Origin of the sequence: Glutamicibacter sp. MNS18, assembly GCF_026107515.2 — a bacterium.
In the GTDB taxonomy this organism is placed as follows: domain Bacteria; phylum Actinomycetota; class Actinomycetes; order Actinomycetales; family Micrococcaceae; genus Glutamicibacter.
Genome location: NZ_JAPCHW010000006.1, coordinates 1 through 115,343, shown reverse-complemented (window position 1 = coordinate 115,343; position 115,343 = coordinate 1). Strand labels below are relative to the sequence as shown.

At 63.1% G+C, this 115,343-nt stretch carries 97 protein-coding genes, 1 tRNA gene, 1 other RNA gene and 1 pseudogene (1 of these 100 running past the window's edge); 37 read left to right on the top strand and 63 right to left on the bottom strand.

Annotated elements, in window-relative coordinates; genetic code table 11:
• The 7 genes from OK351_RS10320 to OK351_RS10290 all read right to left on the bottom strand — a co-directional run.
• Nucleotides 1-660: the 5' portion of a siderophore-interacting protein gene (locus OK351_RS10320; protein WP_265158539.1), read on the bottom strand. The gene continues 207 nt to the left of window position 1, outside the view; 660 of the gene's 867 nt are visible here — the first part of the coding sequence; the start codon lies at nucleotides 658-660; the stop codon falls past the left edge of the window.
• A 54-nt stretch (nucleotides 661-714) separates the two neighbouring features.
• The gene (locus OK351_RS10315) at nucleotides 715-1,731 is read right to left on the bottom strand and encodes a FecCD family ABC transporter permease (RefSeq protein WP_265158537.1); all 1,017 of its coding nucleotides are present in this window, start codon (nucleotides 1,729-1,731) and stop codon (nucleotides 715-717) included.
• On the bottom strand, nucleotides 1,728-2,750 hold the full coding sequence (locus OK351_RS10310; protein WP_265158535.1) for a FecCD family ABC transporter permease: 1,023 nt from the start codon (nucleotides 2,748-2,750) through the stop codon (nucleotides 1,728-1,730). Before OK351_RS10310 ends, OK351_RS10315 begins: the two co-directional genes overlap by 4 nt.
• A gap of 4 nt (nucleotides 2,751-2,754) precedes the next feature.
• On the bottom strand, nucleotides 2,755-3,765 hold the full coding sequence (gene fepB / locus OK351_RS10305; RefSeq protein WP_265158533.1) for a Fe2+-enterobactin ABC transporter substrate-binding protein: 1,011 nt from the start codon (nucleotides 3,763-3,765) through the stop codon (nucleotides 2,755-2,757).
• Between the two features lie 192 nt (nucleotides 3,766-3,957).
• The gene (locus OK351_RS10300; RefSeq protein ID WP_265158531.1) at nucleotides 3,958-5,325 is read right to left on the bottom strand and encodes a helix-turn-helix domain-containing protein; all 1,368 of its coding nucleotides are present in this window, start codon (nucleotides 5,323-5,325) and stop codon (nucleotides 3,958-3,960) included.
• A gap of 16 nt (nucleotides 5,326-5,341) precedes the next feature.
• Complete coding sequence (locus OK351_RS10295; protein ID WP_265158528.1) at nucleotides 5,342-7,081, bottom strand: lipase family protein; 1,740 nt, start codon at nucleotides 7,079-7,081, stop codon at nucleotides 5,342-5,344.
• Nucleotides 7,082-7,147: 66 nt separating this feature from the next.
• Nucleotides 7,148-8,335, bottom strand: a complete 1,188-nt coding sequence (locus tag OK351_RS10290; RefSeq protein ID WP_265158526.1) for a siderophore-interacting protein — start codon at nucleotides 8,333-8,335, stop codon at nucleotides 7,148-7,150.
• 246 nt (nucleotides 8,336-8,581) lie between these two features.
• Here OK351_RS10290 and OK351_RS10285 point away from each other — a divergent pair, with 246 nt between their 5' ends.
• Nucleotides 8,582-9,157: a GerMN domain-containing protein gene (locus OK351_RS10285; protein WP_265158524.1), complete on the top strand. Its 576-nt coding sequence runs from the start codon at nucleotides 8,582-8,584 to the stop codon at nucleotides 9,155-9,157.
• A 93-nt stretch (nucleotides 9,158-9,250) separates the two neighbouring features.
• On the opposite strand, the gene purL is transcribed toward OK351_RS10285, so the two are convergent.
• Genes purL through purS form a run of 3 tightly spaced genes read right to left on the bottom strand, consistent with a single transcriptional unit; the run spans nucleotide 9,251 to nucleotide 12,554 of the window.
• Entirely contained in the window at nucleotides 9,251-11,554 is a 2,304-nt protein-coding gene (purL, locus tag OK351_RS10280; RefSeq protein WP_265158522.1) for a phosphoribosylformylglycinamidine synthase subunit PurL, read from the bottom strand.
• Nucleotides 11,551-12,303 carry a phosphoribosylformylglycinamidine synthase subunit PurQ gene (purQ, locus tag OK351_RS10275; RefSeq protein WP_265158520.1) on the bottom strand — a complete coding sequence of 251 codons (753 nt, stop codon included), beginning with the start codon at nucleotides 12,301-12,303 and terminating at the stop codon, nucleotides 11,551-11,553. Before purQ ends, purL begins: the two co-directional genes overlap by 4 nt.
• Nucleotides 12,303-12,554, bottom strand: a complete 252-nt coding sequence (gene purS / locus OK351_RS10270) for a phosphoribosylformylglycinamidine synthase subunit PurS (protein WP_265158518.1) — start codon at nucleotides 12,552-12,554, stop codon at nucleotides 12,303-12,305. Before purS ends, purQ begins: the two co-directional genes overlap by 1 nt.
• A 394-nt stretch (nucleotides 12,555-12,948) precedes the next feature.
• Here purS and OK351_RS10265 point away from each other — a divergent pair, with 394 nt between their 5' ends.
• On the top strand, nucleotides 12,949-13,359 hold the full coding sequence (locus tag OK351_RS10265) for a YchJ family protein (protein WP_265158516.1): 411 nt from the start codon (nucleotides 12,949-12,951) through the stop codon (nucleotides 13,357-13,359).
• 13 nt (nucleotides 13,360-13,372) lie between these two features.
• Here the strand turns inward: OK351_RS10265 and OK351_RS10260 are convergent, their stop codons facing one another.
• Entirely contained in the window at nucleotides 13,373-14,302 is a 930-nt protein-coding gene (locus OK351_RS10260; RefSeq protein ID WP_265158514.1) for an ankyrin repeat domain-containing protein, read from the bottom strand.
• A gap of 150 nt (nucleotides 14,303-14,452) precedes the next feature.
• On the opposite strand from OK351_RS10260, the gene rlmC reads away from it, so the two are divergent.
• Nucleotides 14,453-15,580, top strand: a complete 1,128-nt coding sequence (gene rlmC, locus OK351_RS10255) for a 23S rRNA (uracil(747)-C(5))-methyltransferase RlmC (RefSeq protein WP_265158512.1) — start codon at nucleotides 14,453-14,455, stop codon at nucleotides 15,578-15,580.
• A 34-nt stretch (nucleotides 15,581-15,614) separates the two neighbouring features.
• Here rlmC and OK351_RS10250 read toward each other — a convergent pair whose 3' ends face one another.
• The 4 genes from OK351_RS10250 to OK351_RS10235 all read right to left on the bottom strand — a co-directional run bounded on the left by OK351_RS10250 (nucleotide 15,615) and on the right by OK351_RS10235 (nucleotide 20,395).
• On the bottom strand, nucleotides 15,615-17,192 hold the full coding sequence (locus OK351_RS10250; RefSeq protein WP_265158510.1) for a cation:proton antiporter: 1,578 nt from the start codon (nucleotides 17,190-17,192) through the stop codon (nucleotides 15,615-15,617).
• Nucleotides 17,193-17,248: 56 nt separating this feature from the next.
• Complete coding sequence (locus OK351_RS10245) at nucleotides 17,249-17,812, bottom strand: serine protease inhibitor (protein ID WP_265158507.1); 564 nt, start codon at nucleotides 17,810-17,812, stop codon at nucleotides 17,249-17,251.
• A 78-nt stretch (nucleotides 17,813-17,890) separates the two neighbouring features.
• Nucleotides 17,891-18,850 carry a 3-methyladenine DNA glycosylase gene (locus OK351_RS10240; RefSeq protein WP_265158505.1) on the bottom strand — a complete coding sequence of 320 codons (960 nt, stop codon included), beginning with the start codon at nucleotides 18,848-18,850 and terminating at the stop codon, nucleotides 17,891-17,893.
• Between the two features lie 129 nt (nucleotides 18,851-18,979).
• Nucleotides 18,980-20,395 (bottom strand): CitMHS family transporter, encoded by a 1,416-nt coding sequence (locus tag OK351_RS10235; protein ID WP_265158503.1) that lies wholly within the window; start codon nucleotides 20,393-20,395, stop codon nucleotides 18,980-18,982.
• 170 nt (nucleotides 20,396-20,565) lie between these two features.
• Here OK351_RS10235 and OK351_RS10230 point away from each other — a divergent pair, with 170 nt between their 5' ends.
• From OK351_RS10230 to OK351_RS10220, 3 genes are read left to right on the top strand one after another with little or no spacing between them, the layout of a single operon-like run.
• Nucleotides 20,566-22,227, top strand: a complete 1,662-nt coding sequence (locus OK351_RS10230) for a sensor histidine kinase (RefSeq protein WP_265158501.1) — start codon at nucleotides 20,566-20,568, stop codon at nucleotides 22,225-22,227.
• 8 nt (nucleotides 22,228-22,235) lie between these two features.
• The gene (locus OK351_RS10225) at nucleotides 22,236-22,907 is read left to right on the top strand and encodes a response regulator (protein WP_265158499.1); all 672 of its coding nucleotides are present in this window, start codon (nucleotides 22,236-22,238) and stop codon (nucleotides 22,905-22,907) included.
• A 53-nt stretch (nucleotides 22,908-22,960) separates the two neighbouring features.
• Nucleotides 22,961-23,902 (top strand): cytochrome b/b6 domain-containing protein, encoded by a 942-nt coding sequence (locus OK351_RS10220; RefSeq protein WP_265158944.1) that lies wholly within the window; start codon nucleotides 22,961-22,963, stop codon nucleotides 23,900-23,902.
• 104 nt (nucleotides 23,903-24,006) lie between these two features.
• On the opposite strand, the gene OK351_RS10215 is transcribed toward OK351_RS10220, so the two are convergent.
• From OK351_RS10215 to OK351_RS10175, 9 genes are all read right to left on the bottom strand, one after another.
• A complete protein-coding gene (locus tag OK351_RS10215; protein WP_265158497.1) occupies nucleotides 24,007-25,293 on the bottom strand; it encodes an aspartate kinase in 1,287 nt (428 codons plus the stop codon).
• A 245-nt stretch (nucleotides 25,294-25,538) separates the two neighbouring features.
• On the bottom strand, nucleotides 25,539-26,087 hold the full coding sequence (locus tag OK351_RS10210; protein ID WP_265158495.1) for a hypothetical protein: 549 nt from the start codon (nucleotides 26,085-26,087) through the stop codon (nucleotides 25,539-25,541).
• Between the two features lie 92 nt (nucleotides 26,088-26,179).
• Nucleotides 26,180-26,653, bottom strand: a complete 474-nt coding sequence (locus tag OK351_RS10205; protein ID WP_265158493.1) for a MarR family winged helix-turn-helix transcriptional regulator — start codon at nucleotides 26,651-26,653, stop codon at nucleotides 26,180-26,182.
• Between the two features lie 6 nt (nucleotides 26,654-26,659).
• Nucleotides 26,660-28,342, bottom strand: coding sequence for a DHA2 family efflux MFS transporter permease subunit (locus OK351_RS10200; protein ID WP_265158491.1), 1,683 nt, complete (start codon nucleotides 28,340-28,342; stop codon nucleotides 26,660-26,662).
• A 184-nt stretch (nucleotides 28,343-28,526) separates the two neighbouring features.
• Nucleotides 28,527-29,153: a recombination mediator RecR gene (gene recR, locus OK351_RS10195; RefSeq protein WP_265158489.1), complete on the bottom strand. Its 627-nt coding sequence runs from the start codon at nucleotides 29,151-29,153 to the stop codon at nucleotides 28,527-28,529.
• Between the two features lie 101 nt (nucleotides 29,154-29,254).
• Nucleotides 29,255-32,833 (bottom strand): DNA polymerase III subunit gamma and tau, encoded by a 3,579-nt coding sequence (locus OK351_RS10190; protein ID WP_265158487.1) that lies wholly within the window; start codon nucleotides 32,831-32,833, stop codon nucleotides 29,255-29,257.
• Nucleotides 32,834-32,842: 9 nt separating this feature from the next.
• Entirely contained in the window at nucleotides 32,843-33,763 is a 921-nt protein-coding gene (gene gluQRS, locus OK351_RS10185; protein ID WP_265158484.1) for a tRNA glutamyl-Q(34) synthetase GluQRS, read from the bottom strand.
• Nucleotides 33,764-33,790: 27 nt separating this feature from the next.
• An RNA gene (gene ffs, locus OK351_RS10180) (signal recognition particle sRNA small type) lies at nucleotides 33,791-33,887 on the bottom strand.
• A gap of 95 nt (nucleotides 33,888-33,982) precedes the next feature.
• Nucleotides 33,983-35,374, bottom strand: coding sequence for an HNH endonuclease signature motif containing protein (locus tag OK351_RS10175; protein ID WP_265158482.1), 1,392 nt, complete (start codon nucleotides 35,372-35,374; stop codon nucleotides 33,983-33,985).
• Nucleotides 35,375-35,696: 322 nt separating this feature from the next.
• Here OK351_RS10175 and OK351_RS10170 point away from each other — a divergent pair.
• The 4 genes from OK351_RS10170 (at nucleotide 35,697) to OK351_RS10155 (ending at nucleotide 38,963) form a co-directional block, all read left to right on the top strand.
• Nucleotides 35,697-35,781: transfer RNA gene (locus OK351_RS10170), tRNA-Ser, on the top strand.
• A 299-nt stretch (nucleotides 35,782-36,080) separates the two neighbouring features.
• Nucleotides 36,081-36,890, top strand: coding sequence for a MerR family transcriptional regulator (locus OK351_RS10165; protein ID WP_265158480.1), 810 nt, complete (start codon nucleotides 36,081-36,083; stop codon nucleotides 36,888-36,890).
• Nucleotides 36,891-36,952: 62 nt separating this feature from the next.
• Nucleotides 36,953-37,336, top strand: coding sequence for a VOC family protein (locus tag OK351_RS10160; RefSeq protein WP_265158478.1), 384 nt, complete (start codon nucleotides 36,953-36,955; stop codon nucleotides 37,334-37,336).
• A gap of 874 nt (nucleotides 37,337-38,210) precedes the next feature.
• Nucleotides 38,211-38,963, top strand: a complete 753-nt coding sequence (locus tag OK351_RS10155; RefSeq protein WP_265158476.1) for a response regulator transcription factor — start codon at nucleotides 38,211-38,213, stop codon at nucleotides 38,961-38,963.
• Nucleotides 38,964-39,181: 218 nt separating this feature from the next.
• Here the strand turns inward: OK351_RS10155 and OK351_RS10150 are convergent, their stop codons facing one another.
• On the bottom strand, nucleotides 39,182-40,222 hold the full coding sequence (locus OK351_RS10150; RefSeq protein ID WP_265158474.1) for an isopenicillin N synthase family dioxygenase: 1,041 nt from the start codon (nucleotides 40,220-40,222) through the stop codon (nucleotides 39,182-39,184).
• Nucleotides 40,223-40,474: 252 nt separating this feature from the next.
• Here OK351_RS10150 and OK351_RS10145 point away from each other — a divergent pair, with 252 nt between their 5' ends.
• Entirely contained in the window at nucleotides 40,475-40,774 is a 300-nt protein-coding gene (locus OK351_RS10145; RefSeq protein ID WP_265158472.1) for a type II toxin-antitoxin system VapB family antitoxin, read from the top strand.
• A gap of 73 nt (nucleotides 40,775-40,847) precedes the next feature.
• Nucleotides 40,848-41,504 carry a LytR C-terminal domain-containing protein gene (locus OK351_RS10140; RefSeq protein WP_265158471.1) on the top strand — a complete coding sequence of 219 codons (657 nt, stop codon included), beginning with the start codon at nucleotides 40,848-40,850 and terminating at the stop codon, nucleotides 41,502-41,504.
• 12 nt (nucleotides 41,505-41,516) lie between these two features.
• On the opposite strand, the gene OK351_RS10135 is transcribed toward OK351_RS10140, so the two are convergent.
• Together OK351_RS10135 and OK351_RS10130 are read right to left on the bottom strand one after the other, a co-directional pair.
• Nucleotides 41,517-42,167 (bottom strand): DsbA family oxidoreductase, encoded by a 651-nt coding sequence (locus OK351_RS10135; RefSeq protein ID WP_265158470.1) that lies wholly within the window; start codon nucleotides 42,165-42,167, stop codon nucleotides 41,517-41,519.
• Nucleotides 42,168-42,195: 28 nt separating this feature from the next.
• Nucleotides 42,196-43,605 carry an amino acid permease gene (locus OK351_RS10130; protein WP_371931414.1) on the bottom strand — a complete coding sequence of 470 codons (1,410 nt, stop codon included), beginning with the start codon at nucleotides 43,603-43,605 and terminating at the stop codon, nucleotides 42,196-42,198.
• A gap of 191 nt (nucleotides 43,606-43,796) precedes the next feature.
• On the opposite strand from OK351_RS10130, the gene OK351_RS10125 reads away from it, so the two are divergent.
• Entirely contained in the window at nucleotides 43,797-44,459 is a 663-nt protein-coding gene (locus OK351_RS10125) for a YoaK family protein (protein WP_265158469.1), read from the top strand.
• On the opposite strand, the gene OK351_RS10120 is transcribed toward OK351_RS10125, so the two are convergent.
• The 3 genes from OK351_RS10120 to aceA all read right to left on the bottom strand — a co-directional run bounded on the left by OK351_RS10120 (nucleotide 44,456) and on the right by aceA (nucleotide 48,774).
• The gene (locus OK351_RS10120) at nucleotides 44,456-45,532 is read right to left on the bottom strand and encodes an alpha/beta hydrolase (RefSeq protein ID WP_265158468.1); all 1,077 of its coding nucleotides are present in this window, start codon (nucleotides 45,530-45,532) and stop codon (nucleotides 44,456-44,458) included. The two genes, OK351_RS10125 and OK351_RS10120, sit on opposite strands and share 4 nt — an antisense overlap.
• Before the next feature lie 176 nt (nucleotides 45,533-45,708).
• Nucleotides 45,709-47,346 (bottom strand): malate synthase A, encoded by a 1,638-nt coding sequence (gene aceB, locus OK351_RS10115; RefSeq protein WP_265158467.1) that lies wholly within the window; start codon nucleotides 47,344-47,346, stop codon nucleotides 45,709-45,711.
• Between the two features lie 126 nt (nucleotides 47,347-47,472).
• Nucleotides 47,473-48,774, bottom strand: coding sequence for an isocitrate lyase (aceA, locus tag OK351_RS10110; RefSeq protein WP_265158466.1), 1,302 nt, complete (start codon nucleotides 48,772-48,774; stop codon nucleotides 47,473-47,475).
• A 795-nt stretch (nucleotides 48,775-49,569) separates the two neighbouring features.
• On the opposite strand from aceA, the gene OK351_RS10105 reads away from it, so the two are divergent.
• Entirely contained in the window at nucleotides 49,570-49,986 is a 417-nt protein-coding gene (locus OK351_RS10105; protein WP_265158465.1) for a hypothetical protein, read from the top strand.
• A gap of 371 nt (nucleotides 49,987-50,357) precedes the next feature.
• On the opposite strand, the gene OK351_RS10100 is transcribed toward OK351_RS10105, so the two are convergent.
• Nucleotides 50,358-50,966: a HutD family protein gene (locus tag OK351_RS10100; RefSeq protein ID WP_265158464.1), complete on the bottom strand. Its 609-nt coding sequence runs from the start codon at nucleotides 50,964-50,966 to the stop codon at nucleotides 50,358-50,360.
• Nucleotides 50,967-51,227: 261 nt separating this feature from the next.
• Between OK351_RS10100 and OK351_RS10095 the strand changes: the two genes are divergently transcribed.
• Nucleotides 51,228-52,496: a hypothetical protein gene (locus tag OK351_RS10095; RefSeq protein ID WP_265158463.1), complete on the top strand. Its 1,269-nt coding sequence runs from the start codon at nucleotides 51,228-51,230 to the stop codon at nucleotides 52,494-52,496.
• Nucleotides 52,497-52,857: 361 nt separating this feature from the next.
• Nucleotides 52,858-54,351, top strand: coding sequence for a helix-turn-helix domain-containing protein (locus OK351_RS10090; RefSeq protein WP_371931413.1), 1,494 nt, complete (start codon nucleotides 52,858-52,860; stop codon nucleotides 54,349-54,351).
• Between the two features lie 50 nt (nucleotides 54,352-54,401).
• Here OK351_RS10090 and OK351_RS10085 read toward each other — a convergent pair whose 3' ends face one another.
• The 4 genes from OK351_RS10085 to OK351_RS10070 form a co-directional block, all read right to left on the bottom strand.
• Nucleotides 54,402-55,061, bottom strand: coding sequence for an alpha/beta hydrolase family protein (locus tag OK351_RS10085; protein WP_265158462.1), 660 nt, complete (start codon nucleotides 55,059-55,061; stop codon nucleotides 54,402-54,404).
• A 29-nt stretch (nucleotides 55,062-55,090) separates the two neighbouring features.
• Nucleotides 55,091-55,441 (bottom strand): VOC family protein, encoded by a 351-nt coding sequence (locus tag OK351_RS10080; protein WP_265158461.1) that lies wholly within the window; start codon nucleotides 55,439-55,441, stop codon nucleotides 55,091-55,093.
• A 141-nt stretch (nucleotides 55,442-55,582) separates the two neighbouring features.
• Nucleotides 55,583-58,126 (bottom strand): ATP-dependent Clp protease ATP-binding subunit, encoded by a 2,544-nt coding sequence (locus tag OK351_RS10075; protein WP_265158460.1) that lies wholly within the window; start codon nucleotides 58,124-58,126, stop codon nucleotides 55,583-55,585.
• 120 nt (nucleotides 58,127-58,246) lie between these two features.
• A complete protein-coding gene (locus OK351_RS10070) occupies nucleotides 58,247-58,939 on the bottom strand; it encodes a response regulator (protein WP_265158459.1) in 693 nt (230 codons plus the stop codon).
• Nucleotides 58,940-59,040: 101 nt separating this feature from the next.
• On the opposite strand from OK351_RS10070, the gene OK351_RS10065 reads away from it, so the two are divergent.
• Together OK351_RS10065 and OK351_RS10060 are read left to right on the top strand one after the other, a co-directional pair.
• Nucleotides 59,041-59,226, top strand: a complete 186-nt coding sequence (locus tag OK351_RS10065; RefSeq protein ID WP_265158458.1) for a hypothetical protein — start codon at nucleotides 59,041-59,043, stop codon at nucleotides 59,224-59,226.
• Between the two features lie 40 nt (nucleotides 59,227-59,266).
• The gene (locus OK351_RS10060; RefSeq protein WP_265158457.1) at nucleotides 59,267-60,445 is read left to right on the top strand and encodes a sensor histidine kinase; all 1,179 of its coding nucleotides are present in this window, start codon (nucleotides 59,267-59,269) and stop codon (nucleotides 60,443-60,445) included.
• 345 nt (nucleotides 60,446-60,790) lie between these two features.
• On the opposite strand, the gene OK351_RS10055 is transcribed toward OK351_RS10060, so the two are convergent.
• Nucleotides 60,791-63,112: an FdhF/YdeP family oxidoreductase gene (locus OK351_RS10055; RefSeq protein ID WP_265158456.1), complete on the bottom strand. Its 2,322-nt coding sequence runs from the start codon at nucleotides 63,110-63,112 to the stop codon at nucleotides 60,791-60,793.
• 44 nt (nucleotides 63,113-63,156) lie between these two features.
• Nucleotides 63,157-63,987: a formate dehydrogenase accessory sulfurtransferase FdhD gene (fdhD, locus tag OK351_RS10050; protein WP_265158455.1), complete on the bottom strand. Its 831-nt coding sequence runs from the start codon at nucleotides 63,985-63,987 to the stop codon at nucleotides 63,157-63,159.
• A 258-nt stretch (nucleotides 63,988-64,245) separates the two neighbouring features.
• On the opposite strand from fdhD, the gene OK351_RS10045 reads away from it, so the two are divergent.
• Nucleotides 64,246-64,866 carry a malonic semialdehyde reductase gene (locus tag OK351_RS10045; RefSeq protein WP_265158454.1) on the top strand — a complete coding sequence of 207 codons (621 nt, stop codon included), beginning with the start codon at nucleotides 64,246-64,248 and terminating at the stop codon, nucleotides 64,864-64,866.
• A gap of 72 nt (nucleotides 64,867-64,938) precedes the next feature.
• On the opposite strand, the gene OK351_RS10040 is transcribed toward OK351_RS10045, so the two are convergent.
• Nucleotides 64,939-66,126: a hypothetical protein gene (locus OK351_RS10040; protein ID WP_265158453.1), complete on the bottom strand. Its 1,188-nt coding sequence runs from the start codon at nucleotides 66,124-66,126 to the stop codon at nucleotides 64,939-64,941.
• Nucleotides 66,127-66,460: 334 nt separating this feature from the next.
• Here OK351_RS10040 and OK351_RS10035 point away from each other — a divergent pair, with 334 nt between their 5' ends.
• Nucleotides 66,461-67,756 (top strand): NAD(P)/FAD-dependent oxidoreductase, encoded by a 1,296-nt coding sequence (locus OK351_RS10035; RefSeq protein ID WP_371931423.1) that lies wholly within the window; start codon nucleotides 66,461-66,463, stop codon nucleotides 67,754-67,756.
• Between the two features lie 99 nt (nucleotides 67,757-67,855).
• Here the strand turns inward: OK351_RS10035 and OK351_RS10030 are convergent, their stop codons facing one another.
• The gene (locus OK351_RS10030) at nucleotides 67,856-68,707 is read right to left on the bottom strand and encodes an NAD(P)H-binding protein (protein WP_265158451.1); all 852 of its coding nucleotides are present in this window, start codon (nucleotides 68,705-68,707) and stop codon (nucleotides 67,856-67,858) included.
• Nucleotides 68,708-68,833: 126 nt separating this feature from the next.
• On the opposite strand from OK351_RS10030, the gene OK351_RS10025 reads away from it, so the two are divergent.
• From OK351_RS10025 to OK351_RS10015, 3 genes are all read left to right on the top strand, one after another.
• A complete protein-coding gene (locus tag OK351_RS10025) occupies nucleotides 68,834-69,250 on the top strand; it encodes a LexA family protein (RefSeq protein WP_265158450.1) in 417 nt (138 codons plus the stop codon).
• The gene (locus tag OK351_RS10020) at nucleotides 69,240-70,571 is read left to right on the top strand and encodes a Y-family DNA polymerase (protein ID WP_265158449.1); all 1,332 of its coding nucleotides are present in this window, start codon (nucleotides 69,240-69,242) and stop codon (nucleotides 70,569-70,571) included. The genes OK351_RS10025 and OK351_RS10020 overlap by 11 nt, the downstream gene beginning before the upstream one ends.
• 86 nt (nucleotides 70,572-70,657) lie before the next feature.
• The gene (locus OK351_RS10015; RefSeq protein WP_265158448.1) at nucleotides 70,658-71,860 is read left to right on the top strand and encodes a glycoside hydrolase family 3 N-terminal domain-containing protein; all 1,203 of its coding nucleotides are present in this window, start codon (nucleotides 70,658-70,660) and stop codon (nucleotides 71,858-71,860) included.
• Nucleotides 71,861-71,908: 48 nt separating this feature from the next.
• Here the strand turns inward: OK351_RS10015 and OK351_RS10010 are convergent, their stop codons facing one another.
• The 4 genes from OK351_RS10010 to OK351_RS09995 all read right to left on the bottom strand — a co-directional run bounded on the left by OK351_RS10010 (nucleotide 71,909) and on the right by OK351_RS09995 (nucleotide 78,011).
• A complete protein-coding gene (locus tag OK351_RS10010; RefSeq protein WP_265158447.1) occupies nucleotides 71,909-75,247 on the bottom strand; it encodes a S8 family serine peptidase in 3,339 nt (1,112 codons plus the stop codon).
• A 455-nt stretch (nucleotides 75,248-75,702) separates the two neighbouring features.
• Nucleotides 75,703-76,527: a hydroxymethylpyrimidine/phosphomethylpyrimidine kinase gene (locus OK351_RS10005; protein WP_265158446.1), complete on the bottom strand. Its 825-nt coding sequence runs from the start codon at nucleotides 76,525-76,527 to the stop codon at nucleotides 75,703-75,705.
• 32 nt (nucleotides 76,528-76,559) lie between these two features.
• The gene (locus OK351_RS10000; protein WP_265158445.1) at nucleotides 76,560-77,180 is read right to left on the bottom strand and encodes a hypothetical protein; all 621 of its coding nucleotides are present in this window, start codon (nucleotides 77,178-77,180) and stop codon (nucleotides 76,560-76,562) included.
• Between the two features lie 114 nt (nucleotides 77,181-77,294).
• Nucleotides 77,295-78,011, bottom strand: a complete 717-nt coding sequence (locus tag OK351_RS09995) for a TetR/AcrR family transcriptional regulator (RefSeq protein WP_265158444.1) — start codon at nucleotides 78,009-78,011, stop codon at nucleotides 77,295-77,297.
• A gap of 367 nt (nucleotides 78,012-78,378) precedes the next feature.
• Here OK351_RS09995 and OK351_RS09990 point away from each other — a divergent pair, with 367 nt between their 5' ends.
• Genes OK351_RS09990 through OK351_RS09980 form a run of 3 tightly spaced genes read left to right on the top strand, consistent with a single transcriptional unit; the run spans nucleotide 78,379 to nucleotide 81,414 of the window.
• The gene (locus OK351_RS09990) at nucleotides 78,379-79,104 is read left to right on the top strand and encodes a queuosine precursor transporter (protein ID WP_265158443.1); all 726 of its coding nucleotides are present in this window, start codon (nucleotides 78,379-78,381) and stop codon (nucleotides 79,102-79,104) included.
• 53 nt (nucleotides 79,105-79,157) lie between these two features.
• Entirely contained in the window at nucleotides 79,158-79,847 is a 690-nt protein-coding gene (locus OK351_RS09985) for an ABC transporter ATP-binding protein (protein ID WP_265158442.1), read from the top strand.
• Complete coding sequence (locus OK351_RS09980) at nucleotides 79,834-81,414, top strand: hypothetical protein (RefSeq protein WP_265158441.1); 1,581 nt, start codon at nucleotides 79,834-79,836, stop codon at nucleotides 81,412-81,414. The genes OK351_RS09985 and OK351_RS09980 overlap by 14 nt, the downstream gene beginning before the upstream one ends.
• A 14-nt stretch (nucleotides 81,415-81,428) precedes the next feature.
• Here OK351_RS09980 and tgt read toward each other — a convergent pair whose 3' ends face one another.
• Nucleotides 81,429-82,724, bottom strand: coding sequence for a tRNA guanosine(34) transglycosylase Tgt (tgt, locus tag OK351_RS09975; protein WP_265158440.1), 1,296 nt, complete (start codon nucleotides 82,722-82,724; stop codon nucleotides 81,429-81,431).
• Between the two features lie 140 nt (nucleotides 82,725-82,864).
• Between tgt and OK351_RS09970 the strand changes: the two genes are divergently transcribed.
• Entirely contained in the window at nucleotides 82,865-83,947 is a 1,083-nt protein-coding gene (locus OK351_RS09970) for an FUSC family protein (protein ID WP_265158439.1), read from the top strand.
• Nucleotides 83,948-84,045: 98 nt separating this feature from the next.
• On the opposite strand, the gene OK351_RS09965 is transcribed toward OK351_RS09970, so the two are convergent.
• The gene (locus OK351_RS09965; protein ID WP_265158437.1) at nucleotides 84,046-84,585 is read right to left on the bottom strand and encodes an NUDIX hydrolase family protein; all 540 of its coding nucleotides are present in this window, start codon (nucleotides 84,583-84,585) and stop codon (nucleotides 84,046-84,048) included.
• Between the two features lie 188 nt (nucleotides 84,586-84,773).
• Between OK351_RS09965 and OK351_RS09960 the strand changes: the two genes are divergently transcribed.
• Both OK351_RS09960 and OK351_RS09955 read left to right on the top strand, forming a co-directional pair.
• On the top strand, nucleotides 84,774-86,219 hold the full coding sequence (locus tag OK351_RS09960) for a DHA2 family efflux MFS transporter permease subunit (RefSeq protein WP_265158435.1): 1,446 nt from the start codon (nucleotides 84,774-84,776) through the stop codon (nucleotides 86,217-86,219).
• A gap of 123 nt (nucleotides 86,220-86,342) precedes the next feature.
• Nucleotides 86,343-87,119 (top strand): 3-hydroxyacyl-CoA dehydrogenase, encoded by a 777-nt coding sequence (locus OK351_RS09955; protein WP_265158433.1) that lies wholly within the window; start codon nucleotides 86,343-86,345, stop codon nucleotides 87,117-87,119.
• Nucleotides 87,120-87,125: 6 nt separating this feature from the next.
• On the opposite strand, the gene OK351_RS09950 is transcribed toward OK351_RS09955, so the two are convergent.
• The 10 genes and pseudogenes from OK351_RS09950 to OK351_RS09905 form a co-directional block, all read right to left on the bottom strand.
• Nucleotides 87,126-88,025 (bottom strand): hypothetical protein, encoded by a 900-nt coding sequence (locus tag OK351_RS09950; RefSeq protein ID WP_265158431.1) that lies wholly within the window; start codon nucleotides 88,023-88,025, stop codon nucleotides 87,126-87,128.
• Nucleotides 88,026-88,124: 99 nt separating this feature from the next.
• The gene (locus OK351_RS09945) at nucleotides 88,125-89,144 is read right to left on the bottom strand and encodes a pseudouridine synthase (protein WP_265158429.1); all 1,020 of its coding nucleotides are present in this window, start codon (nucleotides 89,142-89,144) and stop codon (nucleotides 88,125-88,127) included.
• Between the two features lie 5 nt (nucleotides 89,145-89,149).
• Nucleotides 89,150-89,965, bottom strand: a complete 816-nt coding sequence (locus tag OK351_RS09940; protein ID WP_265158428.1) for an Fpg/Nei family DNA glycosylase — start codon at nucleotides 89,963-89,965, stop codon at nucleotides 89,150-89,152.
• Nucleotides 89,966-90,311: 346 nt separating this feature from the next.
• Complete coding sequence (locus OK351_RS09935; protein ID WP_265158426.1) at nucleotides 90,312-94,970, bottom strand: ATP-dependent helicase; 4,659 nt, start codon at nucleotides 94,968-94,970, stop codon at nucleotides 90,312-90,314.
• A gap of 36 nt (nucleotides 94,971-95,006) precedes the next feature.
• Nucleotides 95,007-95,312 carry a transcriptional regulator gene (locus OK351_RS09930; RefSeq protein ID WP_265158424.1) on the bottom strand — a complete coding sequence of 102 codons (306 nt, stop codon included), beginning with the start codon at nucleotides 95,310-95,312 and terminating at the stop codon, nucleotides 95,007-95,009.
• Complete coding sequence (locus OK351_RS09925; protein ID WP_265158422.1) at nucleotides 95,296-95,760, bottom strand: hypothetical protein; 465 nt, start codon at nucleotides 95,758-95,760, stop codon at nucleotides 95,296-95,298. The genes OK351_RS09930 and OK351_RS09925 overlap by 17 nt, the downstream gene beginning before the upstream one ends.
• A 63-nt stretch (nucleotides 95,761-95,823) precedes the next feature.
• The gene (locus OK351_RS09920) at nucleotides 95,824-96,291 is read right to left on the bottom strand and encodes a hypothetical protein (protein WP_265158420.1); all 468 of its coding nucleotides are present in this window, start codon (nucleotides 96,289-96,291) and stop codon (nucleotides 95,824-95,826) included.
• A 69-nt stretch (nucleotides 96,292-96,360) separates the two neighbouring features.
• Nucleotides 96,361-96,438: pseudogene (locus OK351_RS09915) on the bottom strand (23S rRNA (pseudouridine(1915)-N(3))-methyltransferase RlmH); the annotation flags it as partial.
• A gap of 307 nt (nucleotides 96,439-96,745) precedes the next feature.
• Nucleotides 96,746-98,200, bottom strand: a complete 1,455-nt coding sequence (locus OK351_RS09910) for a cation:dicarboxylate symporter family transporter (protein WP_265158419.1) — start codon at nucleotides 98,198-98,200, stop codon at nucleotides 96,746-96,748.
• Nucleotides 98,201-98,512: 312 nt separating this feature from the next.
• Entirely contained in the window at nucleotides 98,513-98,971 is a 459-nt protein-coding gene (locus tag OK351_RS09905) for a 23S rRNA (pseudouridine(1915)-N(3))-methyltransferase RlmH (protein WP_265158417.1), read from the bottom strand.
• Nucleotides 98,972-99,016: 45 nt separating this feature from the next.
• Between OK351_RS09905 and OK351_RS09900 the strand changes: the two genes are divergently transcribed.
• Nucleotides 99,017-99,721, top strand: a complete 705-nt coding sequence (locus OK351_RS09900; protein WP_265158415.1) for a phosphatase PAP2 family protein — start codon at nucleotides 99,017-99,019, stop codon at nucleotides 99,719-99,721.
• Nucleotides 99,722-99,732: 11 nt separating this feature from the next.
• Here OK351_RS09900 and OK351_RS09895 read toward each other — a convergent pair whose 3' ends face one another.
• The 8 genes from OK351_RS09895 to OK351_RS09860 form a co-directional block, all read right to left on the bottom strand.
• Nucleotides 99,733-100,692, bottom strand: a complete 960-nt coding sequence (locus OK351_RS09895) for a D-2-hydroxyacid dehydrogenase family protein (protein WP_265158413.1) — start codon at nucleotides 100,690-100,692, stop codon at nucleotides 99,733-99,735.
• Nucleotides 100,693-101,122: 430 nt separating this feature from the next.
• Nucleotides 101,123-101,521: a 4-carboxymuconolactone decarboxylase gene (gene pcaC, locus OK351_RS09890; protein WP_265158411.1), complete on the bottom strand. Its 399-nt coding sequence runs from the start codon at nucleotides 101,519-101,521 to the stop codon at nucleotides 101,123-101,125.
• 15 nt (nucleotides 101,522-101,536) lie between these two features.
• A complete protein-coding gene (locus OK351_RS09885; protein ID WP_265158410.1) occupies nucleotides 101,537-102,337 on the bottom strand; it encodes an alpha/beta hydrolase in 801 nt (266 codons plus the stop codon).
• Nucleotides 102,319-103,716 carry a lyase family protein gene (locus OK351_RS09880; RefSeq protein ID WP_265158408.1) on the bottom strand — a complete coding sequence of 466 codons (1,398 nt, stop codon included), beginning with the start codon at nucleotides 103,714-103,716 and terminating at the stop codon, nucleotides 102,319-102,321. Before OK351_RS09880 ends, OK351_RS09885 begins: the two co-directional genes overlap by 19 nt.
• Before the next feature lie 490 nt (nucleotides 103,717-104,206).
• On the bottom strand, nucleotides 104,207-104,785 hold the full coding sequence (gene pcaG / locus OK351_RS09875; protein ID WP_265158406.1) for a protocatechuate 3,4-dioxygenase subunit alpha: 579 nt from the start codon (nucleotides 104,783-104,785) through the stop codon (nucleotides 104,207-104,209).
• A complete protein-coding gene (gene pcaH / locus OK351_RS09870) occupies nucleotides 104,786-105,619 on the bottom strand; it encodes a protocatechuate 3,4-dioxygenase subunit beta (RefSeq protein WP_265158404.1) in 834 nt (277 codons plus the stop codon).
• Between the two features lie 39 nt (nucleotides 105,620-105,658).
• On the bottom strand, nucleotides 105,659-106,855 hold the full coding sequence (locus OK351_RS09865) for a 4-hydroxybenzoate 3-monooxygenase (protein WP_265158402.1): 1,197 nt from the start codon (nucleotides 106,853-106,855) through the stop codon (nucleotides 105,659-105,661).
• 175 nt (nucleotides 106,856-107,030) lie between these two features.
• On the bottom strand, nucleotides 107,031-107,501 hold the full coding sequence (locus tag OK351_RS09860; RefSeq protein ID WP_265158400.1) for a MarR family winged helix-turn-helix transcriptional regulator: 471 nt from the start codon (nucleotides 107,499-107,501) through the stop codon (nucleotides 107,031-107,033).
• 140 nt (nucleotides 107,502-107,641) lie between these two features.
• Here OK351_RS09860 and OK351_RS09855 point away from each other — a divergent pair, with 140 nt between their 5' ends.
• From OK351_RS09855 to OK351_RS09825, 7 genes are all read left to right on the top strand, one after another.
• Nucleotides 107,642-108,571, top strand: coding sequence for an SDR family NAD(P)-dependent oxidoreductase (locus tag OK351_RS09855; protein WP_265158398.1), 930 nt, complete (start codon nucleotides 107,642-107,644; stop codon nucleotides 108,569-108,571).
• 15 nt (nucleotides 108,572-108,586) lie between these two features.
• Nucleotides 108,587-109,480: an amidohydrolase family protein gene (locus OK351_RS09850; RefSeq protein ID WP_265158397.1), complete on the top strand. Its 894-nt coding sequence runs from the start codon at nucleotides 108,587-108,589 to the stop codon at nucleotides 109,478-109,480.
• A complete protein-coding gene (locus OK351_RS09845; protein WP_265158395.1) occupies nucleotides 109,477-110,664 on the top strand; it encodes an acyl-CoA dehydrogenase family protein in 1,188 nt (395 codons plus the stop codon). Before OK351_RS09850 ends, OK351_RS09845 begins: the two co-directional genes overlap by 4 nt.
• Nucleotides 110,665-110,739: 75 nt before the next feature.
• Nucleotides 110,740-111,195, top strand: a complete 456-nt coding sequence (locus OK351_RS09840; RefSeq protein ID WP_265158393.1) for a MaoC family dehydratase — start codon at nucleotides 110,740-110,742, stop codon at nucleotides 111,193-111,195.
• A gap of 164 nt (nucleotides 111,196-111,359) precedes the next feature.
• Nucleotides 111,360-112,892 (top strand): acyl-CoA synthetase, encoded by a 1,533-nt coding sequence (locus OK351_RS09835; protein WP_265158938.1) that lies wholly within the window; start codon nucleotides 111,360-111,362, stop codon nucleotides 112,890-112,892.
• Nucleotides 112,893-113,136: 244 nt separating this feature from the next.
• Complete coding sequence (locus OK351_RS09830) at nucleotides 113,137-114,126, top strand: ABC transporter substrate-binding protein (protein WP_265158390.1); 990 nt, start codon at nucleotides 113,137-113,139, stop codon at nucleotides 114,124-114,126.
• Between the two features lie 73 nt (nucleotides 114,127-114,199).
• The gene (locus OK351_RS09825; protein WP_265158389.1) at nucleotides 114,200-115,180 is read left to right on the top strand and encodes an ABC transporter substrate-binding protein; all 981 of its coding nucleotides are present in this window, start codon (nucleotides 114,200-114,202) and stop codon (nucleotides 115,178-115,180) included.
• Nucleotides 115,181-115,343: the final 163 nt, after the last annotated feature.

The window sequence follows — 115,343 nt, the reverse complement described above, 5'->3', positions numbered from 1 at the left end:
CTCCGCCGAAACCCATAGGTGCACGGCCGACATGTCGGCGAACCCCTCGGGTACCGACAGGTTCTCCATGGCCTGAATGAGCAGTCGGGTGCTGCCGGCCGGCTTGCCGCCCCGGGGCAGCCAGGTGACCGTGATGCCTTCGGGCTTGGCCAGTTCATGGATCCCGGACTCGGCGGCCACCTCGATGAACACCTGCCCGGTTTGCCCGGCCGGCATATGCTCCAAGGTGTCGCTGATGGCCGGCAGTGCGGTCTCATCGCCGAACATCACCGCGTAACCGCCGGGCTTGAGCACCAGCCCGCCGCCGCCCAGGGCGCCGAGCTTGTCCCCGACGCTGATGCGTTCCACCCAGGCGCTGGCCAGCCCCTCGTCGCCGTGACGCACGAAGTCGATGGCCATGCGCGAGTTCTCCTCGTCCAGCCAGCGCACGGTGTAGGTGCGCACCCGGGAGCGCTGGTCGCCCACGAAGGCCCACCGCCCGCGCTCATCGGTCACCGGCAGGTCGATGGGCTCGCCCGGGCGGGGGAAGTAGATCTTGATATTCGGCACGCACGGACGGTGCGCCGCATAGCGGGCCACCGCCTCGCCGGCGAAAACCACCCGGCGCATCTGCGGGGTGTAGTCAACGATCTCCGCGATCTGGATTTCCAGGGCTGTCATGAGCTTCTCCTTGTGAACGGTGGGTTGGTATTCGCTGCGGGGCCGGACCCGGCCTCAGGTGCGGGTTTGCGGGCGGGTGATCAGCCAGAGCAGGTAGAGCCCGCCGGCCATGGAGGTGGCCAATCCAATGGGTACCTGCGCATGCACGGGAAGGTTCTGGGTAACCACGTCGCAGATGACCAGCAGCACCGCACCTGTCAGGGCCGAGGGGATCATCGGCACCGTGCGGTTGCCGATCAGCTGGCGGATGATCTGCCCGGCAGCCAGCGCCACAAAGGCGATCGGCCCGGCTGCGGCGGTGGCAGCCGCGGTGAGGCAGACGGCGGCGAAGATCCCGATCCGGCGCACTTTCTCGGCACTGACCCCCAGGGCCCGGGCGGAGTCGTCACCCATCTCCAGCAGGGTCATGCCCCGGCCTTGCAGGGCCAGCACCGGGAGCAGGATGAGCAACGCCAGGCAGACCAGCAGCGCGTCGTTCCAGGTCCGGCCGCCCAGCGACCCGGAGAGCCAGAGGTTGGCCTGCGCGGCCAGGTCGGAATCCCCCTTGGCCAGCAGCAGCGTGTTGACCGCGGCCATCATGGCACCCACACCGATCCCGATGATCACCAGGCGTTGGCCGCCACTGGCACGTTTGGAGAAGGAGAGCAGGTAGACCGCGACGGCGGTGGCCAGACCGGAGACCATGGCGGCCAGGGCGGTGGCCCACGGTCCGGCGTTGAAGATCACGATCTGCGCGACCGCGCCGGTGGCGGCCCCGGTGGTGAAGCCGATGATGTCCGGGCTGCCCAACGGGTTGCGGGAAATCGATTGGAAACTGGTGCCGGCCGCACCCAGCGCGGCTCCCACGCCGATCGCGGTCAGCACCCGCGGCATCCGGATGGAGTTGACCACCATGGCATCGCGGCCGCTGCCCTGTCCGGTGAGCGCGGCAACCACTTCGGTCGGGGTCAGGGCGATGGTCCCGATGCCCAGCGCCACCACGGCGCTGGCCAGCAGCAACAGCACCAGGGTGCCGAGCACCAGCGTGCGGCGGGTGGTTCGCGCCTGTGCGGAGAGATCGGTGTAGCTCATCGTCCCGCCTTCAGCTTGCGACGGGCCAGGAAGATGAACAGCGGAGCGCCGATCAGCGCGCTCATGGCCCCGGCACCCAGTTCCATTGGTGCCACGATGGCGCGTCCGAGGATGTCGGCCAGTAACAGCACCAGGGCACCCAGGGCCATGGACAACGGCAGGAAGCGCACATGGTGCGGGCCGACGATCATGCGGGCGGCATGCGGGGCGGCCAGCCCGATGAAACTGATCGGCCCGGCGGCGGCGGTCGCCGCCCCGGCCAGCAGCATCACGGCCAGCGACGAGATGAACCAGGTGCGGGTCGGGTTGATCCCCAGGGCCCGGGCGCTGTCTTCGCCCAGGGCCAGCCCATCCAGCTCGCGACTGAGCGAGAGGGCCAGCAGTACCCCGAGCAGGATGACGATCGAGACGATCGGCAACACGTCATAGCCGCGGCCTTGCAGCGACCCGGTGGCCCAGGCCGCGAAGTGCGCGTGCACCTCGGAGCCGCCGCCGATGATCAGCACCTGGGTGCCGGCCATGAGCATCACGGACAGGCCCGCGCCGGCCAGCACCAGGCGGACCACATCGTTGCCTGCCCGGTGACGGCTGCCCAGCAGGTACACCAGGACGCTGGCGGCCCCGGCCCCGGCGAAGGCGAAGAACATGTAGCCCACCGGCTGCACCACACCCAGCGTGATGGCCACCGCCACCGCGAAGGCGGCACCGGCATTGACACCCAGCAGGCCCGGTTCGGCCAACGGGTTGCGGGTCATCGATTGCATCAGCGCACCGGCCAGCCCCAGGGCGGCACCGACCACGATGGCCAGCAGGGTACGGGGGATACGCAGTTCGCGCACCAGCAGGTGGTTGTTGTTGGCCGGGTTGAAAGCGGCCAGCGCCTGCCAGCTTTCGGCCAGGGAGATGTTCTTGGACCCCACCGCGAAGGACACCAACCCCAGGAAGAGCAGCAGCGCCGATGCCACCAACCACGGGGTGGTCCGTGATCGGTGGCTGGCGGTGTGGGTTCGAAGCAGCACGGTCCTACTGGTTCAGCCCGGGGAAGCTGTTGTCGAAGTAGTCCAGGATGTCGTTCGAGGAGTAGTAGTCCAGGCGGAACGAGTTGGCCAAGGGGAAGACGTTGTCCTTGGTGACGGCCGGCAGGTTCGCCAGCGTGGCATCGGCCTTGAAGTTCTTGGCGGTGTCATCGGTGGCCGAGATCAGGAAGACGGCATCGCCGGTGGCTGATTCGCTCAGCCCCTCGTAGGAGGTGAAGGCGAAGTCCTGGCGCACCTGGGTTGAGGTATCGAATTCCGCAGGCGGGTCCAGGATCTCGAAGCCCAGTGCGGAGATCAGGCGGGAATGCGGGCCGGTGGTCTTGCCCACGGGGGAATCGGCGCCCTGGTTGTAGGAGACGATCGAGGCGGTGGTGCCCTCCGGCACGGCCAGCTTCTCCTTGATCGCCGAGGCGCGCTCATCGAAGCTCCGGGCGATTTCCTCGGCCTTGGCTTCCTGCCCGGTGGCCTCGCCCAGGTCCTCGGCCAGCTCCTTCCAATCCTTGTTGCCGTAGTTGACCACGATGGTCGGGGCGATCTCGCGCAGCTGGTCGTAGTGGTCCATTTCGGAGTCGGCGCCCGAGGTGGAGACCACGATCAGGTCGGGCTCCTGGGCCAGGATGCCTTCCAGATCGAAGTTGCCGATGGAGTTCAGCGGTTCCACATTGCGTTCGGTGGCAACCTCGGCCCACTGGCTGAAGAAGCCCTTCTCGTCGGTTTCCGCGGCGACGGCCGCGGTGGTGGTGGCGATGACCGGGGCGTCGATGGCCAGCAGCGAGCCGGTGGTGGACACCGTGGTGGAGACGATGCGCTCGGGCTTGGCCGGGATCTCGGTTTTGCCCTTTTCGTGGGTGACGGTGCGTGGCCAGCTGCCGGAGTCCTGGGTACCGGCCGGGGCTTCGGAGGCTTCGGTGGCACCGCCGGAGACGCAGGCACCCAGCGAAAGGGTCAGGGCCGCGGCGGCAGCCGCGGTGGCGAATTTGAACAGGTTGGAACGCACTGGGTGGTTCTCCTCAGGAGGAACTGCGCCGCGAGTGTGAGGATGCGGCTTGACAATAAGATGACAGTGCCAGAGCCTAGTACCCGTAATTTAGGCTCGCCTACCCTTGGTCTGGCCGCCGGTGGGCTGGTTCCCAATGAATCCGGGGTTCCCGCTGGGTTCCCATGTCCATGCGGTGACGCCTGCTTGTCGTTAAAAGATCAAAAAATGTCCGCTTTGTCCTGTGGGCGGGTGCGGCTTGGGCCGGTAGCCACGAACCCGGGTGTAGGCCCGGGAGAAGTTTCCCGGGGTGGTGAACCCCAATTGGGCGGCCGTGCGGGCAATGCCGAATCCGGCACCCAGCAGCGCATCGGCGCGTTGCATGCGGTGGGCCTGACGCCAACGGCGCAGGCTCAGGCCTGTTTCCAGGGGCCAGAGGCGCTGCAGCTGGCGCAGGCTGAATCCGTGCCGTTGGGCGACCTCTGCGGCCGAAAGCCGCCCGCGCAGATCCTCGGCGAGTTCATCTGCCACCCGCCGCAACGCCCGGGTCCGCGGGTAGCCCAGCCCCGGGTAGTCCGGGACCTTTTCCAGCATCCTGAGCGTGTCGCGCCGGTCGAACTCCGTGGGGCGTAGCAAGGTGATGTGGTTGATCGCCCGGTGCAGCATGATCGGACCGTGATCGGCAGGCAGCTGGCATGGCATGGTGTCCCTACCCCCCAACTCCAGATAACCGGCATCCACGCGGAGCGGGAAGAGCATCGACCCCGATTCGATATCCAGCCGAACAGAGTGTCCGTGGGGTACCAGGAGGAACTGGCCGGCCTGCAAGCGGTGCTCACGCGGGTCCCGGCCGGATGCGGCGTGGGCCAGTAGCTGCACCGTCGCCCTGCCGCGCATGGCCCACAGGATGATGTCCTCGTCCAGGAAGTTCATCCAGCGGGTGGTGAGCGCCGGAACCGGCATGGCGGGCATCGTTTGGCCACGCAACTGCACTGCCTGGCGCGCGGCCGCTGTCCACTGCCGAAAGCCCATGCCGGTCTGCTCGGCAAAGGCCCGGCGCAGGGTGCGTTCGCTCACCTGCAGCCGCCGGGCGGATTCGACAAGGGGCGGTGCATGGACGGGATCGGCCAGCACCATGGCCGCGACCTGGCGTGCTGCCGGATGGTGGGGGAGCAGCAGTTCCGCCGCTGGCCTGCCCGGCGGTTCACCGGTGGCGAAGTGCGCCAGCAAATCCACGATCCGCGACGTCGGCAGCTGCCCGGTATGAAGCGGCGATAGCGTGAGCAGCATCAGGTGGAACATCCACTGGGTATGGCTCGGTGGCACGTTGATGAACACCCGGTGACCGCCCAGGCTGTGGCTACCGCGATCCGGGATCAGGATCGCCAGGGCCACCGAGGTTCCATCATGTTCCACCCGGTGGGCCAGCCGCGGCGGAATCCAGACGGCCTGGCCGACGTGCAGGGAAACCACCTCGTCTTCGAAATGCACCCGGGTGACACCCTGGTACACCCAGACGACGATGTAGTAGCCCAGGTTGCACTTCCAAAACACCTCGACCGGCTGGGGCTGCGGCGGCACGGCGGGGCACGGTTTGTCAGGAACCACAGTTCTCCCCGGTCTGCCGGCTTTGCAGCAGCTGCCCGGTCCAGCGGACCAGGTCGGCGTTCAGCGGCGAGTCCCCGGCCACCAGGCCCATATGTTCCAGCCCGGGGTATTCCCGGTATTCGATGGAGGTTCCCGCGGCGCAGGCAGCGGCGCGCCACCCCCGCTGCATCGTGGGGGTTACCAAGGAATCGGCGCCACCCTGGGCCAGGAAGACCGGGGTATCAAGCGACAGGGGAGCGGAGTTCTCCGCCAACCGTTCACCGATCGGCCCGGCCAACGCATCGGCCGGGAATACCGGTTCAAACAACTGGCTGGCTTCGGCCATGGCGGTGATGACGTCGGTGCCGCTGAAGCAATTTGCTGCAATGCGTTCCACGGACCGGCTTGCGCCACGCCCCAGCCGGTCAACGATGCCCAGCTCCGGGTACAGCGTGTTCCAGCTGGCCGCAATATAGCTGCTGACCACCTTGCCGGCAGCCGAGTCGGCCACCGAAGCGGCCAAGACCGGCAGGTCGCTGGCCGGGGCCATGGCGGCGGTGCCCAGGACACCAAGTTCCGGGGCATACCCGTCGGCCAAGGCCGCCGCGGACAAGGCGGCGTGCCCGCCCTGGGAATGGCCCCAGAACACCGTCTGGCCGGAGAAGCGGACTGCCTCAACCTGGCCCGCGGCCCGCGTGGCATCCAGCACCGCGGCGGCTTCGGCCCGTGGCACCAGATAGGGGTGCACCCCGGCGGTCCCCAGCCCTGGGTAGTCGGTGGCCACGATCGCCCACCCGGCCTCCAACATCTGCTGCCGCGCCCGTTGCGGACCATCCTCGTAGGGATCCTCCGCCATCGACAGGGCACATCGCGGTTCCACCCCCTTAGTCCCGTTCGCCCAGGAAATGACCGGAAGTTCACCGGCGGCGTCCTGCGGCACGGTGAGCACACCGGAGGACAAGGTGGGGGCACCGTCCTGGTCGATGGTGGTATAGAGGATGCGCCATGAGCGGGATCCATCCGGGACCATCCGCTCCAGGGGCTCGGAACGCACCAGTTGACCCGGTTCGTCCGGTACCGAGGCCGGAGGAAGATAGAACCCGTCGGGTACTGCCGTGGACCCGGAACCGTAGATCAGTGCCGTGACCGAGCCCAACGCCAACACCAGGACCAGGCCCGCAGCCGTCAACAATCCGCTGCCGAACCGTGCCAGGGGCGTTACCCACCGGGGTCGCGGAGGGATCCTGTCAGACCAGGCCCGGTACAGGGTATGCAGACCGAGGATCACCAGCCAGCCGCCGAAGGCCACCGCCAGCACCCACAGCGAGAGCCGGGGCCAGAAGACCACCAACACGGAGGCGAAGAGCCCGGTAACAGCACTGAGTGCCCCGTGCCAACGTGATTCGGCACGATTCGAAAACACCGCCGCCAGACGCAGCGCGCCGCCAAGCAACAGAACCAGCGAGATAGACAGGGCCAACACCGGCAGGCTCGCGGTGCGCCAGAAGGCCAGCAGCAGTCCGGAGGCCACGAGCAGCAGCGCGGCTACCACGTGCACCGGCCGCCACCGGGTGGCCTTCAGCGCGTCAAGGAATCGCAGTGAGCCGGCCAGAACAAGCCCCGCGCAAAGCAGGGCGAGGATGAGGTTGATCGAGGCAGCCGCATTTCCCAGGAGCACACCGCCAAGTGCCGCCAGTGCCAGCCCACCTGCCGAACGCACGGCACGCTCACGTTGGCTTACCTGGGTCATGAATGGCTCCTTGACAGGTGACGGTAGGAATTCCTACCGCCAACGTTACTGCCTGGGAACCGGTTGCTAATGCCGGATCTTCGCCCGCCGCAACGTCCAGTACGAGTAAATGTGCACCGATTTCTTGTCCAATCCCCAGCTGGAGGCGATGCCGGACATGGCCTTGGCCGCGCTGCGCTCGGCGTGGGCCATCACCGCGGTGTTCCGTGATGGTTGCGGAAGGGCGCGCATGGCCTGGGGCAGCAGGTCCGTTGTTCCGGCCGCTTCACCATTGCGGTGAAGCCAGCGAAGCTCCACACCATCCGGATGCGGAATCGTGAACTCGCTGCCGGGCCCGGCGATCTCCAGCAGGGCCACCCCCTGGGCATTTTCCGGGAGCATTGCCACAGCGGAGGATATGGCGGGGATCCCGGCCTCGTCCGCTGCGAAGATGAAGTAGTCCGATTTACTGCGCGGCGTGAATTTCCCGCGTGCCCCGGAAATCACCATCGGGTCGCCGACCTTCGCCGCAGCGGCCCAGGCACCAGCGGATCCGGGGTCCTGATGTAACACGAAATCGATGGCCAATTCCTCGGCAGCCTCATCAACCCAGCGGATCGTGTAGGAGCGGGAACGGGGCATCTGCTGCCGTGGCAGCGTTTGACGCAAAGCCTTCAGGTCATAGGGTGGAACCAGCCCGAGCGCGGGGTCGGCATAATACATTTTGACGTACTGGTCGGCCTTGGAGTTCGGGCGGTATCCGGCCAGCTTCGGGGCGCCGGCCACGATGCGGACCATCTCGGGACTCAGTTCCTCAATACGCTTGATGGTCAGCACATGTTGGCCCATGCCCTGCAGGTGGTGGCCGCGCGACCGTTCGCTGGCTTGGGTTGCCCCGGGAACGTATCCGGCTGGCGGTACCTGGCGGGGATCGACAGTGGCCATCGGCGCATGCCCGGTGGACATGGACTCCGGAGGCAATTCGCCGTGGCCGAGGTTCTTCCCCAGCATCTTGCGGGCCGCGAGCAAGGCCGCGGCTGCCCCGGCACGTTCGGCCGCGGCATAGAGTTCCTCGACTTCGGCCTCGGAAAGGTTCGGACCATTGTGCTCCGCATGCTTCAGGGCCTTGCGGACGGTCTTGTGCCCGGCCTTGGCGCCGTGTTTTTCCGCTCGGCGCAGCACCTCGAGGAGAAAGTGGTCCTGTGCCGGAACCGCGACCTGTGCACCGTGCCCGTACTTCTTCTGATACTTCTTGTATTTCTTGCGGTGCGACATGGCTGGGCTCCCTGGAGTACACATTTGCGCCAACTGCTGATGTCTCGAGTTTGAAGGGTGCGAGGGCGGTGCACAAGTGGCCGGTGAAACACTTGGAGGGAAAAGCCGGGTGGGTTACAGGTTGGCACTTTGGGTACTGGTCCACCCCATCTTGCCCGAATCGCAATGCTCCCGTGCTGTCATCGGGCCCACACCGTGTCTACGGTTAATGCCACGATGTCCACCGTGTCCCAGGGAGGAAGAACCATGGCATCCCTTTGGATCCGCCGGATTGCCGGTGTCTCAACGCTCGGTCTGGTGCTGGCCGTGTCGGGATGTACCGGCGGCTCCAGCCCTGATCCCGACCAAACCACCACACCTCCGGCCACCGCAACGACCTCCGCGCCGCCGGATGAATCACCCAGCCCCTCACCCACCACCGCGGCACTGACCTTGTTTTATGTAGCGATCGGGGACGAAGGCGTGTCAGGACCCGAGATTGGCTGTGGGGATTCGATTGTCGCCACGGAAAGTACCCCGGTGGAATTCACCGATCAGGTCGAGGTCTCGATGAGCACCTTGTTGGCTGACGACGAGCGTGAGCATGGTGCCTCCGGATTGCAGAACACCTTGGTCGCCTCGGACCTGGAATTCGTCGCCGCTCAGGTCGCCGCCGATACCGTCACTGTCGACCTGACCGGCCAGGTAGTTTCCGGTGGTGCCTGCGATGATCCACGGATTATCGAACAGCTGAAGTATACGGCGATGACGGCCGCGGGAACCGGAAGCGCCGAGATCCTGGTGGACGGCGAAGCCATCGAGGACGTGCTCAGCAACAAATGAGTGTCCTCCGCCCGGTATCCGCAACCAACGGCGAACGGCCCGCCTCCCCACAGGGAAACGGGCCGTTTACTCGTGCGGTCCAGTTACCGGAACCTAGCCGAAGTACTTGACCATGGTTCCTTCATGGGCCTCACGCAGTTCTTCCACCGAAGCGGTGAACTGGCCCTGGACCTCCAGGGCGCCGGACTGTGCGTCAACGACACCGATGCGGGCCACGGTGATGCCGCGGGCGCTGGTCATGTCGTTGAAACGGACCTCTTCACTGCGTGGCACCGCGACCAGGGCGCGGGCCTGGGTCTCGGAGAACAGCGCGGTGAATGCGTCGATCCCGTCACGGGAGATGATCTCGTCCAGTGCCACCCGGGCACCGACACCGTAGCGCAGTACCATCTCCGACAGTGCGGCAGCCAGGCCGCCCTCGGAGAGGTCATGTGCGGCATCGATCATGCCGTCGCGGCTGGCGTTAATCAGCACCTGGCCCAGAGCCTTCTCGGCTGCCAGGTCCACCTTCGGTGGCAGACCGCCGAGGTGTCCGCGCAGGTTGGCGAACTCCGAGCCGTCCAGCTCGTCGAAGGTCTTGCCGATCAGGTAGATCGCCTGCCCGTCGGCCTCCTCGCGCCACCCCGAGGGGGTGCGGCGGGCCACATCATCCAGCTTGCCCAAGGTGGCGACCACCGGGGTCGGGTGGATGGCCTTGTCACCGGTCTGGTTGTACAGCGAGACGTTGCCGCCGGTCACCGGGACACCGAGTTCCATGCAGGCATCGGACAGGCCACGGATGCCTTCGGCCAGCTGCCACATGACATCCGGGTCCTCGGGCGAACCGTAGTTCAGGCAGTCCGAGACGGCGGCCGGCACGGCGCCGGAGGTGGCGACGTTGCGGTAGGACTCGGCCAGCGCCAGCTGGGCCCCGGCGTACGGATCCAGGTAGGCGTAGCGGCCGTTGGCGTCGGTGGCGATGGCCACGCCCAGACCGGTTTGCTCATCCACGCGGACCACACCGGCATCATCCGGGGCGGCCAGGGCGGTGTTGCCGCCCACGTAGCGGTCGTACTGGCTGGTGATCCAGGACTTGTCGCACATGTTCGGGCTGGCGATCAGTTCCAGCACGGCGGCCTTCAATTCCTCACCGGAAGACGGCAGGTTGGCGCCGGCTTCGGAGGAGCGGAAGGTGTCGGCCTGCAGGGCATCCTGCCAGTCCGGGCGGGCGTAGGGGCGGTCGTAGACCGGGCCGTCATGGGCCACGGTCTTCGGGTCCACGTCCACGATGACCTCGCCGTTCCAGGTGATGACCAGCCGGTTGGTGTCGGTCACCTCACCGAGCCACGAGTACTCGACGTTCCACTTGGCCATGACGGCTTCGAAGGCCTCGATGTTCTCCGGGGTCACCACGGCCATCATGCGTTCCTGGGACTCCGACATCAGGATCTCGCCCGGGGTCAGGGTGGAATCGCGCAGCAGCACATTGGTCAGTTCCACGTGCATGCCGCCCTCGCCGTTGGAGGCCAGTTCGCTGGTGGCGCAGGAAATGCCCGCGGCACCCAGGTCCTGGATTCCCTCGACCAGCGAAGCCTTGAACAGTTCCAGGCAGCACTCGATGAGCACCTTCTCGGCGAACGGGTCACCGACCTGCACGGCAGGGCGCTTGGAGGGCTTGGTGTCGTCGAAGGACTCCGAAGCGAGCACCGAAGCGCCGCCGATGCCGTCACCACCGGTGCGTGCCCCGAAAAGCACGACCTTGTTGCCCACACCGGAGGCGTTGGCCAGGCGCAGGTCCTCGTGGCGCAGGGCGCCCACGGCCAACGCGTTGACCAGCGGGTTGCCCTGGTAGATCGGGTCGAAGACGGTTTCGCCGCCGATGTTCGGCAGGCCCAGCGAGTTGCCGTAGCCGCCGATGCCGGAAACCACACCGTGCACCACACGCTGCGAATCAGGGTGGTCGATGGCACCGAAGCGCAATGGATCCATGACGGCAATCGGGCGGGCACCCATCGAGATGATGTCGCGCACGATACCGCCGATGCCGGTGGCCGCACCCTGGTAGGGCTCCACGTAGGAGGGGGAGTTGTGCGATTCGATCTTGAAGGTCACGGCCCAGCCGTCGCCCAGGTCGGTGACACCGGCGTTTTCGCCGATGCCGACCATCAGGTCCTTCTTCATCTCCTCGGTCACCTTCGCACCGAACTGGCGCAGGTGGTTCTTGGTGGACTTGTACGAGCAGTGCTCGGACCACATGACCGAGTACATGGCCAGTTCCGCGGCAGTCGGGCGGCGGCCGAGGATCTTGACGATCTCCTCGAACTCGTTGGCCTTCAGGCCCAGTTCGGCCCATGGCAGCTCCACGTTCGGGGTGCCGGCCGCGTTTTCAACGGTATCGATGTTGAATTCCTGGGTCACTTCTTGCCTCCAACAAGCTGGGTCACGACGCTGGTGAAGAACCGCAGGCCGTCGGTGCCGCGGTGGTCCGGACCGAACCCGGACTCGATGGCGTGTTCCGGGTGCGGCATGAGGCCCACCACGTTGCCGGCCTTGTTGCTGATGCCGGCGATCGAGCGGCGCGAACCGTTCGGGTTCCAGCCCACGTAGGAGAATGCCACGCGGTTTTCGGCAACCAGCTCGTCCAGCACCTTTTCGTCGGCCACGTACTGGCCGTCCTGGTTCTTCAGCACGATGGTGATTTCCTCACCCTTGTCGTACTGGTTGGTCCAGGCCGTCTCGTTGTTCTCCACACGCAACAGCTGGTCACGGCAGATGAACTTCAGGTGGTCGTTCTTGATCATCGAGCCGGGCAACAGGTGCGATTCGGTGAGGATCTGGAAGCCGTTGCAGATGCCGAGCACTGGCAGCCGGGCTTCCGAGTTCGCGGCGTCAACGATCTTGGCCATCATCGGTGCGAAACGGGAGATGGCGCCGGCACGCAGGTAATCACCGTAGGAGAAGCCTCCGGGGATGATCACCGCGTCGACATCCTGCAGATCGGTGTCACCATGCCACAGCGCGACGGCTTCGGCACCGGCAGCGCGAACCGCGCGGGCGGCATCACGGTCATCGAGCGTGCCGGGGAAGGTCACCACGCCAATGCGGGCACCAGACAGTTCAGTACCGGGCGTCGAGTAGTCGCCAATCAGGGGTAGTTCGGTACTCATTAGTCCGCAACAACCTCGACGTTGACAACGTCCTCGATTACCGGGTTGGACAGCAGGGTTTCGGCTGCTTCGCGGGCTTGGGCGAGGATTTCCTCGGTCACCTCACCCTCAACGGTCAGTTCGAAACGCTTGCCCTGGCGGACAGCTTCGAAGGAGGAGAAGCCTAGGCGGGGTAGTGCTCCCGCAATCGCCTTGCCCTGGGGGTCAAGGATTTCTGGCTTGAGCATGACATCAACAACGATCCGGGGCATCCGGCATATCTCCTGTGCACGAGGGTGGTTAAATGCCACACGGAATGCCGTCTCACACCAGGGGGGATTGGCGCTCCGCGAGCTTGCGGTTACAGTCTACCGGCAATGCGGCCCATCCCCGGACCCAGTGTGAGCCAGCTATCCGTGCACAGCCGGCAATCGGGTCGCTCGGAAGTCCGGTTCGCCGTAGTCCCGGTGCGAAACACTGCCCCGACCGGACAGAAGTGCCCGACGGCCACGGAATCCGTTGTCCTCACCCGCTCGTGTTCAGTTGCTCACAATTAGGCCACCCTGGTGCCAGCAGCGTCGATACCCTCCAGTTGGCCGGGAGCCTGGAAGGAACCGCAGGCCGGGGCAGCATGTACTTGGTTGATGGCCCAGTACTCTGGTGTTGATGGAAACTACACCGGATGCACCTTGCCCCTGCCGCGTCGGCCAGGACGGGCAACCCGGCTACCGGGACTGCTGCGGACCCTGGCATGCCGGCCGCGCCGACCACAGCGCCCTGCCGCCCACCGCCGAGACGCTGATGCGCTCACGATACAGCGCGTTTGTCCTGCACCTGGCCGATTACCTGCTGGAGACCTGGCATGAGAGCACCCGGCCACGAAGCCTGGACTTCGATGCCGGGACACAATGGCTGGGCCTGTCGATCAGGCGTACCCGGGCCGGAGGGCCGCAGGCCTCACGTGGAGTGGTGGAATTCAGCGCCCGCTACCGTTCGGCGGGAACCGATGGCGAGCAGCATGAGATCAGCACCTTCGTGCGCGAGGACGGGGTCTGGTACTACGTGGATGCGCTCTAGGCCACGTGGCCAGCTAGCGCCAGGAGCTGCGGATGGTCTGTTCCATCTGGCTTAGACTGCGCTCGTTGGCCAGCTCCAGCGCGTCGTTTCCGGTCCGGTCCTTGATCGTCGGATCGGCTCCACCCAGCATCAGCAACCGGACTACGCTCAGGTAGTTCGAGGAACCCTGGCCCAGGACGACGGCCTCGTGCAGGGCGGTCCAGCCCAGATCGTTGACATGGTTGATATCGATGTCATGCTGCAGCAGTACCCGCACCGACTCGACCCTGCCGTTTTCACTGGCCACCGATAGTGCGGTGCTGCCCATGTGGTTGGTGGCTTCCAGATCCGCGCCGTGCTCGATGCTCGAACGCAAGACCGCGATCATTCCCTCCGCACTGGAACGCAGATACGCAGATTCCTGGAAATCATCGGTGTGGTTCGGGTCGGCTCCCAGTCCCAATAGCTTCAACGCCATGGCTTCGTCGCGGTTGACCACCGCACGCATCAGTGCGCTGCGGCCGTAGCTGTCCCGCGCTTCGACATCTGCGCCCTCGGCCACGGCCGATTCGGCAGCCGACACATCATGCTCGCTCACGGCAGCGAAGAGCCGGGTGGTGGCCGGATCAAAACTTGGGGAGGTGCTGGGGATGACCGACACGGACGGGGCATTGGTGGCTGCACCTGCGCTAGATAACGGCGCCACCTCACCCTCGCCGCCGGATTCAGCTGCCGGGTGGGTGACCGTTGCGGAGACGGTGGCCGGTGCATCGGGAGATTCCCGCGATCCGTCGTCGGTGTTTTCGGAGACCGGTGGAAGTGTGACCTCGGCTACGGAGACCTCTTCCGGTGCGCTGGCCGGTGCGGCACAGCTGGTGCAGGTGGCACTCAGTGCGGCAGCCAGGGGAAGGGCCACGAACGCCAGCGAGCGGCGAGTCGAAGTGCGACGGATCTGCTGTGCCATTGTCCCTTTCCGGATTCCGTGAGTGCCCGGGGTGCTGCACCAGGGGCGATCTGAATTCGAGACTATCGCCCGAACCTGAAAATATCCGGGCAATCGGCACCGAGGATTCTTACCTGTGTCATCTGCGGGTTCGGTACCATGGCCAGCATCATGGAATGTCTTTATTTTGCCGCTGGCCGCTGCCGTTCGTGCAGCCTCATGGCCGTCCCGTACCTGCAACAGCTGCAGGATAAGGCCGAACACTGTGCCAGGCTGCTGGCCGACCACACGTCGCTGCGGTTCCTTCCCCCGCAGCCCAGCACCGAATCCGGGTTCAGGAACAAGGCAAAAATGGTGATTTCCGGCACCAGCGAGAGCCCGAACATTGGAATCCTGGACGCCGACGGCCATGGTATCGACCTGCGACACTGCGGGGTCTGCGCCCCCGAGTTACGGGCGGCATTTCCCGTCATCGAACGCTTTATCCGGCAGCTGGGACTGATCCCCTACGACGTTCCGAAACGCAAGGGCGAACTCAAGCACGTCATCATTACCCTGGCCCCGTCCGGGGACCTGATGGTGCGGTGGGTACTGCGCACCAAAAAGCACTTCGTGGCCCTCCGCGACAGCCTGGAACTGTTCCGCAAGGCGTTGCCCGCAGCCAAGGTGGTGTCGGTGAATTTCCTGCCCGAGCACAAGGCCGTACTTGAAGGCGAGGAAGAGATCGTGCTCACTGCCGCCCAGACCCTGGGGATGGAACTGAACGGCATCGGAATGCACCTGCGCCCGCAGGGGTTCTTCCAGACCAATACCGAGATCGCCGGTGCCCTGTACCGCCAGGCCCGGCAATGGGTCACGGAACTTGAGCCTGCCAGCCTCTGGGACCTCTACTGTGGTGTGGGCGGCTTTGCGCTGCACTGCTCGGCATCCGGCCGCCAGGTGGTGGGCGTGGAATCCAGCGCCGCGGCGGTCAAGGCCGCCGAACGCAGTGCCGCCGATCTGGGAATGGAAAATACCCGTTTTGTCACGGGGGATGCGACCGATTTCGTGGTGGGCCAGGACCAGGGGCCGGAACTGGTGGTGGTGAACCCCCCACGGCGTGGGATCGGTGCGGTAATGGCTGATTGGTTGAACGACTCACAGGTCAAGCACGTGATCTATTCCAGCTGCAATGCGGTGTCGCTGGCCAAGGACCTGAAACGGATGGGCAACCTGGAACCGGTCGAAGCCCGGGTCATGGACATGTTCCCGCAGACCAACCACTACGAGGTGATCCTCCGGCTGCAGCGCAAGGAATAGCCGGGCAACCGGGGTCAGGCCGGGTGGCGGGGGATCAGCGGTCCAGGGTCATGGTGCGGCGATCCAACCGCTGCACAATGTCGTCGACCATATGCGGATCCACCCCCGGCTCATTGCGAGCCCGCAGCAGTTCGTCGCGGGCGGCATTCAACGCTTGGCTTTGCAACGCATCGGACACGGTGATGATGTGCCGGTACTTGGCCAGCTTCTCCCCGTGCAGTGTATCGACCTCCGGCTCATCGGTAATCAGCAGGGTGTGCAAGGTCTGCAGGCGACGGGTGATCACCTGGCGGTATTCCTCGGGAAGCGCGGCCAGCTCGGGGCTGGACTTCAGTTTGCCCATCGCCGTGTGCTGGGCCCGGTTGGCCAGGGCACGGCGTTGCCTGCTGAGCAGCTTCTCATTGTCCTGCAACTTCAAGACCCGCATCAACGACGGCAGGGTCAACCCCGGAATCACCAGGGTAGCCAGCAGGACGGCGCAGGCGGTCACTACCGCGAAGTTTCGCCCCTCGATGGGATTGCCGGCCGCGTCGTTGACCGGTAGCGCCAATGCCAATGCCAGCGTGGCCAGCCCGCGCATGCCGCACCAAGTCAGCACCAGCGCGTCCTTGGCCGCGGCCGGCCCGTTGCTGCGCGAACGCGGCAGGTAATGGGTGATGAACATCCATCCGGCACGCACCGCGATCACCACGGCGCAGATCAGCACGACGCCCGGAATGAAGCTGATCAGATTGGCACCCTCCTCGATCACCACGCGGTTCATCTCGATGCCCATGAACCCGAAGGCCAGGCCGGTGGCCAGCATCTCCAGTACTTCCCAGAAGGCCGTGCGGGTCAACCGCTCCTGCGAATCCTGCGGGCGGGCCCGTCGGCCCAGTTCCAGGGCGGTGACCACCACCGCCACCACCCCGGAGGCATGGATCTCCTCGGCCAGCAGGTACACCGCATAGGGAGCAACCAGCGTCGCGGCGCAGCGCGCCACCAGGTTCGGGACAAACCGGTTCAGCGCGCCGATCAGCCAGGCCATGGCGAAGCCCAGGACGGTGGCGGCCGCCGCGCCCAACACAAACTGCGGAACGATCTGCCAGCCCACCTCGGTACCGTTGAGTGTCGCGGTGACGGCCAGCTGGAAGATCACGATGGCCATCGCGTCGTTGAACAACCCCTCGGTTTCCAACAACGAGGTCAGCCGGCGCGGCATCCTCACCTTGGTGGCGATCGCGTCCACGGACACCGGGTCCGGTGGGGCGACGATGGCACCGAGCGCGATGGCCAGCGGCAGGGACAGCATCGGGGCCAGGGTCCATGCCGTGGCGGCCACGGCACCGGCGGTCACCACGATCAGGATGACCGCAAGCCGGATCAGGGCCTTCCAACGCAGCCGGAAGACGGACCACGAGCTGCGTTGGGCCGTGGCGAAAAGCAGCGGAGGCAGGAAGATCGGCAGGATCAGCTCGGGGTTGATGTGCATGGCCGGCATGAACGGCAGGAAGCCGGCGGCCAGCGCAAAGAGCAGCATCAGGATCGGGTAGGGCAGTCCGATCCGTTCGGAGACCCCCACCACGAGTACGGTGACGAAGAGCAGGGCGACAATAAGCAGGAAAAATTCCATGACACCGTGAATTCTAGTTTCCGAAGCGGCAAAACTGGTTGTTTCAAGTCAACCAGTTACATTCCGCCGTGGCCCAGCAGGGCATCCAGCGCGTCCCATTCGGCAATATGGCAACCGTTGGTTCGGATGAATTCGGTGGCCACCTGTTCGCCATCATGGGTTCCGGTGACCACCGCCCGGTCCGGACCGCCGTAGATTTCGGTACACATTCGATCGGCTGGCCGCTGCGGGGCCAGGATCTGGGGGTTCTCCTTGATCGCCTCGCAGGCAGCCGTCGGATCCGGTGCCCGGCTCTCGCCGAGGGCCCGGCCGTCGGCGCATTCCAGGGTGTACCGGCTGCCGAGCGTGTTGCCATCCGGATACAGCGCCACATCCAGAACGGTATCGACCGAGGCATCATCTCCGGGATCCGGGACCGAAGTCTGGCCGGGTGCCGGCGAGGGCCGCAGGCTGGGGTATCCGCCCGGGGCGGAGCTGGTGGAAGGGGCCGCGGTGTGGTCACTGTACCCGGTCGGCTCATTGCCAGGATCGGTGGAGGGCGCGCAACCCGCACACAAGACCGGAACCGCAAGCAGAGCGACCCAGAAAGCGGCTACCGTGGATACCCGTGGAGTATGCATAGTTCATTGTGCGCCTTGGAAGATCTCCGTGACTAGGCCGCCAGACGGAAACCCAGGGAACTGCGGGGAGCCTCCCGACTACGGTCCGGCAGGAAACTGGTCGCCGCACGATTTCCCGATGCCGTGGGCGGCCCGGCCGGGCAAGGGGGCCAGATCGATCGAATCCACCACCGACAGCAGGGCATGCCGCAACTCCTCGGCGCGATCGGCGAAGCCTTTCTGCTCGCGCACATACCGTGCCTTGCCCTCCGCGGTTTCGATGGGGATCGGTTCATACCCCCACCCGGACAGATCGTAGGGGGAAGCCTGCATATCCATGGTCCGGATATCCCAGGCCAGTTCGAAGCAATCCATCATCAGGTCGCTGGAGACCAATGGCAACAGCTTGTACGCCCACTTGTACAGGTCCATATTCGCGTGCAGGCAGCCGGGCTGTTCCAGCTCCCGTTGTGTTTCACGGGTGGGCTGCAGTTCATTAAGGGGCGCGGCCTGCGGGGTGTAGAACCGGAATGCATCGAAGTGGGTGCATCGGATCCGGTGGTCCTGGACCACCTGGTCGGTCCCGGCCGCGCCCAGGCGTAGCGGCAGGTACTCGTGGCGGATCCCATTGACCTCGGATTTGTAGGCCATCGCCCATTCATGCAGGCCGAAGCAGGCGAAGTTCGCCGGACGCTGGGTCGTGGAGCGCAGGATCACCCGGGCGAAGTCGATCATCCGCCTGCGGGCCGCGACAAAGGCCTCGATATCCACCTCGGCCACGCCGTGCTTACCGGTGCCGGAGACCCGGTAGAACTTGGCGCCCTGGTAGTCCAGGGCCTCCTCGCCGGTCAGCCGGAAACCAGCACCCGGGTGCCAGCGGTAGAGCTGTCCGGGTTTCTGCGTGTAGTAGGTGAACAGGAAATCCTCGACCGGGTGCTTTGCCCCGGTCATCCGCCGTCGCACAAAGGGTTCGCCGAAACGCCGGGCCCGCCGCTCATGTGCGGCGGCATGCTCACGCCACCGGGTGGCGGACAGCTCGACGGTCGTGGAAACGGACATGGAATCCATTATCCAAGGTGGGTCCACGCAGCTGCCACCTTTCGTCGTGCAGTTCACAGCCGCGCAGGGCAAAAGGCCCCCGTCGCCGCGCAGCTACAGCGGAAACGGGGGCCTGGATAGTGCCGGTGGCTAGCCCATGTGGATGACACCGAACAGTACGCCACTGGCCAGCATGACCAGCGAGACCACAACGGCCCTCCACAGGACCTTCTTGTGGTGATCACCCAGGTCGACCTTCGACAGCGACACCAGCAGCAGGATCGCCGGGACCAACGGGGACTGCATGTGCACCGGCTGGCCGGTGATGGAGGCACGGGCCATGTCCACGGCAGGGACCCCGAAGTGTGCTCCGGCCTCTGTCAGCACCGGCAGGATCCCGAAGTAGAAGGCGTCGTTGCTCATGAAGAACGTTGCCGGGATCGAGATCAGGCCGGTGAGTACGGCCATGTAGCTGCCCATCGAATCGGGGATGATATCCACGATCCAGGCGCTCATCGCCTCGACCATACCGGTACCGGACAGCACCCCGGTGAGTACTGCTGCACCGAGCACCATGGAAACCACGGCGATGATTTCGCTGCCATGTGAGGTAATCATCTTCATCTGGTCGCCGACCTTCGGGAAGTTGACCACCAGGGCCAGCGCGGTGCCCACCATGAACAGGAACGGCAGCGGGACGACATCGATGATCAGCAACACCATGACGGCCACGGTCAGCACCAGGTTGAAGATGAACAACTTCGGGCGGAGGGTGTCGCGGTTCGGGTCCAGTGCGGTGCCGTCCATGGTCGGCTGTTCGGCGCCCGTGCCCTTGGTAGCGACCTGTTCCAGCACGGCGACCGGTGAAGAGGAAGCGCCGCCGCCGGTGGGAGCCTTCGGGGTGGACAGTGCGCCGCCACCGAATTCGGTGCCCCAGACTTCAGGCATGTCACGGTGCAGTCGGCGACGCTCGGAAAGCCCCAACTGCCAGGCGAAGATCCCGATAACCACCAGGGAGACCCCCAGCGCCGGGAGCATCGGAACGAAGATCTCCGAGGCATCCACACCCAGCGCGGCAGCGGCGCGCGCCGTCGGCCCACCCCACGGAACGATGTTCATCGTGCCGTTGACCAGGCCGGCCACACAGGTCAGGACCACCGGGCTGAGCCCCAGCCGCTGGTAGACCGGCAACATGGCCGCGGTGACCACGATGAAGGTGGTTGATCCATCGCCATCCAGCGAAATCACGGCGGTCAGCATGGCGGTGCCGATGACGACCTTGGCCGGGTCGTTGCCCACCAGTTTCAGGATGCCGGCCACCAGCTTGTCGAACAGGCCGACATCGATCATGATGCCGAAGTACATGATGGCGAACATCAGCAAGGCAACGGTACCGGACATCGACTTGGCGGCGTCCATGACCATCTCACCCAGCCCGAGCCCGGCGCCGGCGAAGAGGCCGAAGATCGTTGGGACGATGATCAACGCCAGCAGCGGAGTCATCTTCTTGGTCATGATCAGGGCCATGAAGGTGGCGATCATGAGGAATCCGAGGGCAACTAACATTGCTCCGACCTCCTTGACGGGAATGTTGGAAAGGGGAACCCGAACCTCCGGGTCTGCAATCCAAGGTACGTGGCGGCCATCACGCGGGTGGTTTGTGCTCACTAATGACCGCTTTTAGTTTTTGGACTCTTTTTGCTCATTAAAATCTCCGGTCGCCGTATGCTGGGAGGATGCGCACCACATCAGTTCCCGGACGGCACTTCGCCTCGCGCATCATGCGCCTGCAATTTGTCGTGTTGGGTCTGCTGATCGTCGTGGTGACCGCGGTGACCATTGCCGTGCGCTATGACCAGGTGTTCGAACGGGCCGAGGTGGCCTCCATGGGCATTGCCCGGAGCATAGCCGCCGATCCGCAGGTTCGTGCCCAGGTCGCCCAACAAGCGCAACTGGAGCAATTGGATGTCGCCAACCTGCGCACCGGCGCCCTGCAACAGCTGGCCGAAGCCATTCGTGAACGCAATGAAGCGGCCTTCGTGGTGATCACCGAGGACCGCGGGCTGCGGCTCACCCATCCCAATGTCCAGGAAATCGGCCAGGTGGTCTCCACCGACCCGATTGCGCTGACCGGGGTGGAGGACCTGTCACGGGAGCACGGAACCCTGGGCGAATCGGTGCGTGCCAAGGTTCCGGTCTACGCGCCGGACTCCGGGCAGGTGGTCGGGGAAGTCTCGGTGGGCATGGCCACCGAATCCCTGACCGGTGCATTGCTCGCCTCCATCGGCTGGATCACCCTGTTCGCCTTGCTGGCGACCGCGCTGGCCATTGGAGCCGGTCGGGCGACTGTCCGCCGGCTCAAGCGCCAGACCCTCGGACTGGAACCGGCCGAAATCGCCCAGCTGGTCCGCGACCAGCAGGCCGTGCTGTACGGAGTGACCGACGGCGTGATCGGGCTGGGAAGCGACGGGGTGATTACCGTGCGCAACAAGGCCGCCCGACAGATGCTCGGGCTGCCGCATCGGACCGAGCTGGCCGACGTGGTGGGTCGGCACTACGGGGCCGCCGGTCTGCATGAGCGGCTGGTCAAGGCCATTGATGAACGTGAACGCACACCGGTCCGACTGGAAATCGCCGAAAGCTCCCTGATTGCCCGCATCACCGATGTGGTGCGAGACGGGGTGGATCTGGGACAGGTGATCCTGCTACGGGATGTCACCACCATCGAGGCATTGGGTACCAAGCTCGACGCGGTGCAGGATATGGCCGACGCGTTGCGCGCCCAACGTCATGAATTCGCCAACCGGATGCACGCGGTGCTGGGTTTGCTGGATTTGGGCCGCAGCGAAAGAGCCCGTGACTACCTGCGTGAACTAACCAATTCGGGTCCGGCGATCGCCCCGGTGCAAGGACTGGAACAGATCAGTGACCCGTATCTGAGTGCCTTCATTTCAGCCAAGGGGATTCGGGCCCATGAGCTGGGCATCGAATTGCGGATTTCGGCGGAATCCATCCTCTACGCACCGATCGCCAGCGCCCACGATGCCCAGGATGTGACCGCAGTACTGGGAAATATGCTCGACAACGCATTTACGGCATCCCTGGACACGGAGCCGCCGCATTGGGTGGAGGTGGACCTGCTGTCCGAGGGCAGTACCCTGCATCTGGCGGTGGCCGACTCCGGCCTGGGAATCACCACGGACCAGGACATCTTCGCACCAACGGTCACTACCGGGTCGCAGATGGGGGCCGCCCATGGCCAGGGGGTGGGACTGCCGCTGATCCGCCGACTGGCCCGCACCCGCGGCGGCGAGGTGTGGGTGGCCGATGCCGGGGGACAGCAATCCGGAGCGGTGATAGCCGCCAGGCTGCCGTCGGTATTGAGTGAGGAAGGCTAGGTAAGCACATGAACACGCACGGGGATTACCGGGTCATGATCGTCGATGACGATTTCCGGGTGGGCGAGCTGCACGCCTCCATGGTTGAGGAGTTGCCCGGCTTTACCGCGCTCGAACCGGTACAGGATCCACGCACGGTTCCGAAAATCGTGGCCAGCCAACACCCGGACCTGGTGTTGTTGGATCTGTACCTGCCGCATGTCAGCGGGGTGGAACTGCTAAATGCCATCGATGTGGATGTCATCATGGTCTCGGCGGCCAGCGAACCGGAGAACATCCACGCGGCTATGCGCGGCGGCGCACTTGGTTTCGTCATCAAGCCCTTCGAAGCCAAGGATCTGCATGCCCGGTTGAAGGGCTGGGCGCGATATCGTCGCCAATTGCAGGCCAGTACCAACCTTGACCAGGCTGCGGTGGACCGGCTGTACCGGACCCTTCTGGTCGGAGACGATTCACCGGGTGCGGCTGCGGCCCCACCCACGGAGCAGGCAGTCCTGGCCTGCGTGCAGGAGGCAAAAGAACCGTTGAGTGTTGCCCAAGTGGCCGAGGCCGTGGGCATTGCCAGAGCCACCGCGCAACGTTATCTGGCGTCATTGGTTGCCAGCGAGGCGCTGGAGCTGCAACTAAGTTACGGAACCCGCGGTCGACCCGAGCACCGTTATCTGACGGTGCGGGGCTAACTTGGTTACGATTAGTACGATCACCGCACAGTCGAAGGAAGAATAATCTCGTGATGTCTCTCAGCGGCAGAAATCCGTCAGGAACCGGAAAATCACCGGCCCCCGCCTGGGTCAAACCGGTTGCCACCGTGCTGGCATTGCTGGTGTTGGCCGCCTTGGTGGTGCTGCTGGCCCGGTGGCTGCGGACCATGGAGCCGGTGCAGGAATTCATCCTGAGCTACCCGGGGCACTCCACCCTTCCGGATAATGCTCCGGTGGGACTGCCCGCTTGGTTGGGGTGGCAGCATTTCCTGAACATGTTCCTGATTGTGCTGATCATCCGCTCCGGCATGCAGGTTCGGACCACCGGCCGACCACGGACCTTCTGGACGCGGAACAACAAAGGCTTGTTCAAGACCAAGGGGGCCCCGAAGAAGATCAGCCTGGAGCTCTGGTTCCATCTTTGCCTGGATGCGCTTTGGGTACTGAATGGCCTGGTCTTCTACGTGCTGCTGTTCATTACCGGTCAGTGGATGCGCATCGTCCCCACCCATTGGGATATCTTCCCCAACGCGCTCTCCGCTGCGATCCAATACGCGTCGTTCAACTGGCCCTTGGAGAACGGCTGGACCAACTACAACGCATTGCAGGTTATCGCCTACTTCCTGGTGGTCTTCGTGGCCGCGCCACTGGCCGTGGTTACCGGACTGCGGATGTCCAATGCCTGGCCGAAGGATTCGAAACTCAACAAGGCCTACCGGATCGAACTGGCCCGTGCGATCCATTTCCCGACCATGCTGTTCTTCGTGATGTTCATCGTGGTCCACGTGGTGCTGGTCTTCACCACCGGTGCGCTACGCAATCTGAACCACATGTATGCCTCACGTGATGAGACCGGGTGGCTGGGATTCTGGATCTTCGCCGGCTCGATCCTGGTGGTTGCCGTGGCCTGGGTGCTGGCCCGTCCGATCTTCCTTCGCCCGATTGCCGGCCTGACCGGCAAGCTCAGCCGCTGATACGCCTGCCCCGCGTATCAATGGGGCGTACACCAAAGGGATCGGGTCCCGTCCGCGGCTTGCGGACGGGACCCGATCCCTTTGGTATGTGCGGTTGCGGGGTCCTAGCGGCCGGTGCCGCCGTAGACCGTGGCTTCCACATCGGCATCCAGGTCAAAGGCGGAGTGGATGGCCCGCACGGCATCATTGAGCTTGTCGGCGTCGGTGACCACCGAGATCCGGATTTCCGAGGTGGAGATCATATCCACGTTGATCCCGGCCTGGTGCAGGGCCTCGAAGAAGGTGAAGGACACCCCCGGGTTCGAGCGCATGCCGGCGCCGATCAGCGAGAGCTTGCCGACTTCCTCGTTGTATTCCAGTTCCTCGAAACCGATCTCGCCCTTGGCGGTGTTCAGCGCATCAAGCACGCGCTTGCCTTCGGTCATCGGCAGGGTGAAGGAGATGTCGGTCTTGCCCGAACCCTGGGTGGAAACATTCTGCACGATCATGTCGATATTTGCCTGGGCGGCGGCAATCACACCGAAGATCTGGGCGGCCTTGCCGGGAATATCCGGAACGCCGATCACGGTGACCTTGGCTTCGGAGTGGTCGTGGGCGACACCGGAGATGATTGGCTGTTCCATGGGTTCTCCCTCTTGGATGGTGATCTTGTCGTCGGGGTCGGGAATAACCCAGGTACCCTCGTTGGTGCTAAATGAGGAGCGCACATGCAATGGCACTCCGAAGCGCCGGGCGTACTCCACGCAGCGCAGGTGCAGGATCTTCGATCCGCTGGCCGCCATTTCCAGCATTTCCTCGCTGGAGATGGTGTCCACCTTCCGTGCCGCGGAGACCACCCGGGGGTCGGCAGTGTAGATGCCGTCCACATCGGTGTAGATTTCGCAGACATCGGCATCCAGGGCTGCGGCCAGCGCCACCGCGGTGGTATCCGAGCCGCCGCGTCCCATGGTGGTGATGTTCTTGGTTTCCTTGCTCATGCCCTGGAAGCCGGCGACGATGGCGATGTACCCGCGTTCGATGGCGCGGTGCACGCGTTGCGGGGAGACCTCCATGATGCGGGCCATGCCGTGGCTGGCATCGGTGATCAGCCCGGCCTGCGAACCGGTGAAGGAGGCGGCCTTCGCGCCGAGTTCGTCGATGGCCATGGCCAGCAGGGCCATCGAGATGCGTTCGCCGGCCGAGAGCAGCATGTCCATCTCGCGGGCCGGGGCCTCAGTAGTCAACTGGGCGGCCAGGTCAAGCAGGTCATCGGTGGTATCACCCATGGCGGATACGACAACGACCACGTCGTTGCCGGCGGCCTTGGTGTCAATAATTCGGCGCGCAACACGTTTGATGCCTTCGGCATCCGATACCGAGGACCCGCCAAACTTTTGGACAATCAGGCTCATGGGTAAGCACACTCCAACTGATGAACGTTGCGTCAACCAATGCGGTGACAACAACCACGAGGAGGTCGGAAATGATCACCGGATCCTGCCGGTGAACTCGACCCTACTTTCAGTTTCCTATTGTGACAGCCTCGGCCCCTCAAGGCCTAGTTGAAGAACTTAACATTAGTCATATTGCCCAGTATGTTGACCCAATGTTGCTAAAAAGTTTTGCTGATCATGAGGTTGACCAGTCAAAGGGCGGGTTAGGCTGGCAGCTGGCGCAGTAGCGAACGCCAAAAGTCCTTCCAACCCGGAACCTGGTCGGGATCCTGGATTTTGGTGTGGTTGATGGCCACCGAGGATTTCGCGGCCTTGCCTCCGATATCCACCGAAACCCTGGTGCCATCGTCGAGGCTGATCCGCCAGTAGCGCCATTTGTCGCTACGGCTGATCCGTGGTTCGCCATCAAGCTTCCGACCGTTGAATTCGGCCAGAGTGCCCGCCACCTGCCGCCATTGTTCCAAGGCGTCGTCCAAATCCGCGCCCACGGTTCTGGTCACCGCGAACTGGAAACTTCCGTCAGCGGACTGGCCTGGTAGCCTTCGCCCGATATGTTGTTCGTAGGCCACAGCCACCCCCTGGGCCCACCAACCGGAGTTTTCCACTGTCTGGCCCATCCGTTGCTCGGCGATTTGGGCGATGGAAAAGTGGGGCAGGTCGGTGGCACCCCGACCGCCCAGGTACTCGACCCATGAGTCCCAATTGATCCCGGTCGCGCGTTCGATGGCTGGAAGGTTGCTGCCTTTGCTCATATTTCGACTGTAGTGTCCTGCCCGCGACCTGTCACCGGTCTGCCGGGTAAAGGAACGACGTGCTTTGGGGCATGTTCCGGGTGGCGCGGCACTCAGCCCTGCCGGAGATCCTCGTTTAGCCTGCCCAACAGGGCGACAAGCCGCCTCAGATCCTCATTGGGCCACCCCCGCATCTTGGATATCCACAGGGTGCGTTGTTCGTCCATGATCTCACCCCAGCGTTTCCTGGCCTGCTCGGTGGCGCTGATCCGGCTGACCCTGCGGTCGTGCGGATCCAGGGTCCGCACCAGCAGGCCGGCGTCCTCCAGGCGTGTCACCAGTCGAGAAAGGCTGGCCTTGTCCACCATCAGAAGTTCGCCGATTTCGGATTGGGAAATCTGGTCTTCGCGTAACGCCATGCCCAGCACCGGCACCGCCGCTGGCGGCAGGTTCTCCTGCAACTGGCTGGCGAGCCGGCGTTTGGCGTGGGCATTCGAGACGAGAAGCTGCGTCAGCTGCTGTTCCACCGATTCGAGCATTTCCAGGGAAATGACCTGTTCCGGGGAAGCGTGCACACTACTGGGCATCGGAAGCTACCTCCGTGCTGAATCCGCGGCACCCGGCTCGGTGCCGACTACGGACTCCGCATGGACACCGCCGTCGCTTGGCTGCGCGGCAAGCATCCCGGGCTTCGCTTCCAGTTGCTCTTCCGCCAACCGTTCGGTTCGGGTCTGGTTGCTCAACGACTGGTTCGGGATCAGCAGTACCGCGATGACGGTGATGAGGCTGAGAGGCGCGGCAAAGGCGAACAATCCGGCGACTGCATCGCCGTAGGTGGATTCGATAATGACCCTGACCGGGCCGGGCAGTGCGGACACATCGGGTAGCGAGCCGGAGTTCAGGCTCGCGCTGACTGCGGCGGCCTTGTCGCCCAGCGAAGCCATGGCATTGGCCAGCTCGGTCTTGCGATCGGACAGCATATTCGGGATGCTTACCGCCAGCAACGCACCCAAGCCTGCGGTGCCTGCGGTACCTCCCAGGGTGCGGAAGAAGGTCACCGCGGAGGAGGCGACGCCAAGATCCTTCTGTGCCACCGCGTTCTGGACCACCAAAACCAGGTTCTGCATGACCAGGCCCACACCGGCTCCAAGGATGAACATGTAGGTTCCCACCAGTACGAAGTTCGTGTCGTAGTGAATGGTGCCCAACAGGAACAAGCCGATGACCTGCAGGATCGATCCGACAACTACCAGTGCCTTCCATTTGCCGAACTTGGAGATCAACCAGCCGGCAACGGTGGAGATGACCAGCAATCCAGCCATCATCGGGAAGGTCATCAGACCCGCCTGGGTTGCGGTGGCGCCCCGGGCCATGATCATGTACTGGCTGAGGAAGACCGAGGTGCCGAATAGCGAGATCCCCACGGCCAACGACGCGATTACCGCGAAGGTGAAGGTCCTGTTGCGGAACAGTGCCAGGTTGATCAGCGGCTCGGACGCCCGTAGCTCCACCACGACAAATAGCCCCAGCGCCAGGACCGCGCCACCGATCATCAGGTAGCTGGTCGGTGAGGCCCACTCGAACTCGCTACCGCCCAATGACATCCAGATCAACAGCAGCGCCACACCGGCGGAAAGCAGGATTATGCCCAGGTAGTCGATCTTGAACGCGCGTTTGGTGACCGCCGGCAAATGCAGGGTGCGCTGGATCATGATCACGGCGACGATGGCCACCGGCAAGGCGACAAAGAAGTTCCAGCGCCAATTGATGGTGTCGGTGATGAACCCGCCGATCAATGGGCCACCGACGGTGCCCAAAGCCATGACCGCACCGAAGAGGCCCATGTACTTGCCGCGCTCACGCGGAGAAAGGATATCGGCCATCACGATCTGGCTCAGTGCGCCCATGCCACCGCCGGCCAGGCCCTGGATGATACGCATGGCAATCAGGAAATTGGTGTCCTGCGCGAAACCCGCGGCAGCCGAGGCCAGCACGAACATCATCAGCGCGATCTGCAGCAGCAGCTTGCGATTGCCGAGGTCGGCCAGCTTTCCCCAGATCGGGGTCGAGACGGTGGTGGCCAGCAAGGTGGCGGTGACCACCCAGGTGTAGGCCGTTTGGCTACCGTTGAGATCCGAGACGATGACCGGCAGGGAACTGGAAACCACGGTACCGGCCAGTATGGATACGAACATGCCCATGAGCAGTCCGGTGAGGGCTTGCATGACCTCGCGGTGGGTCATGCGCGGCTTGGGGGCCGTAGTCGTGGTGGTCATAGTACTCCCGAAGATGGTTGATTTAACTCAACTATATGGCAATGGTTGAGATCAATCAACTAACGTGGTTCAGGGCACACGCCGCCCGGTGGATTCCACTAGCCGGTTAATACACAAACCGCCCTACCACGCGATCTTGGGGTAGGGCGGAACGGGGAACGAGGAAATCGTGCCGGGGAAGAATCTAGAGGTTGCCTTGGGGCGTGGAAGCCGGGGCTGCGGTATCGCGTCGTCCCTCAAAAGCTCGAGCCAAGGTGACCTCATCGGCATACTCCAGATCGCCACCGACCGGAAGGCCGGAAGCCAGGCGGGTGATGCTGATCCCCAGTGGGCGCAGTGCACGCACCAGGTAGGTTGCCGTGGCTTCCCCCTCCAGATTGGGGTCGGTGGCGACGATCAGTTCGGTGATCGACTCATCACCTAAGCGGGCCAGCAACTCGCGGATATGCAACTGCTCCGGGCCGATTCCCTGGATCGGATTGATTGACCCGCCGAGCACATGGTACCGACCGCTAAAAGCGCGGGTTCTTTCGATGGCCAGCACGTCCTTGGACTCTTCCACAATGCAGATCTTGGTTCCGTCGCGGCGATCATCGCGGCAAATCGCGCAGGTGTCCTGCTCGGTGATGTTGAAGCAGATTTCGCAGAAACGCACCTTCTCCTTCACGGTCTGGATAGCCGCGGCCAGCTTGGTCATATCCTCCGGATCGGCATCCAGAATATGGAAAGCGATACGTTGCGCGGACTTGGGGCCGATCCCCGGAAGCCGACCGAGCTCGTCGATCAGTTCCTGAACTGCACCTTCGTACACTGCTGCTCTCTTTCCTTGGATGTGGAGGCGGCAACGGGACCGGAAGGGCCCGCAACGCCACCTTCTAGATTAGCGTCTCACACCGACACCTCGGCAGGATGCTAGAGGCTGCGCCGGACCTCCACGACGTTGCCGTTGGCATCGCGCTGCTCGATGACCATGCCACCGAGCAGGCGTTCTATCGCCGGAACGCCGATCAACGCCGAATCCTCCACGGCAATGTCATCATCACTGGGCACGAATTCCTCGGGTTCCGGGGCAGGCTGCGGGGTGCTGCGTTGCGGTACCGAGGATTGGGGCTGGCCCCAGGAGCCACCGGTGGTTTCCACCGGAGCTGCAGAAGCGCCCTTGGATTGGTTCATCAGTTGCTGGTAGCGGCTTAATCGCTGGCCTGGGGCTGGCGACCGGCCGGAATCGGGTCCGGATGCCGGGGGTTCCGCAGGGGCAACCGGCGTGGGTTGCGTGTCCCGGGGTTCACCCCATGCCGTAACCGGAGCGGCGGTGTCCACCTGCCGCTGGTCGGGGCGCGGCGCCACCGGTGCGACGGCAGCCGATGCCGAGGGGGCGGGGTGCGGCCCGTCCTGCGGCCGGCGCTGCGATGTCACAGGTGGAATCGGAGTCTCTGTGATGGGCTGGACACGGTCCGGGAAGGACTCGGTGGTACTTCCCGGACGCAGGGGAACCTCGCTCACCGGGCGGTTGAAAGTCCCGGGCTGCTCACCCGGGCTGGTTGGCAGACCCCCCTCTTCTTCCTGTCGGGCTGCCATCCCGGCGGTCATCCGAGGCGGGGGAGCAATCGGAGGCCCGTCGAAACTCCGCGGCGTGCGGGGCGTCGACGTGGCGATGGAAGGACCTAGCGGGGCAGCCGGTTCCGCGTGAGAGGCCGGACCCGGTTCGGGTATAGGCGTTGTCGCGGGACGGAGCCGGGAAGCCGCCGTCTCGTGGTCTTCCGGAGGGTAGGCATCGACATAGGGGTCGAATGGCGGTTCGTCCGGGTACGGTGGTTCGTCGGACGAACCAATGGATGCCGTCGGCACAGTCTCCGGGTGCGCCTGCGGCAGGGGAGCCTTGGAAGCGCCCGGAGCCGGGAAGGCCGAACTTGGCGCCGGGGCGTCCGCCGCTGCGTTCTGGTGACGTTCAGCTACTGGTGCGGACGCCGGCTGGGGCCGGCGCTCACCTTTTGGGTAACCACCACCGGTGGGACCCGAGCCTCCTTCGGTGAGTACGACTTCGACCTGTTGCCGCATGACCTGTGAGATCGTGCTGGTGAGCAGACCCATCATGTCCGGCCGGTTGCGCAGGTTTACCAATGGGCCGGAGTTGGAGAAGGCCAGGGTCAAGGTGCGTCCGTCGAATCCGCCGATACTGGCGTAGTTCGCAACCATTGAGTGCAGTACCCGGGAACTGGCCTGCAGTTGTTCCAGAATGGTTGGCCACGCCTGTTGGAAGGCCTGGACCGCTCCGCCCGCCGGTGCGGCCGCAGTAGAGGGCCCGCTACCAGGTCGCTGCGGTACTTGCTGCTGAGCCTGTTGCTGGGCAGGTGCCTGGCGTTGCTGCTGGCTTTGCTCCATCGCCTGTTGGCGCTGTATAGCCTCCCGACGTGCGGCTTCCGCTGCCTGGCGTTCCTGTTCGGCACGCTGTGCCTCTTCGCGCTGTGCCGCTTCCCGGCGCGCGGCCTCTTCGCGTTGGGCTTGTTCGCGGCGGGCGTTCTCTTCGGCCTTGCGTTCCTGTTCGGCACGCTGTGCCTCTTCGCGCTGTGCCGCTTCCCGGCGCGCGGCCTCTTCGCGTTGGGCTTGTTCGCGGCGGGCGTTCTCTTCGGCCTGGCGCTGCTGTTCGGCACGTTCGCGTTCGGCAGCTTCGCGTTGGGCTGTCTGCTGGATGTCGGCAGCAGGCTGGGAAGGACCCTGGCCTTGCGACGAGCCGGCAGGTTGCTGCTGGGGTGCAGGCGGGTGCTGTTGTGATCGCTGTGCTGCGGCACGCTTGGTGAATTCGGCCATCGCGGCGTTCTGCTTGACATCATCGATCGGCACGCCGGTGCCGAAGGACAGATCCTCACCGCTGTTGGGGTCGGGAACCAGACTGAACGGCGGCACTCCGTCGGGGCGTTCGGCAGGAACACTTGGCGCCGGGTTGACCGGTGTGGTCACCGGGTTACTCGGTACATCGTCGATCGGCCCCCACGTGGCGCCCCAGTCGGCATCCGGTCCGGTGTTCAAGGTACCGGATGGCTCCAAGGGGTCTGTTTCGGGTTCGGGTTGGGCCCCACGAGGCGGTTCGGCATGCGCCTGTGCGGTCTGCGGCGTTGGCTGGGCGGCTGGTTCCTGTCCGTCTTGCGGCTCCGAGGCGGACTGTGGCGCAGGTTCGCTGTCTACGGCCTCACCCTGTTTGCGGGCACGGGCAGCTGCCAGCGCTTCGCGTACGGCGGCCGCGCCTTGGCGGTTGGCCTCGGGGGAAGGGCGGTAGCCGCCTGCTGTCGGTGCGGTCTCCTGATCGTCGGGCAGTTCCGGCAACGCACCGCCGGTCATTGCATGGCGCTCCAGACGGTCAATCCGGGCGGCCAGGGAACTGGCGCCGTTGTCCGCCGCGGGTAGCAGCAGTCGTGCTGCAAGAAGCTCCAGGTGCAGACGCGGGGATGTGGCCCCGGTCATCTCGGTCAGGGCCTGGTTGGTGACATCGGCCCAGCGGCTGAGCTCGGCCGAGCCAAAGAGCGCGGCTTGGTCGGCCAGGCTTTGCAACTGGTCCGAGGGCATCCCGCGCAGGATCTTCTCCAGACCTTCGGGCACGGCCTTGGCAATGATCAAATCGCGGAACCGCTCGAGCAGGTCCTCGACGAAGCGGCGTGGATCCAGCCCGGTTTGCACGATCCTGTCGATGGCACTGAACAGCGAGGCACCGTCGCCTTCATGCAGGGCCAGCGCCACCTCGTCGAGCAAGGTTGCGTGGGTATAGCCCAGAAGCGAGATCGCGGTTTCGTAGTCCACGCCTCCAGAGGTGGCCCCTGCCATCAGCTGGTCCAAGACAGACAAGGTGTCACGCACCGAGCCGCCACCGGCGCGGATGACCAGTGGTAGGACCCCGTCGGCCACCTGGACGTTTTCGCGTTCGCAGAGGGTCTTGAGGTATTCAAGCAGTGCCTCGGGAGGCACCAAACGGAAGGGGTAATGGTGGGTGCGCGATCGGATCGTGCCGATGACCTTGTCAGGTTCGGTGGTGGCAAAGATGAACTTGATGTGTGGTGGCGGTTCTTCGACAATCTTCAGCAGCGCGTTGAAGCCTGCCGAGGTGACCATGTGGGCCTCATCGATGATGAATACCTTGAACCGGTCGCGGGCCGGGGCGAAGGTGGCGCGTTCACGCAGGTCACGGGCGTCCTCGACACCGCCATGGCTGGCCGCGTCGATTTCGATGACGTCCAGGGAGCCGGGACCGCCACTGGCCAGTTCGACACAGCTGTCGCAGGTGCCGCACGGGGTGGGGGTAGGGCCCTGGGCGCAATTCAGGCAGCGGGCCAGGATGCGCGCGCTGGTGGTCTTGCCGCAACCGCGGGGACCGGAGAACAGATAGGCATGATTGACCCGATCCTTGGACAAGGCCGTCATCAAGGGAGTGGTCACGTGCTCTTGACCAATAACGTCCGCGAAAGTGTCAGGACGATATCTGCGGTAAAGCGCTGTACTCACACCGGTACCCTATCCGTTATGCGATGCATCAGGCATCAGCTGGTGAACAATTTTTTCTGGCCGCACAATCCATGGTTCTCCGGGTAACCGTGTAGGGTCAAATGCCGCCAAGGCGGCCCCGAGGGAATCCGTGGGCAAGCCCAACGACTCTAGCAAGATCGAGCGTACCTGTAGGGCATTAATGCCATCTTCGGACAGGTCTTCGAGTGTCACCGCTCCATCGCGTTTGGCCAGCCGGTGGCCATCGGCATTCAACGCCAGCGGGACGTGCGCGTAGGTTGGTACGGTCAGCCCCAGAAGCGAGGCCAAGTAGGCCTGCCGTGGGGCGGAAGAAAGCAGGTCATCACCCCGGACCACCTGGTCGATTCCGGATTGCCCGTCATCGACCACGACCGCGAGATTGTAGGCCGGAGCCCCGTCATTGCGCAGCAGCACGAAGTCATCAACCATCCCGGTGTAGGTTCCGTGGAGTAGATCGGTGACGGAGAAACTATGGATTTCTGAACGAAGGCGGAGCGCCGCGGGGCGTTGTTCGGCTTTGCGGTCGCGTTGTTGTGTGGTGAGGCTGCGGCAGGTGCCGGGGTAGGCGCCGGGCACTGAGTGGGGTGCGGAGCCGGCCTGGGCGATGTCCTTGCGGGAGCAGAAGCACTCATAGACCAGATCACGGGCCCTGAGCTGATCAATGATCTGCAGGTAGGTGTCCAATCGTTCATGTTGCCGGATCACCGGTCCGTCGAACTCCAGGCCCAAGGCGGCCAGTTCGCTGAGTTGCAGTTCTTCGGCTCCGGCACGGACCCTGTCCAAATCCTCGATGCGCAGCAGGAAGCTCCGGGAGGTTGAACGCGCAAAGAGCCAAGCGAGAATGGCGGTACGCAGGTTGCCGAGGTGAAGAGGACCCGAAGGGCTTGGGGCGTAACGGCCAGCGCCCACTGAAACTCCATTCACCGTGCTTGGAAAAGTAAAGACCCCTCATGTACCTGCCAGAGCCCATCTACCCTTGCTACCTTCCGGTCCTGGGGGAGTTCAACAGGATGACACCACACGAGGGGTCGTAGAAAATACTACCGGAGAAGGACCATGGGAGGAAAATCGCCGTACCGTGCCCTTGCTCTCACTGGTTGTTCCTTGCGCCGGTGCGGGTAGGCACCGTCAGCAGGCCTCCTGCTCGGGAAGCTCGTCATGCCAGCCGAGGACCCGTCGCAGCTGATCGGTAACTTTGATGGCCGGGAGCATGGGGTGGCGGATCGGATCCGGGTCGAAGGACTCCAGGGAACGGATGCTTCCCGCCAGCTCGGTTTGGATCAGCCCGTGCGGTGACCTCCAGAGCACCGACCCATCCGGCATGTACGTGGATTGCCAGCCCAGGGCGTGCTTGTACATCTGGTGCTGGCGGCAGAGCAGCCGGGTGTTGTCCTTGCTGGTTCCTCCGCCCTTGCCCCAGTCATCGATATGATCGATTTCGCTGGTATCCGGTGGTCTGCGACATCCCGGGAAGCGGCAATGCTCGTCCCGGATCCTGAGGAAGTCCTTTAGGGCTTGCGGAGGTCGGTATCTGCGCCGCCCGATGTCGATCGCTGCGCCGGTCCACGGATCGGTGAGGATCCTGAGGAGGGAGGGGGCATCCTTGGCCATTTTCAATGCCAACCCCATCGGGATGGGTCCGTACCCTTCCAGGTCTGCCAGTGAACGGCTGCGGTCCACGAGCATTTCCACTGCTGGAATCGTCAGCGAGACTCGCGGCCTAGCTGCCGCCCCTTGTGTCGCCGGCCAGCCCTCAAGCAGGACATCACGCAGGATGTCGGCACGCAACTGTTCGTCGGTCCGCTCGTCCAGCGGATCCCGCTGGTCCTCCAGATGCCAATTAAGCGTGTTGATGATGGCAATGGCGTCAGTAGCCGGAATGAAGAGCTGGATGACGGCCATCCCGTTGTCCGCGCACCACCAGCGCACCGAACGGGCTTTGAAATCCTTGGCGTGGCGTTCTTCAGGTGTCTGCGGAAGCATCCTCGCACGCAGTTTGGTGGCGTGGCGGCTGACCGTGTCATCGCTGCTGGTGCGAGCCACAGGCAGGAGGACTTGTTCAAGCTGCTTGACGTCTTCTGGCTCCATGTCCTGGGCGCTGGCAACGATTTCCTTGGCGCTCTTGGCAGTGATGTTCCCCTGGCAGAGTTCAGCCAGGGTCGATGGACAGAGGTTGCGCAGGCCTTCGGCGGTGGTCAGCTTTTTCCTGAGTACCCGTGGTGGCTGCCTGGTGGCCATCGACGCTTCGGTGACGAATGAGGAGCGGACCAATTCCGGGTTACTCGGATCCACCTGGAAGAAACGCGCGGACTGCTCCTGTAGCTCGTCATCGAACAATGTGCCTTGTTCGGCTGCCTCGGTCATGCCGCGCTGGGCCATCTCAAGCCCGTCAGCCAACAAGGTGGCTTCCACTGCGTCGATCTGGGCACGCAGCTTGGCTGTCAGTTTCAGTTGCTGGACGGATTCTTCAGCGGTTGTGGCTACTCCCGCAGCGTTGAGTTCTGAGAGCGTGTTGGCCATCGAACTCAAGATGACTTCACGTTCGACGTGTGCGGACCACTCTCCGTCCGATCCGCAGAATTCACGATGACCGGATGGGAGGATCGCCATGCGACGAGAATCATCGTCGTTATGAAATGCGTCTCTTTTTCCCATATTCCTATTCTCCCGTGGGGTACCGACAGTTTGGCAGTGCGGGGTTACCGGGTGGGGAAAGCCTCGCAAACTCCCGGAAACACGCAGTTTTTATGTTCCGGCGGCTGGTCTCGGTGCCGTGATTTGGTTCGATTCGTACTTCGTGAAAAATTTCGATATGCTAGAGCCTGCTCTACAGAGCGCTATTGGAGGATTCGCCTAGCGGCCTATGGCGCACGCCTGGAACGCGTGTTGGGTTAACGCCCTCGGGGGTTCAAATCCCCCATCCTCCGCAGTAGGCAACCCCGGAAAATCATTGATTTTCCGGGGTTGTTTTCGTTGCACCACTCTATTGCGGGTTGCCACTGGCCTTGCTCCGTGCTCACTTCGGACATAGCCCCCGCCGCACCATCGGCGGATTCGTGCCCTGCATCCGCCGGTATTCGCGTCCACGGGCCGTGCACGATACCCGGCGCCCCTGGCGAATTCCGGGTCGATGCTCACGGGTACATGGCCCTCGACCAGTAGCCGGTGAGGGGTTTCCTGCGCGAGACTTGACCCTGACACAGTGTCAGGGCGGAGAACTTAAGACATGTTATCCATTGGAGCGTTTGCACAGATCGGCCAGGTGTCGCACCGCATGTTGCGGCATTGGGATGCCGCTGGTCTTCTGGTTCCTGCCCACGTGGATGCCTTCAGCGGCTACCGTTCCTACGATCCGGAGCAGCTTGAACGTCTGCACCGGATCGTCGCTTTGCGGCAACTCGGCTTCGGCCTGGCTGACATCTCCCTGATCCTGGACCAGGGAGTGGATGCCGGACGTATTGCCTCGCTCTTACGGATCCGCCAGGCCGAGGTCGCCGCCGAACATAAATTGGCAACTGCCCGTCTGGCCGACGTGCAACGGCGGCTGGCACTGATCACGAAGGAATCACACATGTCACGGATTGAGATCATCGAGAAACCGCTTCCGGCCACACGGATTGCAGCCGCGATAGCGACCGTCAGCGAGCAACCGGATATCGCCACAGTTATCCAAGGAATGTTCGACAGCGTTGAGACGGTCCTGACTGGGCACGGTTTGGGCATGCCCATTGCCGAATACCGTTCCGTTGAGGAAGGGATACAGGTGGTGGCGGGATTCGAATATGACGGCGCCGACGACGAGGGGTTCGAGATCGTCCACTTGCCCGCGGTACCGGCCGCGGTATGCGGTGTGCACCTGGGCCCCATGGAAAATATCCATGAAAGCTGGCAGGCGGTCCACCAGGAAATACTGGGACGCGGCGGGGTTCCGCGGGGAGCCTGTCGCGAGGTCTATGTCCGTTCCGGTGGGGAAGACCAGGAAAAGTGGGTCACCGAGCTGCAACAACCGGTGGCCGCGGCCACCGCTGGACGGTAGGGTGCGGAGTATCCCGGCCTGGGTACATGGGACGGTGCTGACGCTGAGTGGGAAGGTGCTATATGGCCAGCCTATTAACCGAATTGGGGATCGATTGCCGGGATCCGCAGGCGTTGGCGGGTTTTTGGTCGCAAGTACTCGACTATGACATCCTCAGCGACGAGCCCGGATTGGTGACCATCGGTCCGCGCACTCGGCAGGCTACGGGGCAGGGCGGTGCGCCGATCCCAGCGGTGTTGACGTTTGCGTGGGTTCCGGAAGGCAAAGTGGTCAAGAACAGGCTGCACATGGATCTGCGCCCCGTGGGAACCAGCCAGGCAGCCGAAGTGCAGCGGCTGATGCGCCTGGGTGCCCGTCGTGCCGATATCGGGCAGGCGCAGTGCAGCTGGGTGGTGATGGTTGACCCGGAAGGCAACGAGTTCTGCGTCCTCTCCAGGGCAGAGTAGTTTGTTTCCTGCCCGTGGAGTTGCCGGGAAATCCGGTGTGGTGCCTGCACCGGGCAGATATTTCGAGCTGACCAGTCCGGACCCGGTCGTCGAATCGATGGGTCGGGGAACGAAGGCCAGGGCCCCGCGGCCAGCCGCAGCGGCCGGAGGAACAGGGAGTAGCTATTCGCCGGCAGCCAGTCGTTGTCGATCAGTGCGCCGGTGAGGATGGATGGAGTTACGCCACCAAAGCGTCCGATGCCGCCGATCATGCCGTTGCGGTCGTTGACTTGGTCGACGATCGGACCCAGGAAGTGGGTTCCGCAGCGGGCACGCCCGGCAGGGGCGGGGGCAGCAGAGATGTTCTTGGTGCCGAAGCCGGTGACCAGGGCGTCGTAACTGCCAATGGAGATCGCCGCAAGGCACCGCACGATGGTTCCGGCCCGGGTGCGTGGCAGCGCGGACGTGTAGATGCGTTTCTTGATGTCCAGGGGATACCGGGTTCGCTATACGAGACTATGCGCACGCCGAACGGGTAGTTCGAAAATGGAACAGGATTATCGTCAGCCAAATTTTCTCATTGACACCCAAACGTTTCGATACCCGGTGTCGCCAGGTGGCCCGACGCCGGGTAGCGGTGAGGCCTGGAGCCCCAATGTGACGCAAATGGGGTTGGTGCTGGGGTATAAGGAGGGGAAGGTTGGGGTTGAGGAAATATGCCTTGTCAGGAGGGGGAAAATATACGGAATAAAGGGGTGGAATGTAGAGCGTCGCCATTTGCCCGGGCAAACTTGTTTGAATGGACAAATACCGGCGACGTAGCCGTGGCTGTGGGGTATTATCGGCTGTACTTGGGAAAATGACTATCGTTCATCGAATGTTTGGGGCATAGAAGATGATGAATGAGGAGCGCAGCGCTGTGCTCGTTTTCGGCGACAGCGTACTCGGAACAGAACTGGACAAGGTGCTTCGTCACGCGGGATTCGCGGTGGCGCAGGCCAAGGCAAGCCAGTTGGACGCGCAAATACCGCTTGGGGCGGATATTGATTTGGTAGTGGTGGGCAGTACGCTGCCCGAACTTGACGCGCATGAGGTGATTCGTCGGGTGCGTTCGCGCACCAGCGCACACATCATCCACATCATGGATCATGCCGACGAGTTCGACGTGGTGCTGACATTGGAGGCGGGGGCGGACCAGTTCATGGTCAGCCCGGTGAGCCTGCGTGAATTCCGCGCACGGGTCAACGCGATCCTGCGGCTGCGGGACCGGATGTTGTATCCGTCGGAGCCGACGCACGCGGCACCCTCGGAATTATTGCGGCATCGTGAGCTGTTGTTGAATACCAGCACCTGGGAGGTCTCCATCGGAGGGCAAGTCATCCCGGTCACGGCCACCGAATTCTCGTTGTTGCGTGTATTGATGCTGACCCCCGGACGGGTGCGCAGCAAGCAGGAAATGGCGCGGCATACCAATGGCTATGACGAGCATGAGGACGGTTACATCTCGGCCGCGGACGAACGCAGCATCGAAGTGCATATCGCGAACCTGCGCCGCAAGCTGGGGGACTCGGCCCGGGACCCGAAATGGATCGAGACGGTTCGTGGCGTCGGATATCGCATGGTGACGGATCACCGGTTGGTGGTTTGATCTGCCCGTTCCGAAGGTTTGAGCTGAACCTGAGGGTAATCGAATCTGAAATTAAGCCAATGGCCTGAGAATAGGGACACGGCGCAAGCTGACAGTGCTCTTAGGCGGCTGGCTAGTTTTTTTGGGGGATCAGCCACTGGTCGCAACACTCGCACTGGAAATGGCGATGCCGGTCGGGCTCCTTGTGGGCAGCCTGACCGGCATCGCCATGTTAATGCCTAGGCCGAGAGCTGGCGCTTGACCAGCTGCGGGTAATGGATCTGCGCGGTTTGCGGGTGAGCCCGCAGCCAGCCCTTGAGCACATTGGCCCCGTAGGAGGCCAGCATCGGGTTATGCGGGTCATCCGACACACCGCGGGCCTCGGCGGCAAGCTCGGCTGGTAGCTGCACCTTGTCGATCACCGAATCCAGGCGCGGCGAGTAGAAGAACGGTACCGAATAGCGGTCCACGCCGGCCGGTGGGGCGATGACACGGTGAATGGTGGCCATCAGGTAACCGTCGGTGGCCACCTCGAGCATTTCGCCGAGGTTCACCACCAGCGCGCCGGGGGTGGGCGGCACCTCGATCCATTCCTCCTGGCCGTAGGGCTGGACCTGCAGCCCGCCGACCTGGTCCTGCAGCAGCAGGGTCACGAATCCGTAGTCCGCGTGCAGCCCGACGCCCTGGTTGCCGGCATCGGGCACCACGTCCCCGGAGACGTAGTGCACCAGCTTGCCCATCCAGGCCGGGGTATCGGCGAAGGGCTCATCGAAGTGGTCCTCGGGCAGCCCCAATCCCACGGCGATGGCCGAGAGCAGGGTATGACCGGTCTCGTGCATCAGCTCGGCCCAGGCCATGGCGCGATCCTTCAGCTGCGGATAGTCCGCCGGCCACTGGTTAGGTCCCTGCAGGTTCAGGTACGGGGCATCGGCCGGGACGGCGTCCAGGGCGGGACGCTCCGGGCCGTAGTCGATCTGCTCGCGGGCATCGGCGCGGCCGCGGGTGATCTCGGTGCCCATGCGGGTGTAGCCGCGGAACTGGGCGCTATTGCGGTTGTCGAGCTTGAGCTTGTCTTCCACCGGTTTGGAGAAGAACTCGGCCAGGGTGTCCAGCAGCTGCTGGTCCTGGTTTTCGGTTTTGGCGTAGCCGACAATCTGGAAGAAACCTACGCGGTGCGCCGCGTCGCGCAGGGCTTCGACGAATTGCTGGTTGAAAGAGCCGTCGGCATTGCGGGCGGTGGAGATGTCGAGGACTGGAATCTCGGTGACTGCGTTGTTCATGCACTCAATGTTGCACCGCTTCGGGCGATTGTTACCAGTGGAAGTTACGTGCGGTTCCCTCGCGTGAACTAATGCGACAAAAACCTTGATTTCGCGATGAATTGGTTCAATAATGCGTTCCGCGGTCGCTGGCCGGGCGCCGCCGGGCGATGTCGGCGTCATGGTCCGGCGTGATATTACCGCATTTTCCCCCGCGACATAGTATCCGTTGCGAAGTACCTCGGTGCCGGCGGGGTTTCCTATGCTGGAGGGGTGATTTTCAAAGCTGTCGGCGGGTCCCGTCCCTATCCTCCCCACGGACTGAGCACCACCCGCGATTGGGGCGCCATCCCACCGCAGCAGGTGCGGCTTGACGAACTGGTCACCACCAAGCGCACCCTGGACCTGGAGGCGCTGCTGGCCGAGGATTCCACGTTTTTCGGCGACCTGTTCCCGCACGTGGTGCGCTGGCAGGGCAAGTTGTACCTGGAGGACGGATTGCATCGGGCCGTGCGCTCGGCACTGCACCACCGTTCGATCATGCATGCCCGGGTCTTGAACCTGGACGAGTAGCCGGTAAGCTACAGGGCACGATGGCTCCCACGCCGGATTCCTTGGCCGGCGTGAACAGCAGGGAGGGTGCACGATGGGTTCACGCGGTGACCGGGACGATGCCCGCAGTTGGCACGGGCAGCGGATCGTCGGCGAACGGGAGCTGGACTTCCACTCCGATGAGCGGGCGGTGCGCCGCCGGCGCCTGCGGCAGAACACGGTCTTCGCGGTGCTCGCGCTGCTGCTGGTCGTGGTGCTGGCGCTGGCACTGCTGGTGTTCACCGGCCGCCTGCAACTGCCCGGCCAGCAGCCGCCGGCCACCGCGACCGGTGTCGAACCGATCACCAACGCCCAATGCCCGCAACGCGATTTCGACTACCTGCAGCCGGCCGAGGTGCGCGTGCGCATCCTGAACACCACCGGTGTCTCGGGGCTGGGTGGGCGTACCGCGCAGATCCTGGAGGAACGCGGCTTCAGGATCAGCTCGGTCACCAGCGCGTCCGGCGACTATTCCGAACAGGTGGGGGTGGTGGTATCGGGGCCCGGCGGTTACGCCCAGGCGCTGAGCCTGCAACGCCACCTGCCCGGTACGCTGTACGTTTTCGACGAAACCAAGCGTGATGACCTGGTGGATTTCGAGGTGGGTGCGGAATTCAGCGAGCTGACCAAGCAACGCCGGCTGGATACCGCGCCCGGGCAGCTGGTTTGCGCCAATCCGCCCCAGGAATCCGGGGACGAGCAGGACGGGTAGCGGGCCGGGCGCCTAGAGCTCGGCGTGCACGGTGCGCAACGCCTCGGCGAACGCCTGCGCGGGTTGGGCCCCGGAGATCCCGTACTTGCCCTGCAGGACGAAGAACGGCACCCCGCTGATCCCCAGTTGCCGGGCCTGGTTGATGTCCGCATTGACCTCATCGGCGTAGCTTCCATCGGCCAAAACCGCGGCCGCGGCCTGCCGGTCCAGTCCCACCTGGGCGGCCAGTGCGGCCAACGTGTCGTGATCCCCGGTATTGGCCCCGCGCACGAAGTGCGCCTCAAGCAGCGCTTCCTTAATTTCATCCCCGGCTCCGTGCCGCTTGGCGTATTCCAGCAGACGCAGTGCGCTGAAGGAATTCGCCGGCTGCACGGCATCGAAGTCATAGGCCAGCCCTTCCGCGGCGGCCTGTCCGGTGACATGGGCAAGCATCGCGGTGACCTGTTCCGGGTCCATGGACTTCACCGTGGACAGGTATTCGTGTTCGGTGCCTTCGTAGTGTTCGGGAAGGCTCGGATCGAGCTGGTAGGCATGCCAGTGCACATCCACCTGCGTGGAGAAGTCGACCAGCTCCAGGGCGGCCTCGAAACGGCGTTTGCCGATGTAGCACCAGGGGCAGGCGATGTCGGACCAGATATCTACACGCAGGCGGTTTTCACTCATGTCCACGCCAACCATCCGCTGCGCCGAATCATTCCCGTCCGGTGCCGGCCCCCAGCGGTTCGGCGGTCTCCTGCCGGGTTTCGGGCTTGACCAACAGCTTGTAGCCCAGACCCAGCAACAGCAGCCAGCCGGCGCCGACGTAAAGCGCGATGCGGGTTTCGGCACTCAGTGCCAGCAGGATCACCACGAAGGCCATGAAGAGCAGTGCGACCCAGGCCGAGACGGTGCCGCCGGGCACCTCGAAGGCGTTGCGCTGGGTGCCGGTGCGGCCCATTTCGCGGCGCATCGACAGGTAGGAGGCCAGGATCATGACCCACACCCAGACGGTGGCGAAGGTGGCCAGCGAGGCGATCACCAGGAACAACGATTCGGGCAGCAACGCGTTGAGCAGCACTCCGGCCACCAGTACCCCGGCCATGACCAGCACGGTCATCCACGGCACCCCATTGGCCGAGACCTTGGTGAAGGAACGTGGGGCAAGTCCCTTGCCGGCCAGCGCGTAGAGCATCCGCCCGGCTCCGAAGGTGTCGGCGTTGATCGCCGAGATCGCGGCGCTGATCACCACGAAGTTCAGCACATGCGCGGCGGCCGGGATCCCCAGCGAGTCGAAGATCTGCACAAACGGGGAGGATGAGCCGTCGATCTGCCGCCAGTCGAAAAGCATCATGATCACGGCCAGCGAGCCGACGTAGAACAGCAGGATCCGTAGCGGCACGGTGTTGATGGCGGCCGGGACCGCCTTGGCCGGGTCATCGGCTTCCCCGGCGGTGATGCCGATGGTCTCGATGCCGCCGAAGGCGAACATCACCACCGCGAAGGACAACAGCAGTCCGGTGAACCCGTTGGCGAACAGGGTGCCGGCCCCGAAAAGGGTCTCCAGGCCCGGGGCGGTGGACTGGCCCTCGGCACTGAAACCGAAGACGATCAGCGCCGCGCCGCCGATGATCATCGCCACGATGGCGCTGACCTTGATGACGGCCAACCAGAACTCGGTCTCGCCGAAGACCTTGACCTTCATCAGGTTGATGGCGGCAATCAGCAGCACCACCGCCGCGACCCAGATCCAACGGGGCACCTCGGGGAACCAGAAGCCCATGTAGATGCCGAAGGCGGTGACATCGGCAATGGCCACGATCGCCATCTCGAAGGTAAAGGTCCAGCCGGTGACGAACCCGGCGAAACGCCCCAGGTAACGTGAGGCGTAGTGGGCGAAGGACCCGGAGACCGGGTGCTTGACCGCCATCTCGCCCATGGCGCGCATCACCACGAATACCGCGGCACCGCCGATCATGTAGGCGAAGAGCACGGCGGGGCCGGCGGCCTGGATGGCGGCCGAGGAACCGTAGAACAGGCCGGTGCCGATGGCCGAGCCCAGGGCCATGAAGCGGATGTGTCTGGCGTTCAGGCCCCGGAAAAGGGCCTGCTTGATTTCACTCACGGTGCGTGTCTCGGTTCCTGGTTGGATAGATTGGAGGGGAAGCCTCTTGGCTGCGTTCGGTGGATCCGGCCCATGGGCCCTCACCGGCGCGATCCATGCGGGAGTCGAAAAAATCATACGTGTAGAACCTTGCCAAAGCGGGCAGGTTGTGGTGCAGATCTATATGAGGTTGCTCATGAAAGGGGCGGTCGGTGGCTAGGAACCTATCGTGGCCCGGGATACTTTTTGCCGGCGGGATCACCGCGGTGGCCGGGTTCGTGGACGGGGTGGGATTCATCCATTTCGGCGGGTACTTCCTTTCGTTCATGTCCGGCAACTCCACCCGTTCCTCGGCGGCACTGGCCGAAGGGGATCCCGGCGGTTGGCTGCTGGCGATGGGCTTCGTCTCCTGCTTTGTGCTCGGGGTGGTGATCTCGACCCTGGTCAGCGCGCGGGTGCGCCACTACCGGCGGCCGGTGGTGATGTACATCAGCGCCGCGTTCCTGCTGCTGGGGGCGCTACTCGGTCCGGGCGGGGGTGTGTTCACCGCCGGGGCGCTGGCCACCGCGATGGGCGCGGTAAACGTGAGCTATACCCGGAGCGGGGAGGTGTCGCTGGGGCTGACATATATGACCGGAACCCTGGTCAAGCTAGGCCAGCAGCTGGCCGCGGCACTGAGCGGGGGACAGCGGATGATGTGGGCGCCCTATGCGGTGCTCTGGCTGATGATCACGCTGGGCTCGCTGGCCGGGGCATTCAGCTACCTGCATTACGGGCTGTTGGTGCTGTGGTTCGCGGTGGCCGCGATGCTGCTCTGGGCCACCATGGGATTCCTGCACGAGCGTCGGCTAAGGGCCCTGAAAACCGGTTTCTAGTCCTCCAGCGGGGCCGGATCGGCCGGGGCGTGTCGGGCCGCGGCCCGCGCGGTGAGCTTCCCGGCCAGTTTGCGCAACCGGGACTCGCTGGGCCGGTGACGGTGTGAATCGATCCAGGACCCCATGGCCACATAGGCCCGTTGGCGGACGGCAGGTGGGGAGAGGAAGACGTCGTGCAGCGCCCCATCCAAGCGGAGCAGTCCCAGGTTGCTGGTCACATCGGTGCTGCGCCGGGCCACCACCTCAACATTCAGCGCCACGTCAGCGCGCCTGGCATCGGGGTTCCAACGCGGTAGCAGGTAGTCCCGCGAGGAGAGCAGCACCAGCACCGGGATATCCAGGCCCAGCCCCTTGGCGACCTTCGCCTGGGCACGGAAGACGGCGTTGACGAAACCGGTGGTGACCCGGAAACCCTGGGCCGGACGCCAGGACAGGTCGTAATCCCATTCCCCGTCATAGGCGCTGGACACGGTGCGGGTGTAGAATCCCGGGTCGATGCGGGGCAGCTCGCGCAACGGATTGATCCGGGACCCGGTGGCGAACAGCGCCGAGATGGCGGCGCGCCCGAACTCCGCGGCCTGGAACTCCAGCCAGGGGCTGTTGAGTACCAGTGCATCCACTGCCTGCGGCCGGGCGGCGGCATACAGGCAGGCACTCAAACCTCCGGTGGAGTGCCCCAGCAGCACCAATCGGTGGCGTGGATGGGCCTGGCGGATGATCCGGCGCGCCGCATCGAATTCGTCGAAGTAGTCCTCCAGCGAGGTGATGAATCCGGGTACCGATCCAGGGCCCAGGTTCCGCCCGTAGTTGCGCAGGTCCAGGGCGTAGAAGTCGGCTCCGGCCGCCGTGAGGAACTCGGCCAGTTCGTGCTGGAAGAAGTAGTCCGACCAGCCGTGCACATAGAGCACCGCATGCCCGCGCAGGGCTCCGGGCGGCCGCCAGCGGAAACCCGGCGGTCGATGGCGGACCAGGGTGGCCCGCGCCCCATCGGGAAGATCGATCACGCGGCATTGGAAGTCCGCACCGAGCACATCCGCGCCCCAGAGGTCCTCATCCTTGTTCCGTGCTGCCATGATCCCCAGCATATGGCGTGGTTGGCGGCGCCGGGAACCGCGCACCACGGCACGGCCCCGGTTCCTGGTGGTGCCGATCCGGTGCGCCCCCGGCTCGTTGGACTAACGATTCGGGAACTTGCGGACCGCCACCGGGGAACCGGGGCCGTGCCGAAAGGTGTTGCCTGTTGCCTGGCCTAGCTGGCCATCTGGTACTGCCGGGCCGGCTTGTCCAGGTGACGCAGGTAGGCGTTGGAGGTCAGGAAGGTCGGGAAATCATCTCGCAGGGAGCAGGCCTCGAAGATCTCCAAGGCCTCCTCGAACCGGTCCCCTTCGAAGCGTTCCAGCCCCTCCATGGTTTCCTCCGCCAGTTCCCCCACCCAGCGGCGGGAAACGATCTCACCCTCGTCGGTGATGGCCGACTGGTGGATCCACTGCCACAGCTGGGAACGGGAGATCTCCGCGGTCGCGGCATCCTCCATCAGGTTGCGGATGGCCACCGCCCCGTTGCCGCGCAGCCACGACTCGATGTAGCGGATGCCGATCTCGATGTTGTCGCGGATGCCCTGCTCGGTGATCTTGCCTTCCAGCCCGGCGATGTTCAGCAACTCGGAGGCCGAGGGGACCACATCCTCACGCTGGCGGTCGTTCTGGTTCGGCTGCCGGCCCAGTACCCGGTCGTATTCCTTCATGGCCACCGGCACCAGGTCCGGATGGGCCACCCAGGAACCGTCGAAGCCGTCGTTGGCTTCGCGGGCCTTGTCCTCCCGGACCTTGTCGAAGGCCCGCTCGTTGATACGCGGGTCCTTGCGGTTCGGGACAAAGGCGCTCATCCCGCCGATCGCCATCGCCCCGCGGCGGTGGCAGGCGCGCACCAGCTGCTCGGTGTAGGCCCTCATGAACGGGCTGGTCATGGTCACCGAATCGCGGTCCGGGAACACGAAGCGCGGCCCGCGGGAACGGAAGTTCTTGATGATCGAGAAGATGTAGTCCCAGCGCCCGGCGTTCAGCCCGGCCGAGTGCTCACGCAGCTCGTAGAGGATCTCCTCCATCTCGAAGGCCGCGGTGATGGTCTCGATCAGCACGGTGGCGCGGATGGTGCCCTGCTTGATGCCCAGCAGGTCCTGGGACATCACGAACACGTCATTCCACAACCGGGCCTCGGCATGGTTCTCCAGCTTCGGCAGGTAGAAGTACGGGCCGCGGCCGCCGGCGATCAGCCGTTGGGCGTTATGGAAGAAATGCAATCCGAAGTCCACGAAGGCCCCGGCGATCGGCTGGCCGTCGACCAGCATGTTCTTCTCCGGCAGGTGCAAGCCGCGGGGACGGACCACGATGGTGGGCAGCTGGGTCAGCTCGGTGGTTGCCAGCTTGTACTCCTTGCCCTCCGGGGAGGTGAAGTCGATGGTCCCGTCCAGCACCCGGCGCAGGTTCACCTGGTTCTTGACCACGTTCGCCCAGGTCGGCGAGCAGGCATCCTCCATGTCGGCCAACCACACCTTGGCGCCGGAGTTCAGCGCGTTAACGGTCATCTTGCGATCGATCGGACCGGTGATCTCCACCCGGCGGTCCTCCAGACCCGGGGCGATCGGGGCGACCTGCCAGCTGTCGTCTTCGCGGATATGGCGGGTTTCCTCCAGGAACTTCGGGTCGCGGCCGTTGGCGATGCGGGCCCGGTTGACCTGGCGGCGCTGCATCAGTTCGGCACGGCGTGGCTCGAATGCGCGGTGCAGCTTGGCGATGAAATCCAGTGCGTCTGCGGTCAGGATCTGCTCCTGGTAACGCACGGGCGAAGCGGTGATGGTGATGCTGTTCAGGGTGATGGGGGAGTTCATGGCTGCATATCCTTAAGGACTAGAAAGTTGGTGGGGCCCGGCCCCGTCAACCGGCGACGACTGGGATTGTTGAGTTTGCCGGTAGGCAGGTGGCCAAGGCCCCACCAAGACTCGCGTGGAGCCGGTTTAGTGGAATTGGCCTTCCTCGGTGGATCCCACCAGGGCCAGGGTCGAAGCGTTCGGGTTCAGCGTGGTCGAGATGTCATCGAAGTATCCGGTGCCGACCTCGCGCTGGTGCTTGGTTGCGGTGTAACCGCGTTCCTCGGCAGCGAATTCGCGTTCCTGCAGGTCCACGTAGGAGCTCATGCCGTTGCGGGCATAGCCGTGGGCCAGGTCGAACATCGAGTAGTTCAGGGCGTGGAAGCCGGCCAGGGTGATGAACTGGAAGGTGTATCCCATGGCGCCCAGTTCACGCTGGAACTTGGCGATGGTGTCATCATCCAGGTGCTTCTTCCAGTTGAACGATGGCGAGCAGTTGTATGAGAGCATCTGGTCCGGGAAGTCCTTCTTGACCGCTTCGGCGAACTTGCGGGCCAGTTCCAGATCCGGGGTGCCGGTTTCCATCCAGATCAGATCCGAGTACGGGGCGTAGGCCTTGGCCCGGGCGATACATGGCTCGATACCGTTCTGCACCTTGTAGAAGCCTTCCGCGGTGCGCTCGCCGGTGATGAACTGCTGATCGCGTTCATCGACATCCGAGGTGATCAGGGTGGCTGCCTCGGCGTCGGTGCGGGCGATGACAACACTCGGGGTGTTGGCAACGTCCGCGGCCAGACGGGCGGCATTCAAGGTGCGGATGTGCTGCTGGGTAGGGATCAGCACCTTGCCGCCCAGGTGGCCGCACTTCTTCTCCGAAGCCAGCTGGTCTTCCCAGTGCACACCCGAAGCGCCGGCGGTGATCATCGACTTCATCAGCTCGTAGGCGTTCAGTGGGCCACCGAAGCCGGCCTCGGCATCCGCGACGATCGGGACCAGGTAGTCCTCAACGCTCTGGATGCCTTCGGCGAACTCGATCTGGTCGGCGCGCAGTAGCGCATTGTTGATGCGGCGGACAACCTGTGGGACCGAGTTGGCTGGGTAGAGCGACTGGTCCGGGTAGGTGTGGCCCGAGAGGTTGGCATCCGCGGCAACCTGCCAGCCCGAGAGGTAGATGGCCCGCAAGCCCGCCTTGACCTGCTGCACGGCCTGGTTGCCGGTCAGGGCGCCCAGGGCGTTGGTGTAGCCACCGGTCGGTGCCTCGTCGGTCAGCTGCTTCCACAGCTTCTCGGCGCCGCGCTTGGCCAGGGTGTTTTCTTCCTGCACCCGGCCCTGGAGCTTGACGACATCGGCAGCGGTGTAATCGCGGGTGGTGCCGTTCCACCGTGGGTTGGTGGCCCAATCGTTTTCGATGGCGGCAATGCGGTTCTCGATGCTGTTCTGCTCGGTCATGTCCTGCTCCTTTGTCAGTTCGTGTCCGACCGGTGTGTTCGTCCGGGGGACCTCCTCGTGACAACTACTTTTCCGCATGGGCAAGAGTCCGGGTAGGGGTTTTTCATGGAAAGATCAACGGTTCTTCTCAAAAATGGAAGATTTGCTGTTCTTCGGCTGGATATGATCAAAGTCATGAAAATGTGTGGATTCAGCCACTTTCCGTAGTGAAGAACGGCTGGATTTATGAACGATACCGGAGTTGCCGGAACCTCCGGGTCTCACTGTGCTGAAATCTGACTGGGGCCCGAGGCCGGCTGTGGCCTGTATATTTCCGGCGAGAACGAGTTAATGTAGTGAAACTGAAGTGGGTGACGGGCTTCGTTTCTGGTCTTGAAAGGGGTTGCTTCCCGCATCCTTGCTGGCAAAAGGGCCCGGAGATGGTGTCGCTCCGCACGGCGCGGATCAGCCGGAATCCATGGGCGGTAGGTTTGCGAAGAAGTGACGATCTTGAGATTCGGCGAAACTGGTGGGCATGGGCATTGGATGCACCGGAAGACAGCTTCGATGGGGCACGGCGGGTATGGGTGGGGTAGTGTCCCGGATGGAATAGGAGGCTGGTACATGTCCAGGGGATCAAGAATGGCCATTGCATGTGTGGCGGCGATAGTTGCCCTTGCCGGAACGGGATGTTCAAGCAATACCCGGGTACCGCCCCCGGAGACAGCCACGGTTACCGTGACAGAGGCAGCAAATGCCGGAGGGACCACGGAGAGCCGGGACGACAAGGGTGATTCCGGGTTTCCGAATAACGAAGTGCAACCCACGCGATCCCCGTGGGTCTCAGTGGATCCCACACCTTTTCTGAGTGACTCCGGAAACCACTACTTCACTTCACCCAGCGGCAACCTCTACTGCGGAATCCTGCACGATGGAACCCAGCTGCTTGCCGGTTGCCAAGCGCTGTCGATTGTCGGCAACCTCCCCGAATGCGATGACCCCATGGTTCTCAGCGGTCCGATGATTTCCCTGGTCGACGATGGAACGGTGGGAGCTGGCTGCACCAGCGAAGGCGTGTACGTCGGAGAAGCGGGGAAGGTACTTGGGTATGGCGAGCGGATCACGGTTGGCGCTATCAGATGTTCCTCGTTGGAAGACGGCGTTACCTGCGAGGACCTGGAAAAAGGAGCGAAATTCCTTGCCTCCCGGGCAGCTTTCACGCAGATCCCCTGACATGTGGCGCGCTGGGACGGCTGCACGACCGGACGGGTCGGTCAGGCTGGCGCGTCTGTTCGAACTGCTGGTCCTCGCGAAATGCCAGGTTGAGCAGCACGACGAATACTCAGAATCTCGCAACGATGCTGGCGACTGCCAAGACGCGACCAGCCGGAGAACTGGTCGCGACGATTTCGGTTGATTCCATGCCCATGGCGCTGCAGGCCGTGGCTGGAGCCAGCGAGCCAGCAGCGGACCCGAGCATGCGGGAGAATATCCGGCAGACCGGCCGGCATGGTACTGATCTCAACGAGAAACCACCTCGCCGAACGGCGGCCCGGCCGGCCGATTGGCTTTTTGCGCCCCCATGCCGCAGACAGCTGCTTGTCTCAGCTGCCGGGGTGGTCGACCGAGATGACCGCCAGGACGCCCCGGCCACTGAGCCGGACCTCGGCCGCGTCGCCACCCACGACGGTATCGCGCGGATTGGCCTCGGCCTCTTGGTTATGGCTCACAACGGTGGCCTGGCCCTGCAGGAGTACCCCGAGTTGCCCGTCAAAGAGATACTGTTCGCGTTTCCTGGACAATTCGACAATCCGTACCGTGCTGCGAACCTGCTGAGGATCGTGGGCCAGGTGCAGGAGCAGGAGTTCTTCGGTGGGCTGGCTGGTCTCGATGGGGGAAGAGCTGTCCAAGGCCGCCGGGCGTAACGGCTCAACTCCCTGCGCGGCTCCATCGATCACCAACTGCAGGAAGTCGCCGGCGATCAGGGTGAGGATATGGCGCAAGCCGCCGGTGTCGAATCGGCCCGGTTTCTCCACGGAACGGATCGACAGCTGCCAGTGGGTTTCCGTCGTCCCCGTGGCGGTCAAGGCTCCTTCGGGAGTGAGTCGTCCGGCGGCGATTTGCCGCACCTGACCCAGTTCCCACTGCTGCTTGGGGCTGGCAGCCAGCTCGTGGACGGATCCCGGGAGGAATGCCGTGCTCTTTTCGCTCATGGTGCGAGTCTACTTGCCGGAGTCATGCAAGCGACCCCAGATATAGGGTGCAGGTTTGCGTGGAATCTTGATCTGCACCGCAGGTAGTCTAAATACCCGCATGTCATCCCTCTGGGGTATGGGGCCCTGGCGTGAATTCCATTAGGCTCGAAATACTGCGCCGCAGGCTTGGAGTTGCGGTGCGGCTCCGACCGATGGATCACGAGGGGTTGGTACAGGATGAACAAACGGGGTAATCGAGCAGTCTGGGCTGGGCTATCGATGGTTTTGCTCGTGCTGACCGTGGCCTGTACAGCAGAACCCACCGAAGGTCCCTCCGGGCCCATTGGCCAATGGCAAACCGCAACAATCCAGGGACTGACGTGGGAAGACGGAAGTGAAATCCAGGCCAGTGTCCTGGACCTTGACTCGGCCGAAGAGAAGATCATTGGCGACTTTTTCGGGTCCTACGCCAGCGTCGATGGTTGGGCCGGCTCCCGGGAGCGCTTCGGCCCCCTCGCCCTGACCGAGCATGGCGATCTGGTCGGTGAGTTCTCTGTTGCCTTGGAGCCAACCCGTGATGACACGGATTTGAGTTCCCATGGCGCGATCGGCATGGTCCGCGCCGGGGAATTCGAGCCTTTTGCCAGTACGGAGACGCTCGTTGCGGGTGACGGCAACCGCATGGTCATGAGCGCGGCTGCTGCAGATGACATGGTTGTGTGGGTGGAAACTGCCCATTACGGCGATGCAACCGATAAATGGCGGATCTTTGCGGGTGGCGCCGGCAAGGAAACGGAGCTGATGGCCAAAGCCGAGGACTATTCCGATTTTCTCCACCGGCCGCCCTTCAACCAGAATCCCGCGCCGGTGATTGACGACGGCATCGCCTATTGGCAGGGTCTGCTCGATGACGGCGAAGGCAAGCTGAGTGTCTCGGTTTTCGCGCAGCATGGAACCGAGGGACGCGGGGCGGAGATCGTTGTGCGCGATGCCAATAATCCGGTGGTGCTGGATTCCGGCATCGCGGTGACTGACACGATGGTGGATCTGGACCCCGGCGAGGAAGTCGATCCGGTGCAAAGCCCCATCAGAGGTAAGGGAATCTCGATATTTGACGGAAATACGCGCACCCCGCTGCTTGAAATGGCCGACCCTGCAGATCCGCGAACCGAGCTGGGCGGGTTGAGCGGTGGCGGCCAGACGTTGATCACCACCGTCAACGAGCAACTGCTGGTGATCGATGTGGAAACCAGGCAGGTTTCAGTGGTTTCAGCACCTGAGGCCGAAACCGAAGGGTTCACCTTTTTCGCGGCCGGCCCGGAAGTCTGCGGCGACTATGCGACGTGGACCTACACGGATCCCGCCGGTCGCAGCAATGGCATGCAGTACTTCCTTAAACTGGACACCCTGGAATTGGGCAGAATCACCGAGGAGAACTTGTTCGGCAAGGTGTTCTGCAACGATGACTACTTTGCCTGGCTGGTCCTGGATGGCGCCGACTCGGGTGCCATCGCCCACGCCGAGGTCATGGAATGGAAGGGCGACTAGCCGGGCTGGCATGATGGGCCGCTGGCCCAGGCCGCTTCACGTCGAATCTGGTTTCCCCGTAGGCGAGTGCCCTTCGGAGAGTCCAGAGGCGAGTGTGCCAACCGGGGGATCGAAATCAATTCAGCGGAACCCTTCTGCTGATCACTGCAGTGCGCGCCTTGTTTCCGACTTACCCTCCGTGCGGTGTAAAGCCTTCACCCCCATTGCTGTGTAGGCGGGGTGTCGACCGACGTTGATCGCTGGAAGTTGCCCAGGCAAGATCCTTGGATCTTCGGGAACTACTGACGTCAATTCTGGTGCTAGAGGTCATTTTTTTGATGAATTCTGGAAATTTCTTTAGTTCTTCACCTAAGCTTGTGATGTGACTGCAACCACATGGAACCGTAAGTTGGTCGACTCCGGCGGGGAAGATCCAGATAACCAGGAAGAACTGGATGTCATTGCCTTGGGGCGACGCATCAGGCATCTGCGCAAATCCCAGGGTAAAACACTGGATGACGTGTCGGCGTTGGTTGATACCGCCCCGAGCCAGTTGTCCCTGATTGAAAACGGCAAACGAGAGCCCAAGCTCTCGTTGCTCAAGTCCTTGGCGACCGCTCTGGGGGTCGGCGTGGATGACTTGCTGGGGTCCGAACCTCCCTCGAGACGAGCGGCGCTGGAAATAGAGCTGGAACGTGCCCAACGGGGTCCGTTATACGAAGCGCTGGGGTTGCCTAAAGTCCGGATCAGCTCTCGGCTACCGATGGACGTGCTCGAATCCCTGGTCGGTTTGCAGTCCGAGTTGGAACGCAGGCTGAACGAGCAGGCCGCCACACCTGAGGAAGCACGGCGGGCGAACACCCAATTGCGCGAGGAAATGCGTCAGCGAAACAACTATTACAAGGAGATCGAGCAGGAGGCGCGGGGTCTGCTTAATGCGGTTGGGCACTCCGGAGGGCCGCTATCCCATCACCGGGCAGCGGATATCGCCGAACATCTGGGCTTCAGCCTGCGATATGTGGGGAACCTGCCGCATTCGACCCGCTCGGTGACCGACCTGAAGAACCACCGGATCTACCTGACCCAGTCGGCAAGGGCAGACTATGATCCGCGTTCGGTGTTGCTCCAGGCCTTGGGGCACTATGTGCTGGGCCATCAGACCCCGAGTGACTATGCGGATTTCCTGTCCCAACGGGTGGCCACGAACTATTTTGCGGCTGCTCTGATGATGCCGGAGAAGGAAACTACCGCATTCCTGCAGCGGGCCAAGAGCCAGCGTGAATTGGCCGTGGAGGATATCCGGGACGCTTTTGCGGTGTCCTACGAATCGGCAGCCCACCGGTTCACCAACCTGGCCACCGAACACCTGGGGATCACCTGCCATTTCCAGAAGGTGCACGAGAGCGGGATCCTGCACAAGGCCTATGAGAATGACGGGGTGAACTTCCCCTCCGATCACACCGGGGCCATCGAAGGACAGTCGATCTGCCGATACTGGACCAGTCGCGTGGTGTTCGACGTGGCAGATAAGTTCCGTTCCTTCGAGCAGTTCACCGATACGGTCCGCGGCACCTACTGGTGCACCGCCCGCACCGAACGCCACTCCTCGGGACTGTATTCGCTGTCCATCGGGGTGCCCTTCGAACATGTGAAGTGGTTCCGCGGGCGGGATACCAAGGAGCGCTGCCAATCCAAGTGCCCGGATGAGAATTGTTGCCGCCGCCCACCGGCGGACCTGTCCTCGGTGTGGTTCGGCAACGCCTGGCCGGCGACCCGTGCGAATACCCACCTGCTGGCGGCCATGCCCACCGGGGCTTTTCCCGGAGTGGATGAAACCGAGGTCTACCGCTTCCTGCAGGAAAACCAGGTCGACTGAACGATCTGTAGACAGGCCCGGGCGGGTCCATCGTTGACGGTTTAGTTCTCCTACAGCACCGAGTCCACGAAATCGGCTACTGGCGCCGCCAATTGGGCTCCGTCCTCCTCCACGCTGCGACCGGATCGGGCCGACTTGAAGGAGTGGTCGCCGCCTTCGACCCAATGAAGTTGTGCCCTCGCACCGAGCCGATCGACAATTGGCTGCAGGATCTCGGGCTGGGCGAAGGGATCCTTGGTGCCTTGCAGGAACAGCAGGGGTGTGTCCAGGCCATAAAGGTGCTCATCGCGCAGCTTCTCGGTCTTCTTTGGCGCATGCAGCGGGTACCCAAGGAAAACCAACCCGGGCACATCCCGGCCTTCGGCCACCATCAGCGAAGCCATCCGCCCTCCAAAGGACTTGCCAGCGGCGAATACCGGTAGTCCGTCGGCGAGTTGTCCCTCGGCCATGTCAAGGACCGCGTTCCAGGCCTGCAGCGCACGTGGGGCCCGGTCCGGGAACTTCTTCCCGATGTCCATATAGGGGAAGTTGAAACGAAGTACGCTCAGACCCAGTACCTGCAGGGCCTGCGTTACCCCAGTGAGGAACGGGTGGTCCTTGCCCGCCCCGGCACCGTGGGCAAGAACCAGTACCGCACGGGCGTCGGGTGCCGGATTCCACAGGGCAGTCAGTGTCGAGTCCTCGAAGGGGATTAGCAGGCTGCGCATCATGGACACCAGCCTATGCCCGGAACCGGTGGCTAGTGCGGATCCGAAACACAGAAAACCAGCCCGAAGGGGTCGCGCAACACGCTCCAGGCGAAGTCCTCGCTGGCCCGGTGCTCCTCGAGAACCTGGGCTCCGGCGTCAACGAATGCGGTAACCTCGGCCGACCGGTCCGTGGAGGCTTCCAGATCCAGGTGGATCCGGTTCTTGCCCTTGGCCACTTCCGCAACCTGCTGGAAGGCCAGCCGCAACGGCGAGCCGGGCAGGTCGAGCATCACGAACCCGGGATACTGGGCCAGGTATTCGCTGCCCAGACGATCACGCCACCAGCTCGCGGCGGCCCGCTCATCGAGCACATCCACGGTAATCATTCCCACTGAAACCATGGGCATAATCTACTGCAGCGTGCGCGGCAGGGCAATCGGTAGCAGAGCGCCGGAACAAACGCAGCTGCCCCGCACGATTTTCCCTTTCGAGCGGGAAAGGTGCGGGGCAGCTGTGTCTCGGATGAACCGGAACAGGAACTGCTAGGCGTCGAAGTACTCGACGCCGGCGGGGACCGGGGCCGGTTGCTTCTTGGCCACAACCAGTTTTCCGTCCACCACGTCCACCAGCACGGTATCCCCGGCGCTCACGGCATCGGCCACCAGCAGGTCGGCGATGGCATCGTGGACCTGGCGCTGGACGAGCCTGCGCAGTGGGCGGGCCCCGAATTCCGGATCGTAGCCCTCGCTGCCCAACCTGGCGGTCGCGGCGTCGGTGACGGACAGCTCGAGGTCCTGCTCGGCCAGGTGCGCCCGGGTTTCATCGAGCACCAGCGAGACGATCTGCGCGATCTCCGATTCGCTGAGCTTGCTGAACAGCAACACCTCGTCCAACCGGTTCAGGAACTCGGGACGCACGAATTCGCGCACCTTGCCCATCACCTTCGCCCGGATCTCCTCCTGCTCCGCCTTGGCATTGGCCGAGGTGAAGCCCAACGAAGCGGTCCGGCTGGCCAGATACTGGCCGCCGAGATTGCTGGTCATCAGGATCAGGGTGTTGGAGAAGTCCACGGTGCGGCCCTGCGAGTCGGTCAGCCGGCCGTCGTCCAGAACCTGCAGCAGCACGTTGAACACGTCCGGGTGGGCCTTTTCGATTTCGTCGAGCAGGATCACCGAGTACGGGTTGCGCCGCACCTTTTCAGTCAGCTGTCCGGGTTCGTCGTGGCCGACATACCCCGGAGGGGCTCCGATCAGCCGCGAGACGGTGTGCTTCTCGCCGTACTCGCTCATGTCCATCCGGATCAGCGACTCGGGCTTGCCAAAGAGGCTGGTGGCCAGCGCCTTGGCCAGTTCGGTCTTGCCCACGCCGGTGGGCCCCAGGAACATGAACGAGGCGATCGGGCGGTTGGGGTTGGTCATCCCGGTGCGTGAACGGCGCACCGCGCGGGCCACGGCCGAAACCGCGTCCTGCTGGCCGATCACCGAGGCATGCAGCTCGGATTCCAGGTTTGCCAGGCGTGACTTGTCATCCGCGGTGATCTTCGCGGCCGGGATGCCGGTGGAACGGGAAATCACCTCGGCGATCTGTACCTCGTCCACCACCCTGGTCACGCTCTGCCCGCCGGATTCCTCGACCTGGACGATCCGTTCGGTCAGCTCCTTGATGTGGTCGCGCCAGGCGCCGGCATCCTCGAAGCGTTCCTCGGCGATGGCCCGGGCCTTGTCTCGTTCGGAATCCACCAATTCGGCACGCAATGCCTGTACGTCCTCGGTGTTTCCGGCCGCGATCGAGCGGCGGGCTCCGGCGATATCCAACAGGTCGATGGCCTTGTCCGGCAACTGGCGATCGGTCAGGTAACGGGCCGAGAGGCCTACCGCAGCCTGCAATGCCGCGTCCGTGTACTGCACCTGGTGGTGGTCCTCATAGGATTCCTTCAGGCCAGCCAGGATCTGCAGGGCGTGTTCCTGGGTCGGTTCCTTGACGGTGACCGTACCGAAGCGGCGGGTCAGTGCCGCATCCTTTTCGACCTTGCGGAATTCGGACAGGGTGGTGGCGCCAATCAGCCGCAGCTCGCCGCGGGCCAGCCGTGGCTTGAGGATGTTGGCGGCATCCATGGTGCCCGATTCTCCGGCTCCGGCACCGACCAGCAGGTGCATCTCGTCGAGGAATACGATGGTCTGTCCCTCGGCGTCGGCGATCTCCTCAAGCAGCGAAGTCAGGCGTTGCTCGAAATCGCCCCGATAGCGGGTTCCGGCCAGCATTCCGGGCAGGTCGATGGATACCAGCCGGGCCCCGGCGATCTGTTCGGGAACCTCCTCGGCAACAATCGACCGGGCCAGGCCTTCGGCAATGGCGGTCTTCCCCACCCCGGCTTCGCCGATGAGCACCGGATTGTTCTTGGTGCGGCGGGCCAGGATCTCGATGACCTGTTCCAGTTCCTGGTCGCGGCCGATGACCGGGTCGATCTGGCCGTCGGCGGCCAGTTCAGTCAGATCGGTGCCGAAACGTTCGAGCATCGACTCGTTCTGCTCCTCGGCCTGCTGTGCCCCGCCCTGCTCCTGGGCGCGCTGCATCTGGTCGGCGGCGGCTTGCTGCAGGGACTGGGCGGTCACCCCGTGTTCGGCCAACAGCACACCCACCGGGGAATCGGGGGTGAAGACGAAGGCCAGGAACAGGTGTTCAGGATCGATATAGGTCGACCCGTAGTTGCGGGCCACCTGGTAGGCGTCAAAAAGCGTACGCTGCGCGGCGGCGGATAGGCGTGACGTCTTTTCGGTGTTCTCGTTGCGGCGTGGCATGCGCTGCGCGGCGGCAGCGGCCAACGCCTCAAGGTCCACACCCATGAATTTCAAGTGTGATGACACCGGTTCGGACTGCAACAATGCCATCAGCAGGTGCAGGGCGTCGATTTCGTCATGTCCGTTGTCGCTGGCCACGCCGGCAGCGCGCGAAACCACGTCATGGGTGCGTTGGGACAGTAGCCGGGTGATGTCAATCGGGCGTGCGGATTGGGCTCGTGAGGAGAGGAACCGCGAAAGGAATTCCTCGAACGAGCCATCGGCGGAAGAACCGAAGAATGCTGGCAAGTGAGCCTCCTGAAACTTGAGTGTTACGTACTCATGTTCAACACTTCAGCATCGATTCTATTCCCCCGGGCTGGAAAGTTTCTGGATTGTTGTACGGTTCACAGCGCCAGCCGGCTCTTTCTAACGGTGCGGGGGATCGATTTCATACGAATTCAGGTCCACCAGCTGCAACTGGGTGGCCACGATGAGCGCCTGGACCCGGTCCCTGACCCCAAGCTTGGTGAAGATCTTAGCCATATGGGTTTTCACCGTGGTGTCGGCGACATTCAGGATGCGGCATATTTCGGTGTTGTTCTTTCCCTGGGCGAGCAATGACAGGATTTCGAGTTCACGGGCTGTCAGCCCCAGCTCGTCCGCTACATCGCCGGCCACCGCCGGCTTGGCATATGCACGCTGCACGGCTGTGATCAGGTCCGTGGACACCGAAGGGGAGATGGCCGCAGTGCCCGAGTGCACCGAGATGACGGCTTGCACGATCTGCGCCGGGTCGGTGTCCTTGACCAGGTATCCCGATGCTCCGGCCAAGAGAACGGGAACCAAGTAGTCATCGGAGGAAAAGGCGGTAATCGCCAGAACTGCGGTGTGCGCGTTGCTGGATTTGATGAGCCGAGTGGCTTCGACCCCATCCATAATCGGCATCTGCAGGTCCATCAGCACCACATCGACATCGTGCGCGGCGCAGTACTCTACAGCCTCTTGCCCGTTTTGTACGGAATTTAGTAACAGAATGGCATCGTCTGTTGCTAGGATTGTGCCAAGGGCGCGTCGAATGAGTGGCTCATCGTCCGCAATCAGAACCTTGATTTGCTCCATGGGTCGTCCCTCATTCTACTGGTTTCCGTTTGACACGGTGGCTATGCCTCGAAGTATATAAGCTCACATCGTTTGGCAAGTTCACACATACGGAGTAAAAAATGAAGCTCGCAAAGCTCCTCGCCATTGCCGCACTGGCTATTGCACCGATCGCTGCTATCCAGACCGCTGTGCCTGCGGAAGCGGCCGCTGCGACCGTTTCGGGTCCACCGGTCGCCGAGCCGGCAGGAATTTCTACCGAGTTCTCCAAGTGGGTCTGCAAGAATTTCGGGATTGCCTGTGGTTGATCAGTAAGTGGCCCGGAAAGGCCATATCGAAAGCCGGTAAATGAAGACACAGGACAACCTGCGTAGCCTTTGGAACGGCTCTCGGATCATCGTCTGGGTCGGCATAGTGATACTTGGTGCGATTACCGCTACTGAGATCATTACTTTGGTCAACGAGGGAATCGAGCAATCCACGACGGCCGACTTTCACGGTGCTTTTCTAGGCATCTTATTGTGCATCGCCGTGGCGTTGGCGTTTTGGCTACCTTCGGCGTCGCTGGGCGCGTATGTTGCCTTGCTCTTTTTCGGCTTCGCCAGTGCGGCGCAGATACTTCTGTTGATCAGCTCGCTCATAGTCTTCACGGCGTTATCCGGCAGTATTGACTCCGCTCTGCTCCGGCGGCTCTACCTGTCTTTCATCGGTGCGTGGATGCTGCAGTTCGCGGTGCGTGCTGAGGATGATGTCATGGCGCTGGTGGTGCTGATTCCTGCCGTTCTGCTGACCTATATCGCAGCACGAAGCATCTTCGTTCTGCGTGAGAAGAACCAGCAAAGCGCGCGGCAGATGGACGCGTTGCGAGAACGTACCGAAAGCGCGATCCGTAACGAGCGCAAGAATATCGCCAGAGACTTGCATGATATCGTCGCGCACGACATCACGATTGTCGCAATGCAATCGAAGGCGGCGAAATTTGCCGACAACGAGCAGGCAAGCCGTGAAGCCCTTGATGTCATTTCGAAGCTCAGTTCCGAGACCTTGCACGATCTGCGGCTAATGCTCAATGTGCTGCGCACTGACGGCACCATGAGCGACGTTGGCGGTGGCCATGATGCGCCGGCCGCAACGACCATTCATGCCCTGCAAGGAGTCCAGGTGTTCTCCCGGCGCCTCAGGGACGCCGGATTCGATGTCCAGACCCATACCGGTGAGGAGATCGCTGATTTACCGCGTTCGGCTCATACTGCGTTGTATCGGGTGATGCAGGAAGCCACCACGAATATCATCAAGCATGCCGAACCCAATACCGTGTGCTCAATTTCGCTCAACCGGATCGGCGGCAAGGCGGTGCTGCGGATGGTCAACCAGATGCCTACCGGCAAGCCCTTATCCGATAGGGATGCGCTCTGGGGAGGGAGCGGGTTGATCGGCATGGAGGACCGGATGCAAGCCTTCGGTGGGCATTTCGAGGCAGAGCAACAGGGTTCGCGCTGGGTCCTGGTCGCCGATATCCCGTTTTAGTCCGGCACCCTCCTACTTAAGTACGATTTCGCATTCTTGCCAAACAGGTTAAGTTAGATATGTATCGGTGAAGACCGATCACGGCGGTACTTGAGTGTTGAGGTTTTGCGAGTGGCTTCAACGCTCGACCGCAGTGATTAAAAGGTACGTTGTATGTGCAGCGAACTTGAATATTCTCGGTGATGTGCCCCCATCGCATGCCGTGTTCGAGTGTACATGCAACGTACCTTTTATAACTTAAGTCTTGCCAAGCCGTATATGGCCAATCCTTGGGCCGATGACCAGGATGGTGAACACCCCGCGTGGAGCCTATTGCGGGCTCCACGCGGGGTGTTCTGTTCTTGATCAGCTGTTGAGGGTAGGCCCGGGCTGCTCGGTATGCGGCACAAATCGCACCATCATTGCCTTGAAGCCCGGCGTATTCGACTCACGGGCCACCAGATCACGATGGACCAGTGCGTTGGCCTCCGGGAAATAGGCGGCCGCACAGCCCTTGGCAGTGGGGTAGGAGACCAGCCGGAACTTGTTGGCACGGCGCTCGGTGCCCTGGAAGGTGGAGATGACATCCACCAGCTGCCGATCCTCGAGTCCCAGGTCAACCAGATCATCGGGATGGATCAGGATAACCCGTCGCCCGTCCTTGATCCCTCGATAGCGGTCATCGACCCCGTAGAAGGTGGTGTTGTACTGGTCGTGGCTGCGCATGGTCTGCAGGATCAGGTGCCCCTCGGGGGCATGCAGAGCCTCGAAAGGGGAGACGGTAAACCGGCCCTTGCCGATGTCGGTGGCGAAGGATCGTGAATCACGGGGCGGATTGGGTAGGACGAAGCCGTTCTTCCCGCGCACCCGGCGGTTGAAGTCCTCAAAGCCGGGAAGGACACGGGAGATATGGTCGCGGATCACATCGTAATCCTCGGCCATGCTCCGCCAATCGACTGGGTGGTCCTCGCCGAGGATGGCGGTAGCCATCCGCGCCACGATCACCGGTTCGGCCAGCAGGTGATCGGAGACCGGGGTGAGTCGTCCCTGCGTCGAGTGGATCACCGACATGGAATCCTCCACCGAAAGGAACTGGGCACCGCCAGGATGCTTGTCATCCTTGTCGGTACGCCCCAGCGTGGGCAGGATCAATGAAGTTTGCCCGTGCACCACATGGGAACGGTTGGGTTTGGTGGAGATGTGCACGGTCAGCTTGGCCCGCTGCATGCCGGCCTCAAGCATTTCGGTTTCCGAGTTCGCCAGGGCGAAGTTTCCGCCCATGGAGACGAAAACGTCGATCTCGTCCTTTTCGAAGGCATGTAACGCCTCGGTGGAATCGTAGCCGTGCTCACGCGGGGAGGAAATCCCGAACTCCTTGTCGAGCGCCTCGAGCAGCTGCTCGGTGGGCTTTTCCCAAATGCCCATCGTGCGATCGCCCTGCACATTGGAGTGGCCGCGGACCGGGCAGGCGCCGGCTCCGGGTTTGCCGAAATTGCCCTGCAACAGCAGCAGGTTGATGATTTCCTTGAGCGTCGGGACCGAGTGCGGTTGCTGGGTAAGTCCCAGGGCCCAGCAGATGATGGTGGCCTTGGACCTGATCAGCAGATCGGCGATCTCGGTGATCTGGGCGCGGGTCAATCCGGTGGCTTCCTCGGTGGCTTCCCAATCCAGGGTGGAACGGGCTTCGCGGTAGGCATCAAAGCCGTCGGTGACCGAGGCGATGAAGTCATGATCCACCACGCTGCCGGGATCCAACTTGTCCGCCTCGAGCAGCAGATGCCCGAAAGCCTGGAACAGGGCCAGATCGCCACCGACCTTGATCTGCAGGAAATCGCTGGAAACCGGTGCGGACTTGCCCAACATCCCGGTAACCGTCTGCGGGTCCTTGAAGCCGAAGAAACCGGCTTCGGGCAACGGATTGACCGCTACCACGCGTGCACCACGTTTCCTGGCATCGGCCAGTGCACTGAGCATCCGTGGATGGTTGGTGCCCGGGTTTTGCCCGATGACAAAAATCAGCTCGGTATGTTCGAAGTCCTCCAGGGACACGGTGCCCTTGCCGATGCCAATGGTGGGGTTCAGTGCCGAGCCCGAGGATTCATGGCACATATTGGAGCAATCCGGCAGATTATTGGTGCCCAGTGAGCGAGCCAGCAGCTGGTACATGAAGGCGGTTTCATTGGCCGTACGTCCGGAGGTGTAGAAGACGCACCGGTCCGGGGTGGTGGCGTTGACGTGCTGGCCGATGGTGGCAAAAGCATCGTTCCAGCTGATCGGGGTGTAGTGGGTTTCCCCTTCCCGGATGATCATCGGCGTGGTGATCCGGCCCTGGGAGCCGAGCCAGTATTCGGTCTTCTCACGCAGTACGCTGATCGGGTGCTCTGCCCACCACTCGGGGGTGACCGTGCGCGCGCTGGCCTCCTCGGCAATGGCCTTGGCCCCGTTCTCGCAGAATTCCGCGGGCTTGCGTGCACCGGTAATCGATTCCGGCCAGGCGCACCCCGGACAGTCGAAGCCGCCACGCTGGTTAACCCGCAGCATCGAACGCAGGGTGCGGCTGACACCGGCTTCGGCGAACCCGCGTTCCATTGATACCAGGACCGCCTTGGGCCCGGCGGCGGCGTGCTTCGGCTCGGTGACCTTGAGCTCTTCCTCGTTGATATCTTCGGTTGGTGCTGGGCGATGCATGGCTATCTCCATCCGGGGTTCAGGGGCGCATTCGGTGCAGTGGTTCAGGCGCCCACAACGCGTTGTGCATGAGTGTATAGGTTGATGCTGGTGCCGCGGGAGAATGCGGCCAGGGTCAGTCCAGATTCATCGGCCAGTTCCACGGCCAGGGATGAGGGTGCGCTCACGGCGCTGAGCACCGGGATACCGGCCATGGCCGCCTTCTGGACCAGTTCGAAGGACGCCCGGCCGGAAACCTGCAGGACGGTATCGCGCAGCGGCAACAGGGATTCGCGCACCGCCGCACCGATGACCTTGTCCACGGCGTTGTGCCGCCCTACGTCCTCGCGCAGCACCAGCAGTTCACCGGCGGTGTTGAACAGGCCCGCGGCATGGACCCCGCCGGTGGCGGAGAACAGGCGTTGCGAGTCGCGCAGGGTGTCCGGCATCCGCAGCAGTGTTTCGAGCTCAACCAACCCGTCGGTGGGATCCGGCGTGTGGCGGGATTTCTTGCGCACTTCCTCGATGGAGTTGGTGCCGCAGATCCCGCAGGCGGAGCTGGTTACGACATTGCGGGCCAGGGTTAGATCCGGATGCCGGGCACCGATCCCCAGCTGGACCTCGATGACGTTGTAGGTCTGGTTGCCGTCCTCGTCGGTGCCGGCACAGTAACGCATGGAGGACAGATGCTCGGCGCGTTCCACGATGCCTTCGGCCAGCAGGAAGCCGGCCACCAGATCGAAGTCGTCACCCGGGGTGCGCATCGAGGTGGTGAAGGAAGTGGAACCGAAGCGGATTTCCAAGGGCTCTTCGCCGGCGAGTTTTTCCTCCCGGGTAGTGCGCCGCCCGTCCATGGTGGCACGGATGATGCGCCGTCGGGTGATCTTGCGTCCCATGATCGTGCTCCTTTGCTGGGCTGACCTCCTGCGTTTGTCAGGACTGGAAATGCTCGGATTTACCCGTGCCCAGCTGCAGTTGATGTCCTACCTACCACGGTAGCCCCATGGCCGGGTCCGCCACCAGTGACGGACAATATGTATATTTAGCGTATATTAGATTGCCGCGAATGTGTCTCCCGCCACAAAGGGTTGCGTGGATGGTTGCGGGTAGTCAAAGGTTAAAGGGTCAAGCTTTAGCTGTCCCAAGGAGAACCAGTGACCGAGCAACTCACCGCCAGCGCTTCCGAGGCCTTCGTGCTTGCCCCCGAGGTGATGGATCAGCTGTTCTTCGAGGCACGCAGTGCGAACTCGTTCATCGACGAGCCGGTGGCGGACGAAACCCTGGATGCGATCTACGAGGCAACTAGGATGGGCCCTACACTGATGAATAACCAGCCGCTGCGCATCGCTTGGATCAAGTCCGAGGGTGCCCGCCGCGCGGTGGCCGCAACCATGAGCGGTTCCAATGCCGCCAAGGCGTTGGCCGCACCGGCGCTGGCCGTCCTGTCCTTTGACCCCGAATGGCATGAGACCTTCGAGTACTTCTTCCCGCATGCTGCGGAGCGCAAGGCCATGTTCGAGGAGTCGACCATGCGTTCGTCGGTGGGCAGCAACAATGCCTGGCTGCAGGCAGGGTATTTCATGATGGCCGTTCGCGCCGCGGGTCTGGCGGTTGGTCCCATGGGCGGCTTTGACCATGCCGCTCTGGATGCCGCGATCAACGCGGAAACCGGGTACAAGTCCTTCCTGATCGTGAACATCGGCAAGCCGGGGGAGAACGCCTGGTTCCAGCGCCTGCCACGGCACGAAGCAGATTTCGCGGTGCGCAGCCTGTAGGTTGCCTTGCCGATAACCAAGGCCTCGGTCCCATCAGCGGTTGACGGGACCGAGGCCTTCTTGGTTGGAAAATCAGGCTTCGTCTCCGGCCTGGCCGGCCAGCAACCGGTCCGAGACCTTCTCCAAGGCACGCTCAAGGGATACGCGGACCACCTCGGGGACCGAAATGTATTCGCCGATGGTCACCAGGCCCTCGCGCTCGAAGCAACGCAGTACGCGCTCCACCTGGGGTACGGTGGCTTGCAACTGCGGTAGCAGGTGGTGCTGCTCTTCGGGCAGGTCCTCGATTCCGGGGGTCTGCAGGGCAAAGTCGGTTCGCGGCTGGTTTGACGAGGCCGCGTTGCTCAACACCCCGGCGACCATCTCCGCCACATGGCCCTGTCCCGGAACCGCCAGCGCATGGGTCAAAACGTGGGAGAACAGTACTTCGGCGATCAGTTCCTTGATCAGGCGGGAACCGGCCCCAGTGGTCGAGTTCAACGCCTGGAGCAGGTTGTCCGTGGGCACCGCATTCGGGGTTTCGTAGCGCAACAGCGCGGTACCGATCAGCGCATCCCAGTACGCGGCGAGCCGCGGTACCTCGGCCAGTGAGCCCACGATGCTTCCATCGGCCGGTTCCCAGGCCGTTGCCCCGGCGTCGGCCGATTCCTCCACCTTGATCAGCATGCCCAGCGCCTCTGCGGCCTGCGCCAGTGTCTGGCCGTGCAGCACGCCGCTCGGGTCGGTGGGTTGCCCCGCGCCCACCCAGGCCAGCAGTTCCCGGGCGGCGAAGACCATCGGCAACTGCTCGAACGCCGCGTTGGCCTCGTCGTCTTCCATGAAGGGGACAACGATGGGTGAATCACCGGCCATTTTCGACAGGAATTCGAAGCTGGACTTGAAATCCTCGACACTTCCGCCGAAGTTGGCGCTCTGACCGAGGAAAACCAGATACTGCTTCAACAGGTTCGCGCTGGTGCGCAGCACATCTTCACCCAGGGAGCGCAAATGCCCGAGCTGTTCGCCCAAGGCGGCGGTGTCAAAGGAGGTGATGTTGACTTCCTTGCGCAGCTGGGCATGCACCGTCAGCAAAGTGGTCAATCCTTCCAGGGCCGAGCGGGTTTCGGAGGAGGACTCCTGTTGGAAGTGGCGGTGCAGGCCTTGCTTGAAAGGCTGCAGGGCTTGACGTACCTCTGTTTCGAAAGGCACCGAGCTGGCGCCATCACGGCGTGCCGGGTGTCCCTGGGAGGTCTTCTTCTTGCTGGGCTTGCGTGTTGCCATGGTCGGCGTATTGTCCTTTAGCTTGACATGTCGGGTCCTTGCTACCAGTCTACGCAGGGCCGATTGGGCCTTGCGTTTCGGGCCCTGCCGGGGGCATGGCCGAGCCGAGTCGTGAAAACATGGGATTTCATGCCGTATTCGGGGAACCTTGTGTCAATATCGGGAATCGGCCAAATTTATTGCGGAGAATCATTGGAACCAATTGATTTTATTCGGATATTTGGATCATGTGTTCCAGATCACCGATGATTTATCGGATCCCGTTGCAAATGCCGGGAAAAGCCGAGAAGGTGAGAGCGAAGTACTTCCCCTGTGCCAGGGGAACGCCGGAAGAATTCAAGGAGTGCAAATCATGGCCAAGGGTGTATCGCCGGATCATGTTGTCATTGTCGGAGCCGGCTTCGTTGGGCTGTCTACCGCTTGGTACCTGCAGGAGCAGGGTGTCAAGGTGACCGTTGTTGACCGCGGTGGGGTTGCTTCGGGTGCATCATGGGGTAATGCCGGGTGGCTGACCCCGGCGTTGACCCTGCCGATCGCCGAACCGTCGGTATTCACCAACGGCTTGAAGATGATGTTCGACCCCGCCTCGCCGCTCTACATCCCACTGAAGGCCGATGCCAAGTTGATTCGCTTCCTGCTCGGTTTCGCCTGGCATTCGACCCCGAAGAATTGGGAGAAGGCCATGCGCACCTTCTCCGAGATCGGCACCACCGGTCTGGACGCGTTTGACGAGATTTCTGAGTCGACCCAGGCCGGTCCCGGTGTGTCTGAGAAGACCCTGCCCGCCAACCCGTTCCTCACGGGCTTCCGCAGCCTGGCTGACCGTGACGGGCTGCTGCATGAATTCGAGATGATCCACAAGACCGGGGGCAATGTCGAGTTCGACCTGCTCACCGGTGACGAGTTGCGGGAAATCGAGCCGACCCTCTCCGGCGAGGTGGCAGCCGGTATTGCCATTAAGAACCAGCGCTTCCTGAACCCTCCCAAGTACATGGATTCGCTGGCCGAGTCCGTGATTGCCCGTGGCGGCGACATCATCGGTGCCTTCAACGTCACCGACGTGCGGGACAACGGCGGATCGGTCACCGTTATCGGCTCCGAGGGGCGGGCGATCACCGCAGACCATGCCGTCATGGCCACCGGCGCCTGGATGAACGACCTGACCAAGAAGTTCGGTGTGAACATCGTGGTGCAGGCCGGGCGGGGCTACTCCTTCACCGTGGAACCCGAGCACATGCCCACCCACCCGATCTACTTCCCAGCCCAGCGTGTGGCCTGCACCCCGTTGGGGGACCGCTTCCGCATTGCCGGAACCATGGAATTCCGCGACGCGAACCACAAGCTCGAACCCAAGCGCATCGAGGCCATCGTGGCAGCGGCCAAGCCGGTGTATGCCGGGATCAATTGGGAGAACCGCAAGGAGGAGTGGGTTGGCGGGCGCCCGTGCACCGCCGACGGCCTGCCGCTGATCGGCCAAACCAACTCCGCACGCATCTCCGTCGGTGGCGGCCATGGCATGTGGGGTGTGGCTCTGGGCCCATTGACCGGCAAGATCCTGGCCTCGCAGATCACCGGCCAGTCGGTTCCGGGCGTGGCACGTCACTTCAACCCGCTGCGCAAGGGTTTCTGAGCCTACTACGTCTGCCGCACGTCCTGCCGCGCACCGGATTCCGGTGCGCGGCAGGACGTGCGGCTTTGCTGTTCCCGGTGGATGGCCGGACGTCCGGAATCAGTGGTGGCGCTTGGCTGAGCCGCGAATGATGGCCCGATACCCTTCCCGGTAGTCGGGGAAGGTCGGTTCCCAGCCGGTGGAGCGTAGCAACGTATTACTCAGTCGCCGATCGGTGGCCGGCTGTGGCGCGTCATCCTCGGTCGCGAGCAGGGGTACACCCAGGGACGCTGCCAGGTGTTCGTAGACTTCGGCCAATTGCGACGGACGGTTATCGGTAACCAGATACAGGTCCTTGATGCCTTGCCCGAATTCGGCGAGGTGGACCACGGCCTTGGCCAGGTCGTCCCGGTGGATCCGGTTGGTCCACCGGGATCCGGACGGCAACCTGGCGCTGCCCGAGCGCACCAGATCAATCAGGCGGGTGCGGCCCGGACCGTAGATTCCCGAGGCCCGCAGGATCGTCACCGGAAGCCCGGATTCCAGCAACAGGTCCTCGGTCTGCGCCAGGATCCGTGCGGTGGGCCGTGATGGGGCCTTGGCGTGGTGTTCGTCCACCCACTGTCCGTCCTGACCCGCGTTCACCGATGTGGAGGATATATAGAAGAAGCGTGAGAGCGAGGGGGCTTGGGCCTGCAGGGCGGTGACCAGCCGCTGGGTGGTGCGCAGGTAATTCAGTTCGTATCCGGCCAGATCGCGGCGGGAAGGCACCGGGGTGAACAGTACGATCTCCGTTTCGGGATCGATGGGTGGAAGCTCCCCGTTGGCCACGTCAACCCGATGGGCGTCGAAAATCGCCGGCAAGTGCTCGGGGCTTCTACGCCACGCGGTAACTTTCGCCCCGCGTGCCTGGAAGCGCAGGCCGGTTTCTATTCCGACGTCCCCACAGCTGACCAGTAGTACCTTCTGCAATACGGCTCTTTTCCTCGCTGGGTGACCCGTCGGCGGATCTCATTTGTTGTACCAGCATAGACATCATTGGGCGGATCCTTGCTAGAATTCATGTAGTTCGAATATATGTGCGAAAATTGGCGGGTTATGGGAACAGGAGAACCGGTGGTCCCCGAACCATCAAGTGCGGGACCGGTGAGCGCCGTGCAGGCCATGGGGTTCCCTTCGCCTGCCCGGGACTACTACGACGCCGGACTTGACCTGAACCGCTTGCTGATCACCGACCGGGTCTCCAGCTTCATCATGCGGGTCAGCGGCAATTCGATGACCTCGGCCGGGATTTACGACGGAGACGAGATCATCGTGGACCGCGCCCGGATTCCCAAACACGGCAGTGTGGTGGTGCTCCGCCACAACGACCAGTTGCTCGTTCGCCGCTGGCAGCTGGAACAGGGGAGGGCCGGCCTGCTCAGTGACGAGTCCGAAGACCCCCAGTGGCTGGCCGAGGCCGATGATGTCGAGGTCTTCGGCCTGGTGACCAGGTGCCTGCACTATGTCCGCTGAATCGGCCACACGCGGTGGCGAATACATCGCCTTGGTGGACGTGAACAATTTCTACGTGTCCTGCGAGCGTGTGTTCGACCCCGCTTTGCGCCACCGCCCCGTGGTCGTGCTCTCGAATAACGACGGCTGCGTGGTGGCACGGTCGCAGGAGGCCAAGGACCTGGGGATCACCACGGGTGTTCCCTACTTCAAGGTCCGCGACCTGCAGCAAAGCCACGGCCTGGTGGTGCGTTCGAGCAACTACGAACTCTACGGGGACATGTCCGCCCGGGTCATGGAGGTACTGGGCAGGTTCGGTACCTGGCAGGAGGTGTACTCGATTGACGAGTCGTTCCTCGGGCTGACCGGTTCACCGGTGCAGGTGCAACGCAGCGCCGCCGGTATCCGGGCTGCGATCCACCAGGCGGTGGGGGTCCCGGTCTGCGTGGGGGTTTCCTCGACCAAGACCCTGGCCAAATTCGCTAACCACGTGGCCAAGAAGAACCCGAACCTGGCGGGGGTCTGCGTAGAGGAACTCATGGAACCGTCGGTGCTGGCGCGGATCAAGTCCCTGGTTCCGGTAACCGATGTGTGGGGTGTGGGCTCGAAAACCGGGAGCAAGCTGGCCGGAATGGGAATCCAGAGCATCGCCGAGCTGACCGCGGCCGATCCGCAGGCGATCCGCAAGAGGTTCTCCGTGGTCCTGCAACGCACCGTGCTGGAACTCAACGGTACCCGCTGTATCGGCCCGGTCGAGGAGCGTTCGGACAAGGGGCAGGTGATGTTCACCCGCTCCTTTTCCCACCCCGTGCGTTCCAGGGAACAGATGCGCGAGGTGATGAGCTACTATGCCCAGAAAGCCGCCTCGCGCTTGGCCAGCGAGGGCCGTTATGCCAGCCTCATGACAGTGACCGCTGGTACCAGCCGCTTCGCCTCGGGCCAGCAATCCTTCCCCTCGGCGCAGATCCGCCTGCCGCGGGCCACACGGGATCCGATCCTGCTCACTTCCCTGGCGGTGAAGGCCATGGACGGGTTGATGGAGCCCGGGAACGATTACGTGCGCGGGGGAGTGATCCTCTCCGGACTCAGCGACGAACCGGACGCCGAGGAACTCGAACTGGGGCTTGGCCACACCGAAGGAGAGCGGCCCGCCTCGGCAGGCAATACCGGCGGCGAACGAATCAGCCACATGGTGCAGCAGGTAACCCAACGCTTCGGTTCCAGGGCCATCGGGCTGGGGCGGACCGGGATTGCGCAGGAACCGGATTGGTCGATGAAACGCGAGTTCATCTCCCAGCGGTACACCACGGACTGGGAGGAATTGCCCGCAGTCAGGGCCTGAACGTCAGGGATGGGAAACGTGGGAGTTGTCCGATAGCCACCCGCGTCCATAGTGCGAACAGGCTTATTGAATGCCACAATGACTTCATGAGCCTGATACGCAGCGCCCGTGTCCTTGTCCCCGTGCTGGCTCTGAGCCTGGTCGGGTGTGCTACGGGTGCACCGGATTCCGGTGACGGTGGCGGTGCGTCGGAGTCGGCTCCGCCCATTCCGAGCCCCACACCAGCCCCGACTCCCGACACCAACGAGGTAGCCGCCGGGCTGGTCCAGGCGTTGGACCCCGCCCAGCAGGCGGCGATGCTCGTTATGGCGGGAGTACCAGCCTCCGGGGCCGCCGCCGCCCAGCTTGAGCCACTGGCCGAGGCCGGGATCAGCAGTGTTTTCCTGCACGGACGCTCCCAATTGTCGGTGACACAAACCCGTGATGAGGTCGAGAAGATGACCCAGGCACTGGCCGGAAACCTTCCCCAGGACCTACCCGTATGGGTGGCCACCGACCAGGAAGGCGGTTTTGTGCGGGTGCTCCAGGGGCCGGGGTTCAGTGAGCTACCCACCGCCGTGGAACAGGGAGGCTGGTCGGAATCCCGGCTGCGTGAAACCATCGCCGTGGTTGGAGGGGAACTGGCCGAGGCCGGAATCAACATCAACCTGGCCCCGGTGGCCGACACCGTGCCCGAAGAACTGGCCTCGAGTAACGAACCGATCGGCTATTGGAAACGGAACTACGCTTTCAACCCGGTATCTGTGAGCATGACTGTGCGACAGGTCAACGAATCGCTGCATGGGTCCGGGATCCAGCCGGTGGTCAAGCATTTCCCGGGTCTGGGGAGGGTCAAGGGCAACACCGATACCACCGCCAACGTGGCGGACACCACCACGACGGTACAGGACGAGTACCTGCTGCCCTTTGCCGACTCAATCACCCAGGACCTGGCCTGGGTGATGATCTCCAACGCCAGCTACCCGGAGCTTGATGACCAGAACCTGGCTCCATTCTCCGAAGCGGTGGTCACCGACCTGCTACGCACAGAGTTGGGTTACGAGCGGCTGGTGATCTCCGACGACCTGTGTGATGCGGTGGCCGTCTCGGGGATCGAGGTGGGCCAACGCGCGGTACAGTTCATCCAGGCCGGCGGCACCATGGCACTGTGCGTGCGAAGTGAACCGGCCCTGCAGATGGTGCAGGCGCTCGCCGACGAAGCGGAGGCGGACAACGACTTCGCCGCCAAGGTGGAGCAGGCGGCCACCGTGGTCATGGCCGAGCGGCTGCTGTCCACCGGGCAGGACTGATCCCCGGCCCTGCCGTTGGCTGAACCGGGGACCCGCCCTCAGCGCGGACTACTTGTTCCCCTTCCCTTTGCCTTTCTTAGCGGGCGCAATGGTGAGCACCTGGGCGCGGTCGCCGTCATTGATGTCAGCCTTCTTTTTCGTTTTCTTGCCGTCGAGGTTTCCAGTGGCGTTATGCAGGTGGAGCAGCAACACCTTGGATTCCTTGGCGGTGTCCTTGACCGTGACCGGGATGCGGGTATTCTTCACGTCGGTGAACAGGGTTCCGCTCGCCCCGAAGTCCAGTTGCGGAGCGCTCACGTCGAAGCTGATCCATTCGGTCTCATCCACCGGCACCAACGCGCCATCGTCGTCGGTGTGGTACCAGGAGTAGGCCTGTACCCGGTAGGAGATCTCGGTGCTGGATTCATCCAGCCCCAGAGCCGACAATGCGACCGGCAGGATGGCCACATTGGTGTCGAAGCTGTTGGTGTCGACATCTCCGAGTACCCCGTTGACCGGCTGCAGATCCACCTGTTCGCCGTTGGCCAGATCGAAGGTGGCCACCAGATCCAGGTCGATTCCATCGATCTGCGTGGTGAAGGAAACGAAGTCGGCCTGGCCATCGGCATCGGTGTCGAACTCGATGTCCAGCTCGGTTGCCCCGGCCAGGTTCGCCCAGTTCTCCCAGGTCGAGATGCCGATATTCACCAGTCCATCGGCGACCCCGGTCTTCCCGGCGGTACTCGAAGCACCCACATACTGCAGATCCATGGCGCTGGCTGCCGGAATGGAGTCCAGCCTCTTGGCCTCACGGGGGCTGGTGGCACCCAGTTCGAAAGCCCCCAGCAACGAGGTGACCTGGCCGCTTCCGCGACCGACCTGCACATCCTTGCCCTTGAGCTTGATGCCGGTGGTGTTTTTGCCCTTCTTCAGCTGGTCCACCTTGGCGCCCATCGAGGCAGTGGGCTTGGGGGCGGCTTGCACCGGTACCCGCAATGTGGGGGCCTTGGGACTGCTCAGCTCCACCCGGCCGGTCACGTCACTGACCCACTGGCGGGCCAGGCCGGATTGCACTGCGTCCATCGTGGGATCCAGGGTCTTGGAGAACTTGCGGGGATCGATGTTCAGAGTCACCTTCACCTTGGCGGATCTGCCCGCCGCGACCTTCACCGACGAGCGGTCCAGCTTGTAGCTGGCACCCGGGATGCTGGTCGACGGGATGTACTTCAGCTGGTATTTCACGGTTTTGGCCGAGGTGTTCTTGACCGTGATCGATCGGGTGGCGGAGAATTTCTTCTTTGCATCCAATTCGATCACTCCGAAGACCACGGAAGTCAGGTCCGGGTTCTTCGAGTCATAGGCGTACGCCGGGGAGGTGATCGCGGCATCGGCCATCACCCGTCCGGTACCAACCCGGTTCGGCCCGTAGGGCTCGCCGTTGGTGGCCAACACGTCGGTGGCCGCGGTATTCATGATCAGGCTCTTGGCCTGCTCCGGGGTGTAGTCCGTTCCCTCAAGCACCAGCGCGGCGATTCCTGCCACCATTGGGGTGGCCATCGAGGTGCCGGACTTGACCGACGGCTTGTTTCCGGTGCCGACCGCTACCGAACCGATCTGGGTTCCCGGGGCGGCGACATCGGGTTTCACGATTCCGTTCGACCCGTGCACACCACGTGAGGAAGAGGAATTCAAGGTGTCCTTCGCCCCGGAATTCCCGGATGCCGCACCGATCAGATCGGGGGACAACGTCACGCTCAGCGTTTCCGCCTGCGCGGCGGCCCGCAGCGTCTCGGAGTTGTCCCGTGTCAACTGCGCTCCCGGGATAACCGCATTGCCAGCGATGCCGGCATCGAAGAGATTGGTCTCGGAATCCAGCAGTACACCGGTTGCCCCGGCAGCTGCCGCGTTGTCGAAGCGGGCCCCCGAACCACAGGGGAACTCGCCGTTCTCGCTCCACTGCAGCCACACCCACTGTCCTTCCAGGGATCCCGCTTCGAAGGCCTGGCAACCGAAACGGTTGGCTTCCGGGGCCATCACCACGTCCCCGCTGAGCGCAGCGGGATCAGCGGAGGTGTAATCGAAATTCACCGAGTACTGCCCGGCCACGTTGCCTGCCAGATCCGCAGGTGCGTCAACCTGGACGGCATCCATGGTGACCTGTGACCCCACGGTGTTCGCAACCGTCAGTGAGCTGCGCGAGTTGCCAGGGGATCCGCCGACATCGGTGACATCTCCTGCGTTGCCGCTGGCAACCACCGAGAGGATCCCGGCCTTGGTCAGCGCGTCGACGATGTCGTTCTCCGGATCATCCGTGGGGGAGCGGTCCGAACCCAGGGACATGTTCACCACGTGGGCCCGATCGGAGAAATCACCGTCCCCATTCGGGTCGAGAACGTAATCCAGCGCCTGGCCCACCACGGCGGAGGAGCCTGCGCAGCCGAAGACACGGATGCCGATGATCTGTGATTCGGGTGCGGTGCCCGGCCCGACATGCATTTGTGCAACCTGTTCGGCCGTCAGCGAGGTGTAGTCGCCGCGGAAGGTGGCACCATCGGCGGTGACGCCGTAGCCGGAGGAACTGCCGGCCACATGCGAACCGTGTCCCGCACTTTGGCAGTCAAGCGGGTTCGGATCCGGTTTGGGCACCGGTTGGTAGTCGGGATCGCTCGGGTTGGCATTGTAGTCATCGCCCACCAGATCCCATCCTCCAATGAACTTCTCCGGATCACGCAGTCCCGTGTCTGCCGAGGGCAGTGCCTCCGAGGCCTGGGCCTGTGCGTAGGCTTCCAGTGTTCCCGGTCCGCCGAATCCCGCGTGGGTGTAGTCCACCCCGGTGTCCAGCACCGCGATCTTCACGCCCTTGCCGGTTTTCTCCAGCGCGGTCCAGCTTTCCAGCGAACCGGTGTCGATGACACTGCCTCGGTTGGTCGGGTACTTCGGGACAATGGCACTGATCTTGGTGACGTCCTCCCGGGTTGCCAGCTCCCGCAGGTCCTCGGCATCACCGCGCAGGGCTACACCCCGCAGGGCATTGGAAGTGGTGTACAAGACCCGGGAATCGGAGGCCCTGGCCAGTTCCCGGCCTTTGCCTTCAACATCCGAGCGGATCCGCTTGACCCGATTAGTGTCACGTTTCCTGGTTTTGACCTCAACTTCCTCGAAAGCGCCAGCACCCTCTAGCTGAACGTAAACAGAAACCTCACCGTTGGACTTGGCCAAGGGGCCGGAGACCTTCCGGGACGAGAGGGCTGAATTGACCTTGCCGCCGAGCGACTGGGCTTCCCCGCCGTCGGCCGGGCGCGGAACGGGGTCCGCAGCGGCGAGTGGGGTTACGGTGACGGCCAATGCCAGGGCAGTGGCCGACGCCATGATCGTGCGCGCAAGGCGTGGGGTGCGCCGAGTGATCATGATTCTCCTTGATGGTCCGCGGAAATGGCACTTGCGAGTGCCAGCTCGTGACTTCAAGGACCCCATGCTTCGTAGTCCACCAGCTGCTTATTCCCCTGGTGTCCGCGACTGCGCCAGGGTCCTAGCTCGCCATCATATGTGAGCTGCGCAACATTCTAAACAGCTGTTGAATAGCGGCCCCGTGTCCGCGTGCGGGATGGATCGGGCCTTTCAGATCCGGATACTGCGCCGACTGGGGGTCTTGTCGGGGCCGCGGGAAGCCGTCGCGGGGAAAGTTTCAGATTAACCTATCGGCTACCGCGATGGCCGATTGGCCAATGCGCCGGAATTCTCGGTGGTTCGTGACGTTGCAGGGAAAGGGAAAACCCGGTTGGCTGGACAACACAATAAAACGTTGACCGGCCAACCGGGTTTGTCGGGGAAGCGGACCGCAAAAAGGCCCTGGATCCTTGGGCCTAGCGGCGCCCGCCCTGCCAGAGCGCGTCGAAGGGGGTTGCGCCAGCGACGCGGTTACGGATGCCCGCGGTGACAAAGGTCTTGGCGGTGCGGGCAGCCTCCAGGGGCGAAGCTCCCTTGGCCAACTCGGCAGTGACGGCGGCGGCCAATGAGCAGCCGGCGCCGGAGACTGCCACGTCGCCGATCTTCTTCTCGCGCAATACCTCCAGGGTGTGGCCGTCGTAGAACACGTCCACTGCATCCTCGCCGGCAATGCGCACCCCGCCCTTGGCCAGCACCACGACACCGGAGTCCTCATGGATCTTCTTGGCCGCGGCGATCAGGTCGTTTTCGCTGTTGATGCTCAGGCCGGATAGCTGTTCTGCCTCGAAGTGGTTCGGGGTCACGAAGGTGGCCAGGGGAAGCAGGTTGGACTTCAAGGCCTGGTCGGTATCCAGTGCGTGGCCCGGCTCCTGTCCCTTGCAGATCAGTACCGGATCAAGAACGACATTCTTCCACGGCTGCTTCTTCAGTGCCCCGGCCACGGTATCAATGGTGGTGGGTGAACCCATCATGCCCAGCTTCACGGTGTCCAGGCTGCCGTTGTAGCATCCCTGGATGGCTTCCAGTTGGTCGGCGATGACCTGCGTGTCAACGGGCACGAATCGGTGATTCCAGTTGTTCTTCGGGTCAAAGGAGACAATGCAGGTCAACGCGACAATGCCATAGGTGTTCAGTTCCTGGAAGGTCTTCAGGTCGGCTTGCGCTCCGGCGCCGCCGGTAGCTTCGGAGCCGGCGATGGTCAGCGTGATGGCAGGGCGGGGTGCGGTAGTAAGATAAGTCATGATCTCCAGTGTAAGTAATCCGCCGCGGCGGTTCAGTTCCGCTCGCGCATCATGACGCTGATTCGAGTGGCACGGGACCAGCCTTCAGCCAGTTCACGGGCATTGTCCTCGGAGGCCACTAGCAGCAGCCACGGCAGCCCGTGCTGGAATGCCGATCCGGCAAAGTTGGCCAGGACCGCGCGCCGTGCGGTATCCGGATCGGAAGGGGAGAACAGGTCGGGATCGGAAAGCAGGGCGTAGTTTGGGCCGAAGTGCATCCTGCCGCGCGCGACAGGCCGGTCGAAATCGGTGACCTCGACCACGTCGTAGTCGTCCATGGGTGCCTCGAAGAGTGCCGAGGTGTCAGGGAGCTTGACCACTTGCTCCACATCGTCGGGCCGCCCGGCCAGCAGGACCAGGGTCGCGCCGAGTTGCCAGCCTTGTTCCGCGAGAGCCGCTGAGCTGTGTTCGACCGGTTGGCCAAGCAGCATCAGCCTGTTGGTATCCGCCGGAATCTGCCAGGTGTCCTCTGGCCAGTAACGCAACAGCTCCACATCGCCCCCATCCGCGGCGACCGATCGGAGAATGCCCGGCGCGGGTACGGATGCGATTCGGTCACGGAGCTTGGCGTAGCCATTGGTCCATTCGGGAAGCGGTCGGGCGGCGGGGGTCATGCTTGGCTCCTCTGGCATGTGGAACGGGTGGTTCTTGTTTTCGACTTTACGCCCATTCGGCGGACGCTTTCGAACACTGTGACAGGTGATACCCCGGCGCAGCCCGGATTGCGGTTAGGACGCGAGGGACCTGGTGCGTTTGCCGCTTGTTTCGAGACGGGTGGCGGATCCGCTGCCCTCCTGGTGGGCTGCGGATTCGTCCATGAGCCCGAGCAGGTCATCAAAAAGCGAGCGAACCACCGGGAGCCGGGACAGGACCGCGAATTTGGCGGCGACCGGTGCTGCATTGCGCATTAGACGCTGGGACCGGTTCTGTTGCGGTGAGGTGTCATAGGCCCACAGCGAGAAGAGCATCCGGGACAGCAGCAACAGGAATCGGGGAAGGTCGCGCCGGATTCCCAGGGGCGGCAATGGCCGGGATTTTTCGACGACTTGTTGCCACATGCGCAATTCGATATCCCTTCCGGGAACCTCGGGTTGCTGGGCCGAGCCCAGCAGGACCTTGAGGAATGTGGGTCCGAAGCCGTGATAGGGCCCCAGCGTAGTCACCGAGATGTCCAGCGCATGGCGGATATTGCTTTCCAGGGTGTTTCCCTCGTCCAGGGCCTCTTGGCAGAGGTCGGCCTGCTCCTGGCGCAGTTTTACCAGCAGCTCGGCGACGATCTGTTCCTTGGAAGTGAAGTAGTAGTAGGCATGCGACAGGGAGAGGCCTGCCCGTTGGGCGATGGTCCGCATGCTGGCCTGGTGATACCCGAGTTCCGCGAAGGCCGTCAGTGCCGTGTCAAGCAAGGCCGCCTTGGTGCTCTGCCCCTTGCCCGTGCGCGGTTGCATGAGCGCTCCTTCTGTTCGCCGGGATGTCCCTGCTCATCAGTGTAACGATTTTTTGAACGCGTTCAAAAATTTTCCATGAAAAGGTTGAAGCTGACTGGAAACGAACCTGTCGTTGTATTTCATCAGGTCTCTTTATCGAAGAAAGCCAGATGGAAATGGGTTTGACACTACTCCCGAAGGAGGTGTGAGGTGCGTCATAGTTACTTGTCAGATAGGAAATTGTTGACTGGGGGTCGCATGGGATAATGGAGCGGCAAGTGCTAATACAGCGGGGTCACCCTCCCACCTCTAGCCATTCCGGTGTGCATTTTTCCGTGCACGGGTCGGCGCGGTGTGCCCTGGCGAACCACTTTGATTAGGAATCCTTATGGGCGCATTAAACGCCACCCCCAAACCTGCACGCACCTCCAAGGCCGTCTTCGCGGCGGCCGGTAGTCCCTATTTCTCCACGGTTCTGGCCCTGATGGGCGCCGTGGTTATCCTGTCCAATATCGGAGCATCCAAGGGCGTGGCCTTTGGGCCGTTGATCACCGATGGGGGATTTTTCCTCTTCCCGCTGGCGTATATCCTCGGCGACGTGATTTCCGAGGTCTACGGGTTCAAAGCGGCCCGACGTTCGATCCTGGTCACCTTCGGTTTGGCGATCTTCTCGGTCCTGGCCTTCTGGGTGATGATTGCCCTGCCATCTGCTGATTTCTATGACGGGCAGGACGCACTGGAGCGGACCCTTGGTCCGATCTGGCGAATCGTGTTCGCCTCGATCCTCGGGTTCCTGGTGGGACAAATGGCCAATGCCTGGGTACTGGTCAAGCTCAAGGAACGGTTTGGCGAACGTGGTCTGATCGGGCGCCTGATCGGTTCCAGTGGGGTCGGCGAATTCCTGGACACGCTGATCTTCTGCTCCATCGCCGCTTCGGTGATCGGGATCAGCACTGCGGGGGAGTTCATGAACTACGTCGTGGTCGGCTTCGTATACAAGACCGGAGTGGAGATTATCTTCGTGCCGCTCACCTCGCTGGTCATCCGCTGGTTCAAGCGCCGCGAGCCGGGATACGCCCAGCAACCGACTCAGGATGGCGGGAACCGGACCTAAAAAACGCACTTCGGTCGACATTCATGCCGGCGGTGTCCCGGTAGCCTCGAACCATGGGCGAGGATATCGGGAAGATTTGCATACGCGAGCTGAGTGCCGGGTACGGTACCCAGCCCCTGTGCGCTCCATTGAACCTGGACATCCTCCAGGGGCAGGGGCTGGGAATCATTGGTGCGAATGGCAGCGGGAAATCGACCGTCCTGCGCACCATCTTCGACCTGCAGGTTCCGGTGGCCGGCAGTGTGGAAAACCGAGGAACCACCCTGGATGAATCCTCCATGGACTATCGACGGGATCTGGCCCTGCTCGTCGAAGACGGTACGTTCTTCGACGAATTGACCGTGGCCGAACACCTGGGTCTGACCGCTCGCGGGCACGGTCTGGCCCATCCGAGGCAGGCGGTGGATAACGAACTGGGCTTCTTCGATCTATTGCCGGTGGCCGATGCGTTTCCCCACCAGCTGTCCTCCGGCCAGCCTCGCAAACTGATGTTGGCTGCCTGCCTGATTCGTCCGTCCGCATTCCTGGTACTTGACGAACCGGAACAGCGGCTGGACCCCGGTTTCCGGGTACGGCTGGCGGAGCGGTTGGAGCGACTACGCGCCGACGGAGCCGGGCTGGTATTGGTCAGTCATGATCCGCTGCTGATCGGCCGTTGCACCCGCGAGGTGCTGCTGTTGCAGGACGGGGACTGGCACCTTCTGGAAACGGACAGGGCGGTGGCGTGGCTTGGCGGCGCGTGAGACGGCCGCCGGGAGCATCGGGTTCGATCCACGCAGCGTGCTTCGCCATGCTCGTCGCGGCCGTAGCCGCGCCGAGAAATTCGACGCGTTTTCCGATGTGTACATCTGGGTGATCATCGTCGTTTTTGCACTGGCCTATTCCTTCGGCTTCCTGCGGGCCGGACTCGGTGCGTTGCTCGGGGAATTCGCGACACCGGTAGCCTTGCCCAGCGCATTCCTGCCCCTGTCCGAGGTGCTGCTTGCCGCAGTGCTGGTGATTCCCGCATTGGTCCTGCATCTGTTGCTCTGGCTAGGACCCGCAGCGGTGACCGGCGCCCAGGGCCTTTGGTGGTTGCCGCTGCCCATCGAGCAGGATGGCCTGCGCCGTGGTGCGCGACGCAAGGCCGCGCTGATCGGCATCACCGGTTGCGTTTCGGGCTGGATCCTCTGGTTTTCCCTGGCCGCAGCGGTCTTGCCGTCCCCGAGCTGGCTGATGTCGCTCAGCGGGCTGCTCACCGCCCTGGTGGCCGGGGCCGTGCTGGCGGATACGGCACTTCTCATCCAGCACCGGGCGGCCGGACGGCTCGCACACCGGCTGCCGGCACTGGTCCTGTACCTGCTCGGGATATGGTATGCCGCACAGTGGGTGTTGCAAGCGGTCGGTGTCCTCGGACCCGGTCAGGACGCATTGGAGGGTCTGTTCTGGCAACCGGCAGTATTCGTCGGTGTCCTGGGGCTCTGCCTGGTGGCGATGGCGTGCCTGCGTTCCACTGCGCGGCAGGCGGCGCAACAGCTTGCACCGAAAGTGCTACGGGCCGCCGGGCACCGCCAGCATACCGTTCATGCTGCACTGCACGTGATGGATGCCGGCGCCTTGGCCACTGTCGCCGAACCCCGCGCCATACGCCGGGTGCCAGCGCCACACCGATCCCGGGGAGGGATGCTTCCGGTGGCCATCGAGATCGTCGTCAAACGTGTACTTCGCCGTGGGCTGCACCGGCGGATGCTCATGAGCCAGGGGGTGTGCACGGCTTTGCTGCTGCTGGTGCAGGACGCCGCGAATCCGGTGGCCCTGTCCCTCATGATGCTGGTGTTGCTGGTACAGCTGATGCTGGCCATGTCCACGGGATTCGAACCGTTGCTGGCCGGCGGGACCTGGTCCAGGATCCTGGGGATCGGGCGGTGTCAGATATCGACCGGACTGGTATGGGCCGTGCTGCTTCCCGCCCTGCTGATCGCCGGACTCGCGGCACTGGCAGGGCAGCTGTTCTTCGTGGTCGGTGACCCGTGGGCGTTGCTGGTGGCGGTGCTGCTGGCGGCAACGGGCGTGGTGGCCGGGGTCAGTCAGCGTGCCGGACGGGGCCACCAGGATCTGGACGCGGCACTGCGGGGCATCGGCACCACCGCCGGCGCCCTGATATCGGTATCCCATGTGATCAGCGGGGTGCTGCCCACCATGCTCGCGGCTTTGCCGTTGCTGGTGGTGCTGTTGGCGGGAACCTCCGGCGTGCCCTGGATCGTCTGGGGCATCGCGGTGGTGGCCGGGTCGCCCAGGATCAGGGCAATGGTCCCGGGGCGGGCGAGGTAGACCCGGCAGCCCGACTAGGCGGCCGGGTTCCCCTGCGGATCCGGTTTGCCCGCGTAGTACCGGCTCATGACCTTCTCCTTGTAGTCGAAGAAGGTCCCGTTCTCGATGGCCTGGCGGGCGGATTCCACGAGGTTCACGGTGAAGTGCTCGTTGTGGATCGAGATCAGGGTATGGCTGAGCAGTTCCTTGGCCTTGTACAGATGGTGGATATAGGCACGGGTGAAGTGCAGGCAGGCGTAGCAGTCGCAGCCTTCGACCAGCGGGGTGAAGTCGCGCTTGTAGCGTGCCCCGGAGAGGTTGAACCGCCCGTTGGGGGTGTAGAACGCCGAATTCCGGGCCACCCGGGTAGGGGAGACACAGTCGAAGGTATCGGCGCCGTTCTCGATGGCGGTGAAAATGTCGTCGGGTTCGGAAATGCCCAGCAGGTGCCGGGGCTTGTTTTCGGGCAGTTCCTGCGAGCACCAGCCAACGATGGTACCCAGGTTCTCCTTTTCCAACGCCCCGCCGATGCCGAAACCGTCGAAGGCCATCGACCCCAGATCCTGGCAGGCCTTGCGACGCAGATCCTCGTACTGGGCGCCCTGGATGACCCCGAACAATGCCTGGTAAGGCTTGGCGGCGCGCTCGTCGGTCAGCCGGAAATGCTCGGCGATGCAGCGGATTGCCCAACGCCGGGTGCGCTCCAGGGACTCGACCTGGTAGCCACGCGAGTTCTGCAGGGTGGTCAATTCGTCGAAGGCGAACATGACATCGGCGCCGATCTGGTGCTGGACCCCCATGGAGACCTCCGGGGTGAAGCGGTGCTTGGTGCCATCCAGATGGGACTTGAACCAGACACCGTCCTCGTCCACATTGGCCATGCGCTCCTTGCCCGGGGCGACCGCATCGTCCGGTCCGGACTGGTCCACCGATTTCATGTCGATGACCTTCTTGAAACCCGAGCCCAGGCTCATCACCTGGAAGCCGCCGGAGTCGGTGAAGGTCGGGCCGTCCCACCCCATGAACCGGCCCAAGCCCCCGGCTTCGTCCAGGATGTCCGCGCCGGGCTGCAGGTACAGGTGGTAGGCATTGGCCAGTACCGCCTGCGCACCGAGCCGCTCCACCTGTGCCGGGGTCAGCGCCTTGACGGTGGCCTTGGTGCCCACCGCAATGAAGGCCGGGGTTTTCACCTGACCGTGCGGGGTGGTGATGGTGCCGGTGCGGCCCAGCATCTCGGAGCCGTCCTGCGCCGTCAGGCGCGTGCCGACCTCGAAGGAGAACTCGGCTTGGCGGGAATGGGCGGTGGCGGGATCAAAAGTCTTTTCGGGCACCACTCTAGTTTGCCGTATGGGTGGGCCCGTGAGGAAAACGACAGGTGGCCGGTGGGATCAAACCGGGATTCGGACCCGGGGGAAAGCCACAATGGAAAGATGGGATCAAAGGCCAAGTGCAGCAGGGAAGTGGGCAGAGCTTGAAGCAGTCAGGACCGGGTGGGGCCCTTAAATCGTTGATCACGCTGGGGCCGGCCCGCAAGGACCACTGGGTCGGGTTGCGTACCGGCATCGGCATCTTCGCGCCACTGATCCTGTTGCTGGCAATCAATCGCCTGGACCTGATGGTCTTCGTGGTCTTCGGAGCCTTCACCGGGGTCTATGGCCGGGTGGACGGCTACTGGAACCGCCTGCGCATGCAGCTGCGTTCCGGTGCCCTGTTCTTCGCGGTGATCGCCTTGGCATTGCTCGCCTCGCATTGGTGGATCAACCACGATGATCCCGAACTGAAGTCCTGGCAGTTGGTTGGGGCGACCACCCTGGTGGCCGGGGCCTGCTCGGTGGCCGCCGGGTTCCTGCGGCTGCGTCCGGCCGGCTCGCTGTTCCATATCTTCGCCTTTGCCGCGATAGCCTCCATTGCCGAGCCTGCTCCGGCCGGGCAGGCGCTGCTGGCCGCCGCCGCCACGATCGTGTTCCAAATCGTCGTCGGGGCCAGTGGGGCGATCGGCCAATGGGCGAATGTCTGGCAGCGCACCGCTTTGCCTCCACTATCCGGAAACGTGAAGAGCGCGATCTGGTGGGAAGGCCTTTTTTACGTGCTGACCGCGGGTGCCGCCGGGGCATTGGCCAACACGGTCGGCAGCCGGCTGGATGCCGGGCACAACTACTGGGCCATGGTCGCCGCGGTCGTCCCGTTGGTGGGTCACACCACCCGGATGCGGGTCCGTCGTGGCGTGCACCGAGTTCTGGGCACCCTGGTGGGGATGCTCCTGATGGCAGCGTTGGTGCTGGCCAACCCACCGGTGCTGGTGCTGGTGGTCTGCATCGGGCTGCTCCAGTTCATGACCGAGATGCTGGTGATCCGCAACTACTTCCTGGCCCAGATCTTCGTCACCCCGCTGGCCTTGATCGGGGTCTCGCTCGTCTCCGGTTTGTCGACCGCGGTGATGTACGACCGGATCGTGGAGACCCTGATCGGTTCGGCCGTGGGTATCCTCGGCGTGATCGGTGGCAGCCTGTTCGGCCGGCTGCTGTTGCGGATACGCGGCACCCGGACGGCCTAGGATACCGGCCCCAACCTGCTGCCGCTTCGGGAGCCGGCCTGGGCAGCGCCCCCGCCAGATACCTGGTGAGCGGGGACGCCACGATCAGGGGCAAGGAACTAGAAGTTGATGCCCACGTGGGCCATGGCCTGGCGCAACACGTTCTCACGGCCTCCGACGAACTCGGACTGGATCTGGGAGCTGAGCGCCTCGGCCGGGGAAAGCCACGTCAGTTCCAGGGCGTCCTGGCGCGGGGTGGACTCGCCGCGCACCGGCACGATGTAGCACATCGCGACCGCATGTTGGCGGTCGTCGGTCAGTCCGGTTTCGCTGGGCGCGGGGAAGTACTCGGCCACCGTGAACGGGGCCGGGCTGGGTGGAAGCTGCGGCAGTACCAGGGTCCCCAGGTCCTTTTCGATGTGGCGGATCAAGGCGGCGCGGATGGTCTCGCGGTACATGACGCGGCCGGAGACGAAGGTGCGGCGCATCCGGCCCTCGCCGTCGGCGGTCAACAGCAGCCCCACCTCGTTGACGTATCCCAGCGGGTCAAGGCGTACGGGAATCGCCTCGACATACAGCATTGGAAGGCGTTGACGGGCTTCGTGAAGGTCCTCTTCACTCAGCCATCCCGGATAAGGGTCAGGTGTGCGCACATTCATGTCTCCATCTTCTACCACTGTCCTCGGATTGCGGAACAAGTTCAGGCTGTGTTGCGCAATTCACCATTCCCGGTGGCAGTCGGGGGTAGCCAGTAGTAGTTGTCACCGGTAAACTAATTGGGCTTGTTCAATCACTTTTCGGGTATTCCGCCCGCCGCATGCTTCTTACAACCAGACCGGGGACTGTCTTGACCACTTCCACAGAGCGCCTGAGCGCCAAGGACTTTATGACGATTGCGGTGCTGATCGTCTCGGCCTTCGTGGTCATCCTGAACGAAACCATCATGAACGTGGCGCTGCCGGTGCTGATGGAGCAGTTCCAAGTCACCCAGGACACCATCCAGTGGTTGACCACCATCTTCATGCTTACTATGGCGGTGGTGATCCCCACGACCGGTTTCCTGTTGCAAAAACTGAGCACCCGGCAGGCCTTCGTGCTGGCCATGGGGCTGTTCACCATCGGCACCGCGCTGGCTGCGGTGTCCCCGGGATTCACCGTGTTGCTGATCGCCCGGGTCATCCAGGCCTCGGGCACCGCGATCATGATGCCGTTGCTGATGACCACCATCCTGGACCTGGTGCCGGCCGAACGGCGCGGGGTATTGATGGGCAATGTGTCGATCGTGATCTCGGTGGCGCCGGCGGTTGGTCCCACGCTGTCCGGGGTGATCCTGCAGTACCTGTCCTGGCACTTCATGTTCATTGCGGTGCTGCCGGTGGCGATCCTGGCCCTGGTCATCGGCACCCCGCGGCTGGATAACTCCCCGGGGGCCTCCAAGGCCCCGCTGTCGGTTCCCTCCCTGATGCTGGCCCTGCCGGGCTTCGGCGGTCTGGTGTTCGGTTTGAGCCGGTTGTCGGCCGCCGGGTTGGACCTGGTTAGCGGGGTTGTCCTGGGGATCGCACTGATTTGCCTGGTCAGCTTCACTCTGCTGCAGGCACGTCTGCAACGTGAGGACAGGGCACTGCTGGATCTGCGTCCTTTCACCTACCGTCCCTTCACCCTGGCGCTGCTGTTGATGGTGCTGGCCATGGTGTCGTTGTTCGGCGTGATCATCCTGTTGCCGATGTTCTTCTCCATGGTGCTGGGCATCGACACGCTGGCCACGGGCTTGATCATGTTGCCCGGTGGGCTGTTGATGGGCCTGCTCGCGCCCTTCGTCGGACGCCTGTATGACAAGGTCGGTGCACGACCGCTGTTGGTCCCCGGCGGGCTGATCCTGACCGTGGTCCTGGTGGGCTACGCGCTGGTCCTGGACGCCACCACACCTATCTGGCTGCTGGTTGTGATGCACCTGGTGATGAGTGTGGGTATGTCATTGATCTTCACTCCGGCATTCACTACCGCGCTGAACCCGCTGCCGCATCACCTGCACTCGCACGGTTCGGCCGTGCTCTCCACCCTGCAGCAGCTGGGTGGGGCCATGGGCACGGCCACGGTCGTGGGTGTGGTGGCTGCCAGCACCGCAGCCAAGATGGCCGCCGGCACCGATGCGCTGAACGCCACCGTGCAGGGATTCTCCGCCGGGTTCATCGTGGGTGTGGTCTGCGGGATCGGCGTGACCGTCATCGGATTCCTGCTCGGCGGGAAGCAGACTGCGGACTCCGAGGTGGAGCAACCGGCGAACTCCCGCTAGCTGCAGACTGTTACCTGCTACCCCTTCAAAAAGCGCTACGGCCGAACTAGGCTGAACCCACAACCGTTTTCGGTAAGGAATCGTTAACCGAAAGCCGAGTGCACGGCGAATGAGGGGAATCAGATGCAGATCAAGGATGCGGTCGCGCTGGTGACCGGAGGTCTCTCCGGTCTGGGCCGGGCCACGGCCCAGACACTGGCCGAGGCCGGCGCGAGGGTGGTGGTGGTCGACCTGCCCCATGAGCAGGGGGCCGACCTGGCTGCCGACATCAGCCAGCAGGTGCACTATGCCCCGGCTGATGTCACCGACCCGGCCCAGGTGCAACGGGCGGTGGATGCGGCGGAGGCACTCGGGCCGCTGCGGATCGTGGTCAACTGCGCCGGTGTAGCCACTCCAGGCAAGGTGCTCGGACGCGACGGGGTGTTGCCGTTGGAGCGCTTTGCCAAGGTGCTGGAGATCAACGTCAACGGCACCTTCAACGTGATCAGACTGGCTGCCGAGGCCATGAGCCGGACCGATTCCCTGGAAGGCCTCGGCGGCACCGGTGAACGCGGTGTCATCATCAACACCGCCTCGGTTGCGGCCTTCGACGGCCAGATCGGGCAGCCGGCCTACGCCGCTTCCAAGGGTGCGGTAGCCGCCATGACCCTGCCCTTGGCCCGGGAACTGGCGCGCTACCAGATCAGGGTGATGACCATTGCCCCGGGGATTTTCCACACCCCCATGATGTCCGGCCTGCCGCAGGCCGCACAGGATTCCTTGGGCGCGCAGGTTCCACATCCCTCGCGTCTGGGCCAGCCCGGCGAGTACGCGGCTCTGGTCCAACATATCGTGCAGAATGCCATGCTTAATGGCGAAACCATCCGGCTGGATGGGGCGATCCGGATGGCACCGAAATAGGATGCGCTAGGAATCGACCGGCATGCCCCGGGCGATACGGTGTTCGGCATGGGTGATCTGGTGGCGGCGGTTTTCCGCGGCCACCACCACAACCAATCCGCACAGGACACTGGCAATCGACAACCACCAGGGACCCGCCCCGTCAAGCCATTGGGCCAGGGCAACCGCGAGGGTTCCGGCCACGAATCCCAGTGCCAGAGCATGGCGGCCCCGCTCGGAATGCGCCGCCACCGAGGCCATGACGGCCAGTGCCAGCAAGGCCAGCAGCGCCTTGGCGGCATGCGTCTGCCCATTCCATTCGGCTGCCGCGAAGAACAGTTGTGCCGTGAAGACCAGCGAGAACCCGGTGCACAGGCTCAGCGGGGCATCGGTGAGCAATCGTTCAAGGGTGTTGCGGGCGGTGTGACGGTTCAGTTCCCGAATGCCCAGGAAGCCGGCAATGCAGCTGATAGCCGCCAGGACGACGGCCGCCCAGGGCAGGAAGGAAGCGGAGAAGGTGAGTGCGCAGCCCATGGTTGCGGCCATGATGCTCGGATAGATGCTCACAGCCCTCTGCCGACGCGCGGAAACTTGTTGTGGGAGCAGCGCGAACAACGAGCTGAGCAGCAGGAAGATCGAAATGACCGGCCAGGCGTAGGACTGGATGCGTGAAACGCTGAGCAGGTCCGCAGCCGGGCGCCAGGTGCCGTTGGAGGTAAACGCCAGCACCGTGACCATCAACAACGCCGCGGCCAGGGCGAAGATCCCGGCACGGAGCCAATCCAACGTCTCGATCTCGGGACTCGGGCGGTGATCCGGTGGTGTGTACGGTAACTCCAGTGGGCTGGCAGATGCCTTCTGAGCGATGGCGTGCTGCGCGGAATCCACCAGAGACTGCAGTCGCTGTCGATCGCTGTCCGAGGTCATCGTTCACCATCTATTCCGGCCCGGTTGCACCGTGCCCAGTCGTCCGCCAGGGGTTTGTTAAAGACTAGGAACAAATGGGGAGCTTGGCCAGAGTCGGTTTCAGGCTCCGCGGGGGCTTTCCGAGAGGGTCAATTCGGAGGTGAAACGGCGTTCGGAACCGGTCAGCGGGTCGGTGAAGGCGATCGATGTGGCCAGTAGTTGAAGTGGCCGGGCATAGTCGTCCGGAGCCAGGTCCCAGAGCCGCGGGTAGAACGCGTCATTGATGATTCCCAGGCCCAGGGAGGCCAGATGTACCCGCAATTGATGGGTTTTTCCGGTCAGCGGGTCGAGATCCAGCAGTGCCACGTCCAGTCCCTTGAAGTACCCGGTGCTCCGCCCCCGGGCCGCCAAGCGGATATGGGTGCGGGCATTGGCCGGTCCTTCCTCGACCACCGAACGCAGCTGTCCCTTGACCTTGCTCATGCGGTTTTCAAAGTCCATGGGAAGCCGCTCCAGCAGCTCTTCCAATTCTTGGCTGTCGTGCTCGGCGATCACATCTCCGGCGGCGAGCACCTTGCCGGTTTCCAACCCTGCGCCGGGTTCCAAGGCGACCACCGCCTGGTAGCTCTTGCGGATTTCCCGGCGTTCGAAGAGGGTCTGGTAGGCGCCACGCGTGGCGGGGTTTGCGGCGAAGAGGATGACTCCGGCGGTCGCGCGATCCAGCCGGTGCATGGGAACCAGATCATCGATCCCGGTGTGGTTGCGCAGCCGGACCAGTGCGGATTCCTGGATGAACTTCCCGCCGGGTGTGGTAGGAAGGAAGTGCGGTTTGTCCACGACAACCAGATGATCATCCTGGTGCAGGATCCTGGCCTCGAACGGGATCCGGGTTTCGGTTGGCAGCGAGCGGTAGTACCAGATGAACTCGTGCTCACCCAGCGGGGTACCGGCGTGCAGCGGCTGCCCGGCCAGGCCCACGATCTCCTGTTGCTCGAAGCGGCGCAGGATCCCCTCGGGGTCCACATGGCCGAAGCGTTCGAGCAGGTAGGCCGCCACGGTGGGCCAGGGGCCGGTACCGGGCAGCCGCAAACGGGTGGCGTTCACGCCGTTGCGGACCGGGAGGGGGGAGAGCATTGCCATAGGGGCTATTCTTCCAGCTTCTGGCAGGCCGGGCAGTAATAGCAGTCTCTTTCGGTGGCCCCGAAATCGTCGCCCAGGGCGATCTGCCGAATCGGGGTGGAACAACGCAGGCAGGGTTTGCCGGTGCGTCCGTAAACCCAAAACGGTTCGCGGCTGTGTGCCAGGCCGGTGGTGACCCGGCGGGTGCGGTCCTTGTTGAGCTGCAACAGCCGGTGTGCCAGGCTCACCACCGTGTCCAGGTTCTCGACCTGGGCACATGGGGTTTCGGGATGGAGCCTGGCCAGGAAGAGTATCTCGCAGCGGTAGATATTACCGACACCGGCCAGCAGCCGCTGGTCCAGCAGCGCCGTGCCCAGGGGCCGTTGCGGTTCACGCAACAGGTTCCCGGTGGCCAGATGTGCATCCCAGTCGGGGCCCAGCAGATCCGGCCCGAGATGCCCGACCACTTCGTGTTCCTGGTCGGTGGGAAGCAACCTCAGCTGCTGGATCTCGAAGGCCACGGCCACCATGGTGGCCGTTTCAAGAACCATTCGGGCGGTATGGGCCGGACGTTTCCAGCGCTGGCCCGGTGCATACAGGTCCCACCGCCCCTCCATCATCAGATGCGAATGCAGGGATAGCTGGCCGGATATATCCGGCCGGTCGGCCTTGAGGCGGATCAGCAGGTGCTTGCCCCGGGCCACGACCTGGATTACCCGGCAGCCGGATAGGTCGGTGCCGGCCAGTTGGGGCACCCGGAATTCGGTGCGTGTCAGGTCCGCTCCCGCCAGGGCCGAGTGCAAGCGCCGGGCGAGCCGGTAGACGGAGTCTCCTTCGGGCATCGGACCTCCTGCAAAATCGGGGTGTGGGATCCAATCTACTAGCCGGTAGCGGATTGTCGCGCGGCAAGACATCTGGAAGTTATCGAAATTCACTTAGTCGTACTTTCAAATGCTGTAATGACACAGCTTCTATTGGTACATTTAAGTTTCTAACTCGTGATGAGGTGGTTGGGTTGATTGCCGAGTGGACACAGAGGCTGCTCAGTGTTCCCGGTGTCCCCGAATTCTGCGCCTCCATCCTGCCTGTCACCGGGCTCATTGCTGCCGCAGCGGTGGCAGTAATGTCCGCGTTGTGGGTGCTGGCCTGCCGCTCGAAGCGACGCTAACCCCACTGCAAGGCGGAGATTCAGCGCCGGAAGCGGATTCCCTGCGGCGTGGTGTAGAAACCGGCCTGCAGCAGGGCCCGGGCCAGGCGGTGCTCGAGGACCGGCTGGCCGTTCACCGTGGCAATGGCGATCTTGTCCACCGCCGCGGTACGCAACGAATCGACCAGCGCCCGGCCCAGACGCCCCAGGGCCTCCTCGGACGGCTCACCGAAAGCCAGCACGGTACGTCCCCCACGCTCCAGGTACAGGGCGAGCTCACCGTCCACAAGCCCCACCATCGCCCCGGCCTTGCGTCCGGGGCGATGCCCGGTATCGCTGGCGGGCCAAGCCAGGGCTGCACCGTACGGATTGGCGGGATCGGTGGCTGCGAGCACCAGCACCGGTACGGTACGCCGCGGGACCTGTGCTTCAGTATGGAAGCTGCGCAACCTGTCGATGATTGTGGAGGAAGCGAACTGGGCGGCCCCCAATCCTTCGATGAAGTAGCCGCGACGGGTGTGCCCGGATTCCTCCACCTTGGACAGCACCCGGTACAGTGTGCCGAAGCCACCGGGAACCTGCTCGACCGCCACCGACCCCCGGGTGAGCACCCCATAGCGTTCGAGGAGCACCTCGGCCGAGGCATGGGCGCGGATGGTTGGATCGGACACGGGTTGCGGCAACCGGCTCCAACGCGCCCCGCCGGTACGGGCCGGTCCGCTCTGGTTGGCAGACGCGCCTGCCAAACGGGTCAAACCGGAGAGCCGGTTCAACCGTGCCGCCCGGGCACGGGGAGTGGGCTTGGCGATCTTGTGCGCTGTGCTGCCTCCGGCCAGGTAGCTGCGTACCGGGGCGAAGGTGTCGGGACTGATGAATCCGGCCCAGAACAGCTCCCAGCAGGTCTCGGCGACCAGGGCCGGGGTGGGTTCAGGCTCCCCGTCGCGAGCCACCCGATGCGCCAGTTCCTCCACGAAATAAGCGCCGGAGGTATCCAGTGAGTCCAGTACCCGCCGGGCCAGCGCATCCAGTTCCCCGGTTTCCCCGGGCTTTATCGTGAGCGCGGCATGTTCGGCCGGATGCAGGCTGACCCAGCCATCCTTGCCGCCAGCCGCCCCGGCCCCGCAAATGAGCACATCCCCGGAACTGGTCAATTCATCCAGGTATGCCGGGGCGTACCGCCTTAACCGGGCAGGCAGCACCAGGGATTCCAAGGCACTGGCCGGTAGCGGTACCCCCGCCAACTGGGTGATCACCTCGTACAACCCATCCGGACCTTCCAGCGCGGAACCGATCTGCTGCCAGGCTGGCAGGAAACGTCCGAAGGTGGGCTGGTCCACCGGTTCAACTTCGGCGCGCAGGGCCGCCAGCGAGCGGGTGCGGATGGTACGCAGAACCTGCACATCACAATATTCGTCACCGCCGATCCCCTCGGGGACAAGTTCCAACGGGCGGAAGGCTCCGGTGGATAACCTGCCAGCGGCCACCAGCGAGTCCAGGATCGCGCGGACCACGGCCACCCCCAGACCCAATCCCGCAGCCGCCTCGTCAGGGGTGAAGGGTCCGTGGGTTCGGGCGAAACGGGAAAGCAGGTCTTCCACCGGGGTACCGCTTGGTTCCAGGAAGGCCTGCGCGATCCCCGGGGGTAGCGGCGTACCCAGCGCATCACGGAGTTTGCCGGCATCCTCCACCGCCGCATAAACGGTGTTGCCGTCCCGGCGCAGCGGAAAGGCCCGCCGGGCAGCGACCAGCGACTCGGCGTGGCTGCGTGCCGTGGCCTCGTCCAGACAGGTTTCCGGAACCAGCGGACTACGCAACCGTGCGGCAAGCTGTGCAACTGTCAGGGGGCCAAGCAGCCGCAACAGGTCGGCTGCTCCTTCAAGCCCGGCCAGTCGGCGATCTGCGGCCAGATGCTGCAATTGGCCGGTGAAAGCCTCAATCACCCGGGCATCGAGGATCTCACGCACGTCATTGCGCCCCAGCAGCTCACCGAGCAGCACCGGGTCCAGGCTCAGCGCTGCCGCACGGCGTTCGGCCAACGGGGCATCGGACTCGTAGAGGAACTGCGCCACATAACCGAAGAGCAACGACTGTGCATAGGGGGACGGGGTGGGGGTCTGCACCTCAACCAGCCGGATGCCACGCGAAGCGATGTCCTTGAGCACCTGGACCAGGGCCGGCAGGTTGTACACGTCATTCAGGCATTCGCGTACGGTCTCCAGGATGATCGGGAAATCAGGGTACTTGCGGGCCACATCCAGCAGCTGGCTGGCGCGTTGGCGCTGCTGCCACAGCGGAGTGCGTTTGGCCGGGTTGATGCGCGGCAGCAGCAGGGCCCGGGCGGCACACTCGCGGAAACGGGCGGCAAACAGCGCCGAATTGGCCACCTGGGTGGTGACCGCATCGACGATCTCGTCATCGGCGAAACTGAACAGCTCGGCACCCGGCGGGTCGTCATCCATGGCCGGGATGCGCAAGACGATCCCGTCATCGGCGGCCATGGCGGAGGCATCCAGGCCCCAGCGCTCACGCACCCGGGCACCGATCGCCAACGCCCACGGGGCATGGACAGCCAAGCCCAGCGGGGAATGCAGCATAACGCGCCAGTCACCCAGCTCGTCCACAAAACGCTCGATCACCAAGGTCTGGTGGCTGGGCACCGATCCGGTGGCCTGTTTCTGTTCGGTGAGATAGTTCAGCAGGTTCCTGGCGGCGAACTCATCCAGACCCTCGGCCCGCAACCGCTCCAGGGCGGCTGGAGGTTCCGCGGCCAGCAACCCGGAGGTGAAACGTCCCAGCTCCCGGCCCAGCTCGATCGGGCGTCCCTGTCCGTCCCCGTGCCAGAATGGCAGTTTGCCCGGTTGGCCGAATGCCGGGGAGACCAGCACCCGGTCGTGGGTGATGTCCTCGATCCGCCAGCTGGTGGCACCCAGGGCGAAGACATCCCCGACGCGGGATTCATAGACCATTTCCTCATCGAGTTCGCCTACTCGTTTGGGTGCCTTGGAATCCTCGGCACCGGCCAGGAACACGCCGAACAACCCGCGGTCCGGGATGGTGCCGCCGGAAATCACTGCCAGGCGTTGGGCGCCTGGCCGTGCGGTGAGGGTGCCGGCGTCCCGATCCCACACCAGCCGGGGTTTGAGGGTGGCAAATTCGTCCGAAGGATACTTGCCCGAGAGCATGTCCAGGGTGGCCACAAAAGCGCTACGCGGCAATTGGGCGTACGGGGCCGAGCGGCGCACGGTGTCGAACCAGTCCTCCACCTCCAGATCCTCCAGTGCCACCGCTGCCAGGGTCTGCTGGGCCAGGACATCCAGCGGATTGGCCGGGATGGCCATCTTCTCGATCTGCCCTGCACGCATCCGGGAAACCACCAAGGCGGTGGAGAGCAGATCGGCGCGGTGCTTTGGATAGAACATCCCGCGCGACACCGAACCGACCTGGTGTCCGGCGCGCCCCACCCGCTGCAGCCCGGAAGCTACCGAATTCGGGGATTCCACCTGGATCACCAGGTCAACCAGGCCCATGTCGATTCCCAGCTCCAACGAGCTGGTCGCCACCACCGCGCGTAATCGTCCGAGCTTCAGGTCCTCCTCGATTTCTGCACGGGTGTCCTTGGCTACCGAACCGTGGTGGGCCCGGGCCAGTACCGGAGCATCCGGGTGCGCGGCCGCGCTGGAGCCGGCCTGGGCCATGATGGCGGCCGGGCTGGAAGCTGGGATGTCCTGTGCGTTGAAACCCTCGCGTTCGGCGTAGAGCTCGTTCAACCTTCCGGTGAGACGTTCGGCCAGCCTGCGGGAGTTGGCGAAGATGATCGTGGATTGGTTCTCCAGCACCAGGTCCACCAGTTGCGCCTCGACATGTGGCCAGATGCTGGCCCCAGCCGTCGGGGAGGAACCAGGCCCGGCGTCGTGGGCCGCCGCGGCCGCGGGAAGATCGGTCATGTCTTCCACCGGTACCCGGACGCTCAGCTCCCACTGCTTGGAAGCCGGCGGGCGCACGATGTTCACCGGCGCGGACCCGCCCAGGAAGCGGGCGACCTCCTCGGGTGGCTCGACCGTGGCCGACAGGCCGATGCGTTGGGCTGGTCTGTCCAGCAGGTTGTCCAGCCGCTCCAGGGACAACGCCAAATGGGTGCCGCGCTTGGTGGCGGCCATCGCATGGATCTCGTCGATGATCACCGTGTCCACGGTGACCAGGGTCGAGCGCGCCTGGCTGGTGAGCATCAGGTAGAGGGATTCGGGGGTGGTGATCAGGATGTCCGGAGGATTCTTCACCAGTAAACGGCGCTCGGCGGCAGGGGTATCGCCCGAGCGTACACCAACGGTCACGGCTGGCTGGCTGATACCCAGCTCATGGGCGGTAGCCCGGATACCGGCCAAGGGGGAGCGCAGGTTTCGTTCAACATCCACACCCAGGGCTTTCAGCGGGGAAATGTACAGCACGCGGGTGCCTTGGCTGGCAGCAGGTTCCTCCAACCCGGGAAGCACCGGGGTTGGAGGGGAAGTGTTCAGCAGTGAATCCAGGGCCCAGAGGAAAGCGGCCAGGGTCTTACCCGAGCCGGTGGGAGCGATGACCAAGGTGTGTTGGCCGGCCGAAATGGAATCCCAGGCACCAGTTTGGGCGCTGGTGGGCTGGTGGAAGACATCGCTGAACCACTTGCGGGTCGGGGCGCCAAAACGCGAAAGGATATCGCTCATGGTCTTGATCCTACTTTCCGGAACCGACGTGTTGAATCATTCCCCGATCGCCGTGATATCGCGCAGTGCGGCCACATGCCCGACGTAGGCCCTGCGTCCGGCCGAGGTCAATGACACCCGCACATGGCTGCGTCCGAGCTTGGTAAAACGTTCAACCTGGACGTATCCGGTATCCGTGAGCTGCTTGAGGTGTTTGCTCAACACCGAGTCCGTGACACCCAGGACCTCGCGGAGGTGGGAGAACTCGGCCCACTGTACCGGGGCCAGACTGGCGCACAGGCGCAGCCGGATCGGGGCGTGGATCAGGTCGTCGAAGCGTGCCCCATCAGATGCTGCGTTCATGCCCGTCCTCGAGACGCGTTTTGATGGTTTCCGAACGCATGGCCCACATAGCAATCCAGAAGACGGCAAGTAGTACGAGGAACTTGGCGGCCACGAGCCACGGGGTCTCTGGGACCCAGAAATTGCCGAACTGCATCACGAACATCAGCAGCAGCATGAACAGGATGTACCGTCTGGAATGACGGAGCACGGTACGCGCTTTGGGCCGTTTCCGTGCGCTCAGCCAGTACCAGATGCCCAGGGCCACGTAGGCGGACAACGACCAGTACCAGACCGTTAGGTCGATGATCCCGTGGAGCGAAAAGATCGCGGCCGATACCAGCGCCACCCAGGTGAGGAGGTAACGGGGTGCCTCGGTTCGTTCCGCGCTCTGGGTAGCGGCACGCCGGGCGGAGGCCAGCAGCGCGGCGGCTTCCGGAACCGAGGGTTTCGGCTGCTGGGCTGACATGTGCGCTCTTTTCATTGGGGTGTTCTCGCTACCTCCCGTGTTTTCGGGACGGCATAAATCGGACTACACGGATAGCCGGTTTCCGTCATTGACCCGGTCCTTGTCCAGGGCTTCCTGCATGCGGGCGAACAGGCTGCACAAGACGGTGCAGGAGACGATCCACTTGGCGCCGATCTCCCAGCCACTCTGGGCATTCCACAGCAGCAGGCACTGGACGATGACCATTCCGGCGAAAGCGTACAAGCCGTACGTTCCGGAACCATCGAGCAACGGACGACGTTTGGATCGTTTGCGGGTGCGGGTGGCTTGCCACACGGTCAGGGGCACGAAAAGCGCTGCGAGCCACAGCAAGGTGGTCCCCGAAGCCACATCCTTCAAGGAGATGATGGTGGCCATCAGTGCAACGACTACCAGGCCAAAGCTCCGGGAGGAATCGCTGGTGGTGATCATTCTCGTCGACGCATGGTCTGCGGCGGCCAGCATCCTGGCCGCCTCATCGGGCCTCGGCCCGGGCGGTTCCCTCGAGTGCATACATCACCAACTTTCCGTTATGGAAAGTCTTGTCTTTCCAAATTGGAAAGTCAAGGAGTGTAGAGACTGTCAGACATGGTGATATTTGCCACCAGCCAGGATGACCTGCGCACGGTAGAGCTGTTCGGCAAGGATCAAACGGACCAGCATTTGGCGGATTCCGGCGAGGAACTGACCTGACGGCAGCAGACACCGTTCTGATCGTCGAGGCTGGAGCGCAAGGAAATGGCTGCAGTTGGCGTGCTGCAAGTTTGGCTTGACGGGGCACGTCGGGAATGTAGGAGCTGGCTTGCCGTTGAATACAGAAAGCGTGCTTCCAGGGAGCATGAGTCCTGGAAGCACGCTATGTAGTTGGATGAACTAGTTAGCTTCGAAGGGAATCGTGTAACATCCCGTAAGCCATCCAGCATGGGGAACAGCGCCCTACTTGGTCGAATCCCCGGTCCTATGGGACCTAACGCTGACTGTTGCGCACCTCGATTTCGGGAATGGCATCGGGGGAAGGGCCACCACCGAATTTTGGTGAGGGCTGTTGTCCGGCGGCGAGACGGGCAATTTCGGCTGCCTCGAACTCTTCCTCCTTGCCAAGCATGCGAGCGGTATCTTCGTTGGTGATCTCACCGGCGAACGCGCGCTTCATGACATCGCGGTCGAATTGACCTTCCCATTTGGCTACAACGAAGGTGGCCACGCAGTTACCTAGGAGGTTGACGGCGACTCGCATGGAGTCCATGATGCGGTCTGCACCGAGCAGCAGGGCGACCCCTGCTACAGGGAAGATTCCCAAAGCCGCTGCAGTGGCGGAAAGGGCCAGGAACGAGGATCCCGGAACCCCAGCCATGCCCTTGGAAGTCAACAGCAGGACACCCAAGGCTGCCAGTTGTTGCCCGAAGCTCAAGTTGTGGCCGAAGGCCTGTGCGAGGAAGAGCAGCGAGATTGAAAGATAAATGGCGGCCCCATCCAAATTGAATGAATAGCCGGTGGGCACAACAAGCCCAGTGGTGGCTCGCGAGCAGCCGGCGTTGGTAAGTTTCGTCATGATGCGCGGCATTACCGATTCTGTGGATGCGGTGCCCAGCGCCAGCAGAAATTCCTCACGAGTGTATTTGATGAACTGCCACAGGGGCACCCGTGCGAAGCCCCAGGCGATGAGGAAAAGAACTCCGATGAACAACAGGCCCGCGGCGTAGCAAGCGGCGATGAGTTTTGCGTAGGTGCCGAGGGTTTCGATGCCGTACTGACCGATGATGAAGCCCATTGCGCCGAGGGCTCCAAGCGGGGCGACTCGCATGACCCAGCTCATGACCTTGAAAATCAGTTCCAACACGTTCTCAAATACCGCGAGCAAGGGTGCGCAACGTTCCTGACCCACGACCACGATGGCCGCGCCGAAGAAGCAGGAGAAGAAGAGCACTTGAAGCAGGTTGTTATCGGCGAATGCGCCGATGACGCTGACCGGGATGACGCCGAGGATGAAGTCTGCCGCACCCTTCGCCTCGCCGGTCTTTTCATCGAGGGCGGAGCCGTCAAGCGTTGCGGGGTCTATGTTCAGTCCGGCGCCGGGTTGGAAGATATTGGCGATAATGAGCCCGAAAACCAAGGCAAAGAGCGTCGCGCCGGTAAAGTAGACCAGCGCTTTCACTCCAACGCGTCCTACAGCTTTGACATCTCCCACCGCCGCGATGCCGGTGACAATAACCAAGAAAATCAAAGGGGCGATGATCATTTTGATCAACATGATGAAGCCGTCACCCAGCGGTCTGAGTTGGGAGCCGATAGTGGGCCAGAAATGTCCTATGAGGACCCCGGCTAAGACTGCAACGCCGAGCTGGAAGAACAAGGACTTGTAGAAACGCTGTTTACGAGCCGGTTTCGTCTTGGCAGAGGCTTCGGGTGATGCGTGTTTCATGGCTGCTCCTGAGATTGGATGCTCCGAGATGTGTGCCACATCGAAGAATGAAACAACTGTAAGGTGAATCACAAGAATTTCGCAAGGAAATAAATAAATTCCACAATACGAAACAATTACCTTTCGCGATGTGGAATTTTCGCTGAATTGCAGGCCTGCCTATCGGGAGTAGTCCCCTCGACGGTCTCGTGCTCAAAGGGCCTTGGCACCTGCGAGGGAGGGTTGGAACAGCGACATCAGGGTGCAGCCATTGACCGAGGTCTTGGAGGCTTCATTGGTCAGTAGCCGGAGCCCCTATCCATCCGGGGCAGTTTAGACATGGTGGTATTTGCCGCCAGCCAGGATGTCCTGCGCGCGGTAGAGCTGTTCGGCAAGGATCAGGCGGACGAGTTGGTGGGGGAAGACCAGCTTGGACAGCGACCACGTGAAATTGGCTCGGGCATGCACCGAAGGATCCACTCCATAGGCCCCGCCGATGATGATGACCACGTTGCGTGAGGAATCAATGGGAGTGCGCAGCGTATTGGCCAGGGTGGGGGAATCCACGTTCTTGCCGCGTTCGTCCAGCAATACCACGAAGTCCCGGTCATCGATTTTGCCAAGGATACGGGCCGACTCCTCGGTGCGCGCCGCATCGTGTTCCCGAGACGAGTGGTTCAGTAGCTGCCAAGATAAGTCGAACGGTTTCTTCAGCCGCTTCTCGTAGCGAGAGATGCCCTCATCCACCCAGGACTCATGCTTCTTGCCGATGGCCAGTACTTTGATCGTCATGGTTATCATTCTTCCGCAGGTTACAGAGCCACTACGATGAAAGACATGCGTTCTTCCTGGTACTTCCGACGAGGCTCGAAGTCGCGGCCGTCCCAGATCGGCTGGATCATCTTCGGGCTGATCGTAGCCATGTTCTATTTCACCCGCAGGGTGGTGGTTGCATTAAGCGTCGGTGGCTGGGTCGATGACGTGGATTTGCCGGTCTACAACTGGGTGGCCGAACACCAGGTGGCCGGTCTGCAAGCTGCCGCCAAACTGTTGTATTGGTGGGGGTCCACTCCGGGAATGACCGCAACGATGCTGGTTTTGACGCTCTGGCTGTGCTGGGCACGAAAGACCTGGTGGCCGCTGGCGACGGCGGCATTCGCGGCCTTGGGATCGGTTGTGCTGACCATAGTGCTCAAACGCCTGGTGCAGCATGACCGGCCCGTGGGGCTGGATCCGCAGTTCCCGCCTCCGGAATCCTATTCCTTTCCCAGTGGCCACACGCTGAACGCGGCTGCCTTGATCGGCATCATCACCTACCTGGCCATTGTGTACGGACTCTACCGTTGGCGGTGGTGGCTCTCGGTCATGGCTGCGGTCTTCGTGCTTTCCATGGGAGCCTCACGCATTTACCTGGGACACCACTGGGTTTCGGATGTCATGGTGGGCCTGCTAATCGGTGCCGGATGGGGAGCGGTGGTGGCGATCCTGCACTTCTTCTTTGTGCCCCGACCCGCACTGCAGGCGCGGTCCGGAAGCCGTTAGGGTGCGGACAATCAGCCCAGGACACGCACCGGGTTCCCGTCTCTCCACGATTTGATCGCTTCGACAGCATCGGCGTAGAACAGACGGTATTGGTCTTCGGTGACATAACCCAGGTGTGGTGTGGCAATGACCCCCGGTGCCGACAGAAGCGCATCGTTGACAGGCAGGGGCTCGTTGTCAAAAACGTCCACCGCTGCCAATCGCGGAGTACCGGCATGCAGCGAGTCGATAAGGCCCTGCCGTTCAATGATGGCGCTGCGTGAGGTATTGACCAGGACGGATGAGGGTTTCATCAACCCAAGCTGCTGCCTGCCGATGATGTTCGTGGTGCGTTCCGAGTGCTTGAGATGGATCGAGAGCACGTCGCTGCGGGTGAACAAGTCCTTTTCACCGACCAGTTCGGCTCCGACCTCGATTGCTTTCTCTGAGGTGAGGTTCCGGCTGTAGGCGATCACTTTCATCCCGAAGGCCTGCCCGAGCCGGGCCACCTGGGACCCGAGCCTGCCCAAACCGTAGATACCCAGTGTTTTGCCATGCAACCCCATACCCAGAGTCTGTTGCCAGGGGTGTCCCGCGGCCCGTGGCTTGGCAGATGAGAACAACTCGACATCCAGCCGACGGGCGGCAGCCATGATCAGTGCCCAGGTGTGCTCGGCTGCGGCAGTGGGGCTGCCGTTCGTCCCGCAAACCGTGATGTTCCGGGAGCGGGCGGCCTCCAGATCGATTGAGGAATTGCGCATCCCGGTGCTTACCAGCAAGCGCAGATTCGGTAGGCGTTGTAGCCGTGTGGCGGTCAAAGGCGTGCGTTCACGCATGGCGACGATGACATCAAAGGGTTCCAGAACGCGGCAAATGGTGTCGTCGTCGGTGCCCAGGTATTCGGTGAACACCGTGGTGTTGGCATTGAGGGAATCCCAATCGGCCAGGGACAGGGCGACGTTCTGGTAGTCGTCAAGGATCGCAATGCGCATGGAACCATCCTACGGTTGTTGCGGGTTGCAGGTGTCCTGACAGAGTCGTACCACCGGCGTGGATCTACTGACAGTAATGTCACGGTCGACCCGCTAGGTGCCTGATACGGCATGGTGAGTTTTACCGGCTACCACTCGTCCAGCCTATGTTTCTCGGCATTTACTTGAAGAGTCGAGGCTGGCGCTGCTCCAACTTTTCATTGTTTCATACGGAGTCACAGGCTTCACACCTACTTCATATCCATTCGTGACCAAACCCATCGATACCTGTAGCGGCGATTTTCTGCACCAGTCTTGGACGCGGAAATCCGCCGAATTTCCCTGCCAGATCAGAAGGGATGTCTCGGGTATCTTCCGTAAACTGTCAATCGCTTCGGCTTCGCAGCCATCAGGTGGTGGCAGCGAAGCCGAAGCGATGGCGAAAGCGGATCTACTTGTTCTCGTATTCGGCCAGGACCTGCTTGCCGATCTTGAAGGCCACGTTGGCGGCCGGGACCGAGCAGTAGATGGCCGATTGCAGGAAGACTTCCTTGATCTCATCCGGGGTCATGCCGTTGCGCAGGGCTGCGTGCACGTGCATTTCCAATTCTTCCCAGTAGCCGCCGGCGATCATCGCCGTGAGTGTGATGGCGCTGCGGGTGGTGCGCGGCAGGCCGTCACGGGTCCAGATGGTGCCCCACGCATAGCGGGTGATCATTTCCTGGAATTCGTCGGTGAACTCGTTTGAGTTGCTGCTGGCGCGGTCGACGTGCTCGTTGCCGAGCACCTCGCGGCGCACCACCATTCCGGCGTCGTAGGTGTCCCCGGGGAGACGTTCGTTATCATTCATTAGTTGTAAATTCTCCTATTTGGCGGATGCGAAAAAGCCGACCAGCAGCTTTGCGGTTGTTTCCGGATCCTCGGCCGGGGCCAGGTGCGCGGCCTTGTCGACCACGGCGGCATCGCCGCGCTGGACATGCTCGGCGATGAATTCGGCATCGGCTGGTGGGCAGACCTGGTCGTGGGCTCCGGCGATGGCCAAGATCGGATCCGAGAGTTTCGGCAGTGCCTCACGCAGGTCGAAACCGGCCAAGGCACCGCAGGCGTGGGCGTAGGCGAAGCGATCGGCGTCCTGCAGGTTGTGCAGAAGGTTGGTGGAGACCACTGGGTTTTCCTCGATGAACCCGGGAGCGAACCAGCGCTGCGCCGAGCCGACGACCATGGTCGGGGTTCCTGCCTCGGCCACCAGGGCCGCACGTTCGTTCCAAGCCTCCGGGGTGCCGATCTTCGAAGCCGAGCAGATCACCGACAATCCGCTGAACCGGCCGGGGGCGTCATGCGCAAGCTGCAAGGCGATGGCCCCGCCGATGGAGACCCCGGCATAGTAGATCTTCGAGCCATTGCTGATGACACCGTCGGTGTGCAGGTCATCAACCAGTGTCAGGACACCGGCGGCGAGGTCCTGCATCGAGAAGCCCTCGGTGGATGGTGCGCTGGCACCGTGCCCTGGAAGGTCCCAGGCCACGACCTGGAAGTGGTTCTTCAGGTAGGGCAGGGCCGAGCCCCATAGTTGCAGGGAGGCGGTGCCCAACGAAGGGCCGACCACCAAGGTGGGAAGAGAGCTATCTGCATGAAGCAGGGAGGGGGTTAGTGCTGGGGCTGCCATGATTCCTTCCATGCCGAGAATTCGGCCAGTACGTGGGTGATGAAACGGTCTGCCGAGCCGAGGTAGCCGGAGGGGTCCAGGAGGTTGTCTAGGTCTGCGTCCGAGCATGCGGAAACAGGAAGCTGGGAGCGCAACAGGTCGCGCAGCCGGGTCGAGCCGGTGAGGGAATCGATGACTAGTTGTTGGATAGCCGGTTTGCCGCCGGGGAAGATCGGGGCGAGTACGGTGGCAATGCGTTCGGAGAGCACCGCGTCTCCCGAAAGCTGGAGGTTGCTGAGTAACTTGTCTTCGTGCACGTTCAGGCCCTCGGCCAGGGTGGCGGCATGATCGGCCGCGCCCGCAGCTAGCCGCAGCAATTCGCGCAGGGCCGACCATTCGCTATGCCATCCACCGTCGGGGCGTTCGTCCACCGCGGTTCCTGCCGCGGTAAAGAGGGTGGCGACCAGGCCCGGGGCGCTGAACCCGGCATTGCGCAACAGCACCGAGTGCACCGGGTTCTGCTTCTGCGGCATGGCCGAGGATCCGCCCTTTCCGGCCTCGCGGGGTTCGGACAACTCGGCGATTTCCGGGCGGGAGGCGGTGAGTACATCCGCACCGAAGGTACCCAGGGCCGCGATGACGCCACCGAGTGCGGCACCCAGGGTGGTGACGGGGATACGGTTGCCGTGCCAGGGGACACCGGGGTTGGACAGGCCGAGTTCCTCGGCTAGTTTGTCGCTCAGTTCGCCACTGGTGGCAATGGTCTCGCGCACTGCCAGGAACTGGTCCAGCGAGGCCAGGGTGCCGACCGCGCCACCCCACTGCAGCGGCAGCCTGGCTGCTTCGAGCTGTCGGGTTGCGGCCAGCAGGGCCGAGAGCCAGTTGGCCGCCCGCAGCCCGAAGGTCATCGGCAGGGCATGTTGGGTCAGTGACCGGGCCACGCAGACGGTGGACCGGTGTGCCTGCGCCAGAGTGGCCAGGCCGTCGGCGGCCCGGCGCAACGGACCGGTGGCGACGGCGAGGGTACGTGAGGCGATCAGCATCAGGGCGGTATCGATGATGTCCTGGCTGGTGGCGCCCCGATGCAGCGCGGTGGAGGCCGAGGCTGCGGCTCCGGATTCCTTTAATGCGGCGCGCATCATACCCAGCAGCGGGATCAGTGCGTTTGCGCCATCCGGGGTCCTGGCCGCCAGGGAGACCAGATCGTACTTTTCCACCCGGGCAATGGCGGTAACTGCCAGCGCGTCCTGTGCGGAGCAGAGTCCGGCATCGGCCTGCACCCGCACCCAGGCCGCTTCCACATCAAGCATCGCTTGCACGAAAGCCGCATCGGTGGCCTGCGCCGCGGCGGGGGTGCCGGCCCAGGCCGGGGTCAGTACCCCGTAGTCCATGGAGTCCATCCACTTCCTCACTTTGTCATCCATCTTGGGTCTAGGTCGTCGAACTTGCACGACCGCGCAGCTGTTCCAGCGACCCGTGCGAGCGGGGGCTATTTCCTTACACGAATGAAACACCGCGCGTGCGGCCCTCATACTTGTGGGCGAGTGGCCACTCGTTATCTAGCTGATTTGGTCCTAGTCAACTGCTCATATCCCCACAGGTGCGGGGAGCATCGCAGTAGATAAAGGCCGCGCTGGAACCCTACGGGCTCATCCCCGCGGGCGCGGGGAGCATTACGTCTTAATCAATCCATACTCTAGGTTCTTTCCAGAAGCACTGCGAGAACCGGTCGTGCAGCACGCTCGGGACGGGTTAGAGCTCTTGTCGCTGTTAGTCCCGTGGGATAAGTGCTCGAAGAATAATTACTCGGTTGTCGAACCAACGAAACCCCGCAGCTGTTTCACCGGCCGGTGACCGGGGCGAAACAGCTGCGGGGTGTCGTTCCCGTACCTAGTTCTCGCGCGGGTAGGACAGGAACACGGTCTCGTTCTCGCCCTGCAGGCGGATATCGAAACGCAGTGAACCGTCTTCCTCACGGGCGGCGATCAGCGACTGGCGGCGATCCTCGGGCAGCGAAGCCAGCAGCGGGTCCTTGGCCAGCGCCGCGGTGTCCTCCGGCAGGTAGATGCGGGTGAACAGGCGGTTGAGCAGGCCGCGCGCGAATACGGTCAACATGATGAACGGGGCCTTGCCCTCTTCGGTGGGGCCCGGGTTCACGGTGGTGAAGGTGTAGTGGCCGACGTTGTCCACGGCTACCCGGCCCCAGCCGGTGAAGGTGTAACCGTCGCGGACCAGCGAACCGTCGCGCGAGACGACTTTGCCGTTCTCGTCGGCCTGCCAGATTTCCAGCAGGGCATCAGGGATGACCTCGCCCTTGCCGTCGGTAACCACACCGTGCAGGCGTACCGAGTTCGGGTGGGCCTGGTTGACCAGCTCGTTGTCCTTCTCGAAGGGCAATGCGTAGCCGTAGAACGGGCCGACCGTCTGTCCCGGGGTGGGGACGAGCTTGAGTTCTGGTGCCTGTGCCATTTAGTGGTCTCCCTCTTCGTCTTCCATCCAGGTACGGTTGCTGCCGGTGAGCACGATGTCCCAGTTGTATCCGGTGGCCCATTCGTGGGACGTGATCGAGTGGTCGTAGGTGGCGACCAGGCGGTCGCGGGCATCCTGGTCCGTGATCGACTGGTAGATCGGATCCAATGCGAAGAGCGGGTCGCCCGGGAAGTACATCTGGGTGATCATGCGTTGGGTGAAGTCGGTGCCGAACAGCGAGAAGTGGATATGTGCCGGGCGCCAGGCGTTGTGGTGGTTCTTCCAGGGGTACGGGGCCGGCTTGATGGTGGTGAACGAGTACTCGCCGTTCGGTCCGGTGATGGCCCGGCCCACGCCGGTGAAGTTCGGGTCGATCGGTGCCGGGTGCTGGTCGCGCTTGTGCACGTAACGGCCAGCGGCGTTGGCCTGCCAGATCTCGATCAGCTGGTTGGCCACCGGGCGTCCGTCGCCGTCCAGCACCCGGCCGGCAACCACGATGCGCTCGCCGATCGGCTCGCCGTTGTGCTGGATGGTCAAATCGGCTTCCAGCGCGTGCACGTCACGCTGTCCGAAAGCGGGGGAATACAGCTCGATGGTCTCCGGGTCGGTGTGGTGCAGGTCCTTGGTGGGATGGCGCAACAGCGACGAGCGGTAGGGAGCGAAGTCGACGCGAGGCTGGGTCTCGGGCTTCTTCCCGGCCAGGACCTCCTGGCGGTACGACTCGTGGATGTCGTTGATTTCCTCGGAGATCTCTTCCTGCGAAACAGCAGTGGCCGCTGGATCGAGGACATGCGCGTTCTTGAATGATTCGTCCTGTGTGGTTTCGACGCTCACTGTGTGCTCCTTTCGATGTGGTGTGAATGTAGTGGGGATCTAGGCGTGGGGCCAGCCGGTGTACGACTCGGCCAGGTATTGCTGCCCGTACCGTGAGGAAGTGACGGTTTCCAGTTCGCCCAGGGCGCGGCGGGTCATGAACGGGTCGGCATTCACCGGGGTGTGCAGCATGGATGTCATCCAGTAGGAGAAGTTCTGGGCCTTCCATACGCGCTTGAGCGCCAGGTCGGAGTATCCGTCGAGCAGGGTCGGGCTCTTCGTGCTGTAGAACGAGTCGATGGCCTCGAAAAGCACCTTGACATCGGCGAAGGCCAGGTTCAGGCCCTTGGCGCCGGTAGGGGGAACGGTGTGTCCGGCATCGCCTACCAGGAACATGCGCCCGTGGGAGAGTGGTTCGCGCACGAAGGAGCGGAAACCCAGGACGGTCTTGTCGAAGATCGGTCCGGTCTTCAGCTCGAATCCGTCCGGGCCGGCGACGCGTTGTTGCAGCTCATCCCAGATCCGGTCCTCGCTCCAGTTTTCGACCTTCTCGTTCGGGTCGCACTGGAAGTACATGCGCTGCACGGTCTCAGAACGCTGTGAGATGAGTGCAAACCCCTGGGGCGAGTTCGCGTAGATCAATTCCGGAGCGGATTTCGGGGCCTCGGTGAGGATGCCGAACCAGGCGAAGGGGTATTCGACCTTGAAGTCGTTGCGTTTGCCTTCGGGCATCTGGCGGCGGGCGAAGGAGCGCGAGCCATCGGCGCCGACAATGATGTCGGCGTGGACCTCGTACAGCTGGCCATCGGCGTCGGTGAAGCGGAATTTCGGGGTTTCGGTCTCGAGATCCATAATCTCGGTGACCTCGGCCTCGTAGCGGATATCACCGCCATCGCGCTGGCGGGCTGCGGCCAGGTCAACGAAGACCTCGTTCTGCGCGTACAGGGTGACGGTTGCGTCCACCAGGTCACGGAAATCAAGGGGGTGTGATTCACCATTAAAACGCAGGTCGATTCCGGCATGCTCGTCGCCGTCGGTGAGAACGCGTCCGTCGACTCCGGTATCGGTGAGCATGGTCACGGCCTGGGCCTCGAGGATCCCGGCACGGTGCGTGTTTCGAATGGTCTCGTGATCGCGTTTCTCGACAACCACGTTCTCGATGCCGTTCTTGGCCAACAGGTGCGAAAGCATCAGCCCGGCGGGCCCGCCACCGATGATGCCGACCTGGGTCTTGATGATGCGTGGAGCAACGCTCATAACGGGTGCCGCCTAACTCAGTGTGGATTACCCATCGATATCAAAAGCCCAAGGACGACCGATGGATGACGGGGAAGTGGATCGGGGATTCTTCCCTCCACCTTGCCCGGCGGGTAGACATTTCAGCACCCCTTGTCTCATTGAATGAGAAAAACCCTCGCGGCATCGGGTGAGGTTACGGGGTGGCGAGGGCCACCCTGGACAGCAGATCGCGTAACTGGGCGCGCTCGGCTTCACTGAGCATTGTCAGGGCCTCGGCCTCGCTGCGTGCAGTGGCCTTGCGTGCCTCGGTATACAGCCGCTGGCCGGCATCGGTGGCGATCACGACCTTGGAACGGCGGTCGGCGGGGTCGGGAATCCGGGTGACCAGCCCGCGTTTTTCCAGATCGTCAACCAGCGGGACGATCTGGCTCGGATCAAGGGAGAGGAAGTCGGCCAGGTCGCGTTGCGTTGGGGAAACGTCGTCGCAGGCCAGGGACAGGACCGAGTAGGAACGGACCTTCAGCCCCAATGGCTCCAGGGCCTTGTTGGCCCGTGCGGAGCCGGCGGCGCGCATCCGTGCAACCAGGAATTCGAGCTCCTGTGCGAGGTTACTTCTCATGAACAGTTCCGCTTTCGATGCCTTGGTGGAGCCCTTTGCTGCCATGTCCCCATCCTTCCCGAGATATATGAAAAAATAAACCATTGACTTTTTCAAGAATTAAAGATGTTATGTATATCAGTAAGGTTCCCACGATCCATTGCGTGGGGCAACGACCAGCGAACCACAAGACCAAGGGAGATCTCATGTCATTGGCAGGGAAAGTTGCAGTAGTTACCGGTAGCGGTCGAGGCTTGGGCCTGAGCTATGCGCAGGAGCTGGCCCGGCAGGGCGCCTCGGTCATCGTCAATGACATCGACCAGGCCACGGTGGATGCGGCAGTAGCCAGCATCATCGATGCCGGGGGCAAGGCCGCGGGTGTTGCCGCCGCCGTCGGCTCCACCGAAACCGCCAAAGCACTTGTTGCCGGCGCACTGGAACACTTCGGCCGTCTTGACATCCTTGTCACCAACGCCGGAGTGCTCCGCGACAAGTCGTTGCTGAAGATGACCGATGAGGACTTTGACCTGGTCATCAACGTGCACCTGCGTGGCACTTTCACCTGCGTGCGTGAGGCCTACGGCTACTTCAAGGAAAACAACATTGCCGGTCGGATCATCGCCATCGGTTCGCCCACGGGTCAACGCGGCAACTTCGGCCAGACCAACTACGCTGCCGCCAAGGCCGGCATCGTGGGAATGGTGCGCACCTGGGCACTGGAGATGAAGCGTGCGGGGGTGACTGCCAACGCAGTGATCCCGGTGGCCGCCACCGAAATGACCAAGACCGTGCCCTTCTTCCGTCCGGCAGTGGATGCAGACGAACGCGGGGAAGCCATGCCGGACTTCTACCGCAAGGAGCTGGGCTTCGGCACCGCCGATGATGTCGCAGGGATTATCGCCTTCCTGGCTTCGGACGAGGCACAGCAGGTCAACGGCCAGGCCATCGGCGTGGGTGGGGACCGCCTGCAACTGTGGAGCCACCCCGAGGCGGTGGCCTCCGAGTTCCACGACGGGGGCTGGGATTACGCCACCTTGCAGGAGCAATTCAACGTCCTGTTCGCCAGCCAGTTGCAGTCCGTGGGGGAGAAGTTCCCCGAGCTGCCCGCGGAACTCGCTGCACAGATCGCCAAGTAGCAAGGCCGGCGCATCATGAGCATACGATACGAACTGGGTGTGGACTTCGACGCCGTGGATGCCATAGACATGCATGTGCATCTCGAAGTCGACGAGTGCGGCCACAAGGCCATGCCCGAGGACCTGTTCGAGGCTTCAGCGGCCTACTTCAAATCTGCTGAGCGTACCCCCTCCATCGATCGGATCGCCGAGGTGTACCGCGAACTGGGCATGGCCGCAGTGGTGTTCACCGTGGACGCGCGCACCGCGTTGGGCCATGAACCGAACTCGGTGGAGGACCTGGTCGCCGGGTGCGCCCGGAACAACGACGTGCTGATCCCCTTTGGTTCGGTGGACCCGCGACGCGGGCAATCGGCCATGGATGATGCCCGGTACCAGGCAAACGCGCTGGGGGTGCGCGGTTTCAAATTCCACCCGTCGCTTCAGGGGTTCGATCCCTCGGATACCGGGTACTATCCGCTGTGGCGGGTTCTTGAGGAGTTGGGCTTGCCGGCGATCTTCCACACCGGGCAAAACGGTATGGGTGCGGGACTGCCGGGGGGCAGGGGTATCAAGCTGCGCTACTCCAACCCGCTGCTGCTTGATGATGTGGCTGCGGATTTTCCGGGCTTGCGCATCATCATGGCCCACCCCTCGGTGCCCTGGCAGGAGGAAGCGAACTCGATCGCCACCCACAAGGCCAATGTCTTCATCGACCTGTCAGGCTGGAGTCCCAAGTATTTTCCCGAGTCCCTGGTGAGGATGAGCAATAACGTGCTGTCCTCCAAGGTGCTTTTCGGGACCGATTTCCCGCTCATCACCCCGCAGAAGTGGCTTGCCGCCTTCGAGCAGCTGCCGCTGCGCGATGAGGTGCGGCCACGGATCCTGAAGTCCAACGCCATGACGGTCTTGGGGGTGGCGCAATCATGAGCCACGCTCCGGTCAGCGACCTGTACGGAAACTGGGACCTGCTCTCGGCACCGGAGCAGGCGGCCCTGGTACGGTTACGCACCGTGCTTGACCAGCATGTGCGACCGGTCGTCAACGACTACTGGGAGCGCGGGGAATTCCCCGAGCAGATCATCGCCCCGCTGGTCGAGGCGGACCTGATGGATCCGCCGGAGCTACGCGAAGCCGGGGTGAAACCTTCGGGTTTGTATGGAGGGTTCCGCAATTTCGAGATCGGCCGCGTGGACGCCTCGGTGGTCACCTTCTACAATGCCCAAGCCGGGCTGTTTCGCACCACCGTGAATCTGGGCGGCAGCGCGGAACAGGTCGCCGAACTGGAACCGTTGATCACCTCTTATCAGCTCAAGGGTGTTTTTGCCCTGACCGAACCGGAACACGGGTCGGACATTGCCGGGGGATTGGCCACCACCGCCACGGCCGCGGTGCGCGATGGGGAGGACGGGTGGCTGATCAGCGGCGCAAAGCGCTGGATCGGCGGTGCGGCACAGGCCGACGTCCTCGCGGTTTTCGCCCGTGACACCAACGACAAACAGGTCAAGTGCTTTCTGATCCCCACCGATGCCCCAGGGCTGTCGATCACCAAGATGCGCGGGAAAACCAGCCTGCGCATCATGCAGAACGCGGATATCGACCTGGTGGATGTGTGGGTGCCGGCCTCTGCCCGGTTGGAGAATATCAACTCCTTCGCCGATGTGGCCGCCTGCCTGCGCAATATGCGCTCGGATGTCGCCTGGATTGCCGCCGGTGTGGCCGCCGGAGCCTACGAGGCGGCCCTGAAGTACGTGAGCGGGCGCAACCAGTTCGGCAAGCCGCTGGCTTCCTTCCAGCTGATCCAGGAGAAGCTCGCCCATATGCAGGCCAACGTCAACGCCTCACTGAGCATGGTGGTGCGGCTGACACAGCAACAGGATGCGGGAATCTACAAGGACGAGGCCTCGGCCATGGCCAAGATGTTCACGGCCCGGATGCTGCGCGAAACCGCGTCCCTGGCCCGTGAGGTCTGCGGCGGTAACGGCATTCTGTTGGAAACCGATGTCGCCCGGTTCCACGCGGATGCCGAGGCGATCTATTCCTACGAGGGAACCCACGAGATCAATTCGTTGATCATCGCGCGAGCATCTACCGGCATCGGGGCGTTCCGCTAGGAATGTCCACACCGTCCTGTGGCGGCAAGAGCGCAACAAGGCACCGCAATTTTCGAGAATCAAAGGAGTAACACCATGGCAAAGACCCTGATCGGCTACGAGGAACTGGCCACCACCGTAGGCCTGGACCTGGGCTACAGCGAATACCGCGAGGTCACCCAGGAACAGGTCAACACCTTCGCCGATGCGACCGATGACCACCAGTGGATCCACACCGATCCGGAGAAGGCCAAGGAGGGCCCCTTCGGCGGACCGATCGCCCACGGGTACCTGACCTTGAGCCTGCAAATCGCTTTCTGGACCGAGCTGTTCGACGTCACCGGTGTGAAGACCAAGGTGAACTACGGGCTGGAAAAGGTCCGTTTCCCTTCCCCGGTTCCCGTGGGATCCCGGATCCGGATGAAGGGCACGATTGCCGAGGTCACCGAGGTGGCAGGAGGCTACCAGATCGCCGTGGACCAGGTCATCGAGGTCGAAGGGGCGCCGAAGCCGGCAGTTGTCTCCCGCGGCCTCTACCGTTTCTACGCCTAAGGGCCACCCATGAACCGGTGGTGGCGTTGTTCCCGGACGCCACCACCTGGCCAACCAGTATCTCGGGAACCCGGATCCCCGGGTCCACGTAACACCTGACGTACTTCTGTTTCGTAAAATCCCGCCCGGCTGGCCCGCCGGGCGGTTCCTGACGGGGGAAAATGATGCTAAATAACGGATTGGGCAGTTGGATCCACAAACGCCGTATCAAGTCCAGGGAACGCCTCGCGCTGATCCAGGGCGACTACGAACTGACCTATGACCAGTTGGCCGTTCGCATCGACCGGCTGACCAACGTGCTGGCCGCACGAGGGGTAACCAAGGGAACCCGTGTGGCCTTCCTGGGGGGTAACCACCCGGCATTCCTCGAGACCATGTTCGCCTGCGGGCAGCTCGGCGCGATCTTCGTGCCGCTGAATATCAGATTGGCACCGCGCGAGTTGAACTATGCGCTGAATGACTCGGGCAGCGAACTGCTGATCGCCCTGGAAGCGCAAGGTGAGCAAGCGGTGCTGGCCATGGCGGATTCGCCGGTACGTGACTACCTGGAAGCCGCCAATACCCCGGGCGGAGTCTCGGATTACGAGGAGGCGATGACCGGTGCGGAGACCACGCGCCAGGATCTGGCTGTGCGGCTGGAAGATCCCGCGATCATCCTGTACACCTCCGGTACAACCGGTTCCCCCAAGGGAGCGGTGCTGACCCACGGGAATCTGACCTGGAATTCGATGAACGTACTGGTCGACTACGACGTGACCAGTCAATCCGTGGCGCTGCTGATCGCACCGATGTTCCATACCGCGTCCTTGGGTATGGGCGCACTGCCGATCCTGCTCAAGGGCGGCACGCTGGTGTTGCAGGAACGTTTCGAGCCCGCCGCTGTGTTGGCAGCCATCGAGAAGTACCATGTGACTTCGTTATCCGGGGTGCCCACCACCTACCAGCTCCTGGCCGAGGATCCGGCCTGGGATAACACCGACATCTCGTCGCTGAAGATGCTCACCTGTGGCGGCTCGGCCGTTCCCATCCGGGTGCTGGAAGCCTACGAAGCCAGGGGATTAGGATTTACCGGCGGTTACGGCATGACCGAGACCTCCCCGGGGGCAACCTCGCTGGGGGCCGAATACGCCCGATCCAAGATGGGATCTGCCGGCCTGCCGCATTTCTTCACCGATGTGAGGATCGCCGACAGCCTGGGCGGCGAGCTACCGGCCGGTGAAGTCGGAGAGATCCTGATCGCCGGACCGAACGTGATCAGCGAGTACTGGCAACGTCCTGAAGCCACGGGCGGTTCGTACCATCAGGGCGGCTGGTTCCGATCCGGGGACATGGGTTACCTGGACGACGACGGTTTCCTGTACATCTCGGATCGGCTGAAGGACATGATCATTTCCGGTGGAGAGAACATCTACCCGGCTGAAGTCGAACAGGTCATCATGGAAATCCCCGACGTCGAATCGGTGGCCGTGATCGGGGTGCCCGATGAGAAGTGGGGTGAAGTACCCCGAGCCATCCTGGTGCTCAAGGAGGGCCGGACCCTGAACGAACGGGAACTGTTCGAACACCTGGACGGACGCTTGGCCCGCTACAAGATCCCCCGCACTGCGATATTCGTCGAGGAACTGCCCCGCACCGCCAGCGGCAAGATCCGCAAGGCAGATCTACGCAAGCGGTTCGGCGAAGCGGCTGCCATGTAGCGGCCCGGGCAGCACACGGTTGGCCCGCCGGCCAGGTTCGGTTGCACTTCGAACCGGGGTGGCGGGCGTTTCGTTGTGCGCGTACCCCATTCCGTCTGGCGGATTCGCTGGCACGTTAGTAAATCGTTACAACTTCAATCATTGACTTTTTCAATCGTGGATATATGGTTGATATGTGGGGTAGATCACACTACATTAATGCTTACTCGCACGGGGTGAGCGGACGTATTTACGAAGGGGAAATATGACCAAGCGCCTTTCTACCATTCTGGCCGGTGCCTCGATTCTCGCCTTGACTTTGGTCGGTTGCGGATCCGGTTCGCCATCCGGCAGTACCGAAACCGATTCAGGCAATGCCGCCAACGGGGAATTGACCAAAGTAGTACTCGGTATCCTGCCGATCGCACCATCAGCTGCTGTGCAGTACGGCATCAACGAGGGAATCTTCGAGAAGCATGGGCTGGATATCGAGCTGAACACCTCAAACGCCGGAGCGGCAATGTTGCCGGCGGTATCCACCGGGGAACTGAATATCGCAGTGGGCAACCCGCTGTCGGTGATCACCGCGGTTGACCGAGGCCTGGACATGAAAATCGTGACGGGCTATTCCGCGTCCAAAGCCGAGGGCGAGGATGCCAACGCGGTGATCGTGAAGGCGGACTCCGGAATCGACAGCTGGGCCGATCTGGTGGGCAAGACCACCGCGATCAATGCGCTGCGTACCCAGGGCGACCTGACGATCATGGAATCAACCGAACTTGACGGGGCCAATCCGGCAGACCTGAAGTTCAGTGAAATGCCGTTCCCTGATATGCAGGCACAGCTTGATCGCGGGAACATCGACGCGATGTGGGTTCCGGAACCCTTCATGTCCCGCGCCCTGGCGGACGACTCCACCAAATTGCTGGGATATCCGAACCAAGAGGCCATTCCCGGCATGCCGACCATGGTGACCTTCACCAGTGCGAAATTCGCCGAGGAAAACGCTGAAATCATCGAGGATTTCCAGGCAGCCATGCAGGAAATCCTGCCGATCACCCAGAATGACCCGGACCTGGTCCGGGCCCTGTTGCCGGACTTCATCAACATGGATGCGGAGGAATCCAAGACCCTGGTGATGGAGAGCTGGAATGCAGAAGTGCCAACCAGTGAACTGGAGCAGCTGGCAGCCTTGGCCGAGAAATTCGAGTTCATCGGCAGCGCACCGGATATCAGCGCGATGAGCCTCAAGTAGGAACCCAGCAGAAGTGCCGGGGTCAGCTCAATCGGGTTGGCCCCGGCGCACCTCACCACAACGGAGACACATCATGAAAAACTCGCTCAAGTTGGCGCTCTCATCCCTCGCGGTTCTCGCGTTGGCTGCTTGCGGCTCCGGCTCACCCACCGGCGGTACCGAGGGGGACGTGGACGGTGGCGGGAACGGTGCCCTGGAACAGATCACCGTCGGCGTCATCCCGATCGTGGATACCGCCCCTATCTGGCTCGGCGATGACCAAGGCTTCTTCGAGGAGGAAGGCCTGGATCTGACCATCGAAACCGCCACCGGCGGTGCCGCCATCGTCCCGGGAATCCAGTCCGGTAGCTACGATTTCGCTTTCTCCAACCTGATCTCGCTCATGGTTGCCAATGACAGGGGCCTGAGTATGAAGGTTGTGGCCAACGGCATCACCACCACCGGCGATACCAACTCGGATGTCGGTTCGGTACTGGTCAAAGCGGACTCGGACATCACCGCGCCCAAGGACCTGGCGGGTAAGAAAGTCTCCGTGAACAACCTGTCGAACATTGGCGATACCACGATTTCGGAGCTGGTGGACCGTGATGGAGGCGATGCTTCAACCATCGACTTCGTCGAGGTTCCGTTCCCGGACGCTCCGGCTGCGCTGGAGAACGGCATTGTCGACGCGGCCTGGATCCTGGAACCATTCCAGAGCACCGCGCTGGACGAAGGAGCCCGGATGCTGATGGCCAACTTTGCCGAGTTCGATCCGGAACTGGATGTGGCCGTCTACTTCACCACCTCCGACTACATCGACGAGAACCCGGAACTGACCGAGAAGTTCACCCGGGCCATGAACAAGTCGCTCGAATACGCGCAACAGAACCCGGACGCCGTCCGTGACATCGTGGGCACCTACACCCAGATCAGTGACGAGGTGCGCGCGGAAATGGTTCTTCCCCGATTCCGGACCGAGATCAATCGTGATTCGGCCCAGAAGCTCGGCGAGGCTGCCCAGAAGTACGGCACCCTGGGTAATCCGGCTGACCTGGACAAACTGCTTCCATGACTACCGAGGTAACTGCAAGCGAGCCGAAGGGACGGCGTAAGGCCGCTTCGGCGAAGAAGGGCACCGGGCTTCCGCGTCCGGTGTTGGGGTTGATCGGTATCCTGGTGTTCCTGGGGATCTGGGAATTGATGCCGGTGTTGGGTCTGGTGCAGGCCCGGTATCT

Excerpts from the sequence above, each read along its gene's own strand:
- OK351_RS10315 (WP_265158537.1), bottom strand. The coding sequence starts at position 1,731 with ATGAGCTACACCGATCTCTCCGCACAGGCGCGAACCACCCGCCGCACG.
- OK351_RS10295 (WP_265158528.1), bottom strand. The coding sequence starts at position 7,081 with ATGACCCAGGTAAGCCAACGTGAGCGTGCCGTGCGTTCGGCAGGTGGG.
- OK351_RS10290 (WP_265158526.1), bottom strand. The coding sequence starts at position 8,335 with ATGTCGCACCGCAAGAAATACAAGAAGTATCAGAAGAAGTACGGGCAC.
- OK351_RS10285 (WP_265158524.1), top strand. The coding sequence starts at position 8,582 with ATGGCATCCCTTTGGATCCGCCGGATTGCCGGTGTCTCAACGCTCGGT.
- purQ (WP_265158520.1), bottom strand. The coding sequence starts at position 12,303 with ATGAGTACCGAACTACCCCTGATTGGCGACTACTCGACGCCCGGTACT.
- purS (WP_265158518.1), bottom strand. The coding sequence starts at position 12,554 with ATGCCCCGGATCGTTGTTGATGTCATGCTCAAGCCAGAAATCCTTGAC.
- OK351_RS10265 (WP_265158516.1), top strand. The coding sequence starts at position 12,949 with ATGGAAACTACACCGGATGCACCTTGCCCCTGCCGCGTCGGCCAGGAC.
- OK351_RS10260 (WP_265158514.1), bottom strand. The coding sequence starts at position 14,302 with ATGGCACAGCAGATCCGTCGCACTTCGACTCGCCGCTCGCTGGCGTTC.
- rlmC (WP_265158512.1), top strand. The coding sequence starts at position 14,453 with ATGGAATGTCTTTATTTTGCCGCTGGCCGCTGCCGTTCGTGCAGCCTC.
- OK351_RS10250 (WP_265158510.1), bottom strand. The coding sequence starts at position 17,192 with ATGGAATTTTTCCTGCTTATTGTCGCCCTGCTCTTCGTCACCGTACTC.
- OK351_RS10245 (WP_265158507.1), bottom strand. The coding sequence starts at position 17,812 with ATGCATACTCCACGGGTATCCACGGTAGCCGCTTTCTGGGTCGCTCTG.
- OK351_RS10240 (WP_265158505.1), bottom strand. The coding sequence starts at position 18,850 with ATGTCCGTTTCCACGACCGTCGAGCTGTCCGCCACCCGGTGGCGTGAG.
- OK351_RS10235 (WP_265158503.1), bottom strand. The coding sequence starts at position 20,395 with ATGTTAGTTGCCCTCGGATTCCTCATGATCGCCACCTTCATGGCCCTG.
- OK351_RS10230 (WP_265158501.1), top strand. The coding sequence starts at position 20,566 with ATGCGCACCACATCAGTTCCCGGACGGCACTTCGCCTCGCGCATCATG.
- OK351_RS10225 (WP_265158499.1), top strand. The coding sequence starts at position 22,236 with ATGAACACGCACGGGGATTACCGGGTCATGATCGTCGATGACGATTTC.
- OK351_RS10220 (WP_265158944.1), top strand. The coding sequence starts at position 22,961 with ATGTCTCTCAGCGGCAGAAATCCGTCAGGAACCGGAAAATCACCGGCC.
- OK351_RS10215 (WP_265158497.1), bottom strand. The coding sequence starts at position 25,293 with ATGAGCCTGATTGTCCAAAAGTTTGGCGGGTCCTCGGTATCGGATGCC.
- OK351_RS10210 (WP_265158495.1), bottom strand. The coding sequence starts at position 26,087 with ATGAGCAAAGGCAGCAACCTTCCAGCCATCGAACGCGCGACCGGGATC.
- OK351_RS10205 (WP_265158493.1), bottom strand. The coding sequence starts at position 26,653 with ATGCCCAGTAGTGTGCACGCTTCCCCGGAACAGGTCATTTCCCTGGAA.
- OK351_RS10200 (WP_265158491.1), bottom strand. The coding sequence starts at position 28,342 with ATGACCACCACGACTACGGCCCCCAAGCCGCGCATGACCCACCGCGAG.
- OK351_RS10175 (WP_265158482.1), bottom strand. The coding sequence starts at position 35,374 with ATGGCCAACACGCTCTCAGAACTCAACGCTGCGGGAGTAGCCACAACC.
- OK351_RS10165 (WP_265158480.1), top strand. The coding sequence starts at position 36,081 with ATGTTATCCATTGGAGCGTTTGCACAGATCGGCCAGGTGTCGCACCGC.
- OK351_RS10160 (WP_265158478.1), top strand. The coding sequence starts at position 36,953 with ATGGCCAGCCTATTAACCGAATTGGGGATCGATTGCCGGGATCCGCAG.
- OK351_RS10155 (WP_265158476.1), top strand. The coding sequence starts at position 38,211 with ATGATGAATGAGGAGCGCAGCGCTGTGCTCGTTTTCGGCGACAGCGTA.
- OK351_RS10150 (WP_265158474.1), bottom strand. The coding sequence starts at position 40,222 with ATGAACAACGCAGTCACCGAGATTCCAGTCCTCGACATCTCCACCGCC.
- OK351_RS10140 (WP_265158471.1), top strand. The coding sequence starts at position 40,848 with ATGGGTTCACGCGGTGACCGGGACGATGCCCGCAGTTGGCACGGGCAG.
- OK351_RS10135 (WP_265158470.1), bottom strand. The coding sequence starts at position 42,167 with ATGAGTGAAAACCGCCTGCGTGTAGATATCTGGTCCGACATCGCCTGC.
- OK351_RS10120 (WP_265158468.1), bottom strand. The coding sequence starts at position 45,532 with ATGGCAGCACGGAACAAGGATGAGGACCTCTGGGGCGCGGATGTGCTC.
- aceB (WP_265158467.1), bottom strand. The coding sequence starts at position 47,346 with ATGAACTCCCCCATCACCCTGAACAGCATCACCATCACCGCTTCGCCC.
- aceA (WP_265158466.1), bottom strand. The coding sequence starts at position 48,774 with ATGACCGAGCAGAACAGCATCGAGAACCGCATTGCCGCCATCGAAAAC.
- OK351_RS10100 (WP_265158464.1), bottom strand. The coding sequence starts at position 50,966 with ATGAGCGAAAAGAGCACGGCATTCCTCCCGGGATCCGTCCACGAGCTG.
- OK351_RS10095 (WP_265158463.1), top strand. The coding sequence starts at position 51,228 with ATGGTTTTGCTCGTGCTGACCGTGGCCTGTACAGCAGAACCCACCGAA.
- OK351_RS10085 (WP_265158462.1), bottom strand. The coding sequence starts at position 55,061 with ATGATGCGCAGCCTGCTAATCCCCTTCGAGGACTCGACACTGACTGCC.
- OK351_RS10080 (WP_265158461.1), bottom strand. The coding sequence starts at position 55,441 with ATGGTTTCAGTGGGAATGATTACCGTGGATGTGCTCGATGAGCGGGCC.
- OK351_RS10070 (WP_265158459.1), bottom strand. The coding sequence starts at position 58,939 with ATGGAGCAAATCAAGGTTCTGATTGCGGACGATGAGCCACTCATTCGA.
- OK351_RS10065 (WP_265158458.1), top strand. The coding sequence starts at position 59,041 with ATGAAGCTCGCAAAGCTCCTCGCCATTGCCGCACTGGCTATTGCACCG.
- OK351_RS10060 (WP_265158457.1), top strand. The coding sequence starts at position 59,267 with ATGAAGACACAGGACAACCTGCGTAGCCTTTGGAACGGCTCTCGGATC.
- OK351_RS10055 (WP_265158456.1), bottom strand. The coding sequence starts at position 63,112 with ATGCATCGCCCAGCACCAACCGAAGATATCAACGAGGAAGAGCTCAAG.
- fdhD (WP_265158455.1), bottom strand. The coding sequence starts at position 63,987 with ATGGGACGCAAGATCACCCGACGGCGCATCATCCGTGCCACCATGGAC.
- OK351_RS10040 (WP_265158453.1), bottom strand. The coding sequence starts at position 66,126 with ATGGCAACACGCAAGCCCAGCAAGAAGAAGACCTCCCAGGGACACCCG.
- OK351_RS10025 (WP_265158450.1), top strand. The coding sequence starts at position 68,834 with ATGGGAACAGGAGAACCGGTGGTCCCCGAACCATCAAGTGCGGGACCG.
- OK351_RS10020 (WP_265158449.1), top strand. The coding sequence starts at position 69,240 with ATGTCCGCTGAATCGGCCACACGCGGTGGCGAATACATCGCCTTGGTG.
- OK351_RS10015 (WP_265158448.1), top strand. The coding sequence starts at position 70,658 with ATGAGCCTGATACGCAGCGCCCGTGTCCTTGTCCCCGTGCTGGCTCTG.
- OK351_RS10010 (WP_265158447.1), bottom strand. The coding sequence starts at position 75,247 with ATGATCACTCGGCGCACCCCACGCCTTGCGCGCACGATCATGGCGTCG.
- OK351_RS10005 (WP_265158446.1), bottom strand. The coding sequence starts at position 76,527 with ATGACTTATCTTACTACCGCACCCCGCCCTGCCATCACGCTGACCATC.
- OK351_RS10000 (WP_265158445.1), bottom strand. The coding sequence starts at position 77,180 with ATGACCCCCGCCGCCCGACCGCTTCCCGAATGGACCAATGGCTACGCC.
- OK351_RS09995 (WP_265158444.1), bottom strand. The coding sequence starts at position 78,011 with ATGCAACCGCGCACGGGCAAGGGGCAGAGCACCAAGGCGGCCTTGCTT.
- OK351_RS09990 (WP_265158443.1), top strand. The coding sequence starts at position 78,379 with ATGGGCGCATTAAACGCCACCCCCAAACCTGCACGCACCTCCAAGGCC.
- OK351_RS09985 (WP_265158442.1), top strand. The coding sequence starts at position 79,158 with ATGGGCGAGGATATCGGGAAGATTTGCATACGCGAGCTGAGTGCCGGG.
- OK351_RS09965 (WP_265158437.1), bottom strand. The coding sequence starts at position 84,585 with ATGAATGTGCGCACACCTGACCCTTATCCGGGATGGCTGAGTGAAGAG.
- OK351_RS09955 (WP_265158433.1), top strand. The coding sequence starts at position 86,343 with ATGCAGATCAAGGATGCGGTCGCGCTGGTGACCGGAGGTCTCTCCGGT.
- OK351_RS09950 (WP_265158431.1), bottom strand. The coding sequence starts at position 88,025 with ATGACCTCGGACAGCGATCGACAGCGACTGCAGTCTCTGGTGGATTCC.
- OK351_RS09945 (WP_265158429.1), bottom strand. The coding sequence starts at position 89,144 with ATGGCAATGCTCTCCCCCCTCCCGGTCCGCAACGGCGTGAACGCCACC.
- OK351_RS09940 (WP_265158428.1), bottom strand. The coding sequence starts at position 89,965 with ATGCCCGAAGGAGACTCCGTCTACCGGCTCGCCCGGCGCTTGCACTCG.
- OK351_RS09935 (WP_265158426.1), bottom strand. The coding sequence starts at position 94,970 with ATGAGCGATATCCTTTCGCGTTTTGGCGCCCCGACCCGCAAGTGGTTC.
- OK351_RS09930 (WP_265158424.1), bottom strand. The coding sequence starts at position 95,312 with ATGAACGCAGCATCTGATGGGGCACGCTTCGACGACCTGATCCACGCC.
- OK351_RS09925 (WP_265158422.1), bottom strand. The coding sequence starts at position 95,760 with ATGTCAGCCCAGCAGCCGAAACCCTCGGTTCCGGAAGCCGCCGCGCTG.
- OK351_RS09920 (WP_265158420.1), bottom strand. The coding sequence starts at position 96,291 with ATGCACTCGAGGGAACCGCCCGGGCCGAGGCCCGATGAGGCGGCCAGG.
- OK351_RS09910 (WP_265158419.1), bottom strand. The coding sequence starts at position 98,200 with ATGAAACACGCATCACCCGAAGCCTCTGCCAAGACGAAACCGGCTCGT.
- OK351_RS09905 (WP_265158417.1), bottom strand. The coding sequence starts at position 98,971 with ATGACGATCAAAGTACTGGCCATCGGCAAGAAGCATGAGTCCTGGGTG.
- OK351_RS09900 (WP_265158415.1), top strand. The coding sequence starts at position 99,017 with ATGCGTTCTTCCTGGTACTTCCGACGAGGCTCGAAGTCGCGGCCGTCC.
- OK351_RS09895 (WP_265158413.1), bottom strand. The coding sequence starts at position 100,692 with ATGCGCATTGCGATCCTTGACGACTACCAGAACGTCGCCCTGTCCCTG.
- pcaC (WP_265158411.1), bottom strand. The coding sequence starts at position 101,521 with ATGAATGATAACGAACGTCTCCCCGGGGACACCTACGACGCCGGAATG.
- OK351_RS09885 (WP_265158410.1), bottom strand. The coding sequence starts at position 102,337 with ATGGCAGCCCCAGCACTAACCCCCTCCCTGCTTCATGCAGATAGCTCT.
- OK351_RS09880 (WP_265158408.1), bottom strand. The coding sequence starts at position 103,716 with ATGGACTCCATGGACTACGGGGTACTGACCCCGGCCTGGGCCGGCACC.
- pcaG (WP_265158406.1), bottom strand. The coding sequence starts at position 104,785 with ATGGCACAGGCACCAGAACTCAAGCTCGTCCCCACCCCGGGACAGACG.
- OK351_RS09865 (WP_265158402.1), bottom strand. The coding sequence starts at position 106,855 with ATGAGCGTTGCTCCACGCATCATCAAGACCCAGGTCGGCATCATCGGT.
- OK351_RS09860 (WP_265158400.1), bottom strand. The coding sequence starts at position 107,501 with ATGGCAGCAAAGGGCTCCACCAAGGCATCGAAAGCGGAACTGTTCATG.
- OK351_RS09855 (WP_265158398.1), top strand. The coding sequence starts at position 107,642 with ATGTCATTGGCAGGGAAAGTTGCAGTAGTTACCGGTAGCGGTCGAGGC.
- OK351_RS09850 (WP_265158397.1), top strand. The coding sequence starts at position 108,587 with ATGAGCATACGATACGAACTGGGTGTGGACTTCGACGCCGTGGATGCC.
- OK351_RS09845 (WP_265158395.1), top strand. The coding sequence starts at position 109,477 with ATGAGCCACGCTCCGGTCAGCGACCTGTACGGAAACTGGGACCTGCTC.
- OK351_RS09840 (WP_265158393.1), top strand. The coding sequence starts at position 110,740 with ATGGCAAAGACCCTGATCGGCTACGAGGAACTGGCCACCACCGTAGGC.
- OK351_RS09835 (WP_265158938.1), top strand. The coding sequence starts at position 111,360 with ATGCTAAATAACGGATTGGGCAGTTGGATCCACAAACGCCGTATCAAG.
- OK351_RS09830 (WP_265158390.1), top strand. The coding sequence starts at position 113,137 with ATGACCAAGCGCCTTTCTACCATTCTGGCCGGTGCCTCGATTCTCGCC.
- OK351_RS09825 (WP_265158389.1), top strand. The coding sequence starts at position 114,200 with ATGAAAAACTCGCTCAAGTTGGCGCTCTCATCCCTCGCGGTTCTCGCG.